Raw genomic sequence first — 112537 nt, 5'->3', positions numbered from 1 at the left:
CGCCATTTCGACGAGGCGCGCACCGTGGAGGTGCTGCAGGCTTCGCCGCAGCGGGTGACCCCCAAGTGCCCCCATTTCGGTACCTGCGCCGGTTGCGTGCTGCAGCACCTGGACGAGGACCAGCAGATCGTCGCCAAGCAGCGCGTGCTGATGGACAACCTGGAGCGGATCGGCCATGTGAAGCCGGGCACCGTGCTGGCGCCGCTGGTCGGTGAGAGCTGGGGCTACCGCCGTAAGGGCCGCTTCTCGGTGCGCCGGGTCGAGAAGAAGGACAAGACCCTGGTCGGCTTCCGTGAACAGGATCCGCGCTTCGTCGCCGACCTCAGCCAGTGCCTGACCGTGATCCCCGAGATCGGCACCAAGGTCGAGGCGCTGTCCACCTTCATCGAATCGCTCGATGGCAAGCGTGACATCCCGCAGATCGAATTCATCGCTGGCGACCAGGCCGTGGTCCTGACCGTGCGCCACCTGCAGCCGCTCAGCGATGCCGACCGCGTGGCCTGGGCGGCCTTCGGCCAGCAGCATGGCTTCGTGATCTACCTGCAGTCCGGCGGCGTGGACACAGTGCAGCCGCTGGACGGGCAGGGCGTGCCGCTGTCGTTCCGTCTGGCGCCGTGGGATGTCGAACTGGCGTTCCGCCCGCTGGACTTCATCCAGGTCAATGCCAAGCTCAACGAGAAGATGATCGCCCACGCCCTGGACCTGCTGGAACCGGGTGAGGACGAGCGCGTGCTGGACCTGTTCTGCGGCCTGGGCAACTTCACCCTGCCGCTGGCGCGCCGCGTGCGCGAGGTGGTCGGTGTGGAAGGCGATGCCGGCCTGGTGGCGCGTGCGCGTGAGAACGCCGAGCGCAACGGCCTGGCCAACGCGCAGTTCTTCAGCGCCGACCTGACCCAGGACCAGCGCAGCACCGCGTGGATGCGCCAGGGCTTCGACAAGCTGCTGCTGGACCCGCCGCGTTCGGGCGCGATCGAAGTGCTGCAGCAGCTGCCGCTGAAGCAGTTCAAGCGCATTGTCTACGTCAGCTGCCACCCGGGCTCGCTGGCGCGCGATGCCGGCTACCTGGTCAACGAACAGGGCTTCACCCTGGTCAGCGCCGGTGCCATGGACATGTTCCCGCACACCGCGCACGTGGAAAGCATCGCGGTGTTCGAGAAGCGCTGATCGGCTGTCATGCCCATCGCGCATAATGGCGCGATGGGCATCGAAATCGAACGCAAATTCCTCGTCAGCAGTGATGGCTGGCGCACCGCCGCGCACCGGGTGATCCCGATGGCGCAGGGCTACATCAACGACATGGGCGCGCTCGACCGCGGCACCCAGAACGCCTCGGTGCGCGTGCGCATCGAAGGCGACCACGCCGCGCTGAACCTGAAGTCGCGCACCATCGGCCATACCCGCCAGGAGTTCGACTACCCGATCCCGGTGGACGATGCGCGCGCGCTGCTGGTGTTGTGCGTGGGGGGGCTGATCGACAAGCGCCGCCATCTGGTCGAACACGCCGGCCTGACCTGGGAAGTGGACGAGTTCCTCGGCGACAACGCCGGCCTGGTCGTGGCCGAAGTCGAACTGGACAGCGCCGACCAGGCGATCGACCTGCCGGACTGGGTCGGTGCCGAAGTTACCGACGATGCGCGCTACTACAACGTCGCGCTGGCCAGTCATCCCTATTCACAGTGGTGAAACCCCAAAAAGGGGACGGAGGGGATTAAGTCGTCTTTACCCCACCTGTGCAGGAAACGACTTAATCCCCTCCGTCCCCTTTTTTCGAGGGCGGCGGGCCCCATGTCGTGGGGATGAGAATCGACATCTACTCCGACGTGGTCTGCCCCTGGTGCTGGATCGGCAAGCATCGCTTCCAGCAGGGTGTGCAGTTGCTGGGCGCCAATGCGCCTGAACTCGATATCCACTGGCAGCCGTTCCAGCTGGACCCGGACGCGGACGACACCCCGGTGCCGCTGCGCGAGGCCTATGTGCGCAAGTTCGGTGGCGTCGAGCGCACCGAGCAGATCCTCGGCCAGACCCAGACCACCGCGCGGGCCGAGGGCTTGCCGATGGATTTCAGCCAGGGCCAGGTGCGGGTGACCACGCTGCCGGCCCATCGGGTGTTGTGGCTGGCCAGCCAGCATGACGTGCAGGATGCGGTCGGCGAAGCACTGTTCCGTGCCCACTTCGAGCATGGCCAGAATCTGGCCGATACCGCCGTGCTGGTGAAGGCCGGCGTGGCGGGCGGCCTGGACGGTGGTGAAATCGCGCAGATGCTGGCCTCCGACCGCGGCCTGGCCGAGGTCGAAGCCAAGCTGGCGCAGGCCCATGCACTGGGCATTTCCTCGGTGCCGACCTTCGTCATCGATGGGAAGTGGGCCATTTCCGGGGCCCAGCCGCCGGAAGCGTTCGCCCAGGCCCTGCAGCAGATCGCGGCCGAACAGGGCGCCCTGGCCACCCCGGCTGACGGTGACGAGGCCTGCGGCCCGGACGGCTGCAAGGTCTGAGCAGATCGGGGTCAGAGCCCCTGCGGGGATCCGACCCTGGGGTCAGATCCCCGCAGGGGCTCTGACCCCACACCTCCCTTTTGCCTTGACCACTGCGCCTGTCGGCCGGTTCTGCGACAATGCGGCACTGCGCCATTCGGGCGCGCGTTGTGGAGATCGACCATGCTGCTGATCGGCGTTGCCGGCACCGAACTGACCGCCCAGGAACGTGACTGGCTGCAGCACGATGCCGTGGCCGGGGTGGTGCTGTTCAAGCGCAACTTCGCCTCGCGCCAGCAGGTGACCGATCTGAGCGCGGCGATCCGCGCCGCCGCCCCGCGCCCGCAGCTGATCTGCGTGGACCAGGAAGGCGGTCGCGTGCAGCGCTTCCGCGAGGGCTACAGCGAGCTGCCGCCGCTGCAGGACATCGGCGCGCTGTACGCCACCGACCCGCAGCAGGCGCTGGCCCTGGCCGAGCAGCATGCCTGGCTGATGGCCAGCGAAGTACGTGCCAGCGGCCTCGACCTGAGTTTCGCGCCGGTGGTCGACCTCGGCCGTGGCAACCGCGCCATCGGCAACCGTGCCTTCAGTGAAGACCCGCAGGTGGTGGCGGCGTTCACCGCCGCCTATGTGCGTGGCATGCATGCGGTCGGCATGGCCGCCACGCTCAAGCATTTCCCCGGCCACGGCACCGTGCTGGAAGACACCCACGTCGATACCGCGATCGACCCGCGCGCGCTGGACGAACTGCGTACGCAGGACCTGGTGCCGTTCCAGGCCGGCATCGCCGCCGGTGCCGATGCGGTGATGATGGCGCACGTGATCTATCCGCAGGTGGCACCGGAACCGGCCGGCTACTCGCCGCGCTGGATCCAGGACATCCTGCGCGGCGAGCTCGGCTTCCGCGGCGTGGTGTTCTCCGATGACATCGGCATGGCCGCCTCGCACAGCGCCGGTGGCGTGCCGGCACGCGTACACGCGCACCTGGATGCCGGCTGCGATGTGGTGCTGGTCTGCCACCCGGAACTGGTCGATGAAGCCCTGCACGCGGTGCAGGGACGCTCCCTCAATACTGCTGCGCTGCTCGGCCTGCTGGGCCGCGGCGCGCTCGGCTGGGACGGCCTGCTGGCCGATGCCCGCCATGGCGACACCCAATCCCGTCTGCTTGAAACCCTTGGAAGAACCGTCTGATGCCCAACCTCACCATTTCCCAGGCCCTGGCCCAGGCTGACCTGCTGGTCGACCGCCCCACCATCGACAAGGCCATCGCAGGTATCGCCGACGCCATCGCGCGCGATTACAAGGGCGAGGTGCCGCTGTTCCTGTCGATCATGCATGGTGCGCTGCCGTTCGCTGGCCAGCTGGCGCTGGAACTGGGCGCGCGCGGCCAGGACGTGCAGTTCGATTACCTGCACGCGACCCGCTACCGCGGTGAAACCACCGGCGGTGACCTGGTCTGGAAGCACAAGCCGGCCACCTCGCTGTTCGGCCGCCGCGTGCTGCTGATCGACGACATCCTCGACGAGGGCTACACCCTGCAGGGCGTGCGCACCTGGTGCCTGGAACAGGGCGCGACCGACGTCCGCATCGCCGCGATGACCGTGAAGAAGCACGACCGCGCACTGCCGGACGTGACCGCCGACTACGCCGGCATCGAGCTGCCGGACCGCTACGTGTTCGGCTTCGGCATGGACGTCAACGAGACCCTGCGCTGCGTGCCGGCCATCTACGCAATGAAGGAATAACGGCGCAGCCGCCCACAGCGCGTCTTCTTCCATCGCCGGCATCCTCGGGTGCCGGCGTTCGTCTTTTCATGGAGTGCTTCGAATGCAACAGATCGCCCTGGCCGTGATCGGCGGTACCGGTGTCTACAACCTGGCCAAGCTTGACGACGTGCAGACCCACGAGGTCGACACCCGCTTCGGCCGCCCGTCCGGCCCGGTGCGCGTGGGCACGCTGCTCGGCCATCGCGTGGCGTTCCTGGCGCGGCATGGCGAGGGGCATTCACTGCCGCCGCACAAGATCAACTACCGCGCCAACCTGGCCGCGCTGCAGCAGCTGGGCGCGCAGCGGGTGCTGGCATTGAACACGGTGGGTGGCATCACCGAAGACTTCGGCCCGCGCGTACTGGCCTGCCCGGACCAGATCATCGACTACACCTGGGGCCGCATCAGCACGATCTGTGAAGAAGAGGGCACCGACGTGGTCCACGTCGATTTCGGCCATCCGTACACGCCGATGCTGCGCAGCAAGATCCTGGCGGCAGCCAAAGTGACCGGTGTCACGGTCCACGACGGTGGCTGCTACGGCGCAACGCAGGGCCCGCGCCTGGAGACCATCGCCGAAATCGCCCGCATGCGCCGTGACGGCTGCGACCTGGTGGGCATGACCGGCATGCCGGAGGCTGCGCTGGCACGCGAGCTGGGGCTGGATTACGCCTGCCTGGCGATCATCGCCAACTGGGCCGCCGGGTGCGGTGATGGCGAGGAGATTACGATGGCCGAAGTACTGGCCAATGTGCAGGCGGCAAGCAACGGACTTCCGGAACTGGTGGGCGAATTGGCGCGGGGGTGATTGTCTTCCCCGAGCAAGCTTTGCATACTCAGCTTGTGCGCGGGTTCAGCGTACACCACCCATTCATTGCATAAGGTCTCGCATCACCATGCCGAACGGTACCGTCAAGTGGTTCAACGACGCCAAGGGATTTGGCTTCATCTCGCCGGAGGATGGCAGCGCCGACGTGTTCGCGCACTTCTCCGCCATCAACTCCAAGGGCTTCCGCAGCCTGCAGGAAGGCCAGCGTGTCACCTATGACGTGACCCAGGGCCCGAAGGGTGCCCAGGCTTCGAACATCACGCCGGCCGAGTGATCCACTCGACAGTGCGTTGAAAACCCCGCTTCGGCGGGGTTTTTTTTGCGCAGTAGATCCACGCCATGCGTGGATGCCGTGCGTGGCCTCCCTTCTCCATTCGCAACCCACCTCGGGCACAATGCGCCCATGAAGGAACGACTGCGCATCGCCGTGATCGGCTACGGCACTGCTGGACAGGCATTGTCCATCCTGCTCTCCCGTGATGGCCACGAGGTGGAGATCTTCGAACGCGTGCCCACGCCGGGGCCGGTTGGCGCCGGCTTCCTGCTGCAGCCCAGCGGCCTGCAGGTGCTGTGGCAGATGGGCCTGCTTGATGCCGTGCGCGCGCATGCGGCGCCGGTGCACCGTCTGTATGGCGATACGCCGTGCGAACGCATGGTGATGGACATGCGCTATGACGGTCTGGATGCGCGCCTGCACGGCCTCGGCATGCAGCGTGGGGCGCTGTTCTCGCTGCTGGACGAGGCGCGTGCGGGTGCGGGCCAGCTGCATGCCGGCGTCACCATTGCCGCAGTGGATGCAGAGCAGGGCCGCCTGCGTGACAGTGAGGGCCGCATGCATGGGCCGTTCGACCTGGTGGTGGCCGCCGATGGTGCGGCTTCGACGCTGCGCGGCTCGATCGAAGGCGGTACCGGGCTGGACCGCGTGTATCCCTGGGGCGCGCTGTGGTGCCTGTTGCCGGCCGAGGACTGGCCGCACCTGCAGGAGCTGCGGCAGCGCTACGTGGCCGCGCGCAAGATGATCGGGCTGTTGCCGGTCGGTACGCGGCCCGGTGATGACACGCCGCGCCTGAGCTTCTTCTGGAGCCTGCCACGCGCCGACTTCGAACGTTGGCAGGCCGATGGCATGACGCCCTGGCTGGACGAACTGCACGCGCTGTGGCCGCAGGCCAGTGCACGCTTCGCGCATCTGCATGATGCCGGCCAGCTCGCGCGCGCGGTCTACCGTGACGCTGTGATGACGCGCTGGCATTGCGGCCGCATGGTGCTGGCCGGCGATGCCGCACATGCGATGAGCCCGCAGCTGGGGCAGGGCGTGAACATGGCGCTGCTCGATGCGCTGGCACTGCGCGATGCCGTGCGCGCGCAGGGCGGTGGTGCCGCTGCATTGCAGGCCTACCAGGCGCAGCGCAGGGCACACGTTGCGGTCTATCAGCGCTGGAGCCGTTGGCTGACGCCGCTGTTCCAGTCCGACCGCGATGCCTGGGCGAAGGCGCGCGACGTGCTGCTCGGCCCGATGGGGCGCCTGCCGGGTGGGCGTGGCCACATGCTGCGCGTGCTCAGCGGTACCCAGCATGGCTGGTTCGGTTCGCTTGCGCTGGATCCGGCTTTCATCGATGCGCTGGCCACTGCGGCCGAACCGCCGCGCGCGCACGTGGCTGCGGCAACGGCGTGAAGCACGCCGTCACGTGAATTAACGGTTGCCTCACTGCGGATATGCGAGAAGAGGGGAGCACGCGACAGCCGCGTCGCCCGTTTTCCTTTCCGTGATCAACATCGCGCATGGCCCCGGGCGGCCCTGCCGTCGCCGCCTGCTGCGGCCCGGATGAGCCGCTGATGTTGAAGAGGAGGACGCCATGTTGTTCGCGGTCGAGGAGCTGGAATCGGAAATCTGCAAGCTGCGCGGTCTGCTGCGGATGCTGCACGAGGACCAGCCCGACGTACTGGAGGATGTGTTCGAGTTCCATGTCGGCAGCCTGATCAGCCATGCCGCCGATGAGCATCACGGCTATATCCGCCGATGTGCAGCGCAGATGCTGCAGGAACTGCCGGTGACGGCCAGTACCGGCGTTGATTTCAGCCTGATGCCGGTGGCATTGGCCCGCGGCGGCTGAACACGGCCTCGTCGCGGTCTGCGGCAGAATCGGTCATCACCTCTTCGTGCAGGATGCGCCGATGACCGCAGCAGGCAATGCGATGAATGCCCCCTTCGAGACCCACGTGGTGCTGAACCAGCCGCCGCCATTCGCGGGGCGCCAGTTGTGGACCGATGACGTGGCGCTGATGGAGGCGGTGCAGCGCGAAGGTGCTGGCAGCTTCGCGCCGCGGCTGGCGCTCTATGGCGCGCTGGCGGGTGACGAGCTGTACCGGCTCGGCTTCGATGCCAACCGCGATCGGCCGCGCCTGCGCACGCATGATGCGCAGGGCCATCGCATCGATACGGTGGAGTTCCATCCGGCCTATCACCAGTTGATGGGCACGGCGAAATCGCACGGTGTCGCCGGGTTGTCCTGGCACGAGCCGCAACCCGGCGCGCATGTCGCGCGTGCGGTGTTGAGCTACCTGCACCACCAGGCCGAGGCCGGCACCAGTTGCCCGTTGACGATGACCCATGCGGCAGTAGCGGTGCTGCACACGCAGCCGCACCTGGCCGAGTGGGCACGCAAGGCCGCAGCGCCGGTCTACGACCCGCGCGATGTACCGGTGGCGGACAAGGCCGGCATCACGTTGGGCATGGGCATGACCGAAAAGCAGGGAGGCTCGGATGTGCGCGCCAACAGCACGCGCGCCGAACCGATCGATGGCGAGCGCTATCGCCTGGTCGGTCACAAGTGGTTCTTTTCCGCACCGATGTGCGATGGCTTCCTGGTGCTGGCGCAGGCGCCGGGAGGACTGACCTGCCTGCTGATGCCGCGCCGGCTGGCCGACGGTGACCGCAACGCCTTCCGGTTGATGCGCTTGAAGGACAAGCTTGGCGATTGGGCCAATGCCTCCAGCGAAGTCGAGTTCTGCGGGGCGCAGGCGTGGCGCGTGGGCGAGGAAGGACGCGGCGTGGCCACCATCATCGGCATGGTGATGATGACCCGCCTGGACTGCATGCTGGGCGCGGCGGCGGAAATGCGCATGGCGCTGGCGCAGGCACTGCATCACGCGCGGCATCGCCGCACGTTCGGCAAGCTGCTGGTCGAGCACCCGTTGATGGCCAATGTGCTGGCCGACCTGGCACTGGAGTCGGAAGCGGCCACGGTGCTGTCGATGCGCATCGCGCGTGCGGTGGACCGGGCCGGCGTGGATGCCAACGAAGCCGCGTTGGCGCGTGTGGGGACGGCGCTGGGCAAGTACTGGCTGTGCAAGCGCGCGCCGGCCTTCGTCAATGAAGCACAGGAATGCCTGGGCGGTGCGGGCTATGTGGAGGAATCGATGCTGCCGCGGCTGTACCGGCAGGCACCATTGAATTCGATCTGGGAAGGAAGCGGCAACATCCAGTGCCTGGACGTGCTGCGCGCGCTGGCGCGCGAACCGGAGGCGCTGGCGGCGCTGCGCGCTGAGTTGGCGGCGGTGGCTGATCGTGATGCGCGCTACGCAGCGGCTTTGCAGCGTTGGGCAGCGGCGCCACCACCGGATGAGTCGCAGGCGCGGCTGTTCTGCGAGCGCACTGCGCTGTTGTTGCAGGCCGCGCTGCTGTTGCGTGCGCGGAGTCCGATGGCGGAGGCGTTCGTGCGCAGCCGGCTGCAAGGGGAGCATGGGCTGGTGTTCGGGACGCTGCCGGCGGGCGTGGATCTGTCGGCGATGCTGGTGCGCGCGCTGCCGTAGGAGGTGGCCAACGGCGGAGCCCCTCGTGGTGGGCGGCGCGGAGTCTGCGTCGTGAGCGGGCCGCGCGGGTGGGTTGCGCAGGGGGCGCTGCAAGTACGTCCATGCAAGCTCGGTCGCCGCATCCATGCGGCTCACGCCCCTGCGCAACCCACCCGCGCGGCCTTGGACGGTTTCCGTGCCGTCCACCACGGAATCAACAGAAAGAGCGGAGAGCGAAAAGCAGAAAAGCCGCGGCAATGCCGCGGCTTTTCCTGTGGAGCCGAGCCGATGCTCGGCTGGTCGGTAGCGCCGGGCCATGCCCGGCGAACGAACCGTTAGTGCTTGGCTTCTTCCTTGGCGGCGTTGGCCTTGGCGTCATTGGCGACGTCGCGGGCCTTGTCGGCCACCTTCTGCGCGGCGTTGGCGGTGGCGTCGCTGGCGTGTGCAGCGGCGTCGGTTGCGGCGTCCTTGGCCTTGTCAGCGGCGTTGGCGGTGGCGCTGGCGGCCTTGTCCAGCGCCTGCTGGGTATCGGCGGCGGCCTGCTCGGAGGCTGCAGCGGTCTTGTCGGCGGCGTCACGGGTGGCTTCTGCCGCCTTGTCGACGGCATCGCGGGCAGCTGCGCCGGCGCTGTCAGCGGCCTGCTGTGCGTCCTGCTTGGCCTGTTCGGCTTCCGGGCCCTTGCAGGCGGCCAGGGCCAGCAGCAGGGAGGCGGCCAGCAGGGTGGTGGTGATCGGGCGAATCTTCATGGCGGTCTCCGGTACTGCAATGGATGGGGACGCCAGCCTATTCATGCCGTTGTGAAGACGGGGTCGCGATGCCTGCGCTGTGCGGTGGCATCGGTGCAAAGAAAAAGCCGCTGGCGAACCAGCGGCTTTTCCAGAACAGCGTGAAGAAAGAAGTTATTACTTCTTGGCTTCTTCAGCAGCGTCCTTGGCCTTCTCGGCGGTGCCTTCGGCAGCCTTGGCAGCGTCGGCAGCAGCGCCGGCAGCAGCGTCGGTGGCAGCAGCGCCAGCCTGGGCAGCGGCGTCGACCGAAGCGTCAGCAGCGGTGGCGGCGGTGTTGGCAGCCTGCTGGGCAGCGTCGGCGGTCTGGGCGCCGGCAGCGGCGGCCTGGTCGGCAGCAGCCTGGGCTTCGGTGGCGGCTTCGTTGGCCGAAGCAGCGGCGTCCTGGGCAGCTTCCTGCTTCGAGCAGGCGGCCAGGGCCAGAGCCAGGGACATCGCGACCAGCAGCTTGTTGATGCTCATTGTGTAAATCCTCGTCGTTAGAATTAGGCAACGCGCATGCTGCGCGCCGACAACATGATGACAAGCCAAGATTGGGTGTCAAGCGATCCCGCATTCATTTTTGCGAAATCATCGTTAAATCTTTTTAAATCAATTCGATGGCGATTGCCGTTGCTTCGCCGCCACCGATGCACAGGGTGGCAATGCCGCGCTTGCCACCGCGCGTGCGCAGGGCGTTGACCAGGGTCACCACCAGACGTGCACCGGAGGCACCGATGGGATGACCCAGCGCGCAGGCACCGCCATTCACGTTGAGCTTGTCGTGCGGGATGCCCAGCTCACGCATCGGCGCCATTGCCACCACGGCAAAGGCTTCGTTGATTTCGAACAGGTCGATCTGGTCCAGCGACCAGCCGGTCTTGGCCAGCAGCGTGTGGATCGCGCCGATCGGGGCGGTGGTGAACCACTCCGGTTCCTGCGAATGGGTGGCGTGACCGACGATGCGGGCCAGCGGGGTGATGCCACGTGCGGCCGCGTCTTCCTCGGTCAGCAGGACCACCGCGGCAGCGCCGTCGGAGATGCTGGAGGAACTGGCTGCGGTGACGCTGCCGTCCTTCTTGAAGGCCGGGCGCAGGGTCGGGATCTTGGCGATGTCCGAGCGCCCCGGCTGTTCGTCGGTGGCGACCTCGACGTCACCCTTGCGGGTGGCCACCTTCACCGCGACGATCTCGTCGGCGAACGCACCGTTGGCCTGTGCGGCCTGCGCGCGCTTGACCGATTCGATCGCGTAGGCGTCCTGCTCCTCGCGGCTGAACTGGTACTTGTCCACGGCGCATTCGGCGAATTCACCCATGGCCTTGCCGTCGTAGGCGTTGACCAGGCCGTCGTGGGCCATGTGGTCGACCGCCTGGAAGTTGCCGAAGCGGTTGCCGGTACGCGAGTTCGGCAGCAGGTGCGGGGCGTTGGACATCGATTCCATGCCACCGGCGACCACGATGCTGGCCGAACCGGCCTTGATCAGGTCATGGCCGAGCATGATGGTCTTCATGCCCGAGCCGCACACCTTGTTGAGGGTGGTGGCACCGGTCGACACCGGAATACCGGCGGCGATCGCCGCCTGGCGGGCGGGCGCCTGGCCGAGGTTGGCCGGCAGCACGCAGCCCATGAGGACCTCGGAGACGTCGCTGGCCGGCACGCCCGACTGTTCCAGGGCGGCAGCGATGGCGGCCGCGCCGAGGGTGGGGGTCGGCACGCCGTTGAACTGGCCGAGGAAGGAGCCGATGGCGGTGCGCTTGGCGGCGGCGATGACGATATTGGACATGGCAATCTCGTTGATGCGTAAGCAATGTTCGGAAAGGAGACCGCGGACGTTGGAAGCGCCCCGGTTTCCCGGCAGACTGCGTGGGGGTCGGCCCAAGTATAGAGGGTCGGGGAGGGCCGCCGCTGGGCGGCACCGCACGCCTGCCGGGATGTAGGCAGGCCAACGTTCATGGGAAGGAATCGATGGAACGCACGATGATGGTGAGGTCCGCGCTGGCAACGGCGCTGGCGATGGCAATGACGGCATGTGGCGGTGGCGGAGGCGGCGGCAATGTCCGCATCGATCCCCCCCCGACCACCCCGACACCCCCGACCACGCCTCCTCCGACGACACCGCCGCCGGCCAAGCCGCAGGAACCGGCCTTCGACGCGCACCTGTCAGTGACCAATGCGCGTGCCGCACAGGCCGCCGGCCTGACCGGGCAGGGCGTGCGCATCGGCATCGTCGACTCGGGTGTGCAGCGCAACGCCGCGGCGCTGAACGGGCGCGTGATCGCCAACCTCAACTACATCGATCCGGCGCGCAACAACCTGCTGGTGGACGACGTGGTGGGCCACGGCACGGCGGTCGCCAGCCTGGCTGCCGGCGCGTCGGTGGGATCCTGGCCGGGCGGCATCGCCCCCGGTGCGCAGATCGTCTCGGCGCGGATCATCGCCGACAAGCCGCCTGTCGATGACGGCAGCGGCAAGGGCAATTCCTTCAGTGGACCGCTGGGCGTGGCGCAGGTCCACCAGGACCTGATCAGCTACAACGTGAAGGTGATGAACAACTCGTGGGGTGGCCTGTACTGGACCGACCTGCCGACCACCGCGCAGGTGGCGGCCGAGTACCGTCCGTTCGTCATCAACCATGGCGGCCTGGTGGTGTTCGCGGCCGGCAACGATGCGCGCACCGAGCCGAGCAGCCTGGCCGCCCTGCCCAGCCAGCAGGGCGTTGCCGGCTCGTTGCCGGCAGCCGACCTGGAGCGCGGCTGGCTGGTGGCGACCGCGGTGGATCCCTATGCACCGGGCACCCTGGCCAGCTATGCCAATGCCTGCGGCCAGGCAGCGCGCTACTGCCTGGCGGCGCCGGGCAGCGCCGTCTATCCCGATGCCAATGGCAGCACCTACTACTGGAACTACGGGACGTCCTTCGCCGCCCCGTTGATCTCCGGTGCCGCTGCGCTGGTCTGGCAGCGCTACCCTTACTTCGACAACAACCTGGTGCGGCAGACCCTGCTGGGCACCGCCAAGGACATCGGCGCGCCCGGCGTGGATGCGGTGTTCGGCTACGGCCTGCTCGACATCTCGCGGGCGATCAAGGGCCCGGGCCGCTTCGACTGGGGCGATGTGGTGGCCAACGTGGATGTGGCCTCGACCGGTTCGATGTGGAGCAACGACATCGTCGGCAGCGGCGGACTGGTCAAGCAGGGCGGGGGCACCCTGGTGCTCGCAGGCAACAACAGCTACAGCGGCGCGACCCGCATCGAGCGCGGCATCCTGTCGCTGCAGAACGGCGGTGTCATCCGTTCCAACGTGACCATCCTCGGCCAGCCCGATCCGGATTCGACCGGCCTGCAGTTCAATGGCGGTACGCCCCGCGTGATCGGCAACGTGGTCAACGGCAGCAGCGTGTTCCTGACCACCGGCAGCACCACCGGCACCATCGAGGGCAACTACACGCAGCAGGCAGGTGGCCAGCTGATGATCGCGCTCGGTGCCAATGCGCTGCAGGTGACCGGCACCGCCTCGATCAATGGTGGCGTGCGCGTGCATGGCTTCGTCTCCGGCTATGTGCCGCAGAACGGCAGCCGCCAGGATCTGGTCCATGCGGCCGGTGGCCTGAGCGGCACCTTCAGCAGCCCGGCCACCTCCAGCGGCCTGCAGGGCCTGTCGCTGCTGCAGAGCAGCTATGGCTATGACAGCAACAATGCCTGGTTGAACCTGACCCAGGTCAGCGTCACGGCGGCGGCGACCGGGCTCACGGCCTCGGCGCAGTCCGCGGCGCAACGACTGGAAGGTGCGTTCAGCGTGCTCGATGGCAGTCCCGCCCTGCAGGGCTCGGCATTCGGTACGGCGGCCAGTGCGCTGCAGTGGACCGGTGGTGGCAGCGAGGGCCTGGCAGCCAGCCTGCAGAGCCTGTCCGGGCAGGCGCATGCGCGGGCCGAGTCGGCCACCTTCGACAGCATCGACATGTCACGCCGTGCCATTGCCGAGCGCTTCGATCGCGTGCAGGCGGCGCCGCGGCTGCGCGGGGCCTGGCAGAGCGCGCTCGGTGAGGCCGGGCAGGGCAGTTTTGCCGGCAATGCCGCCGACAGCCGCGGTTGGATGGCCGGTCAGGACCTGCCGCTGGGCAGCAATGGACTGATGGGCGTGGCCTTTGGCGAGACCCGCAGTAATGGTGGCAGCAGCTTCGGCGGTGATCGCGGGCGTGATCGCCAGGCGCAGGCGCAGCTGTACGCCGGCTGGAACCTGGGCCGGGGCTATGCGCTGGCGCAGGTCGGCAGCGGCCAGTTCACCCGTGCGCTGGATCGCCAGTTGCTGCTGGGCGCAGGTGCCTACGGTGTTTCCGCACGTTATGGCGGACGCTTCAGCAGTGCCAGCGTCGAAGGCGGCTATCGTTTCGGCCGCGCGGGTGCGTCGTTGACACCGTATCTGGGTGCCAGCACCACGCGCGTGGATACCGATGCCTTCAACGAGCTGGGTGGTTTCGGTTTCGGCCTGCGTGGCGATGCCAACCGCGTACAGCGCAGCCAGATGCTGGCCGGTATCCGTGGCGAACGCGGCTGGGGGCGCTGGACCCTGCGTGGGCATGCCGAGTGGCAGCAGCGGCTTGATGGTGCCGATGCGGATTGGCAGGCCAGTTTCGTCGGTGTCGATGCCTGGGCGCCGCTGGCGGGCTGGAACGCGCCGCGCGGCAGTGCGCTGTTCGGCGTGGCGCTGGAGTCGTGGTGGGGCCGTAATGGCCGCCTGAGCCTGGGCTTCGACCAGCGCGTCGGTGGCGAAGGCGCGCGCCAGGCGGCGTTGCGCTACAGCACCGGGTTCTGAGTGGGCGGTCGCGCCGGGACGTCAGCCCCGGCGCGACATCGCAGGCTCAGCCGCCGCGCAGGTTGCCCAGGCGCGGGGTACTGCGGCCCAGCGGCATCTTCAGCTTGCCGATCGACAGGATGCGGCTTTCGGCGATGCGGTCGGCCGCACGCTGCGGCGCGATGTTCTCGCGCTGCGACAGTTCGAAGATGCGGGTGAGGTTGTGATAGATGCTGCGGATCAGGCGCATCGCGCGTTCGCGGTTGTAGCCATCGATCTCCAGCGACACGTTCATCACGCCACCGGCGTTGACCGCATAGTCCGGTGCATACAGGATGCCGCGCGCGTGCAGTTCATCGCCGATTTCCAGGCTCGACAGCTGGTTGTTGGCGGTGCCGCAGATGATCTTCGCCTTGATCCGCGGCAGGGTGTCGGCGTTGATGGCGCCTTCCAGCGCGCACGGTGCGAACACGTCGGCGTTCACTTCGTGGATCTCGTCGGGCTTGACCGCTTCGGCGCCGAAATCGCTGACCGCGCGATCGACCAGCGCGCCGTCCAGGTCGGTGACATACAGCTTGGCGCCGCGGTCGCGCAGCAGTTTCACCAGCTCCATGCCGATGTGGCCCAGGCCCTGCACCGCGATGCTGGTCTTGCCCACTTCCTCATGGCCGAACTTGAAGCGCATCGCCGCCATCAGCGCCTGCAGCGCACCGTAGGCGGTGAACGGGGCGGGATCGCCAGAGCCGCCATGGACCTGGTGCACGCCGGTCACGAACTGGCTCTCCAGGTAGATGTTCTCCATGTCGTTGACGTCGGTGCCGACGTCTTCGGCGGTGATGTAGCGGCCGCCCAGCGAGTCGACGTAACGGCCGAAGGCGCGGAACAGCACCTCGGTCTTGTCCACCTTCGGGTCGCCAATGATCACCGCCTTGCCGCCACCGACGTTGAGGCCGGCCAGCGCATTCTTGTAGGTCATCGTCCGGCTCAGCCGCAGCACGTCGGCCAGTGCCTCGTCGGTGCTGGCGTAGGGGCGCATGCGCACGCCGCCCAGGGCCGGGCCCAGGGTGGTGTTGTGGATGGCGATGATCGCCTTCAGGCCGGCGTCGTGGTTGTGGCAGAACACCACTTGTTCGTGGCCGGTGGTGGCGAGGGTTTCGAATAGCATGGCGTCTCCGATGGCGCGAACAGCGGCGAACTGCAGCGAACGGCCAGTGAACGGTAGGGTCCCAAAACAAAAAAAGCGACGTCGTCATGGCTGGGGGACGGGTCGCGCGGCGCCATTCTAGTCCATTCCCCCGGCCGGTGCCGTCGACGTTGGCGGCCGTCCGGTTAAAGAAGATGAAAGTGCGGCCGATGCTGCGACGACGGCGGGTGGCCGGATGGGCGTGAAGAGGCAGGGCGGTCAGTGACGGCAAGGGCATCACAACGACAGGACGGGCGGCGATGACAGCGGCCTGGTGGCGCTCGCTGCGCGGCTGGCTGACACGTTCGACCGGGACGGCACCGGCGCGGCTGGTTGCCGCGTCCCGCCAGGCGGTGGCCGCCGCAGCCGCAAGCCTGCAGGGCGAGGCGCTGCCCTCGGCGGAGATCGCCGCTCACCTGCAACGCGGGCTGCATGCGCTTGCCTTGTACCCACGGCTGGCCGGCGAGCCAACGCCGGTGCAGGACCCCGGCCTGGGCGAGGCGGTGGCACGCGCGCTGCAGGACCGCGACTGGGCGGCCAGGCAGCTGCCCCGCCGGCCGCAGCTGCTGCCGCAGCTGATCCAGACCGTCAACGACGATGCCGCCTCGGCCCGGGTGATGGCCGCGATCATCGGCCAGGACCCGGTGCTGACCGGCAACCTGCTGCGCATCGCCAACAGCCCGGCCTACAAGGTCCACGAGCGCCCGGTAGAGAGCCTGCAACGGGCGGTGACGCTGGTCGGCACCGAAGGCGTGCGGCAGATCATCAGTGCGGTACTGGTGCAGCCGGTGATGCAGGTGCAATGCGAGGTGTTCCCGCAGTTCAGCGCGATCATCTGGGAGCACGCACTGCTGGCATCGCGTGCAGCGGCCGACCACGCACGCACGGTCACCTTCGGCGATGCCTTCGCCGCACAGTGGCTGGGCCTGGTGCAGGGGCTGGGTGCGGCACTGGTGATGCGTCAGCTGCTGCAGGAGGCGCAGGCCCGTGGCGAGGCCGTGGAGCCGGCCCTGGCCCTGCAGCTGCTGCAGCAGTGGTCGTTGCCGCTGGCGCAGCGGGTCGCCGCCGCATGGGAGTTGCCTGAGCCGGTTCACCAGGCATTGGCGGTGGATGCGGAAGGACCGTTGGCCGACAGCCTGCGCCTGGCCAGCGCGGCCGCAGCGGCCAGCCTGTTGTGCCGCCATGGGCATGCCAGCCAGAGCCGCATGCTGGCCCTGCTGGAGCAGCTGCCTTCGGCACCGCCGCATGCATTGCGCTGGATCTGGCGGCGCCTGCATGGGCGCAGCGTGGAAACGCTGGATGAGGCCGGACAGGACGAGGCCAGTCCGGCGTCCTGAGCGCTACAGCTGCGATTCCACCGGCAGCCAGCTGATCACCCGCGCGGTCCAGCGCTTGCCCAGGCTCGCCCCGGGTTCGGCCTCCACCCAATGCGGTGGCGGCTGCCGCTGCAGCCAGCGCAGCCCATCATCGCGTCCCAGGGCCAGCCACCAGCTGTGATCCGGGCTGGCCAGGCGCAGGTACTCGTCGCGCAGCTGCGCGCCCAGCACCGGATCGTCGAACAGCACGCCCATCTCGGTGTTGAGGTAGGCCGAGCGCGGGTCGAGGTTGAACGAGCCGACGAAGCCGCGGCGACCATCGACCACGAACGCCTTGGTGTGCAGGCTGGCGCCACTGCTGCCGAACAGGCTGGTATCCAGCTGGCCGTGCGCCTTCAGTTCGTACAGCTGCACGCCGGCCTTCAGCAGCGGCACGCGGTAGCCCATGTAGCCGCCGTGCACTGCCGCCACGTCGTTGGCGGCCAGTGAGTTGGTCACCACCCCGACCTGCGCACCGCGCGCGGCCAGCGCCGACAGGCCTTCAACGCCTTCGCTGCCAGGGACGAAGTAGGGCGAGATCAGCAGTGCGCTGCGACGGGCGGTTGCCAGCTCGTCGCTGAGCGTGTTGACCAGCCAGTTGCGGCGATCATCGTCGCGGTGCTTCATCGGCGGATCGGAGGCGATGCGCACGTTCGCGCTCCAGTGCAGCGGCTCCGGGCTGGGGCGTTGCAGGCGGCGCGACTCTGCAACGCGCTGCAGGTAGGGCTGCGCCCTGGCATGCATCGCATCCAGGTCCGACTGCCGCACGAGTTGCCGCAGCTGTTCATCGCTGTACGAGGCCAGCGCGGAAATCGGGATCGCCGCGCTGCTGTTCCAGTAGTCGTCGAAGATCCGGTTGGCCTGCTGCACGGCGGGGCCGGCCACCACCAGGTCCAGGTCCTGGAAGTTCACATCGTCGCGCGCGCTGAAGTACTCCTCGCCGATGTTGCGGCCACCGACGATCGCGACGCGGCCATCGGCGATCCAGCTCTTGTTGTGCATGCGGTGGTTCACGCTGAAGGCGCGTTGCACCAGTTCCAGCGTGCGTGCGATGCCGCTGCGGTTGCGGAACGGGTTGTACAGGCGGATCTCGATGTTCGGGTGCGCATCGAGTGCCATCATCAACGCGTCCTTGTCCTTGGCGTTCATGTCGTCGAGCAGGATGCGTACGCGCACACCGCGCTCGGCGGCGTCATACAGCGCCTTGGCCATCAGGTGGCCGATCAGGTCGTCGTGCCAGATGTAGTACTGCAGGTCCAGGCTGCGGCCGGCGTAGGTGGTGATCAGCGCGCGCGCGGCGAACGCATCCATGCCATCGCTGAGGAACGCCACGCCCGACTGGCCGGGATGGGCCTCCTGCAACGGCACGATCTGCTGGTCGATACGGGTCTGCGCGGGTTGTAGTGGCAGCACCTGCGAGGGCGCGCCGTGCGCCTGCGGCGTGAGGTGGTCGGCCAGCAGCAGGCCGGACAGGACCAGCAGCAACAGTGCGGCGATGACGATCGCAGCGACGCGCAGCAGGCGTCGCCACAAGGGTGTGGGCAGGCTCATGCCCCGATGGTAGATCCACGCCATGCGTGGATGAAAGCCGACAGACCCATTGCTGTGGATGCACGCCATGCGTGGATGGGGTCAGAGCCCTTGCCCGCGGAAAGGGATCCGACCCCGAGGGTGAAGGGTCAGAAGCGCTCGTCGCTGCCCAGATAACGCCACTGCGCCGGCGGAAGCGGCCCCAGCGCCACGCGCCCGATACGCAGGCGGCGCACGGCCGTGACCTGCAGGCCGGCGGCGCTGACCGCTACACGCAGCCCCTTGGCGGTCAGGCCCTTGCCGGCGAAACGCAGGCGCTGCTCGCTCTGCCAGCTGACCTTGGCGCCGCCCGATTCCTGCTGCAGCCGCGCCATCAGCCAGGGGCCGCGCTCGGGACCGCCTTCGGCCACTTCGATCAGGTATTCCTGCTCGGTGCGGCCCAGGTTGCGCTGCAGGTGGGCCAGCGTGGCCGGATCCTGGCTGACCACCACCAGCCCGCTGTCGTTGGCCGGAAGCGAGGCGGCCAGCTGCAGGCCGTGGAAGTGACGCTGCAGCGGGCGGATGTCGCTGGCATCAAGTTCGCTGCGGCTGTCACTGCTGACCAGGGCACACAGGGTTTCGGCGGCGACACCGGCCGGCTTGTGCAGCAGCATGCTGACCCGCTCGGCCTTTTCATCGCTGGCCTGTTCGGCCACCACGATCACCGCGCTGTCATCGACCGGGCGCTGCGGCTGTTCCACCACCTCGCCGTTGACCGTGACCCAGCCGCCTTCGATGTAGCGCCGCGCTTCGCCGCGCGGGATGCCGAGCAGGGCGGACAGGCGTTTGTCGAGACGGATCGGTTCCATGGCAGGCAGGTCGGGCAGGGGGCGCGCAGTGTAGCTGCTGCGGCCGGTCAGCGCTGGCCGCGGTTGGCCAGCTCGGTCAGGTACAGGCGGGTATCGAACTCCAGCTGCAGGTAGTCCGGCTCCATGTGCTGGCACAGCTGGTAGAAGGCCTTGTTGTGGTCGGCTTCCTTCAGGTGGGCCAGCTCATGCACCACGATCATGCGCAGGAACGCCGCTGGCGCCTGGCGGAACACGGTCGCGATGCGGATCTCGCGGCTGGCCTTGAGGCGGCCGCCGTGCACGCGGGAAATCGCGGTATGGGTGCCCAGTGCGTGCTTGATCACTTCCAGCGTGTTGTCGTAGCAGACCTTGTTGAGCGGTACCGACTTGCGCAGGTAGCGGTCCTTCAGGTCCTGGGTGTAGTCGTACAGCTGGCGGTCGCTGCGCACCTCATGCGGGTCCGGGTAGCGCTGTTGCAGCCAAGGGCCCAGCTTGCCCTGCGCCAGCAGTTCGCTGACCTGGGCGACCAGGGGTTCGGGATAGCCGGTGAGGTACTTCAGGACTGCCATGCAGGGGCGGCGGGGCGTCGGTAGAATGGGGCATCCAAGATTACACGCGGTACGCACCGACCATGGCAAAGCCCAACGCGCTGCAGGAACAATTGCTCAAGGCCGGCCTGGCCAAGAAGTCGCAGGCCAGCGCTGCCGCGAGCGCGCAGGCCAAGGCCCGCCAGGGCAAGGCCGAATCGACCTCGGCCGAGGTCCAGCGCGAGGCTGAACGTGCCCGCGCCGAGAAGGTCGAGCGCGACCGCGCACTGGCCGCCGAACGCAATGCCCAAGCCAGGCAGGCTGAACAGAAGGCCCAGGCCAGGCAGATCATCACGGCCCACGCCGTACCCCACAAGGGCGACGACGAGTACCGCTTCAGCGACGGCGCGGCGATCCGTACCCTGCTGATCGACCCCAAGCTGCGCAAGGCGCTGTCGGTGGGCGTGCTGGTCATCGTTGCCCATGGCGAGGGCTACGCCCTGCTGCCGCGTGCTGCCGCCGAGAAGGTGCGTGAGCGCGCGCCGGAGGCGATCATCGTCGATCACGGCCAGCCGGGCTCGACCGCCGAGATCTCCACCGGCAACGCCGAGGACGACGCCTATTACGCGCAGTTCCAGGTGCCGGACGACCTGGTCTGGTAAGCAAAAAAAGGGGACGGAGGGGATTAAGCCGCAATCGGCCTGATCGGACCCGTCCACGTTCTATTCGTCATCCTGAAGCGCAGCCGAGCGTGGCTCGGCTCTACATGAAGGCCTGTCTTTTGCCGAGGTGTATCGTCCCCATATCAGGCGACACACCTGCGGAGGATGGCCATGGCCACCGGTTGGGCGGGAGACGGCGCGGTCCAGGACCAGATCGACGCCACCGTCGACGACGCGATCGCCCGCGCGCGGCGCCAACTGCGCGAGGGCCCGGGTCTGGAACACTGTGAGGAATGCGACGCGCCGATCCCGTTGGCGCGGCGCCAGGCCGTGCCGGGTGTTCGACTGTGCGTGGCGTGCCAGCAGGCACATGATGATGAAGCGCAGGCGCATGCCGGCTACAACCGGCGCGGCAGCAAGGACAGCCAGCTGAGGTAAGGGTTGTTCGGCAGGGCTGCGCCCTGCACCTGCAGATGCCTTCAAGCCAAGGCAACATCAACAGCAAAAGCTGGCGTTCCGTGGGGTGGCGGGGTGGTGTCGGATTGCGGGGACGCCGCAAGTACGTCCATGTAGGCTTGGCAGCCGCATCCATGCGGCTGACACCCCGCAATCCGACACCGCCCCACCTCTGACAGATTTCCGCGATCTGGTAAATCCACGCCATGCGTGGATGAAATCTGTCAGATATCGATAGTCAAATTGGGGTCAGAGCCCGTTGCGTAGCAACGGGATCCAACCCCGTGCCGTTCCGGCAGATCGCGGAAATCTGTCGAAGGCGGGGTGGGTCCGGTTGAGGGGGCGTGAGCCGCATGGATGCGGCGACCGAGCCTACATGGACGTATTTACGGCGCCCCCCTCAACCGGACCCACCCCGCCATCCCACGGAATGCCCGTTTTTGACGTTGAAGTTGACGTTGCTTCGGCAGGTGCAGGGCGCAGCCCTGCCGAAAACCACCCTCAGCCGTCGCCCTGGATGCCGCCGGGGGCCTGCGCCGGGTCGCGCCAGCGGCGCACCGTGCGCTGGAAGAACAGGTTGTTCGGCAGCTGCAGCACCGTGCCCTCGTGGCCGTCGCCGGTCTCCTGCAGCGTGGTGTAGATCAGGTTCACGTCGATCACCCGGCCCTTCAGGCCTGGCTTCTCACCGTTTTCCAGCACCTCGATGTAGTCGTGCAGGCGGAACGGACGGGTGGTGAAGATCAGCAGCGTGCAGAAGATGTTGGACAGCACGCTCCAGGCGGCGAAGAACGCGACCGCGCCCACGGCCGCGAAGCCGGTGAAGGCGGTCCACAGGACCGATGGCGATGCGCCGAGCAGGCTGAGGATGTACAGCAGGGCACTGAAATAAACCACGAAACTGGTGATGCGGCGCGCGCCCATCGCCATCTCCGGTGGCAGCGTGTAGTGCTCGGCGAAACGGCGGATCAGGCGCCGCGCCAGCACCCGCAGCAGCCAGGCCGCCAGCAGGGTCAGCAGGATCTTCACGGCGATGCCCACGTCATTCAGCCAGGGGTGGGTCCAAGGCGGCAGGTGATCCTTCAGCGACAACATCATGGGGTGACTACGGAGGGGGAAACGGCCCCCGATGTTACCCGGCGCGTGACCCGGTTTCGACCGCCGGTGCCCAGGCCAGACAGACCAGCTCCTGGCGATGCTGCTGCAGGCAGGCGCGGCCGTTGTCGGGGCGCAGCTGCAGCGACAGGCCCAGCGCCTGCAGTACGACACAGGCGGCGATCACCAGCAGGGCGGCGCAGGATGGGCTGGACATGCAGGGACTCCTGGACGGCAATTTCGCGAAGGACCTTCCATGGATGCAGCAGCCATCAAAAAGGTTGCATGGCAGTGATCGTCGTCCGGCTCTAAACCTTTTCCCGGGCCGCCGCATCCAAGCGATATGCTCGACACCACCATGCCCGCGCCGCCTGCCGCCCACGACGCCGTCGATGAACCCGCCCTGGTGCGGGCGGCGGCCGCCGGCGATACCTCGGCCTATGAACTGCTGTACCGGCGGCATGCGCCGCGCGTGTTCGCCGTGCTGTGGCGCCTGTGCGGGGGCCAGCAGGCGCGTGCCGAAGATGCCTTGCAGGAAGCCTTCCTGCAGGCGTGGAAGGCGCTGCCCGGGTTCCGTTTCGAGAGCAGCCTGTCGACCTGGCTGCATCGCCTGGGCGTCAACGCTGCGCTGATGGAACTGCGTGGGCGCGCCGCCGGGCAGGACCACGACAGTCTTGAGGATGTGGACGGAGGACTGCAGGAACTGGCGGTGCATGACAGTTGTGCCGGCACCGAACGCGACCTCGAACGGGCGCTGTCGACGCTGCCACCACGGGCGCGCGCGGTACTGGTGCTGCATGACATCGAAGGCTGGAAACACCACGAGATCGCCGAGCAGCTGCAGATGGCCGTCGGCAGTTCCAAGGCACAGTTGCATCGTGCGCGCGGTCTGTTGCGCGCACGGCTGGGAGACATGACATGAGTACACACGAACACGATTCCGACCACGATCTGGCGGCCCGACTGCGCGCGCTGCCACCCGAACGCAGCCTGCCCGCCGATGGCTGGGCGCGGTTGGCGGCGCAGCTGCCGCCGCGTGAACCGCAGGCGGCGCCTGTGCCGGCCGACAACGTTGTGGCGCTGCCTGCACGTTCGCGCCGGCGCTGGTGGTTGCCGGTGGGGGCCGCACTGGCCGCAAGCCTGGCGCTCTACGCGGTGGCGCCGTGGCGCCATGCGCAGCCGGACGCGCCGGTGCCGTCTACCCTGCAGCTGCAGGCCGCGGCGATGACCGCGCAGTACCAGCAGGCAGTGGCCTCGTTGCCCGCAGGCCGGGCGCCGGAATGGCAGCCGGCGCTGCACGAACTCGATGAAAGCGCGGCACAGATCCAGGCCGCGCTGGCGCAGGATCCACGCGCGCCGCATCTGCTTGGCCAGCTCAAGCGCACCTACGCGCTGCGGCTGGAATTGACCCGGCAGGCGGCCTATGCCGCCGAGTCCGGCCTGACGACCTGAGGAGACCCCTGATGACACGATCCCTGATGACCTGCTGCGCCGCGCTGTTGCTGCTGCCGGCGGTGGCCCTGGCTGACACCCAGATCGACGAGCGCCACAACCTGGCCGCCGGTGGCCGCATCGAACTGAGCAACGTGGCCGGCAAAGTGACCGTGCGTGGCTGGGACCGCAATGACGTGCAGCTCACCGGTACGCTCAGCGATGGCCTGCAGCTGCGCCAGGAGAAGAGTGCCAACCGCGTGCGCTGGGAGATCGAGTACCCGCGTCGCAACAACAACGGCGGCGCGACGCTGGTGCTGAACGTGCCGCGCTCGGTGGAACTGCTGCTGAGCACGGTCAGTGCCAGCCAGGACATCAGCGGCATCGATGTGCGCCGCCTGCAGGCCGACACGGTCAGCGGCAGCCTGAGCGCCTCCGGTCGCAGCGGCGACAGCAAGCTCAATACGGTCAGCGGCGGTGTCATCGCGCGCCTGCAGACGCCGAAGCTGGACGTGAACACGGTCAGTGGCCGCATCGAGGCCGGCGGCGGCGTGTCCGGTGACATCGGTGCGCAGACGGTATCCGGCCGGGTCGAGGTCGATGCCGGGCGGGTGCAGCGGCTGGCGGTGGAAACCGTGTCGGGCAGCATCGACCTGTCGGCGGCCGGGCTGGCACCGGGGGGCCGTATCAATGTCGAATCGGTGAGTGCGTCGGTCAACCTGCGGCTGCCACGCACGGTCTCGGCGCAGCTGTCGGTGAACAGCTTCAGCGGGTCGATCAACAGCGACGCCGGCCAGGTGGAGCGGCCGCGCTACGGCCCCGGCAGCCATCTCGATACACGGCTCGGCAATGGCGACGGTGACATCCGCATCCAGTCGCATTCGGGCAGTGTCCGGGTACGCCTGGATCGCTGAGCGCGATCCGGCAGGCCGCGGCGGCAGCGCCGCCGCGGTCGGAGCTGGGTCAGCTGGCTTTCTTCAGCGCCCAGGTAGTGCCGAGGACTTCGATCTTGCCACCGGCCTTGCGGAACGCTGCCAGGTCCGAAGCGATGGAATCGCTGCTGACCACGGTGCTGGCGGCCGCGCCCTTGCGTTCGCTGCGGATGCTGTTGCTGGCCTTCGCGGGGGTCTTTGCCTTGCGGGGCATGGTTGCTCCTGTCAGGTGGAAGGGGAGGAAAGCGCCCAGGCATCGGCCTGGCGCAGGTAGTCCTGCCGCTCGCGGCGGCAGTCATCGCCGCCCATCGAAAACTGGCGGCAGATCGCCGGGCGCTGCGAATAGATCGTGCAGCGCAGGTGATAGGGATCGATCGCCGCGCACCAGCCTTCCTCGTTGCGCGCCATCACGGCACGGCCGTGGGTGTCGCGTGACAGGAACTGGCCGGGCACGTGGTCGCCGGGCTGCAGCAGCACGGGCAACCGGCAACAGACCGCGTCACAACGGCGGCAGTCGATGGGTGCAGGTGCTGCGTCAGGTTGTAAGGCCTCAGGGGCCTGGCGGGTGCCCAAAGCGGGTCTCGATGGCGGCTCAGGTGCTGCGCGGACCATGAACGAGCCAGGAAGGCATGGCCGCTAGGCCCGCTGGGCGGGCCAGGCTGCACCGTGGACACACACCGGCGTGGCCGGTGGAAGGTGCAGCAGGGTTCTAGCCGACCAAGAGTAACTTAGACCGCGTAACGTTTTGTTAATCCTGGCTGGCTGCCGCCAGCGCAAGGCCCTGGACCACGCCCAGCGAGGGCTCGCCGTGGACCATGCGGGCGCCCGGGAAGGCGGCCGCTACCGCCTGGCGCAGGTAGCCGGCGCGGGACATGCCGCCAGTCAGGAACACCGCATCCGGGTCGCCGCCGATGTCGCTGCGGACCTGGGCCAGCAGCTCCCGGATCTGCTCCAGGTAGCCATGGGCGGCGGCGGCCAGGCCGTCGGCGCTGCTGTCGGCATGCAGGTCGCGGGCGATGTAGTCCAGCGTGCTGCGGTGCTCGCTGGCAGCGCTGAGGGCGATCTTGGCGCGTTCGACATCGCGGTACAGGCGGGCGGTGTTGCCGGTGTCCTGCAGGGCCTGCAGGCGGTCGCCCCAGGGCGCGTCCACATGGTCGTACTTGTGCAGGCGGAAGTCGCGCTGGCGGGTCATGTCCTGCACCGTGGCCGCTTCCACGTAGTGATGGGCGGGCACGCGGGTGATGCCGCGGCCGAACAGCGGCATGTAGCTGGACAGGCTCAGCGCCAGGTCGATATCGGTACCGCCGCGGGCGATACCCCAGGCGCGGTGGATGCGCGGGGCGTCGTCGCCGCCGACCTCGGCATGGGCGATGTCGGTGGTGCCGCCGCCGATATCGACGATCACCGCCTGGTGCCGCTCGCGGCTTTCGGCGTGGTAGTGCATGGCCGCCGCGGCCGGTTCCTCGAGGAAATCGATCTGGTCGAAGCCGGCCTGGGTGGCCGCTTCGCGCAGGATGTCCAGCGCCTGGTCGTTGCCGGCTGCGCCGATCGAACTGCGGAACTGCACCGGACGCCCGAGCAGGGCGGCGCGCAGCGGCTGGCCGAGCTGGGCGCTGGCGGTCAGGCGGATGTGTTCGAGGATGTGCGCGGCGATGCCGGTGATGGTCTGCTTCGCGCGCGGGTGCAGGTTGTAGCCGAGCATCGACTTCGGGCTCTGCACCAGGTTGCCTTCGTGTTCCTCGAAATAGGCTTCCAGCGCTTCGTCGCCGTAGACCGCGTTCTGCAGCAGGTCGTTGGCGCTGCGTTCCTTGCCAGCGCGGGCTTCCATCCAATCCCGGCGCAGCGCGCGCAGGGCTTCGCGGCGCAGCGCCTGCGGCGTGCGTTCCTGGCCGGCGGCACGCGCCGCGCGCGCGGCGCTGTCGATCATCTGCTGCAGCTGGTGTTCCTGGCCGTCGTCGAGCTGGAAGTCGTCCGGGTCGGGCACCACGCCGGGGAAATACACGCTGGTGCGGAACTGCTCGGCGTCGCCGAAGCGGATCGGCAGCAGTTTCCCCTCATGCACGATGGCGGCGGCGGAATTGCTGGTACCGAAGTCGATGCCGAGGCGCATGGGGAGTTCCGGGGGCGATCAGGGGCCGCGCACTCTGCTGCAGTTCGCCGCCGACTGCAAGTTCCTGCGGCCTCCCGTTCCGGATCGGGGTTCCGGATCGGGTCATGCAGTCCGCCGGGCGCCTCCCGGAAAAGGGCAGGGGAGCCGGGCGGTTACAATGGCGGCTGTTGATTCACTTTGAGGTACTTGCTGATGTCTTCTGCCCCCGCCTGCCCGCAGTGCACCCTGGAAAACACCTATGCCGATGGCGCGCTGTGGATCTGCGCCGACTGCGGCTTCGAATGGACCGCCGAGGAAGGTGCCGGTTCGACCCTGGTCGTGCGTGACAGCAACGGCAACACCCTGCAGGCCGGTGACACCGTCACCGTGATCAAGGACCTGAAGGTGAAGGGTTCCTCGATCCCGCTCAAGCAGGGCACCGTGATCCGCAACATCCGCCTGGTCGAGGACGATGCCGAGCACATCGAAGGCAACTCGGACAAGATCAAGGGCCTGGTCCTGAAGACCTGCTTCCTCAAGAAGGCCTGACCGGCTTTCAGCGCCTGGCCTGCTGCTGTGCGCGCCAGCGGGCCAGGCTGTCCAGCTTGGCCTGGTAGCGCGCCTGCTGCGGGGCACCGCCCAGCTCCTGCGCGCGCAGCAGTTCACGATCGGCGCGCTTGAGCTGGCCGGCCAGGAAATAGGCCCGCGCCAGCCCGAAGTGGAACTGGTGTGCGGTGTCGTACAGGCGCACGGCCTGCCGGTAATAGCGGATCGCCTGATCCAGTTGGCCGGCGCGTTCGGCCTCGGCGCCGAGCATGTACTGCGCGAACGGATCCTCGCGCTGCACCGACTGCAGCCGCTGCTCCAGCGCCTGCGCCTGCACGACCATGCCCAGCTTTCGGTACAACGCGCTGGCGTTGGTCAGTGCAGCGTCCTGGCGGCCGTCCAGTCGCAGCGCCGTTTCCAGTGCCCGGCGCGCGGCGGCGGCATCGCCCGTACGGTTTTCCAGCACGCCCAGGTTGTTCCAGGTGGCGGCGAAGCTGTTGTCCTGTGCCAGCGCGGCATTGAAGAAGGTGCGTGCACCCACCAGGTCGCCGTTGGCCATGCGTTCGGCGCCGCGGTTGTTGTAGAAGTGTGCCAATGCCCGTGCCTGGCTGATCGGCAGTGGCCCGCGGCGGTCGTACAGCACGTTGCGATCCAGATCGACGGTGGCGAAGCGGCCGGCGAAGCCGACCCCGGCATTGACGTGGCCAACGCTGTAGACCAGGCCCTGGGCCTGGTCCTGGTACCACGACACCACCTGGCCGACTTCCTGCACGCGTGCCTGGATGCCGGCTTCGCGTGCCAGCGCGACGAACATCAGGGTGAAGGCCAGGCAGTTGGCGCGCCGCTGCTGCCAGATCTCGCTGACGGTGAGGGTCGCGTCGGCGTCGTACTGCAGGTCCAGGCCGTGGCGGTCGAAGATCATTTCCACCAGCGCCTGCAGGCGCTGCTCGCGCGAGTAGCTGCGATTGATCACCTGCGTGCGCAGCATGTCGAGCATCGCCGGCGGAATCGCGAATACCTGCTGCGGCGTCGGAATCGTCGGCGCGGCGTTGCTGGCAACAACTGCGGGGGCTTCGGTCGCGGCAGGGTTGAGTGCGATCGCGGACGGTGCCGCCAATGCGGCCAGTGCGAGCAGAACGGATCGGGCGGCAGGACGATACATGACGGCTCCCGGCAGCGGCGGGCGCTCCCGCCTGAGGCGAGTGTAGACCTGTGCGCGCACCGCTGCAGCGACCGTTGGTCGGTCCGCACGTTCATCCACAACCGGTGTGGACCAGCGCTCGAAAAAGCTGTGGACAACCACGTTGCGGCCTGGTGCGAAGGGCGTTGTGAGGGCGTGGTGAAAAAAGTGACAGCTTGCCCGCCACCGGCGCAGGCGGGATGATCCGCGCATGGACTTTTCCCCGCTGACGCTCGCTCCAGTGCAGTGGCAGGCGCTGCAGGACAGCTACGCAACGCCGCCACGGGCCTACCACCACTTCGGCCACGTGCGCGCGGTGCTGCAGCACTGCCAGGAGGTTGCCGACGGCCCCGGCTGGCAGCAGCCGGCCGAGGTCTACCTGGCCGTGCTCTACCACGATGCGATCTACGTGGCGGGGCGAAAGGACAACGAGGCGCGTTCGGCGCAGCTGGCCCTGCAGGCGATCGCGCAGGCGCCGGAACTCGCCGCCGTCGATGCCGCCCGGGTCGAGCAGCTGATCCTGCTGACCGCCCGCCATGGCGCGCTCGGCCCGGACGATGTCGATGCCGAGGCCGCGCTGTTCCTGGACTGCGACATGGCGATCCTGGCCGCGCCGGAACCGCTGTTCGCCGCGTATGACCGTGGCGTGGCCGAGGAGTACAAGGGCGTGGTGCCGGGCTTCCTGTATCGCGCCGGTCGCCGCCGTTTCCTGCAGGGCCTGCTGCGCGCACCGCGCATCTTCCTCAGCGAATTCTTCCATCAGCGCCTCGACGCGGCCGCGCGCGACAACCTGCGCCGCCAGCTGGACCACTGAGCCAGCCCGGTACACTGGGGCCTGTTTCCACTGATCACCGCTTCCAACCGTGTCCGTCCCTGATCCCGATCCCCGTCCGCTGCCGCCGGAAGAGCCCGGTCCCAACGAATGCTGCGGCAGCGGTTGCCCGTTGTGCGTGCTGGATCTGTATGCCGATGAGCTGCAGCGCTACCGCAAGGCGTTGGCCGAATGGCAGGCGCGGCACCCGGAGGCCTCCGCATGAGCCGCGCGCGTCCGGCGGCGCTACTGGCGCTGGCAGCCCTGGCTCTGTTCCTGGCCACCGCGCTGTGGACGCAGTTCGCGCGCACCGACCTGGACTGGGTGCGGGCCACGCTCAGCCTCTACCTGCACGGGCCGTGGGGGCTGGCGTTGCGCGCAGCCTACTGCCTGCTGGCACTGGCGATCGCCCTGCTCGGCATCGCCCTTTATCGCGGCAGCATCGGCCCGCGGCGCAGCGCGGCGGCGCCGCTGCTGTTCACGGTCTCGGCGCTGGGCCTGGCCACGGTCGCCATCGGTGACAGCTGGCTGCCCGAAGCCACGCCGCTGCTGGCACCGTTCATCCATGGGCTGGCGGCCAACACCGCGTTCCTGTGCGCCAGCGTCGGCATGCTGCTGCAGGCCTGGTACCTGCGCCGCGAACCGGGCTGGCAATCCGCCGCCGGCCTGCTCTGGGGCTGGGCCTGGCTGGCCTTCGTGCTGCTGTGGCTGCACGTGCTGTGGCGTGGCGGGCCGCCGCGCGGGCTGGGGCAGAAAGTGGTGATCGTGGTGATCGTGGGCTGGCTGTTGTATCTGGCACTGGCGCTGTATCGACGCAGTCGTCGCGCCGCGGCCTGCTGAAAGCCCAACGGCCTGCACCGGTACGTGCCGTGCACGTGGAGGCAGCGTATCGTGTGCGCATTCCATCGGGGCTGCGATATGAAGCGTGCAGGGCTGGTCAGGGTAATGGGTGTGGTGCTGGCGCTGGCCGCACTGCCGGCAACCGCGGCAGCGACCGTGCAGCAGTTCAGCCACGGACGGTTCGAACAGATTCCGGTGCACATGCCATCGGGAACGCCGCAGCGGGTGGTGATCTGGTTCCATGAACCTTCCGCCGGCGGCGATACCAGCCGTCTGCCGATCGAGGCCCTGCGTGCCGATGGCGCGATGGTCGCAGCCGTGGACATCGCGCACCTGCGCGGGGTGCTCAAGCGTGAGGGCGACCCCACCTGTTCGTTCGGTTCCGGCGACGTCGAGAACTTCTCGCGCTGGCTGCAGGCCTCCCTGCATCTGCCCGGCTACCACCTGCCGCTGGTCGGCGGCGATGGTGAAGGTGCAGAAATGGCCTACTCACTGGCCGCGCAGGCCGACACCCAGGTGTTCGCCGGCCTGCTCACCACCGGCTTCTGCCCGGACCACAACCACGAGCGCATGGTCTGCGGCGATGGCGTGAAGCGCAACAAGCTGCAACCCGCCGAACTGAACTTCCCGTGGTTGAGTGCAGCCGGTGATCACGGTTGCAAGGTGGGTGAGGCCAGCGGGTTCGTGCAGCAGGTCGCGATGGCGCGCGAGTTCAAGCGCACCGCGCGTGGTGATGCCTCACCGGGCCTGGTGGCTGCCGCGCGGGTGATGGGTGCGCAGGCGGGCGTCAGCCTGGCACCGCCGCCGGCCGCGCTGAAGGGCCTGCCGGTGGTGGAAGTACCGGCGACCGGCAACGGCGACACGCTGGCCGTGTTCGTTTCCGGCGATGGTGGCTGGGCCGGCCTAGACAAGGACGTGGCGTCGTCGCTCAACGAGCATGGCGTGGCCGTGGTCGGCATCGACTCGCTGCGCTACTTCTGGAGCGAGCGCACGCCGAAGGGCTTCGCTGCTGACCTGCAGAAGATCATCGACCACTACCGCCAGCAGTGGCACCGCGACAAGGTGATGCTGATCGGTTTCTCGCAGGGCGCCGACGTGCTGCCGGCCACCATCAACCAGCTCGATGCCGATACCCGTGCAGCGCTGGACCGTATCGTGCTGCTGTCGGTAGGCAAGAAGGCCGACTTCGAATTCCACGTCAGCAACTGGCTGGGCGGTGGCGGCGACGGCCTGCCGATCGCGCCGGAAGTGGCCAGACTCCCGACTGGCAAGACGCTGTGCGTGTACGGCCAGGACGACGATGACGCGCTGTGCCCCGGCCTGCCGGCCAACGACGGCGTGCAGAAGGTGAAGCTGCCCGGCGACCACCACTTCAATGGTGACTACGACCGCCTGGCCGAAGTGATCCTCAAGGGCGGGGCGTGAACCGGAGAGCGTGCGAACCAACGGTTCGCACCCACCAGAACGAGCCGCAGTAGCGTCGAGCCATGCTCGACGGATGGCGGCCTCAGTTGCGCCGCGGGTCCAGCGAGATCAGGCGCGTGGCATCGAGCAGCGCCGCCGGCAAGTGCATGCCACCCGGCGCAGCGAGATAGCGTGGCCGCCACTGCGGGTCGAACTTCGACTTGAAGCGGCGCAGGCCACTGAACCCGTAGAAGCGTTCGCCATGCCGCGCCAGCAGGCCGGCCAGGCGGTTCCAGCGGCCGGCCAGGCGATGCTGTGCCAGCCCGGACAGTGGCGCCATGCCCAGCGAGAAGCGTGCATAGCCCTGCGCGCGGCCCCACAGGAACAGTTCGATGAAGAGGAAATCCATCGTGCCCTTTGGCGCCTCGTTGACGTGGCGCATCAGGTCCACCGACAGCTCGGCACCGGCCGGTGCCTGCCACAGGTTGGCGAACGCCACGATCTGGCCTTCGGCCTCGACCAGCGCCACCGGGAAGCGCACCAGGTAGTCCGGGTCGTAGCTGCCCAGCGAGAAGCCCTTTTCGTCGCCGGCCTTGTCTTCCAGCCACGCGTTGGAGATCGCGTGCAGGCGTGGCAGCAGGCTGGGAATCTCTTCCACTTGCGCCACGCGGAACGACAGGCCGCTGCGCTTGCCGCGGTTCCAGGCCTGGCGCAGGTCGGCGCGTTCGCGACCTTCCAGGCCGAAGTCGTGCAGCGGCACCATCGCTTCTTCGCCCAGCTTGACCAGCCCCAGGCCGAGGTCAAGGTAGGTCTGCCAGTAGGTCTCGCCGACCTGGTAGAAGACCGGGCGCAGGCCGAGCCGGTCGGCTTCCTCGCGGAAGCGCCAGATCAATGCGCGGGCGACCTCCGGCGGGCCGACCGGATCGCCCATCGCGATCAGCGAACCGCCATAGCGCTGCATCATCACGAAGCCCTGGTTTGCATCATCACGCAGCACCGCCTTGTCGGCGGTCAGCACCAGGCAGGCCTGGGTATCGGTAGCGCCGGCCAGCACCGGTGCCAATGACTGCAGCGTGGCCTCGTCGGCGGGTTGCAGCGGGCTGCGCGTGCTGTGCAGCAACCGCGCCAGGCCGAACATCACCAGCGCGATGGCCACTACCAGCAACGCACGCAACGCGCGCGGTGCGTTGCCCGACACCGCGAACTGCCACCACAGCTCATTCTGGTATTCGACATGGCTGTAGGTGAAAAACAGCAGCCAGGTGACCGCGACCAGTACCAGGCCGAGGTTGCGCAGCCACGGCCACGACCAGGCTTCGTCCAGCAGCGCGCCCTGGCGGTAGAACTCGCGCCGGGCGGCCCACAACGCCATCGCCACCAGCAACGCGGACACCGCGATCAGCGGCTGGCCGCCGCGCAGCCACAGCGGCAGTGGGGTGATCACGCACACTGCCATTGCCAGCATCCACGCCGCGTGGCTGCGCCGGGCCAGGCCCTGGCCAATCAACAGCAGCGCGACGCCACTGAGGCTGCCGATCAGGTGCGAGGTTTCCAGAATCGGCAGCGAGGCGTTCACCAGGTGACGGCGTGGCGTCGGCAGCGTGCCGTCGATGACCAGCGCCGCGCCGATGCTGAACACCGCCAGCGCGATGATCTGCGGCAGCCATGGGCGCAGCGCATTCCAGCCGGCGCGGGTTGCCCCGGCGCTGGCCTGCAGCGGCTGGCGCAGGGCAGGCGCGAGGGCGAGCAGGGTGGCCAGCACCAGCGGCAGCACGTAGTAGGTAACGCGGTAGATCAACGCCGCCGCCAGCACCGCTGCCGGTGCCACCTGTGGCAGCAGCTTCAACAGGCTCCACTCGAACACGCCCAGGCCGGCCGGCACGGTCGAGACCAGGCCGGCCAGCACCGCCACCAGGTACAGGCCGACGAAGCCGGGCAGGCCGGTCGGCGTGGAGTCCGGCAGCAGCACGTAGAAGGCGGCACTGGCCAGCACCAGCTCGATCACGCTGAGCACGGTGACGCCGATCATGGTGCGGCGGTCGGGCAGCCACAACGCATGGCCGAACACGCTGAACTGCCGGCCATCGCGGCCGACCAGCAGCACGGTACCCAGATAGGCGAGCAGGGCGACGATGCCGACGATGCGCACGGCATCGGGATTCAATGGCAATGCCAACGCCGCTGCCGCCGGTTCCATGCACAACGCCACGCTGATCAGCAGCCACGCACCGAACACGAATCCGAGCGTGCTCATCAGCACCACCTGGCCGATCTGCGCCAGGTCGAGGCCTGCGCTGCGATAGCCGCGCAGGCGCACTGCGCCACCGGTCAACGCGGCAAAGCCCACGGTCTGGCCCAGCGTGTGCGCGAGGAAGGCGGTGATGCCGATGCGCGCCGGATGCACGCGGATGCCGCTGCGGCGCAGGCCGATGGCATCGAAGCCGATCAGGCAGGCGTAGCTGGCCAGGCCGAGTACCACAGTGAGCGCGATCTGGGCGCCGCTGAGCTGGCGGAACGCCTGGCGGATGGCACGGTAGCCGTGCTCATCGAATTCACTGGCCAGGCCATGCAGGGCCAGCGAGAGGATCAGCAGTGGAACGACGATGGTGAGGACCCGCTTCCATGCCGGGGTGGAGGAAGCGGTGGCGGGGTCGGTGGCTGGGGTCATCGGCGCAAGGGTGCGTCAGGAGGGGCGAGGGCAGTGTCAACGCGGGGCGTGGCGCATCGTGCGCCTGTCGCCGTCATTTGACCAGCAGGCGTGTCGTAGCCCGGTAGTGGGGCTGCGCGAAGGTCACCCATGCACCCACCGTTGACCGGTTTGGAGGACAATGCAGGCCTGATCACCCGCAGGAGCCACGCCCATGATGGAGCGTTACGACGTCGGACCGCGCATGTCCGAAATGACCGTGTACAACAAGGTCGCCTATCTCTCCGGCCAGATTCCGGAAGACACCAGCCAGGACATCACCGGGCAGACCCGGCAGGTGCTGGCCGAGATCGACAAGCTGCTGGCGCTGGTCGCCAGTGATCGCCAGCACGTGCTGCGCGCCGAAGTGTTCCTGGCCGACATCGCCGACTTCGACGGCATGAACAAGGCATGGGACGAGTGGGTGGTCGAGGGCGCGACCCCGGCCCGCGCAACGTTCGAAGCCAAGCTGGCCCACGCCGAGTGGAAGGTCGAGATCGTGGTGACGGCAGCGGTGCCGTAATCATTGAACGGGGTCAGATCCCTTTTCCGTTGGAAAAGGGATCTGACCCCTTCTGCAGACCCCGTTACAGGGGCAGCATCTCGATGCAATCCACCGGGCACGGTGGTATGCACAGCTCGCAACCGGTGCACAGATCGGCAATGACCGTGTGCATGTACTTGGCGCCGCCGACGATGGCGTCCACCGGGCAGGCCTGGATGCACTTGGTGCAGCCGATGCAGTCGGCTTCCACGATCAGCGCCACCTGCGGCGCCTTGTGTTCGCCACGCGAACGATCAAACGGAACGGCGGGTACGCCCAGTACCTGCGCCAGTGCGCGCGCGCCGGCATCGCCGCCCGGCGGGCAGCGGTCCACGCCCACCTCGCCGCGCGCCATCGCCTGCGCGTACGGGCGGCAGCCGTCGTAGCCGCATTGCCCGCATTGGGTCTGCGGCAGCAGGCGGTCGAGGCGTTCGGTCAGGGGCGGGATCAGGCTCATGCGTGGCGAAGGCTGCGCGTTGGGATTACTTCAGGGGTTTGCCACGGAACCAGCGCTCGTGCGCCAGCGCCAGCATCGGCTTGTCTTCTGAACTGTCACCGTAGGCATGGATGCGCACGTAGCGCGACAGATCGAACTGGCGGCGGATGTGCTCGACCTTGCGCGGGCCGCAGTCGCCGCCGGCATAACGACCGGTCAGGCGGCCGTCCTGGCTTTCCAGCCGGTTGCAGATCAGCTGCAGGCCCAGCTGCTCGCACCACGGCCGCAGGTACAGGTCCAGCGAGCCGGACACGATCACCACGGTGTGCTGCTGTTCCTTGTGCCAGCGGATCTGTTCCAGCATTTCCGGGCGCACAACCTCGGGCAGGAACTCACGCGAGAAGCCGGCCGCCAGCGTGGTGATGTCATCGCTGTGGCGGTCGCTGAAGGTCAGGCGGGTGACGCGTGCACGGATGCGTTCGGCCGAGATCAGTTTCAGCTTGTATGCGGCCAGCCACGGGCCGACCTTCCACCACGCCTGCGCCAGCTGTTCGGCCGTGGCCACGCGGCGCAGGAAACGGCCATAGGTATCGCAGGTGGTCACGGTGTGGTCGAAGTCGAACAGCGCCAGTTCCATTCCGTTGCTTCCCATCGCGTTGCCTCCGGTGGCCGGTGCTGCCAGCGGGCGTGGCGGTGGCCACGCCCGCTGCGGGCATCAGCGGACCGGCATGCCCGGCTGTGCGCCGCTGTCGGCGTCCAGCAGCGCCAGCGCGCCGCCGTCGAAACCGGCCGACAGGATCATGCCTTCGCTCAGGCCGAAGCGCATCTTGCGCGGGGCCAGGTTGGCGATGAACACCACGCTGCGGCCGACCAGGGCTTCCGGCTCGCCGTAGCTGCCACGGATGCCGGAGAAGATCTGGCGCTTGCCCAGTTCGCCGGCGTCCAGCTCGAAGCGCAGCAGCTTGTCCGAGCCTTCCACGAACTCGCACACCAGCACCTTGCCGATGCGCAGGTCGAGCTTGGCGAAATCGTCGATGCCGATGTAGGCCGGCGCATCGGCGCTCTTTGCGTCGTCCTTGGCCGGGGCCGGTGCAGCCGGTTTGGCGGCGTCGGTCTTGGCGGCGGGGGCGGCAGCGGCGGCCGGCTGCAGGGTGTCCTTGGAGGCGTCGATCATGGCGTCAATCTTCTTCGGGTCGATACGGGTGAACAGCGGGGTGTAGTCGGTGATGCGGTGGCCCAGCAGCGGCTGCGCCAGGTCGGTCCAGTCGTTCACCGGCGCGGTCAGGAAGGCCTCGGCCTGCGCGGCGGTGGCCGGCAGCACCGGCTTCAGTGCGGTGACCAGCACACGGAACAGGTTCAGGCCTTGGCTGCATACGGCCTGCAGCTGTGCGTCGGCACCTTCCTGCTTGGCGATGACCCACGGCTTGACGTCGTCGATGTAGCGGTTGGCTTCGTCAGCCAGGGTCATGGTCAGGCGGATCGCCGCGGCCGGGTCATTGCGCTCGTAGGCTTCACGGATGGGCGCCAGGCCATCGACGAAGCGCTGGTACTGCGCCGCATCGGGCAGCTGCGCGGCCAGCAGGCCGTCGAAGCGCTTGCTGATGAAGCCGGCGCAGCGGCTGGCCAGGTTGACGAACTTGCCGACCAGATCGGCGTTCACACGGGCGATGAAATCACCCAGGTTCAGGTCGAGATCGTCGACGCCGCCGCCGGACTTGGCGGCGTAGTAATAGCGCAGCGCTTCCGGCTCCAGGCCGGCATCGAGGAAGGTACGGGCCATCACGAAGGTGCCACGCGACTTGCTCATCTTGGCGCCGTCCACGGTCAGGTAGCCGTTGACGTGCAGGCGGGTCGGCGCGCGGTGGCCGGTACCGTGCAGCACCGCCGGCCAGAACAGGCCGTGGAAGTTGACGATGTCCTTGCCGATGAAGTGGTGCAGCTCGGTGCTGGTGCCGGCACGCAGGTGCGCTTCGAAGTCTTCGCCGAGCTTGCCGCACAGGGTCTGGAAGCTGGACAGGTAGCCGATCGGCGCATCCAGCCAGACGTAGAAGTACTTGCCCGGCTGGCCGGGAATCTGGAAGCCGAAGTACGGCGCATCGCGCGAGATGTCCCACGCGCGCAGGCCACCTTCGGCATTGAGCCACTCACCGAGCTTGGCCTTCACGCCCGGCAGGGCGACATCGCCGGCCAGCCATTCGCGCAGGAACGCATCGAAGTGGCCCACCTCGAAGAAGAAGTGCTCCGAATCGCGCATTTCCGGCGTGGCACCGGAGATGACCGAACGCGGCTCCTTCAGGTCGGTCGGCGCATAGGTGGCGCCGCAGACTTCGCAGTTGTCGCCGTACTGGTCGGGGCTGCCGCAGTTCGGGCAGATGCCCTTGACGTAGCGGTCGGGCAGGAACATGCCCTTGGCCGGGTCGTAGAACTGCGCCACCGAACGGCGGCTGATGTGGCCGGCCGCTTCCAGCTTCAGGTAGAACTGCTCGGTCAGCGCCTGGTTGGCCGCCGAGTTGGTCGAGTCGTAATGGTCGAAGGCCACGCCGAAGGCGGCGAAGTCACGTTCGTGGCTGGCCTGGATGTTGGCGATGAAGGTTTCCGGGGTGACCCCGGCCTTTTCCGCAGCCAGCATGATCGGCGTGCCGTGGGTGTCGTCGGCGCAGACGAACCAGGCCTTGCCGCCGCTCATTCGCCGCGCACGCACCCAGATGTCAGCCTGGATGTAGCCGACCAGGTGGCCCAGATGCAGCGGGCCGTTGGCGTAGGGCAGGGCGGTGGTGACGAGCGCGGTACGGGTCATGGTCGCGGGGTGAAGCCGAGGGGAACCGCAGAGTATCGCATGCCCGCAACGACGTGACCCGGCCGGGGCCGGGTCACGGGGATGACGCGGGGGCCGGGGCGCTTATTCGCGCTGCCAGGTCTGCGCGCGGCAGATGAAGGCGATGCAGCCGGATACGTCCAGCTTGGTGCCACCCGGCTGCAGCTCCATCTTCGACTTGTAGGTCTTGCCGTTGGCCGGGTCGAGGATGGTGCCGCCGGACCACTTGTTGGCGCCGTCGGCCTTCAGGTTCCAGAGGATGGTCATGCCCTTCACCGGCTTGTTCTTGTTGGCGCCTTCACATCCATCGCAGACCGGGTTCGGGCCCTTGTCCGAGTGCAGGATGTCGACCACTTTGCCGGTCAGCGTGCCGTTCGCGGCCTCGGTGATCTCGACGATCGACTTCACCTTGCCGGTCTTGTCGTCGATGGTCTTCCAGCGGCCGGCGGCGCCGTCGGCGGCCTGGGCCGACAGGGCGGCCAGGCACAGCGGCAGTGCCAGCAGCAGGGTCTTGAAGGTGTTGCGCATGGTCCCCTCCCAGGGTTCATTCCGGCACGCTGCCGGCATGGGTCGACTGTATACCCATTCGGCGGGGTATGGGGAAGAGGGGCTTTGCAGGGCTGCGCCCTGCACCCGCGGTAGTGCCGGCCGCTGGCCGGCAACCTCAACGGCAACGGCGGGATTCCGTGGGATGGCGGGGCGGTGTGGGTGGGCAGGACACGCCGTAAACCCATCCATGGGGGCTCGATGGCGCCATCCATGGCGCCAACGGTCCTGCCCACCCACACCGCCCCACCTCTGACAGATTTCTGCGGCTGTTGGATAGGTGTCGACCTTGGTCGACACGGTAGATCCACGCCATGCGTGGATGGCGTTTCCGGTGACGGCGATTGGGTCAGATCCCTTTTCCGACGGAAAAGGGATCTGACCCACGGGGGCGTCAACCGACCTCGTACAGCTCCAGCGGCAGGTCGTCGGGGTCGGCGAAGAAGGTGAAGCGGCGGCCGGTGTATTCGTCCACGCGGATCGGCTCGCACGCCACGCCATGCGCGGCCAGGCGCTGGATGAATGGCTCCAGCGCGGCCACGCGGAACGCGAGGTGGCGCAGGCCCTGGGCTTCCGGGCGGCTGGGCCGGGGCGGCGGGGAGGGGAAGGAGAACAGTTCCAGCTGCCCGCCGTCGGGCAGGGCCAGGTCCAGCTTCCAGGAATCGCGCGCGCTGCGGTGGTTCTCGGCCAGCACGCGCAGGCCGAGGATGCGCACGTAGAAGTCCTTCGAGCGTGCGTAGTCGCTGCAGATCAGTGCGGCGTGGTGGATGCCCAGCAGGGCGTCGGCATCGCGGGTCATTGCAGGGTGTCCAGCCAGCGCTGGGCGATCTTCAGCGCCAGCGGATAGGGTTCGGGGTCGTTGCGGTTGGTCAGCACGATCACGGTCAGGTGCTTCTCCGGGTGGCGCACGATCACGTTGCGGAAGCCGATGCTCTCGCCGCTGTGCCATTGCACCGGGCCATTCAGGCGCCAGCCGAAGCCGTAGTGCGGCACGTCCGTTTCGGGTGTTGCCGTGGCCGGGCTGAACATCGCGCGGCGCGAGGCCTTCGAGAGCAGGCGGTCGTCGTACAGCGCCGCATCCCAGCGGGCCAGGTCGTCCAGCGAGGAATAGATGCCGCCATCGCCGAGCACGGCGCTGGTGGTGCTCTGGTCGGTGCGTTGCCAACGGCCATCGATCCAGCTGTAGCCATAGGCGCGTGCGGCGATGGTATCGACGCCGTCCTGGTGGGCCACGGTGTGGGCCATGCCCAGTGGGCGGAAGATGCGCTGCTGCAGGAAGGCTGCGAAATCCTGGCCGGAGGCGCGTCCGACGATCAGTGCCAGCAGCGCATAGCCGCTGTTGCTGTAGTGGTACTGCGTGCCGGGCGCGAAATTCAGCCGGTCCTGGCGCGACAGCAGGGTCAGTACATCGGCGTCGTGCACCTGGCGGCTGTCGGCCGGGTCCATCAGGTCTTCGTAGTCGAGCAGGCCACCGGTGTGCGAGAGCAGCTGGCGGATGGTGATGGCGGCGGCAGCCGGTGGCAGTTCGGGCAGCCATTGCCGGGCAGGTTGATCCAGCCCGAGCCGGCCATCTTCCACCAGCAGCAGCACCGCCGCAGCGGTGAACTGCTTGCTGACCGAGGCCAGCCGGAAGTTGCTGGCCGCGGTGACCGCGGTGCCGTCCTCGACCACCGCCAGGCCATAGCCGCGGCGGAATACCGGCTTTCCGTCATGCAGCACCAGTACGGCGGCGCCGGGCACCTGGCCGTCGTAGGCCTGCATCAGGCCGTCGATGCCCGCATCCGGTGGGGTCAGCACCGGAGCGGCGGAGGTGGCCAGCGGCAGCAGGCCCAGCACGATGGCGAACAGGGCGACGGCAGGACGCATGGCGGCTCCGGAAGGGTCAGGGTGACGGGGCGGGCGTGGCGCTGGCCGGCTGGGCCATCCAGCGTTCCATCTTGCGGTCCAGCACGTCCAGCGGCATCGAGCCGTCCTTCAGCAGTTCGGCGTGGAAGCGGCGCAGGTCGAAGGCGGCGCCCTGGCGCGCCTTGGCCTTGTCGCGCAGGGCAACAATGGTGGTCAGGCCAGCCACGTTGGACAGCGCCTGGCCGGGCTGGGCCATGATCCGCTCGACTTCGGCGTTGGCATCGTCGCTGCTCATGTCCACGGTCTTCTGCAGGTAGGTGACAGCCTGCTGCTTGCTCCAGCCCTGGGCGTTCACGCCGGTATCGGCCACCACGCGGGCGGCGCGCAGCAGGCGCGAGTACAGGTAGCCGATGCGGTCGTAGGGATCGGTGTAGATGCCCAGGTCTTCGCCCAGCGTTTCGGCGTAAAGGCCCCAGCCTTCGACGAAGGCGAGGTCGCCACCGAGGCGGCGGAAGCGCGGCAGCTTGGCCAGCTCCTGCTGCAGGCCCAGCTGCACGTGGTGGCCGGGGATCGCTTCATGCAGGTACTGCACCGGCACGTTCCAGCGCTTGCGGCTGGGCAGGTCGCGGGTGTTCACGTACAGCACCGCGGATTGCCCGGGCAGTGCCGGCTGGTAGGCCGCGGCCGCGGCGGTCAGTGCACGCTCCGGTTCCACCGCGCGTACGTCCAGCGGCGCCTTCGGCATCGTATCCAGCACCTGCGGCAGGCGTGCGTTGACCTGCTGCTGCACCTGGCGGTAACGGTTGATCAGCGCGTTGGCATCGCCGTACTGGAACTGGCGGTCGTTGCGCATGCTGCGCAGGAGCTTGGTGGGGGTGCCGCGCAGCTTGGCATCCTTCATCACCGTGGCGATCTGGGCCTGCAGTTCCTGCACGCGTTGTTCGCCCAGCGCGTGCAGCTGCGCGGCGGTCTGGTCGCTGGCGGTGGTCTGCACGATCAGGTTGGCGTACCAGGCCTGGCCATCGGGCAGAGCGCCCAGGCCACTGCTGGCGCGGGTGGCGGGCAGGTATTCGGTAGCGATGAAGCCGCGCAGGGCGCGGTAGGCCGGCATGATGCGCAGTTCGATCATGCGCTTGTACTCGGCGCTGATGCGCGCCTTGTCCTCAGCCGGGATGGTGTTCGGCATGGTACGGATCGGCGACCAGAAGATGCTTTCCTCGGCGGTCGGCTTGATCACTGCATCCAGCTGCGGCAGCACTTTTTCCATCAGGTCGCGCGGCTGTACCACGCCGGCCTTCATGCCCTGGCGCATGTTGTCGATGGCCTGGTCGAACAGCTCGGGAATGCCCAGCGAACGGCGCGACCAGGTGTCGTAGTCCTGCACGGTGTTGAACGGCTGCGCGCCGGCACCGGCACCGAGAATCGCCATGATGCTGCCGATGTTGTAGTACTGGCTGATCGGCATCATCCAGCTCGGGTAGCGCTCGGCGGCCAGCGAGGCGCGTGCGTCGCGCACGAAGATCTCGTAGCTGAGCAGGTCCTGGCCCTGCAGGCCGTCACTGCCGAGCTTCTCGACCTTGCCCAGCCATTGCGTGGTGAAGTCGTGCGACTGCTGGCGCCAGGCGGCGGACAGGATGTTGGGCAGCTGGTCGTTGTAGCGGGGTTCGCCTTGGAAGGTGGCCTGCAGCGGGTTCAACCGCATCGAGGCATCCCAGTATTCGTCGTACAGGCGCTCCAGCTGTACCTGCTTGGGTACGGCACGGGCCGGCGCGACCGGGCGCGGCGCGGCGCGGCGTGCCGAGCTGCCACGTGCCGGCGCGGTGGCGCGGGCGGGCTTGGCCTTGGGCTTGGCAGCCTGGCGGGTCTGCGCGGCGGCAGGGCGGCTGGCCTTCTTCTTCGCTGCTTCGGCCGACGGCACGGCACTGAACAGGAACAACGCGGCGATGGCGGCGGCCAGGGCGCGGGTGGGATGCGGCATCAGGAGCTTCCGTGGAACACAGACCGTGGAGCTTGCACGATCCGGCCGCGTACGGCCAGCGTGAAGGCGCAGTCAGCTTGACGTCGCTGGGGCTTCAGTCAGCCGCCGCCGCAGCGCGCAACGCAGCGGCCCTGTCTGCGCCCAGATAGCGGGTGATCGCACGCCGCATCAGGTACAGCAGCGGAATCAAGGCAATCGCAAAGCCCATCTTGTAGATGTAGTTGACGCTGCTGACGGCCAGGAACAGCGAGGTCGGCCAGTGCTGCGGTCCGAGCACGAAGGCGATCCAGATCACCACGAAGCTGTCCACCACCTGCGAGATCGCGGTGGACCCGGTCGCACGCAGCCACACGTGGCGCTCGCCGGTGGCCTGGCGGATGCGATGGAACACCGCCACGTCGATCAGCTGGCCGAGCAGGAAGGCCACCAGCGAACCGGCGATGGTCCACATGCCCTGGCCGAACACCGCTGCGAATGCGGCCTGGTAGTCCGGCACGCCGTGGCCGTCCATCGAGGTGACCCACCAGCTGGCCGGTGCCAGCGAGATCGCCGCGAAGGCGAACAGGAAGCCATAGGCGATCAGCACCACGGCCAGCCACGAGATGAAGCGCACGCCGCGCTTGCCGAAAAACTCGTTGATGGTGTCGGTCATGATGAACACCACCGGCCACAGCAGGGTGCCGGCGGTGAAGCTGAGCGAGCCGGTCTGGCCGAACAGGTTCCAGTTCAACGGATCGATGCCGAGCGTGTCTTCCAGCGCGAAGATCTTCACTCCGATCAGCTCGGCCAGCACCGCATTGCCGCAGAAGAACGCGGCCAGCACGATGAACAGCAGGACCGCGCGGTCCTGCAGCGGGCGCTCGATCGGCGCCGCGGTCATTCGCTGCGATCGCCGGCGCGCGTGAACGGAACGCTGGACGGCGCGACGGCGCCGCCGGAAATGATGAAGCTCATGGCCTGGTCGACGGTCCAGTCGGTCGGGGTCAGCAGCTCCACCGGCACGATTTCCAGGTAGCCCGAAGTCGGGTTCGGCGTGGTTGGCACGTACACCGCGGCCAGTTCACGGTCGGTGCCGTGTTCCTTGATCACGCGGGTGACCAGCCCGACCGACTTCATGTCGCGGTGCGGGAAGTCGATCAGCACCACGCGCTGGGTGCTGCCCGGTTCGGTCTGCAGCATGTCCAGCAGCTTCTTGGCGCTGTCGTAGATGATGCTGGCCAGCGGAATGCGCTTGATGACCGCGCCCACCCAGCGCAGCAGGCGCTGGCCGAGCACGCGGCGGCTGGCCACGCCCACCGCCAGGATCACCAGCAGGGTGGCCAGCAGGGCGATGGTGTCCTGGATCCACTCGGCACGGACCCAGCCGAGGTAGTGCGGAAAGCTCGTCGCGATCTGCTCGGAAAGCGGCACCACCAACGGGCTGGAAATGCCCGACAGCAGCACGAACACGAACTTGACCACGACCCAGGTCAGCCAGATCGGCAGCAGGGTGAGCAGGCCGGTCAGGAACAGGCGCTGCAGGGAGGGGCGGGGGACCAGGGCGGGGGCTTCGAGCGACATGTGCGCATTGTAGCGGTCACGGCCGGTCGATTACGCTGGGGAATCGACTGCGGCAACGGCACATGGAAGGGAAGCTGTGTTGAAGATTCTGCGCGGACTGGGTTGGACCCTGGCAGGCCTGCTGGTGCTGGCCATCGTGGTGTGGTGCGCCTCGCGCATGTGGCCGGTGCCGGAATCGCGGTTGCAGGCGCAGCAGCGGCTGGAGGCACGCCTGCCCTTCCACGGCCACAACGGCTTCGCGCTGCTGTGGACGCTCGCGTTCGACGATCTCGACACACACCAGCGCGAACAGGCGTTGGCCGCGGATGTGCAGCGTTGGGAGGCGGATCCGCGCGGCAATGGCGGCGCCGGACCGCAGCTGGCGGAGGACCACGACGAGCTGCGATCGCGGCCGGCGGCCAGCTGCGGACCGACCGCCAGCGACTGCCTGGGCCAGGTGCGCGCCGATCCGCAGCGCTTCATTGATGCCCACGCTGGCCACCAGCAGCTGCATGCGCGCTTGGACCAGCTGGCCGATGCGGACCACTTCGCATCGCCGTTCCGGCCCATGGGCGATGGCATCCTGGTGCCGCTGCCGACCTATGGCCTGATGGTCGATGCCACCAGCGCACGCGCGCTGGCCTATGTGCAGGGCGATATCGACGGTGCGTTGCGTGGCAGTTGCCGGGGCCTGCAGTTGGGCCGCCGGCTGGTGACGGGCGGCAGTTACCTGGTGGAGAGCATCATCGGTGCCAGCCTGGTGCAGGCCAATGCCCAGCTGCTGGCCGACATGCTGGTCGAGCTGCCGGCCGACCATCCGCTGCCAGCGGAATGCGAGCAGGCGATGCAGCCGATGCTGGCCGCCGAACAGAGCCTGTGCCGGGCGATGCAGGGTGAGTACGCGATGAGCCGGGCCGCGATCGAAACCTCGGCGCAGGAATTCGGCGGGGTGCTGGTACTCGATCGCAGCAGCACCCTGGCGCGCGCGGCGGGCAATCTGGGCTGGGCCTGCGGCTCGGCGGCCATGGCGGCGCTGGAAGCGGATCGCCCGCTGCCGGTCCCGGCACCGCCGCCGCATGACTTCGGCTGCCTGTCGAACATCATGGGGTGCGTGCTGACCGATATCGCCCGCCCGGTCTATCCCGCCTATTCGTCACGGACCCAGGATGCCGCCGCGATGGTGCGGCTGATCGGCGCGCAGCGCTGGCTGCGGCAGCAGGCGGAGGAGCCGGTGGATGCGTTGCAGCGCCTGCCTGCCCAGTTCCGCTCGCCGGTGCGGGCACCGCAGCTGTCGGCCGATGGCCGCCGCCTCCAGGTGCCGCGGCGTTCACCGTCGCGCAGCACCGACGAGAGCCCATGGCTGTCGGTGCCGCTGGTGATGGAGAACGCCCCGGGCGCTGCTGCGCGCGACTGATCAGCGGCTCAGTCGCTGCCCGCCAGCGGATCGAATGCCCAACCATCACCGATGGTCTGCAGTGTCCAGCGGCGACGGCTCTGCAGGGGCTCCCAGCGCACGCTGTCCTTGTCGTCCTCGATGCTGCCTTCGCTCCGCTTCACCTTGCGGGTGGAGAAGTTCACGCTCACCGATTCGGTCTGCCCGGAATTGCGCATCACCGAGTTCTGGTCGTAGCCGATCAGCACAAAGGCATCGTCCTGCCAGCGGAAGGTGAAGGCGGTCGTTCCCATTGACCAGCTTCCCGCGCTGGCGAATGAGAACAGCGCGACCTTCAGGGTGCCGCGCTGGATGCTGACGTTGCCGTCTTCGAGCGGGTCGCTCATCACCGGATTGTCCGGGCGCGGTATCAGCTGGTGGTCCTGCACCGCCAGCACATAGCCGGAGGGGCGCGACCACGCCACGACGAGAATGCGCGGGTTGCTGTCGTACGGCGAGGGGCCGAAGCCATCGTGCTCGATGACGTTGCGTGGCTCCTGCTGGCGCAGCACCAGCACCAGGTCCGCGCGGCCATCCTGGTCGAGATCGCCTTCGACACTCGATTCAAGTGTCCAGCCCTGGGGTACGAAACCGGCGGCAGTGGCCGCCTGGGCTGGCAGCGTCGGATACCGCACCGGTGGCAGGTCGAGGGCGTGGGCGCTGAAGGACAGGGTGGTCAGCAGTGTGGCAAGTGCATACGGGCGCATCGGAGCCTCCATGGCAGGGAGGCAGAGGATAGCGCCCGCGTGCTGGATCAGCGTGCGTGCGGCTTCAACCGCAGGTAGACCTGCTTGCGTACCTGGGCGACCACCTCGCCGCTTTCGTCGACGACATCGTTGCTGAACCAGCGCAGCACCTTCTCACCGCCAGCCGCTTCGGCACGCAGTTCATCCAGCAATGCATCGTCGATGCGGAACGAGGTGCGCACCGTGCCCCGGCCAGGCTTGAGGAAATCGATCGCGCCGGCCCGGTCCCACACGTAGTAGTCACGGCCCAGGATGTGCAGCAGGCCCAGCATCCAGAACGGATCGGTCATCGCGAACAGGCTGCCGCCGAAATGCGTGCCCACGTAGTTGCGGTTCCAGGGCCGCATCCGCAGTGCCACGTCGATCTGCCGGTAATCGGGCGTGATCCGGGTGACGTGGATGCCGGTGAACAGGAACGGCGGCCAGAGGTTGATGCCGAAGCGGAACAGGCGGGCGTTCATGCGGGTCCGGGGCGCGAGGCGAGGTGCCCAGTCTAACCATTCGCATGCGTATGTTGCACCCCGGGGGGTCACGTCCCGCCGTCGATCATGTACCCGTCGCGGCCGTTGGCCTTGGCCTGGTACAGGGCGGTGTCGGCGCCCTCCACGAAATGGTGCGGTTGCAGGTCACCGTCGGGCACGCGGGTGAATACACCGATGGTGAGCGTGACGCCGTCATCGCTGCCATCGCCCGGCGCCGGCAGTGCACGCACGCAGGCAATCAGGTCCTCGATCACCCGGCGCGCGCCCTCGGCCGGCGTATCCGGCAGCACCAGTGCGAATTCGTCGCCACCGTAGCGCGCCGCCATGTCGCGCGGGCGACGGGCATGCGCGCCGATCAGGCGGGCGACATCACGCAGCACGCGGTCACCGACCTGGTGGCCATGGCGGTCGTTGTGGCGCTTGAAGTGGTCGACGTCGATCAGCGCCAGGCTCAATGGCTTGCCACTGCGCCGCGCGGCATCGCATTCCTGCTGCAGTGACTGCTCGAAGCGCAGGCGGTTGCCCAGGCCGGTGAGGGCATCGCGGTTGGCCAGGCGGTGCCAGGCGGAGATCCGCCACACCGCCCAGACCAGCAGTGCCAGCACCACGCCCAGCATTGCGCTGGCCGGTGCCCACCACAGGTCTCCCGTGCGCAGCAGCAGCCAGCTCAGCAGCGGTGGCATCGGCAATGAACACAGCGCGGCCAGCCAGGGCAGGCGCAGGCCGAGCAGGATCACGCACAGCGCCACCAGCACGCCGCTGATGGCGTGCTGCCACGCGTGCGGCAGCACATCGATCTGCTTGTGCTGCAGCAGCATCGAGGTGATGTTGGCCTGGTATTCGCTGCCGCTCATCCAGAATTCGCGGGTGGTCGGGGTCAGCAGGCGAGGGGCGATGCCGCTCGCCGTCATGCCGACCACGATGCGGCGGCCATGCAGCATCGCCATGTCCACGTGGCCATCGAGCACGTCCGCATAGGACACCTGCGGCAACCGCTCGGGCGGGCCGGCGTAGCGCACGCGTACGTAATCGTCGCGACGCCATTGATAGGGCGAGCCCAGCGCCGGGTCGGGGTCGGGCAGGCCGTGTACCGCACCCGCAGGCAGGTCGGCCAGTGCCAGGCCCAGTGCCGGCCAATGCGGTTGGCCGATGCCGGCGTGCAGATAGACGCCGCGGGCGACGCCGTCGCCATCCACCTCGACATCGGTGTGGCCGATCGCGGCGGCACTGGCGGCGATCTGCGGGATCGGCAGCATTTCCTCGGCCATGCGGTCGCCGGCCGCCGGTGCCGCCAGCACCGGCAGCACCACCCGGCCATTGCGTCGGATCGCCGCCGCCAGCTCGTCATCCTGGCGGCTGTCGCGACGGTCGGGTTCGGACAGCATCAGGTCGAGCGCAACGCGTTCGGCGCCGGCATCGGTCAGGCGGTCCAGCAGGCGGGCGTGCACCGAGCGCGGCCAGGGCCACTGGCCGATACGCTGCAGGCTGCCTTCGTCGATGGCCACGATCAGCACGCTGGGGTCGGGGCGGTAGTCCCAGTTGCCGACCAGCGCGTCATAGGCCGCCTCGTCCTGCCGCCACAGCCATTGGCCCTGGCTGGCCACGACGGTCAGCACGCCGGCAAGCAGGGCCAGCAGGATCCGCTTCGACCATGGCAGCGGCGAACGCCTCACAACAACAGCCAGAGCAGCAGCGCACCGCCACCGGCGCCGTAGCACAGGCGGCATGGCAGCGGGATCTGTTGGGCCGGGGAGAAATCGCCGGCGTGGCCGTCATCGTCGACGTACTGCACGCGTACGTGCAGGGTGCCGCTCCACGGGCGCTTGAAGCTCACCTGCGGCTGGGCCACGGTCTCGTCGACCAGCGGCGCCTTGAAGTCACCGCGGCGATCCACCTGCACCCGGTAGCGCTGGCCTTCGCTGCCGGCCTGCCAGCGCAGCGTCAGCTCGCCGTGCGCGGCCTCGGGCGGTTGCAGGGCTGGGTCCACCGGCTCGTTGCTCAGCTGCAGCGGCAGCGCCTGGCCGTAGCGGCCCTGGTGGCCTTCGGCGTCGCGCGAGGCCACGCGCCAGTAATACTGGCCGGGCGGCAGCGGTTGCGCCAGGCGCAGGTCGGTCGCATGGGTGGCCTGCTCCTGCAGTGGCTGCTGGAAGCCGGGTTCGGCGGCGATCTGCAGCACGCTGCTGCGCGCACCGGGGGCCTGGCTCCAGCGGAACCGTGGGCGGTCGCTGTTGATCGTCTGCCCATGCAGCGGCGATACGGTCAGCGGCGGCGGCGGCTGGTCGCTGAGTTCGAAATCGGCGCTCGCATCCAGGCCTTCGACGCCCTGTGCGTCGACCGCGCGCAACAGGATGCGCAGCTGGCCGGGCGGCAGGTCGCCGATCGCCAGCCGGGTGTCGGCGGTGGTGGCGGCGAACAGCAGGATCTCCGGCGTTGCTGCCTGCACCACTTCCACCCGGTAGTGATCGGCGCCAGCGACCGGTTCCCAGGCAAGCAGGGTCGGCAGCGGCGCAAGGCGCAGCGCGTCATTGCGCAGCGTCGGCGCCGGCAGCAGGGCCGAGACCGCGGCGGGAGCCGCATCGGCGCTGCTGCTGCGGGTGGCCTGGCCCGGCCGGACCAGGCGCTGGCCATGGGGGTTGCCGACCTGCACCTTGCCCTGCAGGACCTCGGTGGCGCCGACGTGCCCGGTATCCCCGGCGCTGACCCGGAACACCGTGCCGCGCACGCTGCTGGTCGCGGTGGGCGCATCGATGATGTAACGCGAGGCCGGACCGCGCGCCGGCGTTACCCGGTTGCTGGCACGTCCCTGCTGCAGGCGCAGGCGGGTGTCGACCATGCCGGTGTGGCCGTAGCGGCTCAGCTGGTCCAGGCGCAGGCGCGAGTATTCGCGCAGCTGCAGGCGCGAGGCATCGGCGAATTCCAGGGTGATGCTGGAATCGCCCTCGGTCTCCACGGTGTCACCGATATGCAGCTGCTCGCCGGCCTGGATGGCACGGGTCGCGGTGCCATCGGCACCGGACAGCTCGACCTTGCCGCGCACGGACAGCACCCGGGCCGGCGCCGGTTCGGTGCGCAGCCAGCTGATCGGGAAGCGCAGCAGCTGGCCCGGCGGCAACTGGTAGGGGTTGTCGATGCGGTTGTGCTGCTGCAGCTGCTGCCAGCGCACCGAGGGTTTCAGGTACAGCCCACCCAGGTCCCACAGGGTATCGCCGGGGCGGACCCGGTAGTTCCAGTCCTGGGCGCCGGCGATGGCAGGCAGCAGGAACAGGGCGCAGAGCAGGGCGCCCGTTAAACGCATGGCGAACGACAGAGAGCGGACGACGGTCACAGTTTGCAATCCCGGCAATGCGGGGGTGCAGCTGCAAGACCCCATGGCCCCGACCTCATCCCCCCGAACGGATCGTGGCGACCGCAAGGCCGCCAGCGCGCGCATTATTGCCCGCGTTCAGTGCAGGGATTCTGAACGGAGCGGGCTCCCGTTCAGAACAGCAGCGACGCCATCCTGCGGCGGTACTGGCCCACCAGGTCCTCGTCCGAGATCACATTGAAGGCGTCGATCAAGGCTTTGCGTGGCAGGCCTTCCTCGAATCCACGGTCGATCCGCAGCATTTCCAGGAACTGCGCCAGTGCCGCCTCGTCATGGCCGCCGAGCAGCAGCTGCACGCCGCGCAGGTGGCGGGCCTTGAGATCCTTGCCATCGGCGGCGATGCGGGCTTCCAGCACGTCGGCCGCCGGGGCATCCTTCAGCGCGGCGGCGAAGGCCAGGCGGGCGCGGGCGCGCACGGCGCGGTCGTCGGTGGCCAGATTGGCCGGCAGGCCGTCGATCAGGGTGCCGGCCTCGTCCACGCCGCCGATCTGCAGCAGGGCCAGGGCGAGGTCGAGCTTCAGCTCATCCTTGTCCGGCTCGGCGGCGATCTGCGCGCGCAGTACGTCGACCTGCGCCTGCGGGTCCAGCGGGGCGTCATCTTCAGGGGCGGCATCGCCGACATCGGCCGGCACGATGCCGTGCTGGGCCAGGAACTCACGCAGCTGGCCTTCCGGAATGGCACCGGGGAAGCCGTCCACCAGCTGGCCGCCCTTGACCAGGAACACAGTCGGTACCGAGCGGATCTGGAAGGCCGCAGCGATCTGCTGTTCCTTGTCGACATCGACCTTGGCCAGCTCGAAGGCACCGTTGTACTCGGCAGCCAGCTTTTCCAGCATCGGGCCCAGGGTCTTGCACGGCCCGCACCAGGTGGCCCAGAAGTCGACCAGCACTGGCGTCTGCAGCGACTTCTGCAGGACTTCGGCCTCGAAGGTCGCAGTGGTGGCGTCGAATACGTAGGTCGTCTCGGTCATGGGGGAGGCATCGCTTGGCATCTGGAGACCGATTCTATGGTGACGATCGATGTCGGTCTCAACCCCGCCATCACGGAGTACGCCCCCGAGGTGGTGTTGGCGGGCCCGCAGGCCCGCCGTGACACCCTTATGAGCGCGGCAAGCAGTACAGCTCGTGGATCACCCACTGGCCGGAGGCGACAGGCTTCGACGCCGAGGTGCGCTTGAAGTACTCGGCCTCGGCCGCCTGCAGGTTGGCGGCACTAACGCTCCCCATCAGGGTGCCGTTGTTCTGGGAGCTCGCCGGCCCGATCTTGGCGTAGCAGTTGAATTCGGCGGCCTGGACGGTGCCGGCCAGGCCAAGGCTGAGCGCGGTGGCGATGAGGATGCGTTGGATCATGGGGAACTCCCGACATGGCGGAACTGCCATGCGCCGAGCATCACGGCTGGGGCAGCGGGCGGACATCGAATTGATCTGAAATGCGTCGCGCTTGGCGCATCGCGTCGCTGCCGCGACAATGCGGTGATCCATTCCTTTCCGGGTGATTGCGCGTAATGTCCGTGGTCCGGCTTGATCGTTGGTTGGGGCTGCTTGCGGCCGTCGTATTCGTCCTGGCCGTGGCCGGCTTCGGTGCCGGCCTGGAGGGTTATGCGCAGGCCCGCCACCCGGTGGCGTTGCTGGGCGCGCGCGGTGTGCCGCATGCGCTGCCCTTCAATCTGCTGGGTTTCGTGCTGACCGGCGTGCTGGCGGCAGTGGTGGCTGAGCGCCTGCGTCGCGGCCTGCCCACCACCGCCGGCTGGGCGCCGCGGGTCGGCAGCCAGATGCTGCTGCTGGCCGGTCTGGCCTTTGCCGCGATGGGGCTGCTGCCACTGGACGTGGACGACCTGCACGGGCCCGCCAGCCAGCTGCATGCCAGCGCCTGGATGATCTGGGTGCTGGGTTTCGTCGCCGGCACCGTGCTGCTGGGCGTGTCCCATCTGCGCCAGGCGCATGGCCGGGCACTGGGCGCATTGGCCCTGGGCTGCGGCGTGCTGGCCGCGCTGGCGGCGTTTGCCCTGCAGGGCACGCTGCCGGCGCCGATGGCACAACGGCTCGCCTTCGCCTGCTGGCTGGTCTGGCTGGCGGCGGCCCTGCCGTTTGCGTCGCGCCCCTGAGGGCGCGGCGGCTGCCGCGCCCAGCCAGGGTCAGGGTTGCTGATAGCACTTCATCTCGAAGCCAACAGGGCCGAAGGTGTCATAGATCCAGGCGATGGTCTGGTTGATGGCGTCCTGCTGGGTGTCTGCATCCACGGTGTGGAAGCCGGAATTGCCCGGTTCGCCGGTGATGATGTAGGCGCAGTTGAAGGTGGCGGCCTGTGCGCTGGCGACACCGCACAGCGCCAGGGTAGTGGCCAACAGGGCCTGTTGCAGCAGTTTCATGGTGGATCTCCGGTGGAAGGCTCCGGGTGACAGCCAGCAGCCGGCGGGGCAGGGAGCCGGCTGGCCCGCGGGTTCAGGTTTGGTCGCAGCGGGTCTGGTGGGCAGAGGGAAACTCCGCACCTGGTGTAGGCCATTGCGGTGGCGGCGCTCTAGAGTGACCCGCGTCGCGCTTGCCTGGAAACGCCGTTCCACCGCGGCGCGCGCCCGGCCGAGGGCGCGCGCAGTTGGCTGCAACCCGGCAGGGCCTATCGCGACAGCGGCGCGCCCTGGCGGGGCAGGATTGGAGCCATTTGCCGCACTGCGGTACGCTGTACCGCTTTGCCGCCGCATCCGCGTGTTCCATGACCAGCGCTGAAACCAACGCCTACGACCCGCAGCAGGTTGAATCCGCCGCCCAGCAGTACTGGGACGCCACCCGTGCCTTCGAGGTCGACGAGACTTCGGACAAGCCGAAGTACTACTGCCTGTCGATGCTTCCGTACCCGTCCGGTGCGCTGCACATGGGCCACGTGCGCAACTACACGATCGGCGACGTGATCAGCCGCTACAAGCGCATGACCGGCCACAACGTGCTGCAGCCGATGGGCTGGGACGCGTTCGGCCTGCCGGCGGAAAACGCTGCGATCAAGAACAAGACCGCGCCGGCGGCGTGGACCTACAAGAACATCGACCACATGCGCAGCCAGCTGAAGTCGCTGGGCTACGCCATCGACTGGTCGCGCGAGTTCGCCACCTGCCGTCCGGACTATTACGTCCACGAACAGCGCATGTTCACCCGCCTGATGCGCAAGGGCCTGGCCTATCGCCGCAACGCGGTGGTGAACTGGGACCCGGTCGACCAGACCGTGCTGGCCAACGAGCAGGTCATCGACGGCCGCGGCTGGCGTTCCGGCGCGCTGGTGGAGAAGCGTGAGATCCCGCAGTGGTTCCTGCGCATCACCGATTACGCCCAGGAACTGCTGGACGGCCTGGACGAGCTGGATGGCTGGCCGGAATCGGTCAAGACCATGCAGCGCAACTGGATCGGCCGTTCCGAAGGCCTGGAGATCCAGTTCGACGTGCGCGATGTCGATGGCAGTGCGCTGGACCCGCTGCGCGTGTTCACCACCCGCCCGGACACGGTGATGGGCGTGACCTTCGTGTCGATCGCCGCCGAGCACCCGCTGGCGCTGCATGCGGCGAAGAACAACCCGGAACTGGCGGCGATGCTGGCCGACCTGAAGCAGGGCGGCGTGTCCGAGGCTGAACTGGAAACCCAGGAAAAGCGCGGCATGGACACCGGCCTGCGCGCGCTGCATCCGGTCACCGGCGAGCCGGTGCCGGTGTGGGTCGCCAACTTCGTGCTGATGGGCTACGGCACCGGCGCGGTGATGGCCGTTCCGGGCCATGACCAGCGCGACAATGAAGTGGCCAACAAGTACGGCCTGCCGATCAAGCAGGTCATCGCCCTGAAGGATGCGCGTACCGAAGAGGAGCGCAGCTGGGACGGCAGCCGCTGGCAGGACTGGTACAGCGACAAGAGCCGTGCCTTCGAGCTGGTGAATTCGGCCGAGTTCGACGGCCTGGATTTCCAGGGCGCTTTCGAAGCGCTGGCCGAACGTTTCGAGCGCAAGGCCCAGGGCCAGCGCCGCGTCAACTACCGCCTGCGCGACTGGGGCGTGAGCCGCCAGCGCTACTGGGGCTGCCCGATTCCGGTGATCTACTGCGCCAAGTGCGGCGCGGTGCCGGTGCCGGAAGAACAGCTGCCGGTGGTGCTGCCGGAAGACGTGGCCTTCGCCGGTACCGGCTCGCCGATCAAGACCGACCCGGAATGGCGCAAGACCACCTGCCCGGACTGCGGCGGCGCGGCCGAGCGCGAGACCGACACCTTCGACACCTTCATGGAGTCGAGCTGGTACTACGCCCGCTACACCTCGCCGGGTGCCCGTGATGCGGTCGACAAGCGTGGCAACTACTGGCTGCCGGTCGACCAGTACATCGGTGGCATCGAGCACGCGATCCTGCACCTGATGTATTTCCGCTTCTACCACAAGCTGCTGCGCGACGCGCGGATGGTGGACAGCAACGAGCCGGCGCGCAACCTGCTGTGCCAGGGCATGGTGATCGCCGAAACCTATTACCGCCCGAACCCGGACGGCTCGAAGGACTGGATCAACCCGGCCGATGTGGAAGTGCAGCGCGACGAGCGCGGCCGCATCACCGGTGCCACCCTGATCGCCGACGGCCAGCCGGTGGTGGTCGGTGGCACCGAGAAGATGTCCAAGTCGAAGAACAATGGCGTGGACCCGCAGGCGATGGTCGGCAAGTACGGCGCCGACACCGTGCGCCTGTTCTCGATGTTCGCCGCGCCGCCGGAACAGTCGCTGGAGTGGAACGAAGCCGGCGTGGACGGCATGGCCCGCTTCCTGCGTCGCCTGTGGGCCCAGGTGCAGAAGCACGCCGCCGACGGTGCCGCCCCGGCACTGGATGCCGCAGTGCTGGATGCCAACCAGAAGGCGTTGCGCCGCAAGACCCACGAAACCATCGGCAAGGTCGGTGACGACTATGGCCGCCGCCACAGCTTCAACACCGCGATCGCGGCGGTGATGGAGCTGATGAACGCGCTGGCCAAGTTCGAGGACGGCAGCGAGCAGGGCCGCGCGGTGCGCCAGGAAGCGCTGCAGGCCATCGTGCTGCTGCTCAACCCGATCACCCCGCATGCCAGCCACGCCCTGTGGCAGGTGCTGGGCCATGGCGAGACGCTGCTGGAAGACCAGCCGTTCCCGCAGGCCGACAGCAGCGCGCTGGTGCGCGATGCGCTGACCCTGGCGGTACAGGTCAACGGCAAGCTGCGTGGCACCATCGAGGTGGCGGCCGATGCCGCGCGCGAGCAGGTCGAGGCGCTGGCCCTGGCCGAGCCCAATGCGGCCAAGTTCATGGAAGGCCTGACGGTGCGCAAGATCATCATCGTCCCCGGCAAGATCGTGAACATCGTCGCTGCCTGATGTCCCCCGCACCGGTCACCCGCGCGGTGGCCGGTGCCTTTCCAGAAGCAGGGCCGGGTGCCTGATGGCCCTGCATTCACGCGGCTTCGGGCACGCTGTGTGTTGCCGTGATCGCCCGGCTCCGCCAGACTGTCTCCATGACCCGAATCCTGCTTGCCCTCGTTCTTGTCCTCGGCCTCGCCGGCTGCGGTTTCCATCTGCGCAACAAGCTGATGCTGCCGACCGACACCGCCCCGGTGAAGGTGGTCTCCACCGCCCCGTACAGTGAACTGGTCAAGCTGCTCAACCGCAGCCTGCTGGCCTCCGGTGCCAAGCTGGCCGATGAGGACAGCAAGGAACCCAGCGCCCAGCTGCAGGTGCTGTCCGAGCGCTGGGGTGACCTGCCGATCGCCATCGACTCGCAGGGCCGTGCACAGGAATACAGCCTGCGCTACGCCGTGATCTTCATCTTCCGCCGCGAGGATGGCAGCGAACTGGTGCCGCAGCAGGTGATCGAACTGTCGCGCGACTATGTGTCGCCGCCGACCGACGCCACCGGTACCACCACCGAACGCGAAATCCTGGCCACGGAGCTGCGCCGGGAAATGTCCGCCTCGATCATCCGCCGTATCGACAGCGTGGTCCGCGCCGAGATCGAGAAGGGAGGCAGCCTGTCCGCGCCGAAGGCCAGGCCGATCGAGGGTGCGGTGCCGGCCGCGCCGGCCGCCGCCGTCAAGCACTGAGCGGCAGCGACGATGGAACTGCGTCCGGAGCAGCTGGCAAGCCAGGGCGCTGACACCCCGTTGGCGCCGGTGTACCTGATCGCAGGCCCGGAAACGCTGCGCGTGCTGGAGGCGGCGGATGCCGTCCGCGCGCGCGCGCGCGCCTCGGGCATCGGCGAACGCGAAGTGTTCGACGCCGACGGGCGAGATTTCGACTGGAACCAGCTCGACGCCAGCTTCAATGCGCCCAGCCTGTTCAGCGCCCGCCGCCTGGTCGAGGTGCGCCTGCCCAGTGGCAAGCCTGGCAAGGACGGCGCCGAGGTGATCAGCCAGTTCTGCGCCAATCCGGCGCCGGACGTGGTGCTGATGATCACCGCCAATGAATGGAGCAAGGCCCATCAGGGCAAGTGGGCCGAGGCGGTCAGCCGCATCGGCGTGCTGTCGGTGGCCTGGGCGATCAAGCCGCACGAACTGCCGGACTGGATCGAGCGCCGCCTGCGCGGCAAGGGCCTGCGTGCCGACCCGGCCGCCGTGCAGCGCCTGGCCGAGCGGGTGGAGGGCAACCTGCTGGCCGCCGCCCAGGAAATCGACAAGCTGGCGCTGTTGGCCGATGGCCAGCCGCTGGATGTGGAGCGGATGGAGTCGCTGGTGGCTGATGCTGCCCGCTACGACGTGTTCCGGCTGGTGGAGGCGACGTTCTCCGGCCAGCCACCGGCCGTGCTGCGCATGCTGGCTGGCCTGCGCGGCGAGGGCGAAGCGGTGGCCGCACTGATGCCGATCGTGATCCGTGAACTGCTGGCCGGTGCCGGCCTGGCCCGGGTACAGGCCCGTGGCGGCAACCTGGCCGCCGAAATGAAATCGCGTGGTATCTGGGAATCGCGGCAGGCGCCCTACAAGCGCGCGCTGCAGCGGCACCCGGAAGGCAAGCGCTGGGAACGCTTCGTGGCCGAAGCCGGTCTGGTCGACCGCATCGCCAAGGGGCGGGCCGACGGCGATGCCTGGCTGGCGCTGGAGCGCCTGCTGGTGGCCGTGGCCGAACCGCGTGCCGTGCGCCTGCTGGCGCGGGCCTGAGCGATGAGCCTGCGGATCTATTACGGGGGCACCTTCGATCCGGTGCACCTGGGGCACCTGGCAATCGCGCGGGCCGCCCGGGACGAACTGCAGGTGGCCGTGCGCATGTTGCCGGCAGGCGATCCGCCGCACCGTGCGGTGCCCGGCGCCACCGCCGAGCAGCGCTGCACCATGTTGTCGCTGGCCATCGGCGACGAGCCGGGCCTGCTGCTGGACCGCCGTGAACTGGACCGTGCCACGCGCTATCCCGGTCGTCCGTCCTACACCGTCGATACCCTGCGCGAGCTGCGTGGCGAGCTGGGCCCGAGCCGGCCGCTGGCCTGGCTGGTGGGCGCCGACAGCCTGCTGGGCCTGTCCGGCTGGCACGAATGGGAGGCCCTGTTCGGGCTGGCCCACTTCGTGGTGGCCGAACGGCCGGGCAGCCCGTTGCAGGCGTCGATCGACGGCGAACTGGGGCGTGCCCTGCAGGGGCGCTGGGCCGACAATGAGCAGGCCCTGTTCGCCAGCCCGGCCGGGCGCATCCTGCGCCTGCACCACCCGCTGCGCGAGGAGTCGGCCAGTGCCGTGCGCTCGCAGATCGCCGCCGGTGGCCCCTGGCGTGCCCTGCTGCCGCCGGCCGTCGCGGACTACGTCGCTGCACACGGGCTGTACCGCCCGGCCACAGCGTGAATGGCGCGGCCGCGCCATCCCCGTATAATCGCCCCCACGTTTATCGAGTCGATCCACTTTGAGCAACCAGACCCAGCCCCAGACCATCAAGGTCGATCTGCCCAGCCCGCCGCCGTCCGTGCCGGAACTGCTGGCCAGCGTCCGCCAAGCCACCGAAGACCTGAAGGCCAAGGACCTGGTCGAGATCGACGTGCGCGGCCGGTCCAGCGTTGCCGACTACATGATCGTCGTTTCGGGCACCTCGACCCGCCACGTCAAGTCGATCGCCGATGAAGTCGTGCGCTTCGCCAAGAACATCGACGTGATGCCGCTGGGTGTTGAAGGCGAGCGCGAAGCCGAGTGGGTGCTGGTCGACCTGGGCGACGTGATCGTCCACGTGATGCTGCCGCGCGTGCGTGAGTTCTACGCCCTCGAGCGCCTGTGGACCGTTGGCGACCAGCCGCCGTCCAGCGACGACGAAGTGGCCTGAGCCGCACGTTGATGCATCCCTTCGACGGCGCCGATGGCGCCGTCGACGTTTTGGAGGACCGTGTAGATGAAAGCCCGCCTGATCGCCACCGGTGAGCGCGCGCCCAGCTGGGTCGCGCAGGGCTTCGCCGAGTACCAGAAGCGGCTGTCGCACTGGCTGCCGTTCGAGCTGGTGGAAATCGAGCCCGGCCTGCGCGGCAAGGGGCGTGATCCGCGCCGCGCCACTGAAGATGAAGGCAAGCGGGTCATCGCCGCGCTGCCGAAGAACGCCTATGTGGTGGCACTGGATGTGCCGGGGCGGCAGCTGAGTTCCGAACAGCTGGCACAGCGGCTGGAGCATTGGCGCGGGCAGGGCCGCGACCTGGCGTTCCTGATTGGTGGCCCGGAAGGGCATTCGCCGGAGGTGTCCGTGCTGGCCGATGAGAAGTGGTCGATCGGACCGCTGACGCTGCCGCACATGCTGGTGCGCCTGGTGGTGGCCGAGCAGTTGTATCGGGCCGCCGCAATGATTGCCAATCACCCCTACCATCGCGCGTGAAGAGTGGTTATACTAGCCGTCTGCCCGAATAGCTCAGCCGGTTAGAGCACTTGACTGTTAATCAGGGGGTCGTTGGTTCGAGTCCAACTTCGGGCGCCACCTTGAAAAACCTGCATCGCGAGATGCAGGTTTTTTTTTGCCGTTTGTGGCGTCGCGCTGCGTCGGTCGTGCATGGCTCGACTCTACAATGCAGTGTCATCGACTACGGATGTTGATTGTGCGCGCACGCCTGCTCATGGGTTCCCTGCTGCTTGCGATGGTGCCGTTTGCCACAGTGAAGGCCGCGCCTTCCACCTGGCATCCGCCACAGGGCACGACCGAGCTTCCATTGTGGCCGCAGGGCACGGTGAGCGCTCCGCCGAAGTTGAAGGGGCCCGAGCAGGTCAGCGACGTGACCTCCGAAGCCAGTGGCGAACACTGGATGATGCTGCAGAATGTCGCTGTGCCGACCCTCACCGTGTTTCCGCCGAAGGGGCCGGCCACCGGCACCGCGGTGATGGTGGTGCCTGGCGGAGGCTACCGGGTGCTGGCGATGGACCTGGAAGGCAGCGAGATCTGCGACTGGCTGGTCGCACAGGGCATCACCTGTGCATTGCTGAAGTACCGGGTGCCAGCCTCAGGCCCGAACTGGGACCCCGAGTGCAACTGCCGCGACATTCCAAAGGTGCCGATGGCCCTGCAGGATGCACAGCGTGCAATGGGCCTGCTGCGCGCACAGGCCGGGCGCTGGTCCATCAATCCGAAGCGGATCGGGGTGATCGGCTTTTCCGCCGGTGGTCACGTGGTGGCGGGATTGAGCACGCACGCGCTGCGCAGCTACGCGCCGGTCGACGCGGCGGATGAGCAGCCGAGCCGCCCCGATTTCGCGATGGTGATGTATTCCGGGCACCTGTGGGCGGGGCACGGAAAGGGGTTGTCGCTGGTCAGGGACATCACCGTGGATGACAAGGTGCCGCCGACGTTCATCGCGCAGGCCACCGACGATCGCACCGACGACGTGCGCGAATCACTGGCCTATTACCGTGCCCTGGTCGACGCGGGCGTGCCGGTGGAAATGCATCTGTTCGCACGCGGCGGCCATGCATTCGGACTGCGCATGAAGGATGCACCGGTCGCGGCGTGGCCGCAGCTGGCCGAGCGCTGGATGCAGGATATCGGCATGCTGGCGGAACGCCAGTTGTAGAGCCGAGCCATGCTCGGCTGCCTGTGTGAAGCCGAGCGTGGGCTCGGCTCTACAATGCCAGGTCACCCTTGCAGAACGCCACCAGCGTGGCGATCGCCACCGCCAGGATCGCGCCGAACAGTACCCACTCCCAGCGCGTGAATACCTGCTCGCCGCGCTGGCGCCGGGTCAAGGCGAACAACACTACGCCGGGCATGTACAGCAGTACCGACAGCAGCAGGTTGTCCAGGCCGCCGGCATACACCAGCCACAGCGCATAGGCGCTGGCCAGCAGTGCGACCACGAAATCGCGCCAGCGCACGCCTGGTTCACCGGCATAGGCCTGCCCACGCCAGGCCAGCTGCACGCCGAACGCGGTGGACAGGAAGTAGGGCACCAGGCTCATCGACGCGGCCAGCAACACCAACCCGGTGTAGCTGCCCGAATTGACCAGCACCAGCAGCAGGAACAGCTGGATCAGGCCGTTGCTCAGCCAGAGCGCATTGGCCGGCACGCCGCGCGCATTCTCGCGGCCGAGGAAGGCCGGCATGGTGCCGTCGCCGGCCGCGGCGTACAGCACTTCGGCGCACAGCAGCACCCACGCCAGCAGTGCACCGAGTACTGAAATGATCGAACCGATGATGATCACCGTTGCGCCCCATTCGCCGACGATGGCGCGCAGCACATAGGCCATCGACGGATTGGGCAGCCCGGCCAGTTCGGCCTGCGACAGCACGCCCATCGACAGCAGGCTGACCAGTACCAGCAGCAGCCAGACCCCCAGGAAACCGATCACCGTGGCACGGCCGACGTCGGCACGTCGCGCGGCACGCCGCGAATAGATGCTGGCGCCTTCGATGCCGATGAACACCCACACGGTCACCAGCATCATGCCGCGCAGCTGCTGGCCGAGGTCGCCGAGTGCGGGCGTGCCGAGGAAATCGGCGCGGAACACGTCCATGCGGAACGCGCCTGCCGCCAGGATCAGGAACAGCGCGATCGGCAGCAGCTTGGCCACGGTCACCAGGCCGTTGACGATGGCGGCCGTGCGCAGGCCGCGCAGCACCAGCAGGTGCACGGTCCACAGCAGCAGTGACGAAGCGGCCACGGCGGCGGGTGTATTGCCTTCACCGAAGACCGGCATGAAGTGGCCGAGGCCACTGAAGATCAGCACGAAGAAGCTGGCGTTGCCGAGCACCGACGCCACCCAGTAGCCCCACGCCGCAGAGAAGCCGATGTAGTTGCCGAAGCCCTCGCGCGCATAGGCGTAGATGCCGGTATCCAGGTCGGGGCGACGATTGGCCAGGGCCTGGAACACGAAGGCCAGCATCAGCATGCCGGCGCCACTCACCGCCCAGCCGATCAACGCGGCGGCCGGGCCGGCGCTGCGCGCGACGTTCTGCGGCAGTGAAAAGATGCCGGCGCCGACCATCGAGCCGACCACCAGTGCAGTCAACGCGGGCAGGCCCAGCCGTTGCGATGTCGCGGCCATGGAGATCCCCTGCGGCGCGGATGCCGCGAGCACACGGTAGCCATGTACTCGTGAACATGTCCGCAAGAGGCGTGCAGGAACCGGCCCGCATGAAAACGACGAAGGCCCGGGCAACGGCCCGGGCCTTCGAGGGTGACGCTGCAACCGGTATTACTTGAACGTGTACTTGAAGCCGACGGTGTAGTAACGACCCAGCGCACCGGAGAAGTGCATCGGGTTGTAGTTCACCGCACCGTAGGTGGTCGGGTCGAGCGGGGCGATGCGGTCGAACACGTTGGCCACCGAGGCGTTGAGTTCGAACGAATCGTTGATGCTCCAGCGACCGGACAGGTCCATCGTGGTGAACGAGGAGATCTTCGTCACCGGCGTGCCGTCAGCGTAGAAGGCCAGGTAGCTGCCACCACGGCTGTCGATGTTGTCCATCTTGCTGATGTAGTTGACGATGCCGCTGACGCTCCACGGGCCCTGCTTCCAGGTGGTGCCGAAGTTGACCTTGTCCTTCGGCGTACCGATGCAGTTGGTGACGTCGCAGTTGCCGTGGGTACCCACGTAATCAACCGTGTCGCCGCCTTCGGTGCGCTCGAACTTCAGGATGTGGCTCCACTGCAGGTCCAGTTCCAGCTGGCCCGGGCCGATCTCGAAGGTCTGGCGGATATCGGTATCGATACCGCGCACGCGCGAGGAGCTGGCATTCACGTAGCCGGTGTTGACCGCCAGGATGGTGCCGCTGTTGGCCACGCCATTGAGATTGTTGCTGTCGCGCAGCACGTTGCCGGCGAGGATCGCCGCCGCCGTGCTGCCCTGCACGATCTCGTTGGTGCGCTTGATCTGCCAGGCATCGACGGTCATCGAGGTGGTCGAAGTCGGCTGCAGCACGATGCCGACCGAGTAGCTCTTGGATTCTTCCGGCTTCAGCAGCTTGTTCGGCTTGGTGATGATCGCCACCGAATTGGCGCCACATTCGCTGGCCGCGCCGCCGCTGATCTGGCAACGCACCGGGTCGACCGCAGTGGAGAAGGCGGCCAGGCCACCGTCACCGTTCTCGGCCGGGTTCGGCGCGCGGAAACCTTCGGCGTAGCTGGCGCGCAGGGCGATCCAGTCGGCCGGGGTCCACTTCACGCCCAGCTTCGGCGTGGCCTTGCCTTCACCGCTTTCGTACTTGTCGTAGCGCAGGGCACCGGACAGTTCCAGCTGTTCCAGCACCGGTGCCGACAGTTCGACGTAGCCGGCGTAGACGTTCTGGGTGCCGTCATAGGCCGAGTAGCCCAGGCCGATGATGTCGCCCTGGTCGGTGTAGGTCTGCGGGGTCAGGCTGTTGCTGGTCTTGCGCCACTCGGTACCGATCGCCAGGCCCAGCGGGCCGCCCTTCAGGTCCATCAGGCTGCGCGACACGGTGAAGTCGAACATGTCCAGGCTGGACTTGGCACGGGCGCTGATCATCGGCGAGATGTAGTCGTACAGCGCCTGCGAGTTCTTGCCCGCATCGTCACCGATGCGCCACACGCCACCGGCGCAGTTGGCATTGCCCAGTGCGCACTGCACGGCGCTGTAGCGCAGGAAGCCGGTGCGCTTGTTGGTCAGGTCGGTGCCCGAATGCAGGTAGGCGGTGTCGTAGCTCCAGTCGCCCCAGTTGCCCTTGATGCCCACCAGGAAGCGGTTGAACTCATTGGTGTTGTCGGTCACGCGCGGGCCGACATCCCAGGCGGAGTAGCGCACTCGGACCGGAGTGGCGCCCGGCTGCCCGTAGAACGGGTTGTCCGGGTGGTTGGCACCCAGCACGGTGGCACCCGGGCCGGAGTTGGCATTGACCGGGCCACCCGGGTAGCCCCAGCCACCGGACACGCCGGACGGGGTGTTGCTGAAGATGGTTTCCTTCTTCGAGTAGCCGATCTCGGTGTAGATCTCGCCGCCCTCACCGAAGGCGAAGCTGGCGCGGCCGAACACGTTGACGTACTTCTCTTCCGGAATCAGGTCGCGGTACTGCTGCGCCGGATCGAACAGGCAGCCGTCGGCGGCGATGCTGGCCGGAGTCTGCCCACCAATGGTGGTCAGGCCGGCACAGCCCGGCAGCGGAACCAGGTGGCCGGTAGCGTCGAGGTAGGAGCCGTTGGGGCCGGAGCCGCCGGAGGTGCCGCCACGGGTGTAGGCACCGCCGAGGAACTGCGCGGTCTTGTCGTAGCCCCACGGGCGGGTGTCACCGGTTCCGATCCACTTGCGGTTCTTGCGGTCGCTGATCTTGATCGCGTCGGTCTTGCCGACGTCCAGGCTGAAGAACGCGTTCCAGCCATCGGTGGCCAGGTCGCCGGTACCGGCGGTCAGGGTCGCCTTCCTGGCGTCGCCATCGCTGTCACCGGACAGGCCGTAGGAGCCACGCAGGATGGCGCCCTGGAAGTCGCTGCGCAGGATGATGTTGACCACGCCGGCGATGGCATCGGAGCCGTAGATCGCGGAGGCGCCGTCCTTCAGCACTTCCACGCGCTCGACGGCATCGAGCGGAATGGTGCTGAGGTCGGTGAAGACCTTCTGGCCGTCATCGGCCAGGCCATAGGTGGCCATGCGGCGGCCGTTCAACAGCACCAGCGTCGAGCCGGCGCCCAGGCCGCGCAGCGAGATGCCGGCGCCACCGCCGGCGAAACCGTTGCCGAAGGTCTTGGGAATCGAGCCGGCGCCATCGGCGGTGATGGTCTGCAGGTACTCGGCCAGCGAGGTCTTGCCGGTGCGGTCGATTTCCTGGCGGGTCACCACCTGCACCGGTGACGGTGTCTCGGTGTTGGTGCGCGGGATGTTGGAGCCGGTGACCGTGATGCGGTCGAGGTTGGTGGCCTTTTCCTGCGCGAAGGCGGAGGAGGAAGCGACGGCGCCGGCCAGCAGCAGGGCGCCGCCGGTGAGGATGTGGGTGATGGACGATGCCAGGGTGCTGCGGCGGCGGCTGGCGGGCCGTTGGATCGGGTGTTTCACAGCTTCTCTCCTAACTGGAAAACCGTAGCGTTGAGGGCTGTCGCCGGATCGATACCGGGACGCGCCAATCTAGGTTTCCAGCAGGTGACGAAGTCGTGAATTTTTGCTTAATCGGTAACGCTTGGTCCTGGACTGTCCGCATTCCCCATGGCTGAGGCAGGGGCCGGCCCGGCGCGAGGCCGGGCCGGTGGGGTCGCTCAGTCCGGCAGCGAGAACTGCACCGGCACCATGCCGATGGCCGGAACCGCCACGCCGTCACGCTGGGCAGGCTCGAAGCGCCAGTGCTTGAGCACCTGCTGGCGGGCGGCCTGGTCCAGGTTGCGCGAGCCGCTGCTGCGCTCGACGCTGACGGCCACTGGCTGACCCTGGATGTCCACTTCCACCCGCAACAGCACCGTGCCCTGTTCGTGATTGCGCAGGGACTGGATCGGGTAGCTTGGCGGCGGGGCGCTGCGGTACTGCAGCTGGGCGCCGGCCAGCGGGGTGGACGTGTCGATGCTGGGCGCGAGTTGCGGTGGGGCTGGTTCGGCCGCCGGCAGTGCGATGCCCTGGGTCTCCTCCACCGTCGCGGTGGGAGCCGGCAGCGGCGGCGTGACCGGCTGGGCCTGTGGTTTCGGTACGACCCGGGCCACTTCCTTCGGTTCCTGCAGCACCGGAGGGGGCGGTGTCGGCGGGATCTTCTCGATCAGCCTGACCGTGGTCTTGTCACGGGGGACCTGCACGGCCTGGTAGGTCGCAGGGATGAGCAGCAACAGGAAGGCCAGCAGGTGCAGGGCGATCGCCGCGCTCCAGGCGGCTACGCGGGCGGGGTCGAAGTGCGGGGATGCAACGGGATACGTACGAACCATGATCCACCTCCATGCCAGTGACGAAGTCCTCAACGCACCAGGGCCCGTGGCGGGGTTGCCGCACGCGGCTGGCAGTCCATCAGTAGCGCGGCTTGGCGGCTACTGCCTAGAGGCAGGGGCATGATCGTTGGGCTGGCCTTCAGCCAGCGCCGGCAGCGCGCATGAAAAAGGCGGGCCCCCTGCGGGACCCGCCTGTGCAGGCAGTGGCGGACGCGATCAGCGGCCCAGTTCGAACACCACGTCCAGGTTGACCGAGACAGTCGACTCACCCGGTGCGACCGGGGTGGCCTTGTCCATGGCCGCACCGGCCGACATGGTGCGCATCATCTGCATCGGGCGGAAACCGCCGTTGCTGTTCTCGGAGATGCTGACGATGCGGCGCACCTGCAGGCCCAGCGACTTGGCATAGGTCTGGGCACGGGCCTGGGCTTTCTTCAGGGCAGCCAGGCGGGCTTCGTCATAGACCGGTTCCGGCTGGTCGATCTCGAAGCTGGGGCCGTTGATCTGGTTGGCGCCCTGCGCGGCCAGCGCATCGAGCACCTTGCCGAGCTTGGCGATGTCGCGGACCTTCAGGCTGACCGTATTGCTGGCCTGGTAGCCGGTAATCTTCGGTGCTTCATTGTCGGCATAGCGGTACTGCGGGTTGAGGCTGACGCCACTGGTCTGCACGTCGCGTTCGGCGATGCCGGCGGCCTTGATCGCGGCCAGCACCTTGTCCATCTGCTGGGCGTTCTGGCGCATGGCGCTGTTGCCGTCGGCGGCCTGGGTGACCACGCCGGCCGACAGGGTGGCGACGTCCGGCACGCGGGTCGCCTCGGCGTTGGCCGAGATGTTCAGCAGGGTGCCTTCGGCCGCGGCGGCGATCGACGGCGACGACGGAGCGGCATGGGCGGTCATCGAGGTTCCAAGGGCAAGGGACAGGGCAAGCAGCAGCGGGGTGGCGGTCAGGCGCATGGGATCTCCTTGTTGTGGCAGTGAGGGTGGTGTCGTAGCGATGAACGCGCTGTGAGCCTGTTCGGGGTTGTACGCGTTCCGTAACGGGTTGCCGACGATTCAGGTGGCGGCCTCAGGTTATGCTGTGCCGATGCTCTATCTTGCTTCCCGCTCCCCCCGACGCAACCAGCTGCTGGCCCGACTCGGACGCCCTTTCCAGGCCCTTGACCTGGAGGTCGTCGAGCAGCGCGCGGCGACTGAAAGTGCCGAGCAGTACGTGTGCCGGGTCGCTGCCGACAAGGCGCGCGCCGGCCTGGCCCAGGTGCTGGCCGACGACCCGCAGGCGCGCGTGCTCGGTTCGGACACCGAGGTGGTGCTGGAGGGCGAGGTCTTCGGCAAGCCGGCCGATGCCGCCGACGCGCGGGCGATGCTGGCGCGGCTGGCCGGGCGCACCCACCAGGTGATGACCGCGGTGGTGGTGGTCGATGCCACCGGCCTGGACAGCGAGCTGGTCATATCCGAGGTGACCTTCGCCCCGATCGACGCCGCCGACATCGCCGCCTATGTCGCCACCGGCGAGCCGCTGGACAAGGCCGGTGCCTACGCCATCCAGGGCGGGGCCGAACGCTGGATCGAACACCTTTCCGGCAGCTACTCCGGCGTCATGGGGTTGCCGCTGCTGCACACCGATCGTCTGCTGGCGCGCTGCGGCGTGCCGGCCCCCACTGCCGATGCCGCCAGGGAGGCTGCCGATGTCTGAGGAAATCCTGGTCAATGTGACCCCGCGCGAGACCCGGGTCGCGGTGATCGAAAATGGCATGCTGCAGGAACTGCACATCGAGCGCGGTTGGCGCCGTGGCGTGGTCGGCAACATCTACAAGGGCAAGGTACAGCGGGTCATGCCCGGCATGCAGGCCGCCTTCGTCGAAGTCGGCCTGGAGCGCGCCGCGTTCCTGCACGCCAACGACGTGGTGCGCCCGGCACCGGTGGCCAGCGCCGACACCGAGAACACCACCCTGCCGCCGCCGGCCAGCGTGCCGATCGTCGAGCTGCTGCGTGACGGCCAGGACATCGTGGTGCAGGTGGTGAAGGACCCGATCGGCACCAAGGGCGCACGCCTGACCACGCAGATCAGCATTCCCTCGCGCTACATGGTGCTGCTGCCGCAGTCGAAGGTGGTGGGCGTGTCGGCGCGCATCGAGGACGAAACCGAGCGCGCCCGCCTGAAGGCGCTGGTGACTGAGCTGTCGGCGCAGCATGGTGGCTACGGTTACATCGTGCGCACCAACGCCGAAGGCCAGCCGGCCGAGGCCATCGCCGAGGACATCGCCTACCTGTCGCGCGTATGGAACGTGGTCGAACGCCGCGGCCGCGAAGCGCCGTCGTGCAGCATCATCTACGAAGACCTGAGCCTGCCGCTGCGGTCGGTGCGCGACCTGATCCGCAAGGACGTGGACAAGGTGAAGGTGGACTCGAAGGAGACCTTCGGCCAGCTGCAGGCCTTCGTCGCCAAGTACATGCCGGTGCTGGCCGAGAAGCTGGAGCTGTATTCCGGTGACCGCCCGATCTTCGACATGTTCGGCGTGGAGGACGAGATCGGCCGCGCGCTGGACAAGCAGGTGCCGCTGAAATCCGGTGGCTACCTGGTGATCGACCAGACCGAGGCGATGACCACCATCGACGTCAACACCGGTTCGTTCCTCGGCCAGCGCAACCTGGAAGAAACGGTGTTCCGCACCAACCTGGAAGCGGCGCAGGCGGTGGCGCGGCAGCTGCGGCTGCGCAACCTGGGCGGCATCATCATCATCGACTTCATCGACATGGATGATGCAGAGCATCGCCGTCAGGTGCTGCGCACGCTGGAAAAGGCGCTGGCCCGCGACCATGCCAAGACCACGGTCTATGATTTCTCGCCGCTGGGCCTGGTGGAGATGACCCGCAAGCGCACGGTGGAAAGCCTGGAGCGCCAGCTGTCTGAGACCTGCCCGCAGTGCAGTGGCCGCGGCAGCATCAAGACCACCGAGACGGTGACCTACGAGATCTTCCGCGAGATCACCCGTGCCGTGCGCCAGTTCGATGCTGCGCGCCTGCTGGTGATCGCATCGACCAAGGTGGTCGCGCGCATCACCGATGAGGAATCCTCGGCGGTGGCCGAGCTGGAAGAGTTCCTCGGCAAGAGCATCCGCTTCCAGGCGGACGAGCAGTACCTGCAGGAGCAATTCGATGTCGTTCTGCTCTGATCCTCGCCGGCTGCAGGCCGGCGGTGGCCGATGAGCGCGCCGCCGCGCCTGCGACTGCGAAGGATCCGCCGTCATTTCATTGCCGCCTGTGCGGTGGGCCTGGTCGGGCTTGCACTGCTGGTGGGCACGCTCAGCCAGCTGCTGCCGCTGGCCGAGCGTCATCCCGACAAGATTGCTGCCTGGCTGAGTGAGCGTGCCGGCCAGCCGGTGCGTTTCGACCAGTTGCAGACGGCATGGACCCGTCGTGGCCCGCTGCTGCAGCTGAAGGGCCTGCGCATCGGCGCCGGGCAGGGCCTGGCGATCGGCGAGGCCGAGGTGCTGGTATCGATGTACAGCGGGCTGCTGCCCGGGCGCTCGCTGACCGAGCTGCGCCTGCGTGGCCTGGCGCTGGACCTGCAGCAGGGCGAAGACGGACGCTGGACGGTGCGGGGGCTGCCGCAGTCCGACAACGGCGGCGATCCGCTGGATGCATTGCGCCGGCTGGGCGAGCTGCAGGTGATCGGGGGCCGTTTGGGCGTGCACGCGCCGGCCTTGGGCATCGACACCACGCTGCCGCGCATCGACCTGCGCATGCGGGTCAATGGCGATCGCCTGCGCGTGGGTGTACGCGCCTGGGCGCAGGCCGAAGCGCTGCCGCTGACCGCGGTACTGGACGTGGACCGCATGCGCGGCAACGGCCAGGCCTGGCTGGGTGCCGACCCGGTCGATTTCCATGCCTGGTCGCCCTTGCTGGCGGCCGGCGGTGTGCGCCTGCGCGAGGGCAAGGGCGAGCTGAACCTGTGGCTGACCCTGCGTGATTTCGCGCCGGTGGCGCTGACCACCGATTCGGACCTGCGGGACGTGCGTATCGATGGCGCCCCGATGCCGGGCGTGGCGGCCCCCCAGCTGCAGCTGCAACGGGTGCAGGCCCGCCTGCGCTGGCAGCGCCAGGCCGACGGCTGGGCGCTGCTGGTGCCGCGCCTGCGCCTGAAGACCGAAGACGGCGAACAGCAGCTCGATGGCCTGCAGCTGCAGGTCGGCCAGCAGCTGCAGGTGAATGCCGGTGCGGTGCAGGCCGGTACCGCGCTGCGCGGGCTGGCCCTGAGCAATCTCCTTGAGCCGGGGCTGCGGCACTGGCTGTTCCTGTCCAAGCCGCAGTTGGACGTTCGCGAGCTGCAGCTGGCAGGCAAACCCGATGGCCCGTTGTGGGCACAGGGCGAGCTGCAGTCGCTGGGCTTTGCCAGCGTCGGCGATTCCCCGGGCCTGCGCGGCCTGGGCGGGCGTTTCGAAGGCGATGCCGATGGCTTCAGCCTGCAGCTGCTGCCGCAACGCCAGCTGCAGTTCGATTGGCCGACCGGCTTCGGCGTGCGCCATGACCTGCACCTGGCCGGACAGATCGTGGGCTGGCGCGACGAGGGTGGCGGTTGGCGGATCGGAACGCCGGCCATGCGCGTGGAAGGCACCGACTACGCGGCCGACGTGCGTGGCGGGGTCTGGTTCCAGGGCGATGGCACGCGGCCGTGGCTGCAGCTGGCCGCCAAGCTGGACGACGTGCCGATGACGGCGGCCAAGCGTTTCTGGATCCACTCCAAGATGAGCAAGGGCGCCACCGACTGGCTGGACATGGCGCTGGCCGGCGGCCAGGTACGCGGCGGCGTCGGCCTGGTCACCGGTGACCTGGACGACTGGCCGTTCGACAACAACGATGGCCGCTTCGAGGCGACCGGTCACATCACCAATGGCGACATCCGTTTCCAGCACGACTGGCCGCTGATGAGCCAGGTCGATGCCGATATCGCCTTCATCGGTCCTGGCTTCGACATGCGTGGACGGGGCGACCTGGCGGGCGTGGCGGTGCAGAAGTTCGAAGCCGGCATTCCGGACTTCGGCCACCAGCCGCTGTATGTGCGCGCCGATGCGCCGAGCGAGGCCGGCAAGCTGCTGGCGATGCTGCGCCAGAGCCCGCTGCACAAGGACTACGGCGATACGCTGGACAATCTGGTTGCCAGTGGTCCGGCGCATGTGACCTTCGACCTGCTGCAGCCGCTGCACCTGGATGAAGGCGAGGGCCACCTGCAGGGAACGGTCGACCTGACCGGCGTGAAGCTGGTCGACAAGCGCTTCCAGCTGACCTTCGACAACATGCATGGGCAGGCGCGCTACAGCAACGGCGGCTTCGGCGCCGAGGACCTGGCGGTGCGTCACCTCGGCCAGGACGGCCGCCTGAGCCTGCGTGCCGGCGGCTACGTGCACGACAGCACGCGGGCCTTCGAGTCGCAGCTGACGGCCCATCTCGATGCTGGCGTACTGATCGACCGTGCTCCGGAAATGGCCTGGCTCAAGCCTTACATCTCCGGCAATTCGGCGTGGACCATCGCGGTCAACCTGCCCAAGGTGGCCCCGGGCGCGCCGGCGCCGCCGAGCGAGCTGCGGTTGAGTTCGGACCTGGTCGGCACCCGGTTGGACCTGCCGGCGCCGCTGGACAAGCCGGCCTCCGAGCCGCTGGCGACCACGGTGGCCGCGCAGCTGCCGATGGGGGCCGGCCGCATCGATGTGGCCTTCGGCCAGCGCCTGGCCCTGGCCGCACGCAGCCACAACAACCAGACCGGTGTGCAGGTCACCCTGGGCAGCGATCATGTCGACCGAGAGCCGCCGCCGAGCGGACTGTCGGTCAATGGCCGCAGCCCGACCCTGGATGCGCTGGAGTGGATCAGCCTGGCGCGCGGCGGCGGTGACGACGATGCCATGCCACTGCGCGCGGTGGACGTGCAGGTCGGCCAGCTGAAGCTGATCGGCGGTGTGTTCGAGCAGACCCGGCTGCAGCTGCACCCGGGCCCGCAGGCACTGGATGTGCGCCTGGACGGCCCGTCGCTGGCCGGGCGCCTGACCGTCCCCAATGCCGAGGGCGGCACGATCAGTGGCCAGCTTGACCGCGTGCACTGGCAGTCACTGCCGGCGGCACCGGGTGCGCCGGACGCACCGGCGCGGGTACAGGCCGGTGCCAATGACATGGATCCGGCCAAGCTGCCGCCGTTCGCGCTGGACATCGCCGACCTGAAGTTCGGCAAGGTGGTGCTGGGCCAGGCGGTGCTGCGCACGCGCCCGCTGGCCAATGGCCTGAACGTGGACGAGCTGCGCTTCCGTGCGCCGGACCAGGAGATCGACATCAGCGGTCGCTGGCTGGGCCGGACCGGTGGGGCCCGTACCGAACTGACCGCGCAGGTGCGCAGCGAGGACCTGGGCGGGTTGATGCAGAACCTCGATTACGGTGGCCAGCTGCGTGGCGGTTCCGGCCAGGCGCAGCTGCAGGCCTCGTGGAGCGGTGGTCCGTCGGACTTCCAGCTGGGCAACCTGCAGGGCAGCCTCGACCTGCACGCGCGCAATGGCCAGCTGCTGGAGCTGGACCCGGGCGCCGGCCGCGTGCTGGGCCTGCTCAGCGTCGCGCAGCTGCCGCGGCGGCTGATGTTCGATTTCCGCGACTTCTTCTCCAAGGGCTTCGCGTTCAACCAGATCGACGGCAGCATGCAGTTCGGCCAGGGCATGGCGCGCACCGACAAGGTGCTGATCGAAGGCCCGGCGGCCAACATCACCATCCGTGGCCAGGCCGACCTGCGCAACCAGCAGTTCGACCAGACCATCGACGTCAACCCGCGCGCGGGCAACCTGCTGACCGTGGTCGGTGCGGTGGCCGGTGGCCCGGTGGGCGCCGCGCTGGGTGCGGCCACCAATGCGGTATTGTCCAAGCCGCTGGGCGAGATTGGCGCCCGTACCTACAAGGTGACCGGTCCATGGAAGGAGCCGAAGGTGGAAGTGATCGAGCGCAGCCGCGACAAGACCCCATCACCGCCGGTGCCGGCACCTGCACCGGCCATTCCGCCGACCGTCACCGACCTGCCGCGCTCGCGCTGAGCGCGGTTCCCTGTTCACGGGGCTTGCCTGAGCGCCCCCGCACCCCCAGATCGAGACCATGACTGATATCGCCCTGACGCTTGCCCAAGACCGCCTGCTGCGCCCCGGCGGCCTGGATACCGCTGGCCTGGAGCGCACCTTCGGCCAGCTGCTCGGCCCCGGTGTCGACTTCGGCGACCTTTATTTCCAGCACGCCCGCCGCGAGAGCTGGAGCGTGGAAGACGGCATCGTCAAGGACGGCGCCCATTCCATCGAGCAGGGCGTGGGCGTGCGGGCGATTTCCGGCGAGAAGACCGGCTTCGCCTACTCCGATGACATCCATGCCGACGCGCTGCTGGCGGCGGCGCAGTCGGCGCGCGCGATCTCACGCGAGGGCGGTGCCCAGTCCGGGCGATCGCTGCTGCGCGGCAATGCGCGCGCGCTGTACCCGGCGCTGGACCCGATCGACGGCATCGGCAACGAGGCCAAGGTCGAGGTGCTCAAGCGCCTGGATGGCTACCTGCGTGCCGCCGACCCGCGCGTGAAGCAGGTGATGGTCAGCCTGTCCGGTGGCGTCGACACGGTGCTGATCGCCCGCAGCGACGGCGTGCTGGCGGCCGACGTGCGCCCGCTGGTGCGACTGAACGTGCAGGTGATCGTCGAACACAACGGCCGTCGCGAGTCCGGCTATGCCGGTGGCGGTGGCCGCTATGGCTACGAAGACCTGTTTGCCAGCGGCCGCCCCGAATCCCTCGCCCAGGAAGCGCTGCGCCAGGCGCTGGTGAACCTGGAAGCGGTGCCGGCGCCGGCCGGCATGATGCCGGTGGTGCTCGGCCCGGGCTGGCCGGGCGTGCTGCTGCACGAAGCGGTCGGCCACGGCCTGGAAGGCGACTTCAACCGCAAGGGCACCAGCGTCTACGCCGGCCGCATTGGCGAGCGTGTGGCGGCACCGGGGGTGACCATCGTCGACGACGGCACGCTCGATGGTCGCCGCGGTTCGTTGAACATCGACGACGAAGGCCACCCGAGCCAGTGCACCACGCTGATCGAGGACGGCATCCTGGTCGGCTACATGCAGGACAGCCTCAATGCGCGGCTGATGGGCATGGCGCCGACCGGCAACGGGCGCCGCGAATCCTTCGCGCACCTGACCATGCCGCGCATGACCAATACCTACATGCGCGCCGGCCAGCATGACCCGCAGGAGATGATCCGCTCGGTGAAGAAGGGCCTGTACGCGGTCAACTTCGGCGGCGGGCAGGTCGACATCACCAGCGGCAAGTACGTGTTCTCGGCCACCGAGGCCTACCTGATCGAGGATGGCCGCATCACCACGCCGGTGAAGGGCGCGACCCTGATCGGCAACGGCCCGGAAACCATGCAGAAGGTGCGCATGGTCGGCAACGACCTGGCCCTGGACGAGGGCGTGGGCATCTGCGGCAAGGACGGGCAGAGTGTGCCCGTGGGTGTCGGCCAGCCCTCGCTGTTGATCGAGGGCATCACCGTCGGCGGTACCCAGGCCTGAGCATGGCGATGGCCGCGGCCACCGCCCTGGCCGGCGCGGACTCAGTCCTCGTCGGCCTCGTCGACCGGATCGCCGGCGTGTTCGTCGCCCGCCGTCTTCAGGCCCAGCGCCGCCGGCAGCATCAGCGTACGCAGCACCTGGAAGATCTCGCGGTAGGCGCGCGGCGGCTTGTTCTTCGCCTTCTCGGTCTGCGCGTTGCGCAGCAGGGTGCGCAGCTGCTGGCGGTCGGCCTGCGGGTAGTCGTCGAGCAGGGCGGCCAGCGCCTTGTCACCCTCGGCCAGCAGGCGATCGCGCCAGTCTTCCACGCGGTGCATCATCGCCACTTCGCGGCGGCCGGTTTCGCTGTTGGCGTCCAGCGCATCGCGGATCGCGTCCAGCGTGGCGTCTTCCTCGCGGCGCATGTGCTTGGCCAGGAACGCCAGCTGGCGCTTGTGGGCGATATGGGCAGTGATGCGCTTGCACTCGGCGATGTGCGGCAGCAGGTCTTCCGGAATCGGCAGGCGCGCCAGCTGGGCCGGGGTCAGCGACACCAGCTTCTCGCCCAGGGCCAGCACGTCGAGTGCGTCGCGCCGGTTCTGGCTGCGGCTCTTGTCGTGGAATTCACCGGTTTCTTCGTCGCGTCCGCGCATCGTCCCTACCTGATCTCAAAAAAAGTCGCCCGGCGTGATGCCGGGCCCAACCCGTACAGGATAAAGCATTGAACGTGATCGCCCCTGAAGTGGCTGTCGGCGACGACAGCCCGGCCCGGCTGGAACGGCTGGCCGACCTTTCCCAGCAGCTGCTCGACCGCGCCCGCGCGCTGGGCGCCAGCCAGGCCGAGGTCAGCTGCAGCGAGGACCGCGGCCTGGAGGTCAATGTCCGCCTCGGTGAGGTCGAGACCGTGCAGTCCACGCGTGACCGCGGCATCGCCGTGACCGTCTATTTCGGCCAGCGCAAGGGCAGTGCCAGCACCGGTGACCTGAACGAGGCCAGCCTGGCCGCTACGGTCGAGCAGGCCTGCGCGATTGCCCGGCATACCGAGGATGACCCGGCCGCCGGCCTGGCCGAGGCCGCACTGATGGCCACCGACTTCCCGGAGCTGGACGGTTGGCACCCGTGGGCGCTGCAGGCCGATGAGGCGGTGGACCTGGCCCTGGCCTGCGAAGCGGCCGGCCGCGAGGCCGATGCGCAGATCCGCAATTCCGACGGCGCCTCGGTGTCGAGCATGCAGAGCCTGTCGGTGTATGCCAACTCGCATGGCTTCTTCGGTCGTGAGCGCGGCACCCACCATTCGGTCGGCTGCGCGCTGATCGCCGGGCAGGGCGACGGCATGCAGCGCGACGGCTGGTACACCAGCGCGCTGGCCCGGGAGGACCTGGAAGACGTGGGCCTGGTCGGCCGTCGTGCCGCCGAGCGCACCGTGGCCCGCCTTCAGCCGCGTTCGCTGGCCACCGGCAGCATGCCGGTGCTGTTCGCCCCGGAAGTGGCACGCAGCCTGGTCGGCCACCTGCTGTCGGCGGTGTCCGGCGGCGCCTTGTACCGCCAGGCCAGCTTCCTGCTGGACAGCGTCGGCCAGCGCCTGTTCCCGGAATGGATGCAGATCGACGAACTGCCGCACCTGCGCCGCGGCCTGCGCTCGGCCGCGTTCGACGGCGATGGCGTGGCCACCCGTACTTCGGCGCTGGTCCGTGACGGCGTGCTGCAGCGCTACGTGCTGGGCAGCTATTCGGCGCGCAAGCTGGGCCTGCAGACCACCGCCAATGCCGGCGGCGTGCACAACCTGCAGCTGGCGGCCAATGCCGGCCCGCTGGAGGAGATCGCCCGGCAGATGGGCGACGGCCTGCTGGTGACCGAGCTGATGGGGCAGGGCGTGAACGGGGTGACCGGCGATTACTCGCGGGGCGCGGGCGGCTTCCGTGTCGAGAACGGCGAGATCCTGTACCCGGTGGATGGCATCACCATCGCCGGCAACCTGCGCGAGATGTTCAGCAGCATCGAGGCGGTCGGCAGCGACGTCGACCCGCGCTCGCACATCCGGACCGGTTCGATCCTGCTGGGGCGGATGACCATCGCCGGTAATGATTGATGGCATTGATGGCGTAAGCTATGCCCGCCTGACGCAACCAGCTTGGTGCTGGTGGGTCAAGACCACCCAATGAAAAGGAGTTTTGTCGTGAGTGAATTCGATAACGTCCCGCCGCCGCCGGCCACCACCGAGGCTCCGGCCGACCAGCGCACCATGGCGCTGGCTGCGCACCTGCTGGGCATCTTCACCTGGTTCATCGGTCCGCTGATCATCTGGCTGATCAACAAGGATGATGCCAGCAAGGCTTTCGTGACCGACCAGGCCAAGGAAGCGCTGAACTTCCAGATCACCATCACCATCGCGATGCTGATCTGCATCGTGCTGACCATCGTGATCATCGGCGGCATCCTGGCCCCGATCGTCGGCATCCTGAACCTGGTGTTCTGCATCATTGCCGCAGTCAAGGCCAACAACGGCGAAGCCTACCGCTACCCGTTCGCGCTGCGCCTGGTCAAGTAAGACCGGCCACATGCGGATACGAAAACGCCCGGCAATGCCGGGCGTTTTTGTTGGATGGCAGGGCCGGGCCCTGTCCGGCGGGTGGATTCAATGATCGCGTTCCACCGCCAGCGTCGCCAGTGCGCGCAGCGCATCGGCCTCTTCGCCATAGCCGGCCAATGTGGCCTGCATGCGTGCAGCCAGTTCGCGCAGCTGCGCCTTCGCACCGTCCATGCCGAGCAGCGCGGGGAAGGTGCTCTTGTCCTGGGCCTGGTCCTTGCCGGCGGTCTTGCCCAGCTGTTCGGAACTGGCTTCGACATCGAGGATGTCGTCGCGCACCTGGAAGGCCAGGCCGAGCGCGTCGGCAAAGCCGTCCAGCTGGGCCAGCTGCGGTTCGTGGGCCTGGCCACACAGCGCTCCCATGCGCACCGCTGCACGGATCAGCGCGCCGGTCTTCAGTGCATGCATGCGGGTCAGTGCCGCCAGGGTCTGCTGCTGGCCGGTGGCATCGATGTCCAGCGCCTGGCCGCCGCACATGCCGGAGGCGCCGGACGCGTGGGCCAGGGTCTGCAGGCAGGCCACGCGCAGCGTGGCCGGCAGCGGCGCATCGGCCAGCAGGCCGAAGGCACGGGTCTGCAGGGCGTCGCCGGCCAGGATCGCGGTGGCTTCGTCGAAGGCAATGTGGGTGGTCGGCTTGCCGCGTCGCAGGGCGTCATCGTCCATCGCCGGCAAGTCGTCATGCACCAGCGAATAGGCGTGGATGAGCTCGACAGCCATCGCCGCCGCATCCAGGTTTTCAGGCTGTGCGCCGAACAGGTGGCCACTGGCGTACACCAGCAGCGGGCGCATGCGCTTGCCGCCGCCCAGCACGGAATAGCGCATGGCCTGGTGCAGGCCCTGCGGTGCTTCGGCAGGCGAGGGCAGGGCAGCGTCGAGCTGGCTTTCGATACGGTCGCGCCAGCGCGCGAACAGAACCTCAGCCGTCATGGCTGGGCGGATCGAAAGGCTCGGCCGTTTCCGGCTGGGCCGGATCGCTGAGCAGGCGTACACGCAGTTCTGCCTGCTCCAGCGCCTGCTGGCACTGGCGGTACAGACCGACGCCACGTTCGTAAGCACTGAGCGACGCTTCCAGGCTCAGCTCGCCGGTTTCCATCTGCTCCACCAGCTGCTCCAGCGATTCGAGCGACTGCTCGAACTGGGCGACCGGGGAGGCGTTTTCGGGGGACTTCTTGGCCATGCGGCAAGTGTGGACGGGCTGCGCGCGGGGGTCAATTCACCAGCCGCCGGGACGCCACTGCAGCTGCGCGTCGTGGGCCTGCAACCAGGCCTGCAGGGGAGCTGCGATGACCACGTCGGCGGCGGCCAGCAGCTGTGGTCCATCGAAGACCAGCGGCAGCTGGGCGCGTCGCCAGGGGGCGAGGTGTTCGCGTTGCAGGCAGTCCTTCAGCGCATGCGAATGCTGGCGACCGGGCAGCAGGATGCGTTCGCCGCCCACACGCGCACGCACCTGGAGCGTGCGTTCGAAGGCCACGGCGCCCTGCAGGCGCAGCTGACCGCCATCGGGCAGCGCCAATGGCGCGCGTCCATCCCATCCGGCCTGCCAATCATGGGGAAGCGCCGGCAGCTGCGCGGGCAGGAGATAGGCATGATCGCGCCATTGCTGGATCGCATGATCGTGCCAGCGTACCCGCGCCTGGCGATCGTTGCCGGCCGGCAGCAGCTCGTCCAGTGCCTGCTGCAGCACGGTGGCCGGCAGTGGCGCGGCCCCATGGCCGATCACCCAGGCACGGAGCACGCGCGCCGCGCGGCCCGGTGACACCTGGCGCAGCAGCTGCAGCGACAGCACGCGCGGTGCCACCTCCAGGTGCGCGATCAGCTCGGCGTCTTCCTCGTCCAGCAGCTCGCGGGTCTGCCGGCAATGCAGGGCGCTGCCCGCCAATGCCGCGGCGGCATGCGGCCAGCGCTGGCGCAGCAACGGCAGCACCTGCAGGCGCAGGAAGTTGCGATCGGCGTGATCGTCGGCGTTGCTGGGGTCTTCGATCCAGCGCAGCGCGTGCTGGCGTGCGTAGTCGAGCAGTGCACTGCGTGGCACCGCCAGCAGCGGTCGCCACAAACAGTGTTCGCCTACGCGGCTGTCTGTGGACATCGCGGCAAGACCATCGACGCCGGAGCCACGCAGGGCACGCAGCAGGAAGGTCTCGGCCTGGTCGTCCAGGTGCTGAGCCAGTGCCAGTGTTTCGCCGTCGCGCAGTTCATCTGCGAATGCGGCGCGTCGCGCCTGCCGTGCCGCGCCTTCGAGGCCCAGGCCCAATGTGTGGTCGACCTGCACGCGATGCACGGCCAGTTCGATGCCCAGTGCCGCGCATTGCTGCTGGCAGTGCAGCACCCAGTCGTCCGCATCGGGGTGCAGGCCGTGGTGCACGTGTACCGCGCGCAGCGCAGTGCCAGAGGCCAGGGCACAGCGCCACAGCCAGTGCAGCAGCACGGTCGAGTCGACACCGCCGCTGTAGCCCACCAGCAGTGGCGCATCCAGCGGAACAAGGGCAGGGAAGGCAGTCACAGCGGCAAGTATAGGGTTGCTCGGCAGGGCTGCGCCCTGCACCCGCAGACGCGCAAGCAACGGCAACGGCCGAAGCAACAGCAGAAGCGGGCTTCCTGAGGGTAGGCGGGGTGGGTCCGGTTGCGGGGGGCGCTGCAAGTACATCCATGTAAGCTCGGTCGCCGCATCCATGCGGCTCACGCCCCCGCAACCGGACCCACCCCGCCTTCGACAGTTTCCTGCGAGCTGTCCGGCATGTTGATGGGGTCAGATCCGTTTTCCGCAGGAAAACGGATCTGACCCCGGATTCAATTCGATATCTGACAGATTCGATCCACGCAAAGCGTGGATGGTCCAACCGTCACCGGAAATCTGTCGGGGGTGGGGCGGTGTGGGTGGGCAGGACCGTTGGCGCCATGGATGGCGCCATCGAGCCCCCAGGGACGGGTTTACGGCGTGTCCTGCCCACCCACACCGCCTCGCCCAACCAGCGGAAATCCAGAGCCGCTTTGGCTGTTGCTGTTGCTCTGGCTTGTAGCAGGTGCAGGGCGCAGCCCTGCCGAAAAACCTACTTCACCCGACGGCCCGAGCGGTCGATCCGGAACCGCTCTCCGCCTTCCATCGGCGTGTGGCCATCGGCATCCGGCGTGCCGCGCCGGCAGCCGTTGCAGACCTCGGCCACGCCATCCCGGAACGGCCAGCCGAAATCGAAGGTGCCGGGCACCACCTGGCGGAACTTCAGGTCGAAGTAGCCGACGCGGTGGCCGACGCGAGCGCGCAGCAGGCCTTCCTGCGGCGTCTCCGGGCCGTTGTCCCAGGTCAGCACCGGCAGGCTGCGGCCCTTGCGGTCGACGTAGTGGAAGCCCTGGTCGGCATACACCACGGCCAGGCCGTGGTCGTCGTAGTTCAGGTCCTTCAACGTGTCGGCGCTGATCTTCGGCCGGTGATCGACCACCTCGCAGTTGGGCAGCGGCCACAACCCGTGTTCGTCGGTCAGCAGCTTGCAGGCCGGTGCCTGCGCCAGCGCGCTGGAACTGGCCAGCGCACCGAGCAGGGCCAGCGACCGTGCGAAACGGCCGCGGGCGGGGGCAGGGCGGGCCTGCCGCACGATCACTTGGCCTCGGCCTTGCGCTCGAAGGCCGTGGGTGCCGGCAGCTGCACCGGCACGCCCTTGTCATCGCAGGTGCCGGCCTGGCACAGGCGCTCGCGCAGCGCCGGGGTGGCCTGTACGATCATGTGGTAGATCGCGTTCTGTTCCAGCGTGCCGCGGATCGCCTTGCTGCCCGGGCCGCGCGCCCAGATGCCGACGTCTTCACCGCCGTGCGATTCGGCCTTCATCGGCACCAGCGCTTCCTGCATGTAGTCCGGATGCTCGGTGTCGACCTCGCGCAGGTTCGGGCGGCCATTGGCCGGTTCGAAGCTGCTCGGGTTGTGCGGGTAGCGCTTGGCGCCGGCCGGCTGCTGGTTGCTGGCGCCGGTGTGTCCCGGGCCATTGGCGTAGGTCAGGGTGGTGTACGGCTGGCCGCTGCCGTCCAGTGCATAGTCCAGCTTGCCGGCGCCGTCTTCGCCGCCCTTGTCCTTCACCTTGCCCAGGATCGGGTTGCCGCGTGCCGGGTAGCCGACGAAGTTCAGGGTGTGCGAGTGGTCGGCGGTGACGATGATCAGGGTGTCGTCGGCCGAGGTCAGCTCGTTGGCCACGCGCACCGCGTCGGACAGCGCCACGGTCTCGGTCAGGGCACGGTAGGCGTTGCCGCTGTGGTTGGCATGGTCGATGCGCGCGCCTTCGATCATCAGCACGTAGCCTTCCTGGTGCTTGGCCAGATTCTTGATCGCTGCCGCCGTCAGTTCGGCCAGGCTCGGCTCACCGCCCGGATCCTGCGGGCGCTCGTACTCGTAGCGCATGTGATCCGGCTCGAACAGGCCAAGGATGGCCGGCGCGTTGGCGGCGGCGGCCAGCTGCTTGCTGTTCCACACGTAGGCACCCTGCGGGTGCGCCTGCTGCCATTCCTGCACCAGGCTGCGGCCATCCAGGCGCTGGCCGACCTTGTCGTCGTATTCCGGGTCGCGTTCTTCCACGGTGGTGAATTCACCGCGACCGCCGCCGAGGGCGACCAGCGGGCCACGGCCATAGCGCGAGGTCGACAGCAGCTGCTGGGCGATGTCCTTGCAGCCGGCCGCCTTGGCGGCTTCAGTCAGGTCGGTATCGTTTTCCCAGTTGCGCTCGGGCGAGTGCGCATAGGTGGCGGCCGGGGTGGCATGGGTCAGGCGTGCGGTGGACACCACGCCGGTGGCCAGGCCGGCGCTGTCGGCCAGCTGCAGCCAGGTCAGCAGGCCCTTGGACAGGCTGTCGGCGCAGTCGGTGCGGCTGCCGGCGCTGACGCCGATCGCGCCCATGTGGGTCTTCACGCCGGTGGTGATGGCGGTCATGGTGCCGGCCGAATCCGGGGTCTGCGAATCGGTGTTGTAGGTCTTGCTGAACGCCGTGGCCGGGAAGCGCTCCCAGGACAGCAGGTTCTCTTCACCCGAGCCGCCCTTCTGCTGGCCTTCGTAGATGCGCGAGGCCGCCACGGTGGTCAGGCTCATGCCGTCGCCGAGGAACAGGATGACGTTCTTGGCCTTGCCGGACATCGCACCGTTGGCGGCGGCCTGGGCAGCGCCGCTGCGGTACCACCACTGCGGGGTCTCGCCGGCCGGATGGGCGACGGGATCGACGGCGACCTTCAGGCCGGCCGGGGCGGACGCGGGGGCGGTGCTGGCGCAGGCGCCCAGCAGCAGGGTGGTGGCGCAGGCGGCCAACAGGGAGACGGAACGGCGCATGGACGCTGGGATCTCACAAACTGTAACGGGACGTTCATTATGCCCGCCCCTGCAAGGCACGCCGATGACACACTGATTTGCCGGCCGGGCGGTCGTTCTGCGGGCCGCCTTGGGCTATCGTGCCAGCATCCCTTCCTTCCCCTCTGGATTGCCTATGAAGCTGGTCTCTGCCTGGCTGCGGATTCCATTCTGGCAGCGCGTGGTCGGCGGCTTCGTGCTCGGCGCGCTGGCCGGCTGGGCGCTTGGCCCGGCCGCGGAAACGTGGTTTGGCCCGCTCGGTGAACTGTACGTCACCCTGATCAAGATGATCGCGGTGCCGCTGGTGTTCTTCGCGGTCATCAACGCGATCTCGTCGCTGCACGGACAGAAGTCGGTCGCCGCGCTCAGTGGCCGCACCTTCCTGTGGTTCGTGATCACCGCTGCGTTGGCGGTGTGCGTCGGCCTGGGCGTGGGTACCGTGCTGCAGCCCGGCGCCGGCGGCCTGCAGCTGTCGATGGCCAGCAACTACGTGCCGCGTGAAGTGCCCAGCGTGGTGCAGGTGCTGCTGGACGTGGTGCCGGCCAATGTCTTCTACGCGCTGTCCGGCATCGGCACCAAGGTCAATGCGGCCGGTGAAACCGTGCTGGCTGCCGGTCGCGGCTCGATCCTGCCGGTGATCTTCTTTGCCGGCCTGGTGGGCTTTGCCATCGTCAAGCTGGGCGAGAAGGTGACCGAGGCGCGCAAGCTGGTCGGCCAGATGAGCGACATCATGATCCAGGTGACCCGCTTCGTGCTGGAAGTCACCCCGATCGGTACCTTCGGCCTGATCGCTGGCCTGGTCGGCAGCTACGGCTTCGAGAAGCTGCTGCCGCTGGGGCATTTCGTGCTGGCGCTGTACGTGGCCTGCGCCCTGCACATCGTGGTGGTCTACAGCGCACTGCTGCTGGCGCACGGACTGAACCCGCTGAAGTTCTTCCGTGGCGCGGCGCCGGGCATGCAGGTCGCCTTCGTCAGCTCGTCCAGCTTCGCCGCGATGCCGGTGGCGCTGCGTTCGATCACCCACAACCTGGGCGTGAACAAGGACTACGGTTCGTTCGCGGTGCCGCTGGGCGCCAGCATCAAGATGGATGGCTGCGGTGCGATCTATCCGGCGCTGTGCGCAGTGTTCATCGCGCAGTACAGCGGTGTGCCGCTGACCCCGGAGCAGTACGTGGTGGTGCTGATCGCGTCGGTGCTGGGCAGCTTCGGTACGGCCGGCGTGCCGGGTACCGCGGTGATCATGGCCACGGTGGTGCTGAGCGCAGCCAACCTGCCGCTGGAGACCATCGGCTACCTGTATGCCATCGACCGCATCCTGGACATGATGCGCACGATGACCAATGTGACCGGCCAGATGCTGGTGCCGGTGATCGTGGCCAAGGAAACCGGGCTGCTCGACCAGGCGGTGTATGACAATCCGTCCAGCAATGTGGGTGTGGACGATCCTGATCCGACTCCGCCACGCGGCTGAGGTTGCGTGGAGATGAAAGGCCCGCCCTGACCGGCGGGCCTTTTGTTTGGGAGATGGCCGACGCGGTACCGGCCGAGGCGGGCACCTGGTAGATCCACGCCATGCGTGGATGAAGGCGGTGCCGACCAAGGTCGGCCGCTACCGGCAGGCACCCGTCCGATTGGAGGACCCGACCCAGGCGGAGCCACAGTAGATCCACGCCATGCGTGGATGAAGGCGATGCCGACCAAGGTCGGCAGCTACCGGCAGGCACCCGTCCGATCGGAGGAGCCGACCCAGGCGGAGCCACAGTAGATCCACGCCATGCGTGGATGAAGGCGGTGCCGACCAAGGTCGGCCGCTACCCACCAATTGCACGGGCCCAACAAAAAAGCCGCTGCAGGGCAGCGGCTTTCTCGTGTCAGGCGGCGCGGTAGCGCCAACCGGTCAGATCAGAGATCGACCCGGCGGGCCTGCATGAACTTGTTGCCCCAGTAGCCGCTGAGCAGGGTGTCCACGCGGACGTCCTTGCCCGAGCTCGGCGCGTGCAGGAAGCGGCCGTCGCCGACATAAATGCCGACGTGGTCAACACGGCCCTTGCGGCCGAAGAACACCAGGTCACCGGCAGCCAGCGCGGTGCGGTCGTTGATCAGTTCGGCGTTGTCATCGTGGGCCATCTCGCGCGAGACGCGCGGCAGCTCGATGCCCAGGGCCGAACGGAACACATAACCGACCAGGCCGCTGCAGTCGAAGCCGCTGTCCGGGTTGCTGCCACCCCAACGGTACGGGGTGCCCAGCAGGGTCATCGCGCGGCGCAGCAGCGACTGCACCTTGCCGTTGTCGGCGGCGGTACCGACAACGCTGCCATTGGCGGCGCTGCTGGTGTCGTAGTTGGCGAGCAGGCGGCTGAGGTCGCCGGCCACCACGGCCGAGCGGTCCATCAGCGGAATGGTGTCGTTGGCGGCCAGGTGCGGCAGCAGGGCGGCCAGCGTGGCGCTGGCGGCGGCATCGACGCGGCTGCGCTGCGGAGCGGCAGCCTCGGCCTTGGCGGCCGGTCGGGTGGTGTTCTCGGCCACCGGGGCCGGGGTCACATCGGAACGGTTCGGAGCAGTCTGCGACCAGGCCGGAAGGCTGGTCAGACACAGTGCCAGGCCAAGCAACAGCGGGCGGGCACTACGTGAAGATACGGAAGTCTGGCCTTCGCTTTTCAGGTCGTCAGTCGTCACGCGTCGGTCACAGGAAAAAAACGATGGGGCATCATGCCCTGTAAAAGCGGCAATAAGTTAAAAATTCCGTTAGTAAATCGTTAGTTTCAGGGTGATGTCCGTCACAGTTTTGAACATATCGCCTGTTCATTTTAGCGAAGGACACGTTTCGCGCCGGTGTAGTGGTCCTTCCAGTAGGGGCCGCTGAGCGAGTCCAGGCGCACGGTGCCGCCGGTGCTCGGCGCGTGCACGAAACGCCCTTCACCTACATAGATGCCGACATGGGTGACGCTGCCGCGGCTGCCGAAGAACACCAGGTCGCCGGTGGCCAGGCGCTGCGGGTCGATCTTCGGGCCCTGTACCGCCGCCAGGTCGCGCGAGGTGCGCGGCAGCCGCAGGTCCAGCATCTCGCGATAGACATAGGCGACCAGGCCGCTGCAGTCGAAGCCCGAATCCGGGGTGTTGCCGCCGTAGCGGTAGGGCGTGCCGACCAGGCTGATGGCGCGCATCAGCACCGAGTTGGCAGCCTCGGGGTTGTCCGGCACGGTCTTTGGCCAGTTCGCCGTGGGCGGGGGCGGCGCCGGGCGAGTGGCCTTGCCACCGCCACAGGCGGTCATCAACAGGGGCAGGGCCAGCAGCAGGGCCGGGGCGAGGAACCGGCGCGGGCCGGACGAAACTGGCGTGATGTGCATGATCTCCGGATAATGCGCCACCTTGGATTGGCCGTCATGATGGCGGCGTCCCCGTCGGGCGACAACCCGCCCCAACCCGCCTGCCTCCGGCAGATCCAGACAGAGTTGCGCATGAAGATCGAAAAAGACCGCGTTGTCCGCTTCCACTACACCGTTTCCGAAGTCGGCCAGGAGCCGATCGAATCGTCCAAGGACCGCGGCGAGCCGCTGGCGATCCTGATCGGTCACGGCAACATCATCCCGGGCCTGGAAAACGCCATGATGGACAAGGAAGCCGGTGCGACCTTCAACGTCGACGTCAAGGCGGCCGATGCCTACGGCGAGCGTCGTGAGGGCCTGTCCCAGCGCGTGCCGAAGAAGCACTTCGGCAACACCAAGCTGGCTCCGGGCCAGCAGGTCGTGCTGCAGACCAACTTCGGCCCGCGTGCGGTGACCGTGCAGAAGGTCGGCATGAGCGTCGTCGACGTTGACCTGAACCATCCGATGGCCGGCAAGGACCTGCACTTCGACGTCGAAATCGTCGACGTGCGCGAAGCCGGCAAGGAAGAGCTGGACCACGGCCACGTCCACGGTGACGGCGGCCACCAGCACTGATCGCAGTGCGATCGTGATGGCAGCAACGGCCCGCTTCGGCGGGCCGTTGCGTATGTGGAACACGGCGCGGCCATCCATGGTGCACGGGCCGGCGGCATAATGGCGGACCTGCCTGACGGACCCCCCGTGAACGCCGCTTCTCCTTCCCTGCAGCCGGTGGCTTCCGGCGAACGCATCGCCGTGCTGGACGTGCTGCGCGGTGCCGCGTTGCTGGGCATCCTGCTGATGAACATCGAGGCCTTCAGTGGCCCGCTGGATCTGGCCTTCACCGGCATCGACGTGCACTGGCGGGGCATCGATTACTGGGCCGACGCCTTCGTCTACGTGTTCGTGCAGGGCAAGTTCTTCACCCTGTTCTCGCTGCTGTTCGGCGCCGGCTTTGCGGTGATGGCGCAACGCGCCGAGGTGGCCGGGCGCGACTTCACCCCGTTCTACCTGCGCCGCAGCGCCGGCCTGCTGCTGATCGGCCTGTGCCATGCACTGCTGGTCTGGTCCGGCGACATCCTGGTGATGTATGCACTGATCTCGCTGCCGCTGCTGGCCTGCCGCGAGGCGCCGCGCAGCTGGCTGCCGTGGATGGGCGTGATCGTCTATCTCGGCGGTGTAGCGATGATGCTGCTGGTGGGCGCGATGGTGTCGATGGCTTCGGCCGAAGAGGTGCGGGGCATGCTGGCCGAGGCGCAGCAGAGCATCGACCTGCAGCGGCAGGTGTACGGGCAGGGCAGCTGGGCGCAGGCCAATGTGCAGCGCCTGAGCGAGTTCGGCACCTCGATGGGCGCGCTGCTGATCACCGGCCCGGAAGTGCTGGGCATGTTCCTGATCGGCAGCTGGTTCGCCGGCAGTGGTGCGCTGGCGACGCCGGAGCGCTTCCCGCGGCTGTACGCGTCGCTGCGCTGGATCGCACTGCCGCTGGGCCTGCTGGTCACGTTGCTGGGGGTTGCCTGGAAACCCTACCTGGCACCCGGTGCGTACAACCTGCCGGTGACGGCGGCGATGGCCCTGGTCACGATTGGCGGACTGCCGATGTGCCTGGGCTACCTGGCGTGGATCGTGCACTGGCGCACGCGGCTGGCGTGGCTGGCGCCGGTGGGGCGCATGGCGTTGACCCACTACCTTGGCCAGTCGCTGCTGTGTACCTGGACCTTCTACCACTATGGCCTGGGCAGGTTCGAGATGATGCCGCGCAGCGTGCAGCTGCTGTTCGCGCTGCTGCTGTTTGCCGCGCAGGTGGTGATTTCGCACCTGTGGCTGCGCCGTTTCCGCTTCGGCCCGATCGAGTGGGTATGGCGTGCGATGACCTATCGGCAGTGGCCACCGATGCGGCGTGGGGCCGGGCAGGGCTGATCGATGCAGGGCGCACACGAGGATGTGATCGTGGTCGGCGCCGGTGCCATTGGACTGGCCGCCGCGCTCGCGCTGCGTGCGCAGGGGCGGCAGGTGCGGGTGATCGATCGCGGGCGCGTCGGCGGCGCGACGTCGCATGGCAACTGCGGCACCGTCACGCCCAGCCATGCGCCACCGCTGGCGGCCCCCGGCGTGCCGTTGCGTGCGCTGCGCTGGATGCTCGATCCGCGTGCGCCATTGTACGTGCGTACGCGGCTGGATCCGACGCTGTGGCGTTGGTTGCTGCAGTTCGGAGCGCGCTGCAATGCGCGCGACTGGCTGCACTCCACACGGGCACGCGGCGCGTTGTTGAATGATTCACGGCTGCGCCTGGCCCATTGGGTGCATACGCATGCGCTGGACTGCGAATTCGCTGCACGCGGGCTGGACTATGTGTTCGGTGACGCCCGCAACTTCGACCATCATGCGGCGGAGTGCGAGGCGCTGAACGCGCAGGGCATTGTCACGGCCTGCATCGATGGCGGCGACTATGCGCGCGACAATCCGGCGTTCCATGATCGCCTCGCCGGTGCGATCCACTTTCCCGGCGATGCGCAGCTGCGTCCGGACCGCTACACCGCTGAGCTGGCGCGCTTGCTGCGCGCGCAGGGCGTGGTGATCGATGAACAGGTGGACGTGCAGGGATTCAGTGACGATGCGCGGGGCGTACGCGTGCAGGCCGGCCAGCAGACCGTGCGGGCGCGTGAGCTGGTGCTGGCCACCGGCCCGTGGTCGCGCGACTGGGCACGGCAACTGGACCTGCGCGTGCCGATCCAGCCCGGCAAGGGCTATTCGCTGACCTGGTCGCGACCGGAGCAGGTGCCGCAGCGCCCAGTCGTACTGAAGGACCATTCCGTGTTCGTGATTGCCTGGCGCGACGCGCTGCGCCTGGGCGGCACCATGGAGTTCGCCGGCGCCGACCCGCAGCTGCGCACGCGCCGCCTGCAGGCCCTGCAGCAGGCCGCCGACCACTACCTGCGCGCGCCGCGCGGTGCGCAGCTGCAGGAGCAGTGGTGCGGGTGGCGCCCCATGAGCGTGGACGACGTGCCGTTGATCGGCCGCGCGCCCGCGCATCCTCACGTCTGGCTTGCAGCGGGGCATGGCATGCTCGGCATCAGCATGAGCGCGGGCACCGGCCAGCTGATCGCCGATCTCGTCTGCGGCCGCACGCCAGCGATCGATCCTGCCCCTTACCGACCCGAGCGATTCCGATGAGCACTGCATCCTATGATTACGACCTGATCGTCCTTGGCGGCGGCTCCGCCGGCCTGGCCGGCGCGATCCGCGCCGCGCAGCACGGCAAGCGCGTGGCAATGCTGGAGCCCGGTGAGCTGGGCGGGACCTGCGTCAATGTTGGCTGCGTGCCGAAGAAGGCGATGTGGCTGGCGGCCGACCTGCACGAGCGCATCGGCCTGGCCAGCGCGATGGGCTTCGATGTGCAAGCGCGCCCGGCGCTGTCGTGGAAGGAACTGGTGATCCATCGCCAGGCCTACATCAGCAACATCCACACCAGCTACCACAAGCGCCTGGACGAAACCGGCGTGGTGCGCATTCCGGCACGTGGTCATCTGCTTGATGCGCACACCGTGGCCTGCAGCGATGGCGTGCGCTACAGCGCCGAGCACATCCTGATCGCCACCGGCGCGCATCCGCTGCGCCCGGACATTCCCGGCGCGGAGCTGGGCCTGGTCTCCGACGATTTCTTCGACCTGCGTGCGGCGCCGACCGAGGTGGCGATCATCGGCGGTGGCTACATCGCGGTGGAACTGGCCGGGTTGCTGCAGGCGCTCGGCAGCCGCGTGAGCCTGCTGGTGCGCGGCAAGCGGCTGCTGGAGCGCTTCGACTACGAGCTGACCGATCAGTTGGCCGAGAACCTGAAGCAGCAGGGCGTGCGCATCCATTTCGACTACCGCCTGCGCGAGCTGCAGCGCGATGGCGAACGCGTGCGTGCGTTCGGCAATGACGGCCCGCTCGACAACGTGTTCGATGCAGTGTTCTTCGCGACCGGTCGCCGCGGCAACAGTCGCGACCTTGGCCTGGAAGCGCTCGGCATCGGCATCGGCGAACACCAGCAGGTGCAGGTGGACGAATGGCAGACCACGAGCGTGCCGAGCGTGCATGCGGTGGGTGACATCGCCGGCAAGGTCGGGTTGACGCCGGTGGCCGTGGCCGCATCGCGGCGGTTGATGGATCGGCTGTTCGGGGGGCGCCCGCAGTCGAAGATGGATTACGGGAACGTGGCGAGCGTGGTGTTCTCGCATCCGCCGCTGGGCGCGGTGGGCATGAGCGAAGAGGAAGCGCGCGCGCGCTTCGACCAGGTGAGCGTCTACCACAGCCGTTTCCGCCCGATGCTGCAGGCGCTGGCCAACGGCACCCAGCGCAGCCTGTTCAAGATGGTCTGCGCCGGCCCGGACGAACGGGTGGTGGGCATCCACCTGCTGGGGGAAGCGGCCGACGAGATCCTGCAGGGCTTCGCGGTGGCGGTGAAGATGGGGGCGACCAAGGCCCAGTTCGACGACACCGTGGCGATCCACCCGACCTCGGCCGAGGAAGTGGTGCTGATGCGCTGACCTGCGGTTGTAGAGTCGAGCCATGCTCGACTGCCGTGCGAAAGCAGTCGAGCATGGCTCGACTCTACAGAAGGCGGCATTCGGGCACGCTCAGCGCTACCGGGGCGGGCACCGGACGCCCCCATGCGACAATGGCCGCCCCCACGCTTTCCCCAGCCGCTCCGCGCGGCCCGCCGTCGTCCTGATGTCCAACACCGCTTCCCGTATCGCTACCGCCTCCCCTCGCATCGCGCTGGGGGGTATCGGCCTGGCCGCGATCGGCGCCATCGCTGCTTCCGGCAAGGCGATCATCGTCAAGCTCGGGCTGCGCCACGGCGTGGATGCCACCACGCTGCTCGCGCTACGCATGCTGATGGCGCTGCCCCTGTTCGCACTGATGGCCGTGTGGGCCGCGCGGCGGGCCGAGCCGCTGTCCTGGGCCGATCGTGCCCGCGTGCTGTGGCTGGGCTTCACCGGCTACTACCTGTCCAGCCTGCTCGACTTCCAGGGGCTGCAGTACATCAGCGTGACCCTGGAACGGCTGATCCTGTACTTGAACCCGACCCTGGTACTGCTGATCAACGTGCTGCTGGCGCGCCAGCGACCGGGCCGCTGGCAGATCGGCGCGCTGGTGCTGAGCTACCTGGGCGTGCTGCTGGCCTTCGGCCATGACCTGCAGCGCGAGGGTGGGCAGATCATCGTCGGCAGCCTGCTGGTGCTGGGCAGCGCGCTCAGCTATGCGCTGTACCTGTTCGGCAGTGGGCAGGTGGTCGCGCGCATCGGTGCGGTGCGGCTGACCGCCTACGCCAGCTGCGTGGCCAGCGTGCTGGTGCTGCTGCATTTCGCGGTGACCCATCCGCTGCCACTGCTGTGGCAGGCACCGGCGCCGGTGCAGTGGTTGTCGCTGGTCAATGCCACCGTGTGCACGGTGCTGCCGGTGCTGGCGATCATGCTGGCAGTGCAGCGCGTGGGTTCGTCGCTGGCCGCGCAGGTCGGTATGCTGGGCCCTGTTTCCACGATCGTGATGAGCCTATGGCTGCTCGACGAACCGATGGGGCCGGCGCAGATCGCCGGCACCGTGCTGGTGCTGATCGGCGTTCTGCTGGTGACCCGCCTGCGACGCTGACGCCTGAGCAGGCGCGTGCGCGCATCCTGGCGGTGATCCGCGCGATCCCGGCGGGGCAGGTGATGGGCTACGGCCAGGTGGCGATGCGTGCGGGCCTGCCCGGGCGTGCACGCCTGACCGCGCGCATCCTGGGCCAGAACGACGACCCGGACCTGCCCTGGCACCGCGTGCTGCGCTCGGATGGGCGCATTGCCATGGAAGAAGGGTCGGCCGGCTGGCGCGAGCAGTCACAGCGGTTGCGCGCCGAGGGCGTGGTGGTGGAGAACGGCCGGGTGCGGATGCCGGCGACCGATCCGGCCGCGGCGCTGGACGCGGCCGTGTGGGGCCCGGGCTGAGCATCGCTGTCGACTGAACAGGCCGTACCTGCGGGTCGCCAACAAGACACGATGCTGCGGCTATGATGGAGGCCGTTCCATGCCGGTGCTCCCATGTTCCCGCGACTGCCAACCGTCACCAAGGCCCTGCTGATCGCCAACGCGATCCTGTTCCTGCTGCAGCAGCCGTTCCTGCTCGGCATGCAGACCTTCGAGCCGTTCATGCTGCAGCCGTTGCAGCAGGGCTTCGACGCATTCTCGCCGGGCGGCAACTTCCAGCCCTGGCAGCTGCTGACCTACGGCTTCCTGCATGGCAGCTTCGGCCATCTGTTCTTCAACATGCTGGCGGTCTTCATGTTCGGCGCGCCGCTGGAGCAGACCTGGGGCGAAAAGCGCTTCCTGCTGTACTACCTGGTCTGCGTGGCCGGTGCCGGTGTCTGCCAGCTGCTGGTGGGTACGCTGCTGGAAAACCCGGCCACGGTGCTGGGCGCTTCCGGCGGCGTGTTCGGCCTGCTGCTGGCCTACGGCATGCTGTTCCCCAACCAGCGGGTGATGCTGCTGTTCCCGCCGATCCCGATGAAGGCGCGTACCTTCGTGATCCTGTTCGGCGTGGGCGAGCTGGTGCTGGGCATGACCGGCTGGCAGCCGGGCGTGGCCCACTTCGCGCACCTCGGCGGCATGCTGTTCGGCTGGTTGCTGATCCGCTACTGGCGTGGGCAACCGCCGTTCAACAAGCGTCGCCCGCCCGGCCCACCGAAGCGCCCGAACCATCTGCGCAGCGTCAAATGATCCGAAGGATCATTTGACGCGGTAGGTGCCAACCTTGGTCGGCACACCTTGTCCCACGCGGGTAGGTGCCAACCTTGGTTGGCACGCTTTGAATGGGATCATTTGACGCGGTAGGTGCCGACCGTTGGTCGGCACACCTCTACAGATCCTGCAACACCACCTGCGCGGCATTGTGCCCGGGCGCACCGGTGACGCCACCACCGGGATGGGTGCCCGAACCGCACAGGTACAGGCCGGGCAGGGCGCCGCGATAGCCGGCCTGGCCGACCATCGGCCGTGCCGAGAACAACTGGTTGGCAGTCAGTGCGCCGTGGAAGATGTCACCGCCGACCAGGCCGAAGGTGCGTTCCAGATCCAGCGGCGACAGCGCCTGCCGACCGAGCACGCTGGCGGTGAAGCCGGGCGCATGCCGTTCGACGGTGGCGATCATCAGGTCGGCCACGGTTTCCCGGTGATCATCCCAATGGCGGCCCTCGGGCAACACCGGTGCCACGTGCTGGCAGAACAGGCTGGCCACATGCTGCCCGGGCGGCGCCAGCGAATCGTCCAGCGTGCTGGGGATCAGCATCTCCACGATCGGTTCGCGCGACCAGCCGTCGCGGCGCGCGTCCAGCCAGGCGCGGTCCATGTAGTCCAGGCTGGGTGCCATGATGATGCCGGCGCTGAGGTGATCGCCGGGGCCGGGCAGGGCGCTGAACTCCGGCAGCCGCGACAGCGCCACGTTCATCCGGAACGTGCCCGAACCGCAGCGCCAGTTCGCCATGCGTTCGCGCGTTGCGTTGGGTACCTGTGCCGGTTCCAGCAATTGTTCGTACAGCAGCTTCGGATTGACGTTGGCGACCACCGCGCGTGCGCGCAGGATCTCGCTGTTGGCCAGTTCCACACCCACCGCGCGGCCCTGTTCAATCCGCACGCGCTGTACACCGGTCTCCACGCGCAGTTCCGCACCGGCCTCGCGTGCCGAGGCCGCAATCGCCTGGCTGATCGCGCCCATGCCGCCGATCGCGTGGCCCCATGCACCTTTCACACCATTGCACTGGCCGAATACGTGGTGCAGCAGTACGTAGGCACTGCCCGGTGTATACGGGCTTGCGTAGTTGCCGACGATGCCATCGAAGCCGAACAGCGCCTTGATCGGCTCGCTCTCGAACCAGCGATCCAGGTACTCGGCCGCCGACAGCGTGAACAGGTCCAGCAGTTCCTGCCGCAGCGAGGCATCCAGCGTCGCCAGTTCACGACCGAGACGGCCCATCTGCCACAGGGCGGGCAGGGCACGCCAACCGCCTGCTGCACCCAGGTCCGGCGGCGTGCGCAGGGCCCATGCGCGCAGTACGTCGGCGAAAATCTCCAGGCGTGCCTCGTACGCGGGCAAGCGCTGCGCATCCCGCTCGGAGAACTTCGCGACCTCGGCCTGGGTGCGGCCTGGCGCGGACAACAGGTAGCGGCCGTCCGGCAACGGCAGGAAGTTGTTGGCCGGACGCGCGACGATGCGCAGCCCATGCGCATGCAGCTGCAGGTCGTCGATCACCTTCGGCTGCAGCAATGACACCGTGTACGACGCCACCGAGTTGCGGAAGCCGGGATGGAATTCCTCGGTGACTGCGGCACCGCCGAGAACGCCACGACGTTCCAGCACCAGTACCTTCTTTCCAGCGCGCGCCAGATAGGCCGCGCAGACCAGGCCGTTGTGGCCACCGCCAACGACGATCGCATCCCAGGTCATCAGCACCTCGCGAAAAGGGGACGGAGGGGATTAAGTCGCAATCTGCATCTGCACACAGGGGGGGAGAAACGACTTAATCCCCTCCGTCCCTTTTTTTGATTGCCGCTTCGATGGTGGCGATGTCGATCTTCTTCATCGGCATCATCGCGTTGAAGGCGCGCTTGGCCAATGCCTTGTCCTTGCTGGTCACTGCTTCGATCAGCATGCGCGGGCTGATCTGCCAGGAGATGCCCCAGCGGTCCTTGCACCAGCCGCATTGGCTCTCCTGGCCACCGTTGCCGACGATCGCATTCCACAGGCGGTCGGTCTCGGCCTGGTCCTCGGTCTGGATCTGGAAGGAGAAGGCTTCGCTGTGCTTGAACGCGGTACCGCCGTTGAGGCCGACGCAGGGGATGCCGCAGACCGTGAACTCGACCGTCAGCACGTTGCCTTCCTTGCCATCCGGGAAATCACCCGGGGCGTGATGCACGGCGGTCACCGCGCTGTCGGGCAGGATGCTGGCGTAGAAGGTGGCGGCCTCAAGTGCGCCGTTGTCGTACCAGACACAGATCGTGTTCTTGTGTGCCATGTCGGGGCTCCGCGATGGACGAAGCCGCAGCGATAGCACGCGCGGTGTTAACCCGGGATCGTGCTGCACCCGCAAAAAAGGGCGCCCGAAGGCGCCCTCTGTATTCCAGCTACTGCGGATGGCTCAGCGCCAGACCTTGATCTGGTCGGCTTCGCTGCGCTGCATCGGCTGGCCGGCCTTGCAGCTGAAGGTGGCACCGAAGGCCGGCAGATTGGCCAGCGTGCCATTGCTGCGCCACAGGCCCGGCGCGCGGATGTCGGCGGTCAGGCGGCGCACCGCTTCGTTCGGCGACAGCTGCTGTGCCCACAGGGTCGACCAGGCGCGGAAGAAGCCCTGCTGCTGCGCCTGCTTGGCCTTCGGCTCCTGCGCGGTATAGGCCGCCCAAGCCAGCTCCAGGCCGGCGATGTCGGCCAGGTTCTCTTCCTGGGTGAGCGTGCCGTTGACCTTGGCACCCTTCACGCCCGGGAAGTCGTAGGCGCTGTACTGCGCGGCCACGCGGTTGCCGAGCAGGGTCCAGGCGGTCTTGTCGGCCGGGGTCCACCAGCTGCGCAGTTCGCCCTTGGCGTCGACCAGCGCGCCCTTGGCGTCGATCGCACGGGTCAGCTCATGGCCGACCAGGCCACCGAAGCTGCCGAACTTGTCGGCGGCGTCGGCCTTGGCGTTGAACACCGGGCCCTGCAGGATCGCGGCGGTGACGATCAGGCGGTTCTGTGCCAGGTCGTAGGCCAGCGACGGCTGCTGCGGCAGCACATCCCAGCGGCGGTCGGCGTTGCCCTTGCCGATGCGCTTCATTTCCTCGCGGTGGCGCCAGGTCGAAGCGATCAGCATGTTGCCGCCGAACGAGCCGCGGCCCATCGGCTGCACGCTGTAGTCGAGGTCGCGCAGCGGCGTGCCGATCTCGATCTTCAGCGCGGCCAGCTTGGCCTGCGCTTCGGTCTTGGCTTCGGCGCTCATCCAGCTGTTGTTCTTGACCGCCTCGATCTGCACTTCGCGCAGCTTGTCGACGATCCACGCCGCCTGGCGACGGTCTTCGGCCGACAGGTAACGGGCCGCATATTCACGGCCGACCATCGGGCCGGCGGCCACGTTGATCGCGTCCAGCACGTCCTCCCAGCGCTGCGGCGGCAGGGTTTCGCCGCGCAGCACGCGGCCACGGAACTCAAACTCTGCGTCGCGGTAGGCCTTGGACAGGTACGGCGCCATCGAGTCGCCCACGCGCCAGCGCAGGTAGGCCTTCCACTGGTCCGGCTTGAGCTTGGTGACCATGCCATCGAGCTGCTTGAACAGGCCCGGGTCGGCCAGCGAGACCAGGTCGTCGTCCACGCCCTGTGCCTTCAGGAACGCGTCCAGCTGCAGGTTGCGGTAACGGCTGTTGAGCTCCTTGGTGGAGATCGGCGCGTAGTTGTTGAACGGGTTGTTGATGCCGGCCAGCGACTGCGCATTGCGCGCCAGCTCGGTCTCCAGCGCGATGACCGACTGCGACTCTGCATCCAGCTTGGCCGCCGGGGTGCCGGTCAGCGCCAGGATCTGCTTGACGTAGTTGCGGTAGCGGCCCATCAGCGCCACGGTGTCGGCGTCGGTGCGGGTATAGAACGCCGGATCCGGCAGGCCCATGCCGCCCTGCATGAAGTAACCGATGTGGCGGTCCAGTGCCTTCAGGTCGACGTCCGGGCCGAAGTTGAAGGCGACCGGGATGCCGACCTGGTGCAGCGCGGCGATCGAGGCCGGCACATCCTTGGCCTTCTTGATGGCGTTGATGCGGGTCAGCAGCGGCGCGATCGGGTTGGAACCGTCCGCTTCCACGGCGGCTTCGTCCAGGCCGCTGGCCCAGAAGTCGCCCAGCAGCTTCTGCACGTTGCCCTGCGGCGACTTCATCGCGGCGTCGAGCAGTTCGCGCTGCTGCTGGCGGCTGCGGTCGACCAGCTGGCCGAGCGCGGTGGTGGCACCGGTCTGCGGCACCGGGTTGGCCTTCAGCCAGCCTGCATTGGTGGCGTCGTAGAAGTCGCTGCACTGGGCGCTGACGGCCGGGGCGCGCGCGGCCTTCTTCTTGGCGGCGGCGAACGCATCGTGGGTCGGGACCAGGGTCGCCAGGCTGATGCCCAGGGCGATGGCAAGCGGACGGAAATTGGGCATGTGGAACGAATCCGTGATGGATTGAGGGCGCGCGCACTATAGCAAGCCGCGCATCGACGCGGCATGCACGCATCACGCTGCTTTCGCCGACCAGGGTCGGCCGCTACCGGGGAGTGCCGAGATCAGTAGATCCACGCCATGCGTGGATGAAAAACACCCCGGAAAAACAAAGGCCCGGGAATTCCCGGGCCTTTGCAGGTCTGCCGCAGCGTCAGCCGTGGCTTACCAGATCACCACCTGCTGCTCGCCGGTGCGGGCCATCGGCGAACCGGCCTTGCACTGGAACGCGGCAGCGAAGGTCGGCAGGTTCGACGGCGCACCCATGGCGCGGAACTGCGCCGGGGCGTGCGGGTCGGTGGCCAGGCGGACCTTGGCGTTTTCCGGGGTGTACTTGGTGCGCCACACGGTGGCCCAGTTGAAGAAGAAGCGCTGGTCGCGGGTGAAGCCGTCGACCTTCGCATCTTCCTTGCCGGCGGTGGCCTTCTGCAGGGCGTCGTAGGCGGTGGCCAGGCCGCCCAGGTCGGCGATGTTCTCGCCCAGCGTCAGGTGGCCGTTCACTGCCTGGCCGTCGACCTTGTACTGGTCGAACTGCTTGACCAGCTTGCCGGTGAGGCCTTCGAAGTTCTTCTTGTCGGCCGGGGTCCACCAGTCTTCCAGGTTGCCGGTCGGCCCGAAGCGTGCGCCCTGGTCGTCGTAACCGTGGGTCATCTCATGGCCGATCACCGCACCGATGCCGCCATAGTTCAGCGCGTCGTCGGCCTTCGGATCGAAGAACGGCGGCTGCAGGATGGCGGCCGGGAACACGATCTCGTTCTGCAGCGGGTTGTAGTAGGCGTTGACGGTCTGCGGGGTCATGCCCCACTCGGTCTTGTCCACCGGCTTGCCGATCTTGGACAGGTTGAACTTGTAGTTGAACTCGTTGGCCGCGCGCACGTTGCCCAGGTAGCTGTCGCGCTGGGTCTGCAGGCCCGACCAGTCACGCCACTTGTCCGGGTAACCGATCTTCGGGGTGAAGGTTTCCCACTTGGCGATGGCCTTGGCCTTGGTTTCCTCGCTCATCCAGCTCAGGCCCTGGATGCGGTCCTTCAGCGAGGCGGCCAGGTTCTTCACCAGTTCTTCCATCTTCGCCTTGGCTTCCGGCGAGAAGGCAACCTTCACGTACAGCTGGCCGAAGGCTTCACCGGCATCGTTTTCGATGGTGCCCAGCACGCGCTTCCAGCGCGGCTTCTGCTCCTTCTGGCCGTTGAGGGTCTTGCCGTAGAACTCGTAGTTCTCCTGCACGAAGGCGTCCGCGAGGTACGGCGAGGCGCTGTCCACGGTGTGGAAGCGCAGGTAGGCGCGCCACACCGACGGATCGGTGTCGGCCAGCGACTTGCTCACTTCCTCATGGAAGGCCGGCATGGCCAGCGAGAACTTCTCCGGCGCGGCCACGCCCTGCGACTTGAAGAACTCGGTCCAGCTGAAGTTCGGGGTCAGCTTGTCGGCGTCGGCCAGGGTGACCGGGTTGTAGTACAGCTCGACGTTGCGCGACAGCTCCACGCGCGACTTGGAGGCCTTGGCCAGGCGGGTTTCGAACTTGACCACGTCCTCGGCCTGCTTGGCCGCATCGGCCGCGGCCACGCCGGACAGTTCCAGCACCTTGGCGACGTGCGCCTGGTAGGCCTTCAGCTTGTCGGCGTTCTTGGCATCGGTGTAGTAGGTGGTATCCGGCAGGCCCAGGCCGCCCTGGCTGGCATAGGCCATGTTCACGGCGGAGTTCTTGAAGTCCGCTTCGGCGCCGAAGCCGAACAGGATATTGTCACCCTTGGCGGCGCTGGTGCGCAGGTAGTTGGCGATGGCCGCCTTGTCCTGCAGGCCGTCGATCGCAGCCAGGTCGGCCTTCAGCGGCTCGATGCCCTGGGCATTGATCTTGGCTTCGTCCATGCCGGTGGCCCACAGGTCGCCGACGATCTTCTCGATGTGGTTCGGGGTCTTGACCTGCGCGACCTGCTCGGCCAGCTGGTGCTGCACGGCCACCGAGCGCTCGTCGAGGATGGTGAACGCGCCCCAGCTGGTGCGGTCGCCCGGGATTTCATTGGCGGCCAGCCACTTGCTGTTGACGTAGTCGCCGAAGGCGGTGCAGGCGTCCTTGGTGGTGTCCAGGTCGCTCGGCTGGAAGGCGTTGTAGGCCGGCAGCTTGCTGTCGTCCAGCTTGTAGGTAGTGGCTTCGGCGGTGGCCGGGGCGGGGGTCGCGGCATCCTTGGCCGGGGTTTCGTTCTTGCCGCAGCCGGCCAGCACGGCCGACACGGCCAGGCTGAGCAGGACGATCTTGGGAGTGCGCGTCATCACTATTCTTGGCCTCCAGGCCGAGTGAGTCAGGGAGTAGCCGCAGGTACGGCCGTGGGCCGAACGATACGCCGCCGGCCTGGCCTGCAAGGGTGTCGAAGGTCATGGCCGGGCGCAAGGGCCAGAACGTGCAAGGGCGCCCGATGGGCGCCCTTGCAGGAAGCGGTGCGGCTTACAGGCCGCCGCCGCCGCAGCCCTTGCCCAGGTAGTCGTCGATCAGCCTGAGCTGGTCGCCCATGATCGCGCGGGTCCAGGCGGGACCATGCGCGTAGTCGGCGATGGCGTGGAACTCGACCGGCTGGCCTGAACTCCTGGCCTTGTTCACGAACCACTCCGACTGCTCGATCGGCACCGTGCGGTCGCGGTCACCGTGGTAGACCATCAACGGAATCTTCATTTCGCCGGCCTTGTCGACCGGATTGAGGCCGGCCACGGTCGGCGCCTGGGCCTGGCGGAAGAACGGGTTGGTATAGAAGCGCGACCAGATCTTCTTGATGTCCGAGACGCCGGCACCGGCGATGGCGCACTTGTACAGGCCATTGGGACGCACCGAAGCCGCGAACGCCGAGTAGCCGCCATAGGAGAAGCCGAACATGGCGATGTGGCCGGGCTGGGCGATCTTCTGGTCGATCATCCACTGCGCGCCATCGTCCTTGTCGTCCTGCATCTTCTGGCCCCATTCGGCATCACCGGCCATCCACAGCTTGCGGCCCCAGTCGGCCGAGCCGCGGAACTGCGGGCGCAGCACCGCCATGCAACGCGATGCCATCAGGGGGACCCACATCGAGCCATCGAAGTCCATGCCGTCGCGTGCCCACGGGCCGCCGTGCGGATGCACAACGGCTTTCCAGGGACCGGCACCGCACAGCTCGGTGTTGGGCGTGGTCAGGAACGCCGGAATGTCCAGCCCGTCGCGTGCCTTGTAGTAGACCAGCCGGGTGGTGCCCAGCGCTGCTGGCTGGATCTGCGGATAGGTCTTGGCCAGCAGGGTCAGCTTGCCGTCGTGCAGCAGGTGATACTCGGGCGGGTTGGAAGGGCCGGAGGTAGCCACGATGATGGTCTTCATGTCGGCGCTGAAGTCGACGACCCTGACCGCTTGATCGTTGTCCAGCTCCACGGTGGCGTTCTGGCCGGTGGCCGGGTCGATCAGCGCCACCGGGCTGGCCTTGATCGCCAAGGCCTGGCGCAGGCCGGCAATCAACGCCTTGAAGGACCCGTTGGTCCATTCCACCTCGTTGCCGCGCGGTCCGCTGTAGCCCACGCCGAGCAGCGCGCCGAACGGGATGTTGTCCACGCCCTTGTAATGGTTGACGCGCACATCGCCGGCGTTGAAGAACTTGTGCTCGAACAGCACCTCCTTCTGCTTGCGCGCGGCGATGTCATATTCATAGATGACCGTCTTGTCGCGGCCGACATTGCTCTGGATGAAGGCAATGTTGGCATCGTCGGCGAAACCGACCACCTGGTTGATGTCGCGGTTCTTTACATAGGAACGGAAGTGTTCCTCCCATGCATTGGTGGCCGGGTTGCGGAATTCTGTGGCCACGTAGGCGCCGGTGCCATCCACGTCCTGGCGCAGACGGGCACGCAGTTCACTGTTGAGGTCGGTGATGTAACCGGCCACGCGTTCTTCGGTCTTCTGGATGCGCTGGGTGGTGAAGTCGCGTACGTTCACCTTGTATACGTCGCCGGCATTGCTACCCGAACCATTGATGACCAGGATGTGGTCCGGATCGTTGGGTAGCGTATCGAGCACACTGGAGCTGGAAAGCGCCTGCTCCAGTTCCTGCGCATGGCTGCTGGCACGAGCAGGGGTGATCGGCTCCTTCCAGGTCTTGCCTTCGATGTCGGTAATGAAGAACTTGCTGATGAAGGTCTTGGTCACGCGGTCCGTGCGCAGGTCGTAGGGCTGCCAGAGGCTGACGGCGAGCAGTCCGTTCTTGATGAAGGAGACGCCCTGGAATTTCATCCGGCCGGACCCGATCACGGTCGGTGCAGCGCTCAGGTTGTCGGTGTTCCAGACCAGGATGACGCGATCTTCACCCTTGGCCTGCAGGCCGGCGATGTGCTTGCCGTCGGGCGAAATGGACAGGCTGGACAGCTGCGGAAAGGCGGCCAGCTGCTCGATCGTGGGAACGGCCGGCAGGGCCGATGCCGGTGCCGGGGCGGACAGCGCGAGGGCCAGCATCAGTGCACTGGCGGAAACGACGTTCTTCATTGTCTGTTCCTGGTTGCAGGTCCGGGACGCAAAAAAGCCGCCGCCCTTGCGGACGGCGGCTCTGGCGCACTATCAGAAGCTCTTGGAGACGTTCACGAAGTACGTGCGGCCGACATAGTCGTAGCCACTGTACAGCGGAGCGTTACCCACGCGGTTGTAGGCGCCGGAGGAGATCATCGGCGGCTCTTCGTTGCGCAGGTTGCGGACGCCCGCAGTGACCGACCACTTGTCGCCGGTGTACTCGGCCGACAGCGAGTGGGTGAAGTAGCTCGGTACGGCGAACTTGTACACCGAGGTGGCCGGATCCAGGTTGTAGTAGTCGTAGCTATCCATCGAGTCGACCCACTCCAGGCCGTAACGGGCGCGCCACTTGTTCCAGCTGTAGACCAGGTCCAGCGTGCCGGTGTAAGCCGGGGTGTTGAGCATGCCGTTGTAGTCCTGCAGCGCGTCATCAGCGAACAGCTTGTTGGACTGTTCGGTGAAGTGGGTTACCTGGACGTTGGCACGCAGGGTGCCCGGGCCCACGTCGCGGGTGTAGCGCAGGGTGAAGTCGTAGCCACGGACCTTGTCCACTGCCAGGTTGACGTAGCTGTCATACACGGTCAGTGCCTTGTTGACCGGGTTGCGCGGGTCGACCAGACGGCAGAAGCCACCACCGGCACGGAAGTTCGGGTTGTTGTAGCACAGGTCCAGGATGTTGGCGCCACCGGCGCGCGACACGCCGTTCTCCACTTCGATGTTGAAGTAGTCGGCGGCGAAGGAGATGTCACCGAACCAGCCCGGCAGTTCCGGCTGCAGCACGATGCCGGCGGTGAAGTTCTTCGAGGTTTCCGCCTTCAGGCCTGCTGCCGCACCGCCACCGTTGATGACCGCCACGGACTGGGTGGCGTAGTGGTCCGGAGACAGGCCTTCGGACGCGCAGTTGGCCGCCAGCGGGGTGCCCGGATCCGCGCCCCAGTTGTTGCAGGGGTCGATCTGGTTGCTGAGGAAGCCGCTGGTGGCACCCAGGAACTGTTCGAACAGCGCCGGAGCGCGGTAGGACGTACCGTAGGAGGCGCGCACCGACAGCCACTTGACCGGGGTCCACAGGCCACCCAGCTTGTAGGTCTCGTCCGAACCGTAGGAGCGGTAGTCGGTCCAGCGGGCCGAGGCATTGAAGGTCAGCTCTTCGGCCGCGGTGACGCCCGACAGCACCGGTACTTCAATTTCGCCGAACACTTCACGCACCGAGTCCGTACCGCGGGTCGGGGTGGACGAGGTCAGGTTGTACAGGTTGTTGTTGATCGAATGGATCGACGGGGTGTCATCGATCTTGGCACGACGCCATTCGGCACCGAACGCGGCGCGCACGTCACCATGCGGCAGGGTGAACAGCGGGCCATCGACCGAGAAGTTGGCGGTGGTTTCGGTGTACAGCGTGTTGCCGGTTACCGGCACGAACACGTAGTCCTTCCATGCCTGCGGCAGATTGCCGGCAATCACCGCGCTGGTCAGTGCCGGGGCGGCCACGCAGCCGTTGCTGGCATCGACGCAGCGGAAGCCGCCAGCACCGTTGGAGACCACGTTCAGGCTCTGGCGCAGGCGGTCGGTCAGGAACGACTGCTGGGTGTAGTCCGCATCCGAGCGCGCGTGGGCCAGGTAGAAGTCATAGTTCCAGGTCGAGCTCAGCTCGCCACGCAGGCCAGCGGTAGCCTTGAAGAAGTCGACGGTCTGGCTGCTCTTGTCGTTGCCGTAGCCGATGAAGGCACGGACGCCGACACCGCCGCCGAAGTTGGAGGCCTGCAGGTTGGACGGAATCAGCGGGCTGCCACGCAGGTAGTCCAGCGACAGCTGGCGATAGCCGGTCTGTTCCGATTCGCGACGGCTGCCGAGCAGTTCGAAGTAGGCCTCAGCGTTGCCGAGGGCATTGACGTCCAGGCCACCCTGCAGGAACAGGGTGTGGGTCTTGGCGCCGGAGATCATCGAGCGGTTCAGCGTGCGCGGATCGAAGGTGTCGCGGATGTTGTTGTTCAGTGCGGAGCCGCGGCCCACACCTTCGAAGCCGACCAGGCCGGAGGTGACCGAGGAGTTCGGGCGCCAGCGGTCGAAGCTGGTGCCGGAGGCGCCCTGTGCCGGGACGCCAGCCAGGGTGTTGGTACCGATGGTGTTGATGGTCACACCGTTGGAGCCGGTGCCCGTGATCGGATAGCACTTCGGCTTGCCGGTCAGCGGGTCGATGTAGTCGCCGTCCCCCCAGGCGCCCTGGCCGCCGGCACGACGGCGATAGTCGGTGTTGCAGCTGGACCAGCTGCGGTCGCCGAGGGTCAGTTCGTCGCGGTTGTAGTACTCGTAGGAACCAGAGATGTGGCCGCGCTCGCCGGTGCTGCCGAACACGACGGAGTAGCGGCGCTCTTCGCCACCGCCGCCATCGGTCGCGGTGTGGCGGGCTTCGACGGTCACACCGTCGACCTTGTTGCGGGTGATGATGTTGATCACGCCCGCGACAGCGTCCGAGCCGTAGATCGAGGATGCGCCGTCCTTCAGCACTTCGACGCGATCGACCATGGCATTGGGCAGCACGTTCAGGTCAGCTGCGCCGACCGAGCCGCGCGAGCCGGCCGGAGCGACGCGGCGGCCATTCATCAGGATCAGGGTGCGGGTCGGGCCGAGACCACGCAGGCCCACGGTGTTGGCGCCCGGGCCGCCGTTGGTGACATAGCCACCATACGCATTGTTGATCTGCGCCGAACCGGCGGTCACTGCCGTGCTCTGCAGGATGCCGGCGGTCGACTGGAAGCCGGCCAGGGTGGTTTCCTCGCGGGTGATCACCTGCACTGGCGAGACGGAATTGAACACGTCACGGCCGATGCGTGAACCGGTGACCGTCACCGTGTCCAGGTTGGTCGCCCTGGTCTTGGCGGTCTCTTCGGCGGTCTGCGTGGAGCTGGCGGCGCTCTGGGCGACCGCCGGCGCGGCTGCAGCGAGCAGCACGGCGGAGGCGAGGGCGAAGCTCAGCGGATGCTTGCTGAGCGACTTGCGATTGATCATCTGAAATCCCCTTGAATCGAATGATTGCGTCGTACACCGGGACAGGTCTTCGTCGGTGTCTCCGGGTGCCCCTTGCCGGTGTCGGCAGCGTGCTGCCTTCCGGGTTCTGGTACCGGCTTCACATGCCGATGACTCGAGATTAACACGGCATTAACCAAGGCTGTCAAACGTTCACGAAGGAGTCATGAAACTGTGGGCTCCTGGCGGGCTTCGCGATTGCGGGGTGCCCGTTTTTCCTTCATCTCATTGATCTGTATTGATTTATTTCGGTTCATGTCAAAGGTGTCTGAACCGTGAACGGGGTGTGGTCGCGCTGGGCAGTGGGCCCAAAAAAAAGGCCCCGCCGAAGCGGGGCCTGGTCCAGACACGGAGTCCGGAATACGACGGGATCAGAAGTCGTACTTGACCTGGGCCGAGATCTGACGGCCGTAGACGCTGTAGAAGCCGTCGTTGAACGGGGTCGATTCGTTGCCCGGGTAGTTGTAGCGCTGGCCTTCCGGCAGCTTGTTGAACACGTTGTTGACCATCAGCGACAGGGTCAGATCGTCCTGCGCCTGGTAGTTCAGGCTCATGTTGTACGTGGTGTACGAGCCCCACTTGCCGGCCTTGGCGCCGGAGGAGTGGACGTAGTCATAGCTGCGGCCGGTGTAGGCCAGGTAGTTCGGGGTGCTGCCGACGTAGTTGGCGTACACGGTGGTGGTGAACTTGGAGATGGCCCAGCCCACCGACACGTCGCCGCGGACCTTGGCGAAATTGTCGTAGTACCACATGTTGTACGGATCGCTCAGCAGGTCCAGCTTCTGCGCACCCGGCAGGGCCACCACTTCACGCTTCAGCATGTTGGTGTAGTTGCCGGAGAACATCAGCGAACCGAAGCGGCCCAGGTCCTGCTGGTACTTGGCACCGACGGTCACCGCTTCCAGGTTCTGGCTGGCCACGTTGAGCTTCGGGGTGTACACGCGGGTCAGGTTGCCACCGGCGTCGCGGGTCACCCAGTCGGTCACGTTCTGGCAGCTGGCCGAGGTGTTGTTCGGCAGGCCGTTGTGGCACTGGTACTCGGCCAGCAGCAGCTGATCGGTGCTCAGCGTCTTGACCTCGTTCTTGATCTTCCAGTTGTAGTAGTCGACCGACAGCGAGAAGTTGCTGACCGGGGCCCACACCACGCCTGCGCTCCACACGTCGGCGGTGATCGGCTTCAGGTCCGGGTTGCCGGACTTTTCGCTGTACACCGAGGTGGTCTTGTAGAACGAGCAGGCTTCGTCACGCAGGGCGTAACCCATCTGGCTGCAGCGGTAGTAATCGTTCTGGCCGGAGGCGAACGAGCCGCTCATGCCCTGGAAGGCATCGGACAGGGTCGGCGCGCGGAACGCGGTGCCGTACTTGCCGCGCAGCAGCAGGCTTTCAACCGGGCGGTATTCCAGGCCGATGCTGTAGGTGGCCTTGTCGACGGTCTTGTCGGCGATCTTGAAGGCGTCATAGCGGCCCGAGGCGCTGATGGTCAGCGATTCGAACACCGGCATGCGCAGTTCGCTGGTCACCGCGTAGTTGCTGCGGTGGCCGGCACCGGCCACGGCGCTGGCGCCCCAGGCGTTGCCATCGACGAAGGCCTGGTCGGGCGAGTAGTCCCAACCTTCGCTGCCGCCTTCCAGCACGACGGCCAGGCCGGCGTCGCCGCCCGGCAGGGAGAACAGCGAACCGTTGGTTACCTGCACGCGACCCAGGTTCTGCCAGGTCTTGCTGCGGTGGGTGCCATAGCCGGTGAAGCTGGCGAACTGGTCCGGAGTGATCGGCGAGTAGAAGGCGGTGTAGTTCGGGTTGTAGATGCCGAAACCATCAGCGGTGGTGCCCAGGCGCGGGCCCAGCACGGTGTCGCCGAAGAAGCCTTCGATCTTGTCCTTCCAGCGCGCGAAGCGGTTCTGGTCCAGGCGGTATTCGCCGCGGGTGAAGCTGGCGCTGTAGTCCCAGTCGCCGACCATGCCCTTGCCGCCCAGGGTGACCTGGTAGGAACGGCTCTCATCGGAGTTCAGGATGTTGTTGTAGTGGCCCGGGCCGATCTCTTCCGGCGCGAACGCGCGCTGCAGGTTCACGACCTTGCCCAGGCCCTGGTCGTAGAAGCCGCCCATCACCGACTTGGTGCCCCACCACAGGGCGCTGGAGCCGGAGGTGAACTCGGTCTTTTCCTTGCTGTACAGCACGTCGGCGAACAGCTGGAAGTTGTCGTTCACGTCGAAGGTCATCGACGAGTAGAACTGGCCGCTGTTCTTGCCGTTCTTCAGGGTCTTGTAGCCGGCGCTGTACACCGAGCCGCAGGATTCGCCCGATGCACGCTTGCCGACGGTGGTGGTGCCGTCGTACAGGCCTGCCACGTTGGCGCAGCGGGTCGGATCCATCATGTACAGCTTGTTGTCGGCGTTGCCGATGACGGCAAAGTCGTTCGACGGCAGCTGCGCGGTGTAACCGACCGGGTTGTTCTGCTTGGTGATGTCGCGCTGGTAGCCCCAGATCGGGCTGCCGTTTTCGATCTGCACGTTGACCAGCGCGTGGAAGCGGTCGTCGAACGCGTTGAAGCCCTTGGCGGCGCTGAAGCGGATGTTGCTGCCACCACCTTCGGTGTAGGTGCCGCCACGGATCGACATCGTGCCGCCGTCCATGCGTTCCTTCAGGATGATGTTGACCACGCCGGCGATCGCGTCCGAACCGTACAGCGACGACTGGCCGCCCGGCAGGACTTCGATGCGCTCGACGATGTCGATCGGGATGCCGCTGATGTTGTTGAACGACTCGCTGCCGTTGTACAGCGCCGGATACGAGAGCATCGGGCGGCCGTTGATCAGGTACTTGGTGTAGCCCGGGTTCAGGCCGAACATGCCGGCGGCTTCGGCGCCCTGGGTGAAGGCACCCGAGGTCTGGCCACCCTGCAGGCCGCCGGTGGTCAGCGACGACTGCTGCAGCACTTCAGCAACGCTGCTGAAGCCGCGGGTCTGGATGTCTTCGGCGGTGATGGACATCACCGGGGTCTGGGTTTCGACCTGGGTCTGCGGGATCAGCGAACCGGTGACGGTGATCTTGTCCAGGTTGGTCGCCTTGTCCTGGGCCATTGCCGGGGCGGCGGCCATCAGAGCGGAAATCAGGGCGACGGCGAGCGTGTTGCGACGTGCGGTATTGCTGACGTGTTTCATGTAGTTCCATTGGAGAGCAAAAACAAAAACGGCACTGCGCATGCGCCATCGCGCGGGCCGGAATATCCGGCTCCGCAGCTCAAAACAGTGCTTATCGAACGTAACATGAACTTAACAATCTGTGCACGAATCTGTCGCAATCCTGAATTTCAGTCAGGTTACGTCCAGCTTGTATGATGTCGGGTTATCCCCCTGACCCCGCCGGTGCTCGTTGTGAACAGTTCTCCCCGCCGTCCCCATGTCAGCCAGGTCCAGAAGGGACTTACGCCGCATGCCCGCATCCGCAACGTGATCGCGGTCGGTTCGGGCAAGGGCGGCGTCGGCAAGTCCACCACCTCGGTGAACCTGGCCGTGGCGCTGCAGCAGCTCGGCGCGCGTGTGGGCGTGCTCGACGCCGACATCTATGGCCCCAGCGTGCCGGCCATGCTGGGCCTGTCCGGCCGCCCGGAAAGCCCGGACAACAAGAGCATCGAGCCGCTGCGTGCGTTCGGCGTGGACACCATGTCGATCGGCTACCTGATCGAAGAGGACACGCCGATGATCTGGCGTGGCCCGATGGCCACCTCGGCGATGACCCAGCTGTTCAACGATACCCTGTGGGACGACCTGGATTTCCTGCTGATCGACCTGCCGCCGGGCACCGGTGACATCCAGCTGACCCTGACCCAGAAGATTCCGCTGGCCGGTGCAGTGATCGTCACCACGCCGCAGGACATCGCCACGCTGGATGCGAAGAAGGCGCTGAAGATGTTCGAGAAGGTCGAGGTGCCGGTGCTGGGCATCGTCGAGAACATGGCGGTGCACACCTGCAGCAGCTGCGGGCACATCGAGCACCTGTTCGGCGAGGGCGGTGGCGAGCGCATGGCCGCGCAGTACGGCGTGCCGCTGCTGGGTTCGCTGCCGCTGCAGATCGGCATCCGTGAACAGGGCGATGCAGGCACCCCGATCACCGTCGCCCAGCCGGATTCGGCGCCGGCCCAGGCCTACCGCCATGCCGCACAGCGCCTGATCGAGGAAGTCGGCAAGCGCCCACGGGCCTCGATCCCGATCCTGTCGTCGCTGCTGTAAGTGCGGGTGCAGGGGCCGCCGGCCGAGGCCGGGCCCCTGCTAGAATCCTCGCGCCCCCTCGTACCCCCAGGACAAAGCATGAGCATCAAGAGTGACCGTTGGATCCGCCGCATGTCCGAGCAGCACGGCATGATCGAGCCGTTCGAGGCCGGGCAGGTGAAGCAGGCCAACGGCCAGCGCATCGTCAGCTATGGCACGTCCAGCTATGGCTACGACGTGCGCTGCTCGCGCGAGTTCAAGGTGTTCACCAACATCAACTCGACAATTGTCGACCCCAAGCACTTCGACTCGGGCAGCTTCGTCGACATCACCGCCGACGAGTGCATCATCCCGCCGAACAGCTTCGCGCTGGCGCGTACCGTCGAGTACTTCCGCATCCCCCGCGATACCCTGGTGGTGTGCCTGGGCAAGAGCACCTACGCGCGCTGCGGCATCATCGTCAACGTGACGCCGCTGGAGCCGGAATGGGAAGGCCACGTCACCCTGGAATTCAGCAACACCACGCCGCTGCCGGCGCGCATCTACGCCAACGAAGGCGTGGCGCAGATGCTGTTCTTCCAGGCGGCTGCCGATGACGTCTGCGAGACGTCGTACCGAGACCGTGGCGGCAAGTACCAGGGCCAGACCGGCGTGACCCTGCCGCGGACCTGATCGCTTGCATCACCACCCATCGAAAACGCCGGGACATACCCGGCGTTTTCGTTTCTGGCGCGTGCCCGGGCATGGCCGGGCACTGCCTTATTTGCCGCGACCGAACAGCATCGCGATGCCGACACCCACCAGGGCCACCGGCCACCAGGTCAACAGCAGCTTGGACAGGTTCAGGTGCGTCCAGCCGAGATTGCTGGCGAGCATGAACAGGCCGATCAGGATCAGCAGGACGGCGGCAACGAGGTTGAATCGCATCGGGTCGGCGAAGGCTCAGGACTGGGCTGGATATCCTAGCCGTTCCTTCCAGTAGGCGACATGCTGGTCCAGCGCCGCCGGCTCGTAACGGTGCGCCGGGCCGCTGCCCCAGACCGGGCCCGGCCAGGCCGGATCACCGTCATGGCGGCCGATGACATGGAAGTGCAGCTGGCGCACGATGTTGCCCAGCGCCCCGATGTTGATCTTTTCCACCCCGTCGGCGCCCTTCAGGGCCTTGCAGGCGCGGTTGAGCTCGGTGCGCAGCTTGTCCTGCTGCTCGCCGTCCAGCTCGATCCACTCGGTCACCCCGGCCAGGCGCGGTACCAGCACCAGCCAGGGGAATCGTTCGTCGTTCATCAGCCGCACTTGCGACAACGGTCCTTCGGCCACCAGCACGCTATCGGTGGCCAGGCGTGAATCGAGTTCGAATTCGCTCATCCAAGATGCTCCGAGAAGAAGTCCAGGGTGCGTTGCAGCGCCAGGGCGGCGCTGTCTGGATCATACGCATGTCCGACCTCCCGGTTGAAGGCGTGATCGGCCGGGTAGACGTAGGTAGCCATCTGCGGCAGCTTCTCGCGGTGGGCCTGGACCGCTTCCGGCGGAATGCTGCGGTCCTGGGCGCCGAAGTGGAAGATCACCGGGGCCTTGGGCGCCTCGTCGAGGAACTGCACGTTGCGCGCACCGTAGTAGCTGACCGACGGCAGCCCCAGGCGCAGTGCGGACAGCATCGCCACCGTGCCGCCCCAGCAGTAGCCGACCGTGCCGACCTTGCCGTAGGGCGCCAGCCGGGTTGCCGCGGCACGGACCACCTCCAGCGCCCGTTCCATGCCCAACGCACCGACCCGTTCCAGGCCCTGCTTCACGCCCTCGGCGTCGTAGGGCAAGGCGTCCGGATCGGCGTCGGCGCCGTCGAGCAGGTCGAAGAAGGAGGGCGCCAGCACCGCATAGCCCTCGGCCGCGAAGCGCTCGGCCACGCCGCGGATGTGCGGATTGGCGCCGAAAATTTCCTGCACCACCACCAGGCCGCCGCGCGCGGTGCCTTCCGGCAGGGCCTGCCAGGCCCGTACCGGGCCGTGATGCGTATCCAGGGTGATCCACTCGGCCATCGTCATCTTCCTCGTTGCTGGGAACAGAGCTGCATTGTCGGTGCTGCGCCGGTTAGCGCGGCGTCAGCGGCTGTGCCGGATCGGGCGGCTGCGGGCTTGCCGCAGTGCGTTCCCAAGGCGGTGCAGAGGGCTGTTTCTGCATTGACCGGTGCACACCCGCAGCCTAAGCTTTCAGCCACGATGACATACAAGCCTCCGGCGCGAGCCGGGGGCTTTTTTGTTGTCCGCGTGTTGCCGATCGCAACGCGCAACCGGTGGCTGTGACGGGCCAGCCACGATGACCCACTGCAGGCAGCCCCGAGCCTGATCACCCCGAACCCCAGCCGCCGCAAGGCGGCTTTTTCATTTCCAGGAGATTCAACACCATGTCCATCAATCAAGCCATTTCCGCCCAGGACTCCGCGCTGTACGTGAAGGCCGGCACCGCCCCGACCGCGCCGAACAATCCGGCCGGCTATACCGAAATCGACGGCCTGACTGCCTTCCCGTTCGGCCGCGGCCAGGCCAACACCCTTGATGCCACCAACCTGCGTTCGAAGCAGATGGAGAACATCGCGGGCCTGTCCGGCGGCCAGGCCGTGCAGGTGTCCGGCCACCGCTGGCCGGTCGGCAGCTCGGCAGGCCAGGAGATCCTGCGCGACGCCGATCCGGATGCCGACCTGCATTTCCTGATGGTGCTGCCCACCGGCGATGCGGCCACCTTCGTCGCCAAGGTCGCCGCCTTCAACGTGGCCCCGGGTACCAACCAGGTGCTGACCTTCACTGCGGACCTGCTGCCGCGTGAGTTCGCGCTGGTCACCGTGGCCGCTGGCGGCACCCCGTGATGCTGTTGGGCAAGCAGCAGATCCTGGACGCACAGGATCGCCGGCACGAGGACGTCGCCGTACCCGAATGGGGCGGCAACGTGCGCGTGGCGATGATGTCGGCCCGCGACCGTGATCGCTGGGAGCAGGACACCTACGGCGGTGACACGCCCAAGGTGGATGACTTCCGTGCGCGATTCGTCGGCCTGTGCCTGGTCGATGAAATGGGCGAGCGCCTGTTCTCCGACCATGAGGTGGCCCAGCTGGGCACCAAATCGGCCGCAGCGCTGGATCGCGTGTTCCGTATCGCACAGACGCTCAATGCGCTCGGCGATGCGGCCGTGGGAGAGCTGGAAAAAAACTGATCCGCCGGCCTGAGCGCCGGCTTCAGTTCCGGATCGCGTGGAGGCTGGGCCTCCCGCATCCGGACCACCTGCTGGCGGGAGTGACTTCCCGCCAGCTCTCGGAGATGTACGCGTTCGCACGCCTGGAGCCGTTGGACCAGCCCCTGCAGGGGATGCTCGCCCAGCTGACCAGCGTGCTGGCGCAGGTGCATGGCAATACGACCACTGCCGAAGACTTCCTGCTGGTGCGTCCCCGCACTTCGCCGGAGAAGGCGGCAAAGGAGCGCTCGCAGCAGCTGCTGGAACTGTTCGGCAGCGCATCGCGACGCAACGCTGCGGCGTGATTCCGGGCGGGGCAGGGCAGTGCTTCTCCGATGTGTGGCATGCAATCGAACCTGGGGCCCTGCGGGGCCCCTCATCATTCTTGGAGGAACGCGTATGGCGTCCACTAACCAGAATCTAGACGTAGTACTGCGGGTCAACACGACGGGCTTCCGTACCGCAATGGCGGAGGCCAGTCGCCTGGCGACGCAGAATCTCAAGACACTGCGCGCGGAGGCCGAGCGGACGGCCGCCGCGCTTGCGCGCGTGCATGCGGCACCGGAGGGCGCAACGGGCAAGGCCGGGACAAAGGCAAAGGCCAACGCTGGCGGCGATGTGCTCGGCAGCGGCTTGAAGGAGCTGGGCAACGGCCTGCTGATGGCCGCCGGTGGCCCATGGGGTATCGCCATCGCGTCGGTGCAGAAGCTGGGCGAAGCGTACGTGGACATGGTCAAGGCGTCCGAACGTGCGCGCGCCGAGTTCAACGAACAGATGCAGTCGCTGAAGCTGATGTCGTTCACGATGGATGAAGTCGGCAAGGGTCTGCGGGATCGCAGCCTGCCGATAGAAGCCGGTGTCGCTGCGCTCCATGAGCAGGCAAAGGCAATGCGTGAGCTCGAAGCGCAGAAGCGAGCGCTGGAAGGGTCAGTCACCCATTGGGAAGGACGCGTGGCCTACGGCCAGCAGTCGGCACGGGAAGGCGCCGGCATGAGCGCGGGGGCCGACTACGCAGGGCTGAAGGCCGCGAAGGACGCCCTGCAGGATTTCGAAGGCAAGACAGATCCTGTACGGCGCCAGTTCGAGGCACTGCAGGAACAGATCCGCAACTCTGTGGATCCAGAGCTGTTCAAGCGGATCCAGGATGCCGTCAACAATCTCGACAACCAAACCCTGGCCCAGTTCAAGGCTGAGTTGGGGTCGGCACGCTGGGAGGCGCTGCAGGCCAGTTCGGCGATCTCGGGCATGCTGGGCAGCATGCGCGGAGAAGCGTGGCGGGACGAGGTCGAGTGGATCCGGCTGACCCGTGGCGAATATGCGGCCTGGATGGCTGAGCGCGGTGCGGAGATCAACGCCAACGGTGGCCCGGACAAGATGAACCCGGCCCAGCGCGCCGAGTTCAACAGGGACGCCGCGCGCAAGAAGGCCGACATCGAACGCAAGGCCCAGTTCCGCGAACAGCAGCAGGCTGCCCAGCAGTCGGTCAGGGGCGTGAACGAGCAGGCTGATGCGTACGCCGGGCTGATGGATCGCATCGAGAAGCAGATCTCCCAGGACCGGGTGCGCCAGAAGCTGAAGGAGGGGATGACAGAGGCGGAAAAGCTGCAGGTCA

The 112537-nt window shown here is 67.7% G+C and carries 104 protein-coding genes and 1 tRNA gene (2 of these 105 cut by a window edge); 53 read left to right on the top strand and 52 right to left on the bottom strand.

Annotated elements, in window-relative coordinates:
• The 10 genes from rlmD to AB1281_RS14305 form a co-directional block, all read left to right on the top strand.
• Positions 1 to 1164: the 3' portion of a 23S rRNA (uracil(1939)-C(5))-methyltransferase RlmD gene (gene rlmD / locus AB1281_RS14350; RefSeq protein WP_075676958.1), read on the top strand. It extends 171 nt beyond the left edge of the window; the window shows 1164 of its 1335 coding nt (coding positions 172-1335); its start codon lies beyond the left edge, outside the window; its stop codon occupies positions 1162 to 1164.
• A 33-nt stretch (positions 1165 to 1197) separates the two neighbouring features.
• On the top strand, positions 1198 to 1683 hold the full coding sequence (locus tag AB1281_RS14345; protein WP_430347005.1) for a CYTH domain-containing protein: 486 nt from the start codon (positions 1198 to 1200) through the stop codon (positions 1681 to 1683).
• Positions 1684 to 1796: 113 nt separating this feature from the next.
• Positions 1797 to 2492 carry a DsbA family oxidoreductase gene (locus tag AB1281_RS14340; protein WP_430346225.1) on the top strand — a complete coding sequence of 232 codons (696 nt, stop codon included), beginning with the start codon at positions 1797 to 1799 and terminating at the stop codon, positions 2490 to 2492.
• Positions 2493 to 2654: 162 nt separating this feature from the next.
• A complete protein-coding gene (gene nagZ / locus AB1281_RS14335) occupies positions 2655 to 3662 on the top strand; it encodes a beta-N-acetylhexosaminidase (protein ID WP_197589287.1) in 1008 nt (335 codons plus the stop codon).
• Complete coding sequence (locus AB1281_RS14330) at positions 3662 to 4216, top strand: hypoxanthine-guanine phosphoribosyltransferase (protein ID WP_014038078.1); 555 nt, start codon at positions 3662 to 3664, stop codon at positions 4214 to 4216. The genes nagZ and AB1281_RS14330 overlap by 1 nt, the downstream gene beginning before the upstream one ends.
• 82 nt (positions 4217 to 4298) lie before the next feature.
• Positions 4299 to 5045, top strand: a complete 747-nt coding sequence (locus tag AB1281_RS14325; protein ID WP_006461208.1) for an S-methyl-5'-thioinosine phosphorylase — start codon at positions 4299 to 4301, stop codon at positions 5043 to 5045.
• A gap of 88 nt (positions 5046 to 5133) precedes the next feature.
• Positions 5134 to 5340, top strand: a complete 207-nt coding sequence (locus tag AB1281_RS14320) for a cold-shock protein (RefSeq protein ID WP_005410590.1) — start codon at positions 5134 to 5136, stop codon at positions 5338 to 5340.
• A 129-nt stretch (positions 5341 to 5469) separates the two neighbouring features.
• The gene (locus AB1281_RS14315; protein ID WP_430346224.1) at positions 5470 to 6738 is read left to right on the top strand and encodes an FAD-dependent oxidoreductase; all 1269 of its coding nucleotides are present in this window, start codon (positions 5470 to 5472) and stop codon (positions 6736 to 6738) included.
• A 181-nt stretch (positions 6739 to 6919) separates the two neighbouring features.
• Positions 6920 to 7177, top strand: a complete 258-nt coding sequence (locus AB1281_RS14310; RefSeq protein ID WP_075676968.1) for a hypothetical protein — start codon at positions 6920 to 6922, stop codon at positions 7175 to 7177.
• A gap of 61 nt (positions 7178 to 7238) precedes the next feature.
• Positions 7239 to 8876 carry an acyl-CoA dehydrogenase family protein gene (locus AB1281_RS14305; RefSeq protein WP_430346223.1) on the top strand — a complete coding sequence of 546 codons (1638 nt, stop codon included), beginning with the start codon at positions 7239 to 7241 and terminating at the stop codon, positions 8874 to 8876.
• A gap of 314 nt (positions 8877 to 9190) precedes the next feature.
• Here the strand turns inward: AB1281_RS14305 and AB1281_RS14300 are convergent, their stop codons facing one another.
• The 3 genes from AB1281_RS14300 to AB1281_RS14290 form a co-directional block, all read right to left on the bottom strand.
• A complete protein-coding gene (locus AB1281_RS14300; protein ID WP_075676972.1) occupies positions 9191 to 9601 on the bottom strand; it encodes a hypothetical protein in 411 nt (136 codons plus the stop codon).
• 156 nt (positions 9602 to 9757) lie between these two features.
• A complete protein-coding gene (locus AB1281_RS14295) occupies positions 9758 to 10099 on the bottom strand; it encodes a hypothetical protein (RefSeq protein WP_075676974.1) in 342 nt (113 codons plus the stop codon).
• Positions 10100 to 10223: 124 nt separating this feature from the next.
• Positions 10224 to 11399 (bottom strand): thiolase family protein, encoded by a 1176-nt coding sequence (locus AB1281_RS14290; protein ID WP_075676976.1) that lies wholly within the window; start codon positions 11397 to 11399, stop codon positions 10224 to 10226.
• A 182-nt stretch (positions 11400 to 11581) separates the two neighbouring features.
• On the opposite strand from AB1281_RS14290, the gene AB1281_RS14285 reads away from it, so the two are divergent.
• Positions 11582 to 14425 (top strand): S8 family serine peptidase, encoded by a 2844-nt coding sequence (locus tag AB1281_RS14285; RefSeq protein ID WP_430346222.1) that lies wholly within the window; start codon positions 11582 to 11584, stop codon positions 14423 to 14425.
• Positions 14426 to 14471: 46 nt separating this feature from the next.
• Here the strand turns inward: AB1281_RS14285 and AB1281_RS14280 are convergent, their stop codons facing one another.
• Positions 14472 to 15569, bottom strand: coding sequence for a Glu/Leu/Phe/Val dehydrogenase dimerization domain-containing protein (locus AB1281_RS14280; RefSeq protein ID WP_430346221.1), 1098 nt, complete (start codon positions 15567 to 15569; stop codon positions 14472 to 14474).
• Positions 15570 to 15847: 278 nt separating this feature from the next.
• On the opposite strand from AB1281_RS14280, the gene AB1281_RS14275 reads away from it, so the two are divergent.
• The gene (locus AB1281_RS14275; RefSeq protein WP_430346220.1) at positions 15848 to 16924 is read left to right on the top strand and encodes an HDOD domain-containing protein; all 1077 of its coding nucleotides are present in this window, start codon (positions 15848 to 15850) and stop codon (positions 16922 to 16924) included.
• A gap of 3 nt (positions 16925 to 16927) precedes the next feature.
• Here AB1281_RS14275 and AB1281_RS14270 read toward each other — a convergent pair whose 3' ends face one another.
• The 3 genes from AB1281_RS14270 to AB1281_RS14260 form a co-directional block, all read right to left on the bottom strand.
• Positions 16928 to 18517, bottom strand: a complete 1590-nt coding sequence (locus AB1281_RS14270) for a phospholipase D family protein (RefSeq protein WP_430346219.1) — start codon at positions 18515 to 18517, stop codon at positions 16928 to 16930.
• A gap of 104 nt (positions 18518 to 18621) precedes the next feature.
• Entirely contained in the window at positions 18622 to 19320 is a 699-nt protein-coding gene (locus AB1281_RS14265) for an RNA pseudouridine synthase (protein WP_430344863.1), read from the bottom strand.
• A 47-nt stretch (positions 19321 to 19367) separates the two neighbouring features.
• Positions 19368 to 19868, bottom strand: a complete 501-nt coding sequence (locus AB1281_RS14260; protein WP_014038064.1) for a M48 metallopeptidase family protein — start codon at positions 19866 to 19868, stop codon at positions 19368 to 19370.
• A 62-nt stretch (positions 19869 to 19930) separates the two neighbouring features.
• Here AB1281_RS14260 and AB1281_RS14255 point away from each other — a divergent pair, with 62 nt between their 5' ends.
• Together AB1281_RS14255 and AB1281_RS14250 are read left to right on the top strand one after the other, a co-directional pair.
• A complete protein-coding gene (locus AB1281_RS14255) occupies positions 19931 to 20488 on the top strand; it encodes a DUF2058 domain-containing protein (protein ID WP_119006601.1) in 558 nt (185 codons plus the stop codon).
• A gap of 171 nt (positions 20489 to 20659) precedes the next feature.
• The gene (locus AB1281_RS14250; RefSeq protein WP_032129365.1) at positions 20660 to 20926 is read left to right on the top strand and encodes a DksA/TraR family C4-type zinc finger protein; all 267 of its coding nucleotides are present in this window, start codon (positions 20660 to 20662) and stop codon (positions 20924 to 20926) included.
• A 519-nt stretch (positions 20927 to 21445) separates the two neighbouring features.
• Here AB1281_RS14250 and AB1281_RS14245 read toward each other — a convergent pair.
• Together AB1281_RS14245 and AB1281_RS14240 are read right to left on the bottom strand one after the other, a co-directional pair.
• On the bottom strand, positions 21446 to 22039 hold the full coding sequence (locus AB1281_RS14245) for a mechanosensitive ion channel domain-containing protein (protein ID WP_014038061.1): 594 nt from the start codon (positions 22037 to 22039) through the stop codon (positions 21446 to 21448).
• A 34-nt stretch (positions 22040 to 22073) separates the two neighbouring features.
• A complete protein-coding gene (locus AB1281_RS14240) occupies positions 22074 to 22253 on the bottom strand; it encodes a hypothetical protein (protein WP_014038060.1) in 180 nt (59 codons plus the stop codon).
• 126 nt (positions 22254 to 22379) lie between these two features.
• Between AB1281_RS14240 and AB1281_RS14235 the strand changes: the two genes are divergently transcribed.
• From AB1281_RS14235 to AB1281_RS14225, 3 genes are read left to right on the top strand one after another with little or no spacing between them, the layout of a single operon-like run.
• A complete protein-coding gene (locus tag AB1281_RS14235) occupies positions 22380 to 22958 on the top strand; it encodes an RNA polymerase sigma factor (RefSeq protein ID WP_014038059.1) in 579 nt (192 codons plus the stop codon).
• Positions 22955 to 23488: a hypothetical protein gene (locus tag AB1281_RS14230; protein ID WP_430346218.1), complete on the top strand. Its 534-nt coding sequence runs from the start codon at positions 22955 to 22957 to the stop codon at positions 23486 to 23488. Before AB1281_RS14235 ends, AB1281_RS14230 begins: the two co-directional genes overlap by 4 nt.
• 11 nt (positions 23489 to 23499) lie before the next feature.
• A complete protein-coding gene (locus AB1281_RS14225) occupies positions 23500 to 24381 on the top strand; it encodes a DUF4097 family beta strand repeat-containing protein (protein ID WP_014038057.1) in 882 nt (293 codons plus the stop codon).
• A 49-nt stretch (positions 24382 to 24430) separates the two neighbouring features.
• Here AB1281_RS14225 and AB1281_RS14220 read toward each other — a convergent pair whose 3' ends face one another.
• The 3 genes from AB1281_RS14220 to AB1281_RS14210 form a co-directional block, all read right to left on the bottom strand.
• A complete protein-coding gene (locus AB1281_RS14220; protein WP_005410566.1) occupies positions 24431 to 24613 on the bottom strand; it encodes a hypothetical protein in 183 nt (60 codons plus the stop codon).
• Between the two features lie 11 nt (positions 24614 to 24624).
• Complete coding sequence (locus AB1281_RS14215) at positions 24625 to 24918, bottom strand: YkgJ family cysteine cluster protein (protein ID WP_053462562.1); 294 nt, start codon at positions 24916 to 24918, stop codon at positions 24625 to 24627.
• Positions 24919 to 25147: 229 nt separating this feature from the next.
• Positions 25148 to 26509: an Hsp70 family protein gene (locus tag AB1281_RS14210; RefSeq protein ID WP_430346217.1), complete on the bottom strand. Its 1362-nt coding sequence runs from the start codon at positions 26507 to 26509 to the stop codon at positions 25148 to 25150.
• 192 nt (positions 26510 to 26701) lie between these two features.
• On the opposite strand from AB1281_RS14210, the gene AB1281_RS14205 reads away from it, so the two are divergent.
• The gene (locus AB1281_RS14205; protein ID WP_014038055.1) at positions 26702 to 27037 is read left to right on the top strand and encodes a zinc ribbon domain-containing protein YjdM; all 336 of its coding nucleotides are present in this window, start codon (positions 26702 to 26704) and stop codon (positions 27035 to 27037) included.
• A gap of 7 nt (positions 27038 to 27044) precedes the next feature.
• Here AB1281_RS14205 and AB1281_RS14200 read toward each other — a convergent pair whose 3' ends face one another.
• Complete coding sequence (locus tag AB1281_RS14200; RefSeq protein WP_430346216.1) at positions 27045 to 28196, bottom strand: tetratricopeptide repeat protein; 1152 nt, start codon at positions 28194 to 28196, stop codon at positions 27045 to 27047.
• 229 nt (positions 28197 to 28425) lie between these two features.
• Here AB1281_RS14200 and AB1281_RS14195 point away from each other — a divergent pair, with 229 nt between their 5' ends.
• From AB1281_RS14195 to AB1281_RS14180, 4 genes are all read left to right on the top strand, one after another.
• Positions 28426 to 29028 (top strand): HD domain-containing protein, encoded by a 603-nt coding sequence (locus AB1281_RS14195; protein WP_430346215.1) that lies wholly within the window; start codon positions 28426 to 28428, stop codon positions 29026 to 29028.
• A gap of 49 nt (positions 29029 to 29077) precedes the next feature.
• Positions 29078 to 29251, top strand: a complete 174-nt coding sequence (locus AB1281_RS14190; RefSeq protein WP_032958663.1) for an oxidoreductase-like domain-containing protein — start codon at positions 29078 to 29080, stop codon at positions 29249 to 29251.
• On the top strand, positions 29248 to 29865 hold the full coding sequence (locus tag AB1281_RS14185) for a DUF998 domain-containing protein (RefSeq protein ID WP_014038052.1): 618 nt from the start codon (positions 29248 to 29250) through the stop codon (positions 29863 to 29865). Before AB1281_RS14190 ends, AB1281_RS14185 begins: the two co-directional genes overlap by 4 nt.
• 78 nt (positions 29866 to 29943) lie before the next feature.
• On the top strand, positions 29944 to 31290 hold the full coding sequence (locus tag AB1281_RS14180) for a virulence factor family protein (RefSeq protein ID WP_343202917.1): 1347 nt from the start codon (positions 29944 to 29946) through the stop codon (positions 31288 to 31290).
• 82 nt (positions 31291 to 31372) lie between these two features.
• Here AB1281_RS14180 and mprF read toward each other — a convergent pair whose 3' ends face one another.
• On the bottom strand, positions 31373 to 33937 hold the full coding sequence (mprF, locus tag AB1281_RS14175) for a bifunctional lysylphosphatidylglycerol flippase/synthetase MprF (protein ID WP_430346214.1): 2565 nt from the start codon (positions 33935 to 33937) through the stop codon (positions 31373 to 31375).
• A gap of 193 nt (positions 33938 to 34130) precedes the next feature.
• On the opposite strand from mprF, the gene AB1281_RS14170 reads away from it, so the two are divergent.
• Positions 34131 to 34478: a RidA family protein gene (locus AB1281_RS14170; RefSeq protein ID WP_005418155.1), complete on the top strand. Its 348-nt coding sequence runs from the start codon at positions 34131 to 34133 to the stop codon at positions 34476 to 34478.
• Between the two features lie 64 nt (positions 34479 to 34542).
• Here AB1281_RS14170 and rnfB read toward each other — a convergent pair whose 3' ends face one another.
• From rnfB to AB1281_RS14125, 9 genes are all read right to left on the bottom strand, one after another.
• Positions 34543 to 34956 carry an Rnf electron transport complex subunit RnfB gene (gene rnfB / locus AB1281_RS14165; protein ID WP_014038049.1) on the bottom strand — a complete coding sequence of 138 codons (414 nt, stop codon included), beginning with the start codon at positions 34954 to 34956 and terminating at the stop codon, positions 34543 to 34545.
• A 25-nt stretch (positions 34957 to 34981) separates the two neighbouring features.
• Positions 34982 to 35572 (bottom strand): HAD family hydrolase, encoded by a 591-nt coding sequence (locus AB1281_RS14160; protein WP_075677000.1) that lies wholly within the window; start codon positions 35570 to 35572, stop codon positions 34982 to 34984.
• Positions 35573 to 35650: 78 nt separating this feature from the next.
• Entirely contained in the window at positions 35651 to 37732 is a 2082-nt protein-coding gene (gene metG / locus AB1281_RS14155) for a methionine--tRNA ligase (protein ID WP_430346213.1), read from the bottom strand.
• A 102-nt stretch (positions 37733 to 37834) separates the two neighbouring features.
• A complete protein-coding gene (locus AB1281_RS14150) occupies positions 37835 to 38278 on the bottom strand; it encodes a DUF2147 domain-containing protein (protein WP_014038046.1) in 444 nt (147 codons plus the stop codon).
• A gap of 412 nt (positions 38279 to 38690) precedes the next feature.
• The gene (gene gloA2 / locus AB1281_RS14145) at positions 38691 to 39095 is read right to left on the bottom strand and encodes an SMU1112c/YaeR family gloxylase I-like metalloprotein (protein WP_049447129.1); all 405 of its coding nucleotides are present in this window, start codon (positions 39093 to 39095) and stop codon (positions 38691 to 38693) included.
• Positions 39092 to 40162, bottom strand: coding sequence for a serine hydrolase domain-containing protein (locus AB1281_RS14140; protein WP_430346212.1), 1071 nt, complete (start codon positions 40160 to 40162; stop codon positions 39092 to 39094). The genes gloA2 and AB1281_RS14140 overlap by 4 nt, the downstream gene beginning before the upstream one ends.
• A 16-nt stretch (positions 40163 to 40178) precedes the next feature.
• Positions 40179 to 42119: a DUF885 family protein gene (locus tag AB1281_RS14135; protein ID WP_430346211.1), complete on the bottom strand. Its 1941-nt coding sequence runs from the start codon at positions 42117 to 42119 to the stop codon at positions 40179 to 40181.
• A 94-nt stretch (positions 42120 to 42213) separates the two neighbouring features.
• Complete coding sequence (locus AB1281_RS14130) at positions 42214 to 42999, bottom strand: queuosine precursor transporter (RefSeq protein ID WP_014038042.1); 786 nt, start codon at positions 42997 to 42999, stop codon at positions 42214 to 42216.
• A complete protein-coding gene (locus AB1281_RS14125) occupies positions 42996 to 43679 on the bottom strand; it encodes a DUF502 domain-containing protein (RefSeq protein ID WP_014038041.1) in 684 nt (227 codons plus the stop codon). The genes AB1281_RS14130 and AB1281_RS14125 overlap by 4 nt, the downstream gene beginning before the upstream one ends.
• 76 nt (positions 43680 to 43755) lie before the next feature.
• Between AB1281_RS14125 and AB1281_RS14120 the strand changes: the two genes are divergently transcribed.
• Positions 43756 to 45072, top strand: a complete 1317-nt coding sequence (locus AB1281_RS14120) for a hypothetical protein (protein WP_430346210.1) — start codon at positions 43756 to 43758, stop codon at positions 45070 to 45072.
• An 8-nt stretch (positions 45073 to 45080) separates the two neighbouring features.
• On the opposite strand, the gene AB1281_RS14115 is transcribed toward AB1281_RS14120, so the two are convergent.
• From AB1281_RS14115 to AB1281_RS14090, 6 genes are all read right to left on the bottom strand, one after another.
• Positions 45081 to 45797, bottom strand: coding sequence for a hypothetical protein (locus AB1281_RS14115; protein WP_430346209.1), 717 nt, complete (start codon positions 45795 to 45797; stop codon positions 45081 to 45083).
• 47 nt (positions 45798 to 45844) lie between these two features.
• A complete protein-coding gene (locus AB1281_RS14110; protein ID WP_014038038.1) occupies positions 45845 to 46297 on the bottom strand; it encodes a DUF4442 domain-containing protein in 453 nt (150 codons plus the stop codon).
• Positions 46298 to 46365: 68 nt separating this feature from the next.
• On the bottom strand, positions 46366 to 47991 hold the full coding sequence (locus AB1281_RS14105) for a CHASE2 domain-containing protein (protein WP_430346208.1): 1626 nt from the start codon (positions 47989 to 47991) through the stop codon (positions 46366 to 46368).
• Positions 47988 to 49688 (bottom strand): FecR domain-containing protein, encoded by a 1701-nt coding sequence (locus tag AB1281_RS14100; RefSeq protein WP_430346207.1) that lies wholly within the window; start codon positions 49686 to 49688, stop codon positions 47988 to 47990. Before AB1281_RS14100 ends, AB1281_RS14105 begins: the two co-directional genes overlap by 4 nt.
• 107 nt (positions 49689 to 49795) lie before the next feature.
• Complete coding sequence (gene trxA / locus AB1281_RS14095; protein WP_430346206.1) at positions 49796 to 50653, bottom strand: thioredoxin; 858 nt, start codon at positions 50651 to 50653, stop codon at positions 49796 to 49798.
• 127 nt (positions 50654 to 50780) lie between these two features.
• The gene (locus AB1281_RS14090) at positions 50781 to 51032 is read right to left on the bottom strand and encodes a hypothetical protein (RefSeq protein WP_430346205.1); all 252 of its coding nucleotides are present in this window, start codon (positions 51030 to 51032) and stop codon (positions 50781 to 50783) included.
• Positions 51033 to 51187: 155 nt separating this feature from the next.
• Here AB1281_RS14090 and AB1281_RS14085 point away from each other — a divergent pair, with 155 nt between their 5' ends.
• Positions 51188 to 51787 (top strand): DUF998 domain-containing protein, encoded by a 600-nt coding sequence (locus AB1281_RS14085; RefSeq protein WP_430346204.1) that lies wholly within the window; start codon positions 51188 to 51190, stop codon positions 51785 to 51787.
• 30 nt (positions 51788 to 51817) lie between these two features.
• Here AB1281_RS14085 and AB1281_RS14080 read toward each other — a convergent pair whose 3' ends face one another.
• Positions 51818 to 52051, bottom strand: a complete 234-nt coding sequence (locus AB1281_RS14080) for a hypothetical protein (RefSeq protein ID WP_430346203.1) — start codon at positions 52049 to 52051, stop codon at positions 51818 to 51820.
• Between the two features lie 341 nt (positions 52052 to 52392).
• Between AB1281_RS14080 and leuS the strand changes: the two genes are divergently transcribed.
• The 8 genes from leuS (at position 52393) to AB1281_RS14040 (ending at position 59665) form a co-directional block, all read left to right on the top strand.
• Entirely contained in the window at positions 52393 to 55035 is a 2643-nt protein-coding gene (gene leuS, locus AB1281_RS14075; RefSeq protein WP_430346202.1) for a leucine--tRNA ligase, read from the top strand.
• Between the two features lie 137 nt (positions 55036 to 55172).
• Complete coding sequence (gene lptE, locus AB1281_RS14070) at positions 55173 to 55757, top strand: LPS assembly lipoprotein LptE (protein WP_430346201.1); 585 nt, start codon at positions 55173 to 55175, stop codon at positions 55755 to 55757.
• A gap of 12 nt (positions 55758 to 55769) precedes the next feature.
• Positions 55770 to 56807: a DNA polymerase III subunit delta gene (gene holA / locus AB1281_RS14065; protein ID WP_032961944.1), complete on the top strand. Its 1038-nt coding sequence runs from the start codon at positions 55770 to 55772 to the stop codon at positions 56805 to 56807.
• 3 nt (positions 56808 to 56810) lie between these two features.
• Positions 56811 to 57476, top strand: a complete 666-nt coding sequence (nadD, locus tag AB1281_RS14060) for a nicotinate-nucleotide adenylyltransferase (RefSeq protein ID WP_014647945.1) — start codon at positions 56811 to 56813, stop codon at positions 57474 to 57476.
• 58 nt (positions 57477 to 57534) lie between these two features.
• Positions 57535 to 57945, top strand: coding sequence for a ribosome silencing factor (gene rsfS, locus AB1281_RS14055; protein ID WP_005418109.1), 411 nt, complete (start codon positions 57535 to 57537; stop codon positions 57943 to 57945).
• Positions 57946 to 58011: 66 nt separating this feature from the next.
• Positions 58012 to 58482, top strand: a complete 471-nt coding sequence (gene rlmH / locus AB1281_RS14050) for a 23S rRNA (pseudouridine(1915)-N(3))-methyltransferase RlmH (RefSeq protein WP_430346200.1) — start codon at positions 58012 to 58014, stop codon at positions 58480 to 58482.
• A gap of 22 nt (positions 58483 to 58504) precedes the next feature.
• A tRNA-Asn gene (locus AB1281_RS14045) sits at positions 58505 to 58581 on the top strand.
• A 136-nt stretch (positions 58582 to 58717) separates the two neighbouring features.
• Positions 58718 to 59665 carry an alpha/beta hydrolase gene (locus AB1281_RS14040; protein WP_430346199.1) on the top strand — a complete coding sequence of 316 codons (948 nt, stop codon included), beginning with the start codon at positions 58718 to 58720 and terminating at the stop codon, positions 59663 to 59665.
• A gap of 49 nt (positions 59666 to 59714) precedes the next feature.
• Here AB1281_RS14040 and AB1281_RS14035 read toward each other — a convergent pair whose 3' ends face one another.
• The 4 genes from AB1281_RS14035 to AB1281_RS14020 form a co-directional block, all read right to left on the bottom strand.
• Positions 59715 to 61136, bottom strand: a complete 1422-nt coding sequence (locus AB1281_RS14035; RefSeq protein WP_430346198.1) for a basic amino acid/polyamine antiporter — start codon at positions 61134 to 61136, stop codon at positions 59715 to 59717.
• Positions 61137 to 61286: 150 nt separating this feature from the next.
• On the bottom strand, positions 61287 to 64094 hold the full coding sequence (locus AB1281_RS14030) for a TonB-dependent receptor (RefSeq protein ID WP_430346197.1): 2808 nt from the start codon (positions 64092 to 64094) through the stop codon (positions 61287 to 61289).
• Positions 64095 to 64291: 197 nt separating this feature from the next.
• Entirely contained in the window at positions 64292 to 64942 is a 651-nt protein-coding gene (locus AB1281_RS14025; RefSeq protein WP_014038026.1) for an energy transducer TonB, read from the bottom strand.
• Positions 64943 to 65158: 216 nt separating this feature from the next.
• On the bottom strand, positions 65159 to 65896 hold the full coding sequence (locus AB1281_RS14020; protein ID WP_075677026.1) for an SIMPL domain-containing protein: 738 nt from the start codon (positions 65894 to 65896) through the stop codon (positions 65159 to 65161).
• A 130-nt stretch (positions 65897 to 66026) separates the two neighbouring features.
• Here AB1281_RS14020 and AB1281_RS14015 point away from each other — a divergent pair, with 130 nt between their 5' ends.
• Genes AB1281_RS14015 through tldD form a run of 4 tightly spaced genes read left to right on the top strand, consistent with a single transcriptional unit; the run spans position 66027 to position 73507 of the window.
• Positions 66027 to 66635, top strand: a complete 609-nt coding sequence (locus AB1281_RS14015; RefSeq protein ID WP_049447162.1) for a Maf family nucleotide pyrophosphatase — start codon at positions 66027 to 66029, stop codon at positions 66633 to 66635.
• Positions 66628 to 68115 (top strand): ribonuclease G, encoded by a 1488-nt coding sequence (gene rng, locus AB1281_RS14010; protein ID WP_005418079.1) that lies wholly within the window; start codon positions 66628 to 66630, stop codon positions 68113 to 68115. Before AB1281_RS14015 ends, rng begins: the two co-directional genes overlap by 8 nt.
• A 30-nt stretch (positions 68116 to 68145) precedes the next feature.
• Positions 68146 to 72003: a YhdP family protein gene (locus tag AB1281_RS14005; protein WP_430346196.1), complete on the top strand. Its 3858-nt coding sequence runs from the start codon at positions 68146 to 68148 to the stop codon at positions 72001 to 72003.
• 58 nt (positions 72004 to 72061) lie between these two features.
• Positions 72062 to 73507: a metalloprotease TldD gene (gene tldD, locus AB1281_RS14000; RefSeq protein ID WP_430346195.1), complete on the top strand. Its 1446-nt coding sequence runs from the start codon at positions 72062 to 72064 to the stop codon at positions 73505 to 73507.
• Positions 73508 to 73548: 41 nt separating this feature from the next.
• Here the strand turns inward: tldD and yjgA are convergent, their stop codons facing one another.
• Positions 73549 to 74136 (bottom strand): ribosome biogenesis factor YjgA, encoded by a 588-nt coding sequence (yjgA, locus tag AB1281_RS13995; RefSeq protein ID WP_014038020.1) that lies wholly within the window; start codon positions 74134 to 74136, stop codon positions 73549 to 73551.
• Positions 74137 to 74204: 68 nt separating this feature from the next.
• On the opposite strand from yjgA, the gene pmbA reads away from it, so the two are divergent.
• Positions 74205 to 75572, top strand: a complete 1368-nt coding sequence (gene pmbA, locus AB1281_RS13990; protein WP_430346194.1) for a metalloprotease PmbA — start codon at positions 74205 to 74207, stop codon at positions 75570 to 75572.
• Positions 75573 to 75659: 87 nt separating this feature from the next.
• Positions 75660 to 76031 carry a DUF4870 domain-containing protein gene (locus AB1281_RS13985; protein WP_014038018.1) on the top strand — a complete coding sequence of 124 codons (372 nt, stop codon included), beginning with the start codon at positions 75660 to 75662 and terminating at the stop codon, positions 76029 to 76031.
• Positions 76032 to 76118: 87 nt separating this feature from the next.
• Here AB1281_RS13985 and AB1281_RS13980 read toward each other — a convergent pair whose 3' ends face one another.
• From AB1281_RS13980 to AB1281_RS13960, 5 genes are all read right to left on the bottom strand, one after another.
• Positions 76119 to 76997 carry a polyprenyl synthetase family protein gene (locus AB1281_RS13980; protein ID WP_135968172.1) on the bottom strand — a complete coding sequence of 293 codons (879 nt, stop codon included), beginning with the start codon at positions 76995 to 76997 and terminating at the stop codon, positions 76119 to 76121.
• Positions 76987 to 77247 carry an exodeoxyribonuclease VII small subunit gene (locus AB1281_RS13975; RefSeq protein WP_006381978.1) on the bottom strand — a complete coding sequence of 87 codons (261 nt, stop codon included), beginning with the start codon at positions 77245 to 77247 and terminating at the stop codon, positions 76987 to 76989. The genes AB1281_RS13980 and AB1281_RS13975 overlap by 11 nt, the downstream gene beginning before the upstream one ends.
• A 36-nt stretch (positions 77248 to 77283) precedes the next feature.
• The gene (gene tilS, locus AB1281_RS13970; protein ID WP_430346193.1) at positions 77284 to 78570 is read right to left on the bottom strand and encodes a tRNA lysidine(34) synthetase TilS; all 1287 of its coding nucleotides are present in this window, start codon (positions 78568 to 78570) and stop codon (positions 77284 to 77286) included.
• Positions 78571 to 79117: 547 nt separating this feature from the next.
• Positions 79118 to 79663 (bottom strand): WG repeat-containing protein, encoded by a 546-nt coding sequence (locus tag AB1281_RS13965; RefSeq protein WP_430346192.1) that lies wholly within the window; start codon positions 79661 to 79663, stop codon positions 79118 to 79120.
• On the bottom strand, positions 79660 to 81366 hold the full coding sequence (locus AB1281_RS13960; protein WP_014038013.1) for an alkaline phosphatase: 1707 nt from the start codon (positions 81364 to 81366) through the stop codon (positions 79660 to 79662). Before AB1281_RS13960 ends, AB1281_RS13965 begins: the two co-directional genes overlap by 4 nt.
• Positions 81367 to 81520: 154 nt before the next feature.
• Here AB1281_RS13960 and AB1281_RS13955 point away from each other — a divergent pair, with 154 nt between their 5' ends.
• On the top strand, positions 81521 to 82855 hold the full coding sequence (locus tag AB1281_RS13955; protein ID WP_046988032.1) for a dicarboxylate/amino acid:cation symporter: 1335 nt from the start codon (positions 81521 to 81523) through the stop codon (positions 82853 to 82855).
• Positions 82856 to 83286: 431 nt separating this feature from the next.
• Here the strand turns inward: AB1281_RS13955 and AB1281_RS13950 are convergent, their stop codons facing one another.
• Positions 83287 to 84060 (bottom strand): C40 family peptidase, encoded by a 774-nt coding sequence (locus AB1281_RS13950; protein ID WP_014038011.1) that lies wholly within the window; start codon positions 84058 to 84060, stop codon positions 83287 to 83289.
• A gap of 131 nt (positions 84061 to 84191) precedes the next feature.
• Positions 84192 to 84731, bottom strand: coding sequence for a C40 family peptidase (locus AB1281_RS13945; protein WP_014038010.1), 540 nt, complete (start codon positions 84729 to 84731; stop codon positions 84192 to 84194).
• Positions 84732 to 84842: 111 nt separating this feature from the next.
• On the opposite strand from AB1281_RS13945, the gene AB1281_RS13940 reads away from it, so the two are divergent.
• The 7 genes from AB1281_RS13940 (at position 84843) to AB1281_RS13910 (ending at position 91486) form a co-directional block, all read left to right on the top strand.
• A complete protein-coding gene (locus AB1281_RS13940) occupies positions 84843 to 85325 on the top strand; it encodes an FKBP-type peptidyl-prolyl cis-trans isomerase (RefSeq protein WP_014647924.1) in 483 nt (160 codons plus the stop codon).
• A 99-nt stretch (positions 85326 to 85424) separates the two neighbouring features.
• Entirely contained in the window at positions 85425 to 86669 is a 1245-nt protein-coding gene (locus tag AB1281_RS13935) for a DUF418 domain-containing protein (RefSeq protein ID WP_430346191.1), read from the top strand.
• A gap of 3 nt (positions 86670 to 86672) precedes the next feature.
• On the top strand, positions 86673 to 87923 hold the full coding sequence (locus tag AB1281_RS13930; RefSeq protein WP_430346190.1) for an FAD-dependent oxidoreductase: 1251 nt from the start codon (positions 86673 to 86675) through the stop codon (positions 87921 to 87923).
• Positions 87920 to 89278 carry a glutathione-disulfide reductase gene (gene gorA / locus AB1281_RS13925; protein WP_430346189.1) on the top strand — a complete coding sequence of 453 codons (1359 nt, stop codon included), beginning with the start codon at positions 87920 to 87922 and terminating at the stop codon, positions 89276 to 89278. The genes AB1281_RS13930 and gorA overlap by 4 nt, the downstream gene beginning before the upstream one ends.
• A gap of 184 nt (positions 89279 to 89462) precedes the next feature.
• A complete protein-coding gene (locus AB1281_RS13920) occupies positions 89463 to 90383 on the top strand; it encodes a DMT family transporter (protein ID WP_075677048.1) in 921 nt (306 codons plus the stop codon).
• On the top strand, positions 90290 to 90718 hold the full coding sequence (locus tag AB1281_RS13915; RefSeq protein ID WP_430346188.1) for an MGMT family protein: 429 nt from the start codon (positions 90290 to 90292) through the stop codon (positions 90716 to 90718). Before AB1281_RS13920 ends, AB1281_RS13915 begins: the two co-directional genes overlap by 94 nt.
• A gap of 93 nt (positions 90719 to 90811) precedes the next feature.
• Complete coding sequence (locus AB1281_RS13910; protein WP_005410509.1) at positions 90812 to 91486, top strand: rhomboid family intramembrane serine protease; 675 nt, start codon at positions 90812 to 90814, stop codon at positions 91484 to 91486.
• Positions 91487 to 91625: 139 nt separating this feature from the next.
• Here AB1281_RS13910 and AB1281_RS13905 read toward each other — a convergent pair whose 3' ends face one another.
• The 7 genes from AB1281_RS13905 to AB1281_RS13875 all read right to left on the bottom strand — a co-directional run bounded on the left by AB1281_RS13905 (position 91626) and on the right by AB1281_RS13875 (position 106659).
• On the bottom strand, positions 91626 to 93209 hold the full coding sequence (locus AB1281_RS13905) for a phytoene desaturase family protein (protein ID WP_430346187.1): 1584 nt from the start codon (positions 93207 to 93209) through the stop codon (positions 91626 to 91628).
• Between the two features lie 73 nt (positions 93210 to 93282).
• Positions 93283 to 93777 (bottom strand): VOC family protein, encoded by a 495-nt coding sequence (locus AB1281_RS13900; RefSeq protein WP_430346186.1) that lies wholly within the window; start codon positions 93775 to 93777, stop codon positions 93283 to 93285.
• A 123-nt stretch (positions 93778 to 93900) separates the two neighbouring features.
• The gene (locus AB1281_RS13895) at positions 93901 to 95910 is read right to left on the bottom strand and encodes a M13 family metallopeptidase (protein ID WP_014038001.1); all 2010 of its coding nucleotides are present in this window, start codon (positions 95908 to 95910) and stop codon (positions 93901 to 93903) included.
• Positions 95911 to 96132: 222 nt separating this feature from the next.
• Positions 96133 to 98235, bottom strand: coding sequence for a M13 family metallopeptidase (locus AB1281_RS13890; protein ID WP_075677053.1), 2103 nt, complete (start codon positions 98233 to 98235; stop codon positions 96133 to 96135).
• Positions 98236 to 98407: 172 nt separating this feature from the next.
• Positions 98408 to 100453 carry an alpha/beta hydrolase family protein gene (locus AB1281_RS13885; protein WP_430346185.1) on the bottom strand — a complete coding sequence of 682 codons (2046 nt, stop codon included), beginning with the start codon at positions 100451 to 100453 and terminating at the stop codon, positions 98408 to 98410.
• Between the two features lie 72 nt (positions 100454 to 100525).
• The gene (locus AB1281_RS13880) at positions 100526 to 103480 is read right to left on the bottom strand and encodes a TonB-dependent receptor plug domain-containing protein (RefSeq protein WP_430346184.1); all 2955 of its coding nucleotides are present in this window, start codon (positions 103478 to 103480) and stop codon (positions 100526 to 100528) included.
• A 389-nt stretch (positions 103481 to 103869) separates the two neighbouring features.
• Entirely contained in the window at positions 103870 to 106659 is a 2790-nt protein-coding gene (locus tag AB1281_RS13875) for a TonB-dependent receptor plug domain-containing protein (protein ID WP_072168514.1), read from the bottom strand.
• A gap of 213 nt (positions 106660 to 106872) precedes the next feature.
• Between AB1281_RS13875 and apbC the strand changes: the two genes are divergently transcribed.
• On the top strand, positions 106873 to 107727 hold the full coding sequence (apbC, locus tag AB1281_RS13870; RefSeq protein WP_042359268.1) for an iron-sulfur cluster carrier protein ApbC: 855 nt from the start codon (positions 106873 to 106875) through the stop codon (positions 107725 to 107727).
• Positions 107728 to 107805: 78 nt separating this feature from the next.
• Positions 107806 to 108378: a dCTP deaminase gene (dcd, locus tag AB1281_RS13865; RefSeq protein WP_014037995.1), complete on the top strand. Its 573-nt coding sequence runs from the start codon at positions 107806 to 107808 to the stop codon at positions 108376 to 108378.
• A gap of 87 nt (positions 108379 to 108465) precedes the next feature.
• Here the strand turns inward: dcd and AB1281_RS13860 are convergent, their stop codons facing one another.
• Genes AB1281_RS13860 through AB1281_RS13850 form a run of 3 tightly spaced genes read right to left on the bottom strand, consistent with a single transcriptional unit; the run spans position 108466 to position 109739 of the window.
• Entirely contained in the window at positions 108466 to 108633 is a 168-nt protein-coding gene (locus AB1281_RS13860; RefSeq protein WP_005418011.1) for a LiaI-LiaF-like domain-containing protein, read from the bottom strand.
• A 15-nt stretch (positions 108634 to 108648) separates the two neighbouring features.
• On the bottom strand, positions 108649 to 109071 hold the full coding sequence (locus AB1281_RS13855; protein ID WP_014647910.1) for an HIT domain-containing protein: 423 nt from the start codon (positions 109069 to 109071) through the stop codon (positions 108649 to 108651).
• Positions 109068 to 109739, bottom strand: coding sequence for a dienelactone hydrolase family protein (locus AB1281_RS13850; protein ID WP_014037993.1), 672 nt, complete (start codon positions 109737 to 109739; stop codon positions 109068 to 109070). Before AB1281_RS13850 ends, AB1281_RS13855 begins: the two co-directional genes overlap by 4 nt.
• Positions 109740 to 110104: 365 nt before the next feature.
• On the opposite strand from AB1281_RS13850, the gene AB1281_RS13845 reads away from it, so the two are divergent.
• The 4 genes from AB1281_RS13845 to AB1281_RS13830 all read left to right on the top strand — a co-directional run.
• Positions 110105 to 110563, top strand: a complete 459-nt coding sequence (locus AB1281_RS13845) for a hypothetical protein (RefSeq protein WP_014037992.1) — start codon at positions 110105 to 110107, stop codon at positions 110561 to 110563.
• Complete coding sequence (locus AB1281_RS13840) at positions 110563 to 110907, top strand: hypothetical protein (protein WP_430347004.1); 345 nt, start codon at positions 110563 to 110565, stop codon at positions 110905 to 110907. Before AB1281_RS13845 ends, AB1281_RS13840 begins: the two co-directional genes overlap by 1 nt.
• Positions 110908 to 110987: 80 nt before the next feature.
• Complete coding sequence (locus AB1281_RS13835) at positions 110988 to 111230, top strand: phage tail assembly protein T (RefSeq protein WP_233490795.1); 243 nt, start codon at positions 110988 to 110990, stop codon at positions 111228 to 111230.
• A 94-nt stretch (positions 111231 to 111324) separates the two neighbouring features.
• Positions 111325 to 112537, top strand: partial view of a phage tail tape measure protein gene (locus tag AB1281_RS13830; RefSeq protein WP_430347003.1) — the 5' portion only. The gene runs 1103 nt beyond the window's last position; only the first 1213 of its 2316 coding nucleotides appear in the window; the start codon lies at positions 111325 to 111327; its stop codon lies off the right edge, out of view.

It is taken from the genome of Stenotrophomonas sp. NRRL B-14846 (genome assembly GCF_050473585.1).
Classification (GTDB): domain Bacteria; phylum Pseudomonadota; class Gammaproteobacteria; order Xanthomonadales; family Xanthomonadaceae; genus Stenotrophomonas.
This window is presented reverse-complemented; position numbering and strand designations above follow the sequence as displayed.

Excerpts from the sequence above, each read along its gene's own strand:
- AB1281_RS14345 (WP_430347005.1), top strand. The coding sequence starts at position 1,198 with ATGGGCATCGAAATCGAACGCAAATTCCTCGTCAGCAGTGATGGCTGG.
- AB1281_RS14340 (WP_430346225.1), top strand. The coding sequence starts at position 1,797 with ATGAGAATCGACATCTACTCCGACGTGGTCTGCCCCTGGTGCTGGATC.
- nagZ (WP_197589287.1), top strand. The coding sequence starts at position 2,655 with ATGCTGCTGATCGGCGTTGCCGGCACCGAACTGACCGCCCAGGAACGT.
- AB1281_RS14330 (WP_014038078.1), top strand. The coding sequence starts at position 3,662 with ATGCCCAACCTCACCATTTCCCAGGCCCTGGCCCAGGCTGACCTGCTG.
- AB1281_RS14325 (WP_006461208.1), top strand. The coding sequence starts at position 4,299 with ATGCAACAGATCGCCCTGGCCGTGATCGGCGGTACCGGTGTCTACAAC.
- AB1281_RS14320 (WP_005410590.1), top strand. The coding sequence starts at position 5,134 with ATGCCGAACGGTACCGTCAAGTGGTTCAACGACGCCAAGGGATTTGGC.
- AB1281_RS14315 (WP_430346224.1), top strand. The coding sequence starts at position 5,470 with ATGAAGGAACGACTGCGCATCGCCGTGATCGGCTACGGCACTGCTGGA.
- AB1281_RS14310 (WP_075676968.1), top strand. The coding sequence starts at position 6,920 with ATGTTGTTCGCGGTCGAGGAGCTGGAATCGGAAATCTGCAAGCTGCGC.
- AB1281_RS14305 (WP_430346223.1), top strand. The coding sequence starts at position 7,239 with ATGACCGCAGCAGGCAATGCGATGAATGCCCCCTTCGAGACCCACGTG.
- AB1281_RS14300 (WP_075676972.1), bottom strand. The coding sequence starts at position 9,601 with ATGAAGATTCGCCCGATCACCACCACCCTGCTGGCCGCCTCCCTGCTG.
- AB1281_RS14295 (WP_075676974.1), bottom strand. The coding sequence starts at position 10,099 with ATGAGCATCAACAAGCTGCTGGTCGCGATGTCCCTGGCTCTGGCCCTG.
- AB1281_RS14290 (WP_075676976.1), bottom strand. The coding sequence starts at position 11,399 with ATGTCCAATATCGTCATCGCCGCCGCCAAGCGCACCGCCATCGGCTCC.
- AB1281_RS14285 (WP_430346222.1), top strand. The coding sequence starts at position 11,582 with ATGGAACGCACGATGATGGTGAGGTCCGCGCTGGCAACGGCGCTGGCG.
- AB1281_RS14280 (WP_430346221.1), bottom strand. The coding sequence starts at position 15,569 with ATGCTATTCGAAACCCTCGCCACCACCGGCCACGAACAAGTGGTGTTC.
- AB1281_RS14275 (WP_430346220.1), top strand. The coding sequence starts at position 15,848 with ATGACAGCGGCCTGGTGGCGCTCGCTGCGCGGCTGGCTGACACGTTCG.
- AB1281_RS14270 (WP_430346219.1), bottom strand. The coding sequence starts at position 18,517 with ATGGCGTGGATCTACCATCGGGGCATGAGCCTGCCCACACCCTTGTGG.
- AB1281_RS14265 (WP_430344863.1), bottom strand. The coding sequence starts at position 19,320 with ATGGAACCGATCCGTCTCGACAAACGCCTGTCCGCCCTGCTCGGCATC.
- AB1281_RS14260 (WP_014038064.1), bottom strand. The coding sequence starts at position 19,868 with ATGGCAGTCCTGAAGTACCTCACCGGCTATCCCGAACCCCTGGTCGCC.
- AB1281_RS14255 (WP_119006601.1), top strand. The coding sequence starts at position 19,931 with ATGGCAAAGCCCAACGCGCTGCAGGAACAATTGCTCAAGGCCGGCCTG.
- AB1281_RS14250 (WP_032129365.1), top strand. The coding sequence starts at position 20,660 with ATGGCCACCGGTTGGGCGGGAGACGGCGCGGTCCAGGACCAGATCGAC.
- AB1281_RS14245 (WP_014038061.1), bottom strand. The coding sequence starts at position 22,039 with ATGATGTTGTCGCTGAAGGATCACCTGCCGCCTTGGACCCACCCCTGG.
- AB1281_RS14240 (WP_014038060.1), bottom strand. The coding sequence starts at position 22,253 with ATGTCCAGCCCATCCTGCGCCGCCCTGCTGGTGATCGCCGCCTGTGTC.
- AB1281_RS14235 (WP_014038059.1), top strand. The coding sequence starts at position 22,380 with ATGCTCGACACCACCATGCCCGCGCCGCCTGCCGCCCACGACGCCGTC.
- AB1281_RS14230 (WP_430346218.1), top strand. The coding sequence starts at position 22,955 with ATGAGTACACACGAACACGATTCCGACCACGATCTGGCGGCCCGACTG.
- AB1281_RS14225 (WP_014038057.1), top strand. The coding sequence starts at position 23,500 with ATGACACGATCCCTGATGACCTGCTGCGCCGCGCTGTTGCTGCTGCCG.
- AB1281_RS14220 (WP_005410566.1), bottom strand. The coding sequence starts at position 24,613 with ATGCCCCGCAAGGCAAAGACCCCCGCGAAGGCCAGCAACAGCATCCGC.
- AB1281_RS14210 (WP_430346217.1), bottom strand. The coding sequence starts at position 26,509 with ATGCGCCTCGGCATCGACTTCGGTACCAGCAATTCCGCCGCCGCCATC.
- AB1281_RS14205 (WP_014038055.1), top strand. The coding sequence starts at position 26,702 with ATGTCTTCTGCCCCCGCCTGCCCGCAGTGCACCCTGGAAAACACCTAT.
- AB1281_RS14200 (WP_430346216.1), bottom strand. The coding sequence starts at position 28,196 with ATGTATCGTCCTGCCGCCCGATCCGTTCTGCTCGCACTGGCCGCATTG.
- AB1281_RS14195 (WP_430346215.1), top strand. The coding sequence starts at position 28,426 with ATGGACTTTTCCCCGCTGACGCTCGCTCCAGTGCAGTGGCAGGCGCTG.
- AB1281_RS14185 (WP_014038052.1), top strand. The coding sequence starts at position 29,248 with ATGAGCCGCGCGCGTCCGGCGGCGCTACTGGCGCTGGCAGCCCTGGCT.
- AB1281_RS14180 (WP_343202917.1), top strand. The coding sequence starts at position 29,944 with ATGAAGCGTGCAGGGCTGGTCAGGGTAATGGGTGTGGTGCTGGCGCTG.
- mprF (WP_430346214.1), bottom strand. The coding sequence starts at position 33,937 with ATGACCCCAGCCACCGACCCCGCCACCGCTTCCTCCACCCCGGCATGG.
- AB1281_RS14170 (WP_005418155.1), top strand. The coding sequence starts at position 34,131 with ATGATGGAGCGTTACGACGTCGGACCGCGCATGTCCGAAATGACCGTG.
- rnfB (WP_014038049.1), bottom strand. The coding sequence starts at position 34,956 with ATGAGCCTGATCCCGCCCCTGACCGAACGCCTCGACCGCCTGCTGCCG.
- AB1281_RS14160 (WP_075677000.1), bottom strand. The coding sequence starts at position 35,572 with ATGGAACTGGCGCTGTTCGACTTCGACCACACCGTGACCACCTGCGAT.
- metG (WP_430346213.1), bottom strand. The coding sequence starts at position 37,732 with ATGACCCGTACCGCGCTCGTCACCACCGCCCTGCCCTACGCCAACGGC.
- AB1281_RS14150 (WP_014038046.1), bottom strand. The coding sequence starts at position 38,278 with ATGCGCAACACCTTCAAGACCCTGCTGCTGGCACTGCCGCTGTGCCTG.
- gloA2 (WP_049447129.1), bottom strand. The coding sequence starts at position 39,095 with ATGACCCGCGATGCCGACGCCCTGCTGGGCATCCACCACGCCGCACTG.
- AB1281_RS14140 (WP_430346212.1), bottom strand. The coding sequence starts at position 40,162 with ATGCGTCCTGCCGTCGCCCTGTTCGCCATCGTGCTGGGCCTGCTGCCG.
- AB1281_RS14135 (WP_430346211.1), bottom strand. The coding sequence starts at position 42,119 with ATGCCGCATCCCACCCGCGCCCTGGCCGCCGCCATCGCCGCGTTGTTC.
- AB1281_RS14130 (WP_014038042.1), bottom strand. The coding sequence starts at position 42,999 with ATGACCGCGGCGCCGATCGAGCGCCCGCTGCAGGACCGCGCGGTCCTG.
- AB1281_RS14125 (WP_014038041.1), bottom strand. The coding sequence starts at position 43,679 with ATGTCGCTCGAAGCCCCCGCCCTGGTCCCCCGCCCCTCCCTGCAGCGC.
- AB1281_RS14115 (WP_430346209.1), bottom strand. The coding sequence starts at position 45,797 with ATGCGCCCGTATGCACTTGCCACACTGCTGACCACCCTGTCCTTCAGC.
- AB1281_RS14110 (WP_014038038.1), bottom strand. The coding sequence starts at position 46,297 with ATGAACGCCCGCCTGTTCCGCTTCGGCATCAACCTCTGGCCGCCGTTC.
- AB1281_RS14100 (WP_430346207.1), bottom strand. The coding sequence starts at position 49,688 with ATGGGGTCTTGCAGCTGCACCCCCGCATTGCCGGGATTGCAAACTGTG.
- trxA (WP_430346206.1), bottom strand. The coding sequence starts at position 50,653 with ATGACCGAGACGACCTACGTATTCGACGCCACCACTGCGACCTTCGAG.
- AB1281_RS14090 (WP_430346205.1), bottom strand. The coding sequence starts at position 51,032 with ATGATCCAACGCATCCTCATCGCCACCGCGCTCAGCCTTGGCCTGGCC.
- AB1281_RS14085 (WP_430346204.1), top strand. The coding sequence starts at position 51,188 with ATGTCCGTGGTCCGGCTTGATCGTTGGTTGGGGCTGCTTGCGGCCGTC.
- AB1281_RS14080 (WP_430346203.1), bottom strand. The coding sequence starts at position 52,051 with ATGAAACTGCTGCAACAGGCCCTGTTGGCCACTACCCTGGCGCTGTGC.
- leuS (WP_430346202.1), top strand. The coding sequence starts at position 52,393 with ATGACCAGCGCTGAAACCAACGCCTACGACCCGCAGCAGGTTGAATCC.
- lptE (WP_430346201.1), top strand. The coding sequence starts at position 55,173 with ATGACCCGAATCCTGCTTGCCCTCGTTCTTGTCCTCGGCCTCGCCGGC.
- holA (WP_032961944.1), top strand. The coding sequence starts at position 55,770 with ATGGAACTGCGTCCGGAGCAGCTGGCAAGCCAGGGCGCTGACACCCCG.
- nadD (WP_014647945.1), top strand. The coding sequence starts at position 56,811 with ATGAGCCTGCGGATCTATTACGGGGGCACCTTCGATCCGGTGCACCTG.
- rlmH (WP_430346200.1), top strand. The coding sequence starts at position 58,012 with ATGAAAGCCCGCCTGATCGCCACCGGTGAGCGCGCGCCCAGCTGGGTC.
- AB1281_RS14040 (WP_430346199.1), top strand. The coding sequence starts at position 58,718 with ATGGGTTCCCTGCTGCTTGCGATGGTGCCGTTTGCCACAGTGAAGGCC.
- AB1281_RS14035 (WP_430346198.1), bottom strand. The coding sequence starts at position 61,136 with ATGGCCGCGACATCGCAACGGCTGGGCCTGCCCGCGTTGACTGCACTG.
- AB1281_RS14025 (WP_014038026.1), bottom strand. The coding sequence starts at position 64,942 with ATGGTTCGTACGTATCCCGTTGCATCCCCGCACTTCGACCCCGCCCGC.
- AB1281_RS14020 (WP_075677026.1), bottom strand. The coding sequence starts at position 65,896 with ATGCGCCTGACCGCCACCCCGCTGCTGCTTGCCCTGTCCCTTGCCCTT.
- AB1281_RS14015 (WP_049447162.1), top strand. The coding sequence starts at position 66,027 with ATGCTCTATCTTGCTTCCCGCTCCCCCCGACGCAACCAGCTGCTGGCC.
- rng (WP_005418079.1), top strand. The coding sequence starts at position 66,628 with ATGTCTGAGGAAATCCTGGTCAATGTGACCCCGCGCGAGACCCGGGTC.
- AB1281_RS14005 (WP_430346196.1), top strand. The coding sequence starts at position 68,146 with ATGAGCGCGCCGCCGCGCCTGCGACTGCGAAGGATCCGCCGTCATTTC.
- tldD (WP_430346195.1), top strand. The coding sequence starts at position 72,062 with ATGACTGATATCGCCCTGACGCTTGCCCAAGACCGCCTGCTGCGCCCC.
- yjgA (WP_014038020.1), bottom strand. The coding sequence starts at position 74,136 with ATGCGCGGACGCGACGAAGAAACCGGTGAATTCCACGACAAGAGCCGC.
- AB1281_RS13980 (WP_135968172.1), bottom strand. The coding sequence starts at position 76,997 with ATGACGGCTGAGGTTCTGTTCGCGCGCTGGCGCGACCGTATCGAAAGC.
- AB1281_RS13975 (WP_006381978.1), bottom strand. The coding sequence starts at position 77,247 with ATGGCCAAGAAGTCCCCCGAAAACGCCTCCCCGGTCGCCCAGTTCGAG.
- AB1281_RS13960 (WP_014038013.1), bottom strand. The coding sequence starts at position 81,366 with ATGCGCCGTTCCGTCTCCCTGTTGGCCGCCTGCGCCACCACCCTGCTG.
- AB1281_RS13955 (WP_046988032.1), top strand. The coding sequence starts at position 81,521 with ATGAAGCTGGTCTCTGCCTGGCTGCGGATTCCATTCTGGCAGCGCGTG.
- AB1281_RS13945 (WP_014038010.1), bottom strand. The coding sequence starts at position 84,731 with ATGCACATCACGCCAGTTTCGTCCGGCCCGCGCCGGTTCCTCGCCCCG.
- AB1281_RS13940 (WP_014647924.1), top strand. The coding sequence starts at position 84,843 with ATGAAGATCGAAAAAGACCGCGTTGTCCGCTTCCACTACACCGTTTCC.
- AB1281_RS13935 (WP_430346191.1), top strand. The coding sequence starts at position 85,425 with ATGGCGGACCTGCCTGACGGACCCCCCGTGAACGCCGCTTCTCCTTCC.
- AB1281_RS13930 (WP_430346190.1), top strand. The coding sequence starts at position 86,673 with ATGCAGGGCGCACACGAGGATGTGATCGTGGTCGGCGCCGGTGCCATT.
- gorA (WP_430346189.1), top strand. The coding sequence starts at position 87,920 with ATGAGCACTGCATCCTATGATTACGACCTGATCGTCCTTGGCGGCGGC.
- AB1281_RS13920 (WP_075677048.1), top strand. The coding sequence starts at position 89,463 with ATGTCCAACACCGCTTCCCGTATCGCTACCGCCTCCCCTCGCATCGCG.
- AB1281_RS13915 (WP_430346188.1), top strand. The coding sequence starts at position 90,290 with ATGGCTGCTCGACGAACCGATGGGGCCGGCGCAGATCGCCGGCACCGT.
- AB1281_RS13910 (WP_005410509.1), top strand. The coding sequence starts at position 90,812 with ATGTTCCCGCGACTGCCAACCGTCACCAAGGCCCTGCTGATCGCCAAC.
- AB1281_RS13905 (WP_430346187.1), bottom strand. The coding sequence starts at position 93,209 with ATGACCTGGGATGCGATCGTCGTTGGCGGTGGCCACAACGGCCTGGTC.
- AB1281_RS13900 (WP_430346186.1), bottom strand. The coding sequence starts at position 93,777 with ATGGCACACAAGAACACGATCTGTGTCTGGTACGACAACGGCGCACTT.
- AB1281_RS13895 (WP_014038001.1), bottom strand. The coding sequence starts at position 95,910 with ATGCCCAATTTCCGTCCGCTTGCCATCGCCCTGGGCATCAGCCTGGCG.
- AB1281_RS13890 (WP_075677053.1), bottom strand. The coding sequence starts at position 98,235 with ATGACGCGCACTCCCAAGATCGTCCTGCTCAGCCTGGCCGTGTCGGCC.
- AB1281_RS13885 (WP_430346185.1), bottom strand. The coding sequence starts at position 100,453 with ATGAAGAACGTCGTTTCCGCCAGTGCACTGATGCTGGCCCTCGCGCTG.
- AB1281_RS13880 (WP_430346184.1), bottom strand. The coding sequence starts at position 103,480 with ATGATCAATCGCAAGTCGCTCAGCAAGCATCCGCTGAGCTTCGCCCTC.
- AB1281_RS13875 (WP_072168514.1), bottom strand. The coding sequence starts at position 106,659 with ATGAAACACGTCAGCAATACCGCACGTCGCAACACGCTCGCCGTCGCC.
- dcd (WP_014037995.1), top strand. The coding sequence starts at position 107,806 with ATGAGCATCAAGAGTGACCGTTGGATCCGCCGCATGTCCGAGCAGCAC.
- AB1281_RS13860 (WP_005418011.1), bottom strand. The coding sequence starts at position 108,633 with ATGCGATTCAACCTCGTTGCCGCCGTCCTGCTGATCCTGATCGGCCTG.
- AB1281_RS13855 (WP_014647910.1), bottom strand. The coding sequence starts at position 109,071 with ATGAGCGAATTCGAACTCGATTCACGCCTGGCCACCGATAGCGTGCTG.
- AB1281_RS13850 (WP_014037993.1), bottom strand. The coding sequence starts at position 109,739 with ATGGCCGAGTGGATCACCCTGGATACGCATCACGGCCCGGTACGGGCC.
- AB1281_RS13845 (WP_014037992.1), top strand. The coding sequence starts at position 110,105 with ATGTCCATCAATCAAGCCATTTCCGCCCAGGACTCCGCGCTGTACGTG.
- AB1281_RS13840 (WP_430347004.1), top strand. The coding sequence starts at position 110,563 with ATGCTGTTGGGCAAGCAGCAGATCCTGGACGCACAGGATCGCCGGCAC.